Origin of the sequence: Streptomyces hygroscopicus subsp. hygroscopicus, from assembly GCF_030269125.1 — a bacterium.
GTDB classification, from domain to species: Bacteria; Actinomycetota; Actinomycetes; order Streptomycetales; family Streptomycetaceae; genus Streptomyces; species Streptomyces hygroscopicus_C.
In genome coordinates this window covers 57,672-171,742 of record NZ_BSSM01000004.1, presented here as the reverse complement: position 1 = coordinate 171,742, position 114,071 = coordinate 57,672, and the positions used below count along the sequence as shown (strand labels likewise).

Genomic DNA, 114,071 nt, shown 5'->3' with positions numbered 1-114,071 from the left:
TTCGAGCAGGGAGCCGGCCATCGCCTCGGTGTCGTGGGCGGCCAGCACACCGCTCTCGGCGGCGCGCAGCCGCACGGCGGCGGAGTCCTCGGCCGGGCCGGAGGGATCGGCGGTCGCGGAGAGGAAGGCTTCGGTCACCTCCGCGACGCGGTCCCTGGCCGCCTGGTTGATGACGTCCACCGCGAGTTCCAGCGGTGTCACCTGCGCCTGCTCGGCCAGTTCGGCGAGCTGCCGGGCGGCCTGGGCGGGTCCGCAGCCCAGGCGCTCGACCAGGATGCCCTTGGCCAGTTCGATCAGCGCCCGGCCCTCGGCGGCCGCCTGCGCGGTCCGCACCTCGCGGCGCAGCCGCTCCACGGTGGCGGCGAGCCTGCCCACCGGCGAGGTCGCGGGCACGTCGGCCGCCGCGTCGTCCACCCGCACGGGAGGGGCGGACGCACCGCCCGGCGCGCCGGTCCGCACGCCGCTTTCGGCGGACGGCTGGGGGTGCACCGGACGGGTACTCCTCGGCCCTCGCGAGGGCGGATGCGCGGTGTCGTTCTCCGCCTTCACGTTCTCCGGCTGCACGTTCTCCTGCCTCATGCGGGCAGCCAGCGCCGGACGCAGGCGATGAGGTCGCGGGTGTCCACCGGTTTCGTGACGTAGTCGCTGGCACCGGAGGCGAGGCTCTTCTCCCGGTCGCCCTGCATCGCCTTCGCCGTCACGGCGATCACCGGCAGGTCGGCGTACTCCGGCATGCCGCGGATCTCGGCGGTGGCGGCGTATCCGTCCATCTCGGGCATCATCACGTCCATCAGGACCAGTTCGACGTCCGGGTTGCGCAGCAGCGTCTCGATGCCCTTGCGGCCGTTCTCCGCGTGCAGCACGCGAAACCCGTGCAGTTCGAGGATGCCGCTGAGCGCGAACAGGTTCCGCGCGTCGTCGTCGACGACGAGGACGGTACGGCCGCGGGTGTGCTCGTCGACCAGGTCCGCCGGCGTGTGCTGGAGTTCCTCGCCGCGGACGAAGGTGAGCACCTCGCCGGGCTCCTCGGCGGACAGGTGGAGGGCGATCCGCTCCCGCAGCTCGTCCAGGCTGGAGAGGTGCTCCAGCGAGCCGCCCGGCTCCGTCCGCGGGTACCCGGCGCGGTGGGAGCTGTGCACCAGTACGGGGACGCCGGCGAGGGCGGAGTCGCCGTGCAGCGCCTCCAGGAACCGGGCCGACTCCCCGTCGGGGGCGCCCAGGTCCACGACGACGCAGTGGCAGGGTTCGGCGGCGAGGGCGCCGGCCGCTTCCTGCGCGCCCACCGCGGTGATGATGTCGACGGGGACGCCGCCGGCGTGGCCGTGGTCCAGGTCGCCGACGACACTCTCGGCGACCAGGGTCAGCAGGCCGCGGGGACGTTCCTCCACGACGAGGAGTCTGCGGGCGCGTTGCCGCTTGGCGGAGACGCGCGGTGCCGCCGTGAGTTCGGGCGGGCTCGCGGCGTCCGTCCGCTCCTGTTCGGCCGGTTCGGGGGCGCCGTGTGCGCCCCGCAGGTGTGCGTCGAAGTCGGGGCGTGCCACGGGCAGGTAGAGCGTGAAGGTGCTGCCCTTTCCCGGTGTGCTGTCGACGGTGACGGCGCCGCCGAGCAGACGGGCGATCTCCCGGGTGATGGACAGGCCGAGCCCGGTGCCGCCGTACTTGCGGCTGGTGGTGCCGTCCGCCTGCTGGAACGCGCCGAAGACGCTCTCCAGTTCCTGCTCCGGGATGCCGATGCCGGTGTCCTTCACGCGGAAGGCGACCACCGCGCCGCCGCGTACGACGTCCCGTGGCACCTCGTCGTCGCCCGCGGGTTCGACGCGCAGTTCGACGCCGCCCTGCTCGGTGAACTTCACCGCGTTGGACAGCAGGTTGCGCAGGATCTGGCGGAGCCGTGAGTCGTCGGTGAGGAGGTCGGCGGGCGCGCCGGCCGACGTGGTGACGGTGAAGCCGAGGCTCTTCTGCGAGGTCATCGGCCGGAAGGTGGCCTCGACGTACTCGATGAGCTGGCGCAGGGGGACGCGCTCCGGCGTCACGTCCATCTTGCCGGCCTCGACCTTGGACAGGTCGAGGATGTCGTTGATCAGCTGGAGCAGGTCCGAGCCCGCCGAGTGGATGATGCCCGCGTACTCGACCTGCTTCGGGGTGAGGTTGCGGGAGGGGTTCTGGGCGAGCAACTGGGCGAGGATGAGCAGGCTGTTGAGCGGGGTGCGCAGCTCATGGCTCATGTTGGCGAGGAACTCGGACTTGTACTTGGAGGCGAGCGACAACTGCTGGGCGCGGGCCTCCAGTTCCTGCCGGGCCTGCTCGATCTGGAGGTTCTTGCCCTCGATGTCGCGGTTCTGCTCGGCGAGCAGCGAGGCCTTCTCCTCCAGTTCGGCGTTGGAGCGCTGCAACTCCTCCTGCCGGACCTGCAACTCGGCGGAGCGCGCCTGGAGTTCGCTGGTCAGGCGCTGGGACTCCTCCAGGAGTTCATCGGTGCGGGCGTTGGCGACGATCGTGTTGACGTTGACGCCGATGGTGTCCACGAGCTGCTGGAGGAAGTCCCGCTGCACGGCGGTGAACCGGGTGACGGAGGCCAGTTCGATGACGCCGAGCACCTGCTCCTCGAAGAGGATGGGCAGCAGCAACAGCGCCGTCGGCTCGATCTGTCCGAGCCCGGAGGAGATGGTGACGTACCCGGGCGGCAGTTCGTCCACCGCGATCGTGCGGCGGCTGCGCGCCGCCTGGCCGACCAGGGAGCGGCCGAAGGGGATCCGGTCCGGCCGGTCGTCCTCGTCGGGGCGGCCGTAGGAGCCGACGAGCCGCAGCTCGGGTCCCGCGGCGCCGTCCTCGGCGAGGTAGAAGGCGCCGTACTGGGCGGACACCTGGGGCGCCAGCTCGTCCATGATCAGCTCGGCCACGACGCGCAGGTCGCGGTGGCCCTGCATGAGGCCGGAGATCCGGGCGAGGTTGGTCTTGAGCCAGTCCTGTTCCTGGTTGGCCCGGGTGGTCTCGCGCAGCGACTCCACCATGGAGTTGATGTTGTCCTTGAGGTCGGCGACCTCGCCGGAGGCGTCGACGGTGATGGACCGGGTCAGGTCGCCCTCGGCGACGGCGCTGGCGACGTCGGCGATGGCGCGGACCTGCCGGGTGAGGTTCCCGGCGAGTTCGTTGACGTTCTCGGTGAGCCGCTTCCAGGTGCCCGACACGCCCTCGACCTCGGCCTGGCCGCCGAGCCGTCCCTCGGTGCCGACCTCGCGGGCGACCCGGGTCACCTCGTCGGCGAACGCCGACAGCTGATCCACCATCGTGTTGATGGTGGTCTTCAGCTCCAGGATCTCGCCGCGGGCGTCGACGTCGATCTTCTTCGACAGGTCGCCCTTGGCCACGGCGGTGGTCACCAGCGCGATGTTGCGCACCTGGCCGGTGAGGTTGTTGGCCATGGAGTTGACGTTGTCGGTGAGGTCCTTCCAGGTGCCGGCCACGTTGGGCACGTGCGCCTGCCCGCCGAGGCGGCCCTCGGTGCCCACCTCGCGCGCCACGCGGGTCACCTCGTCCGCGAACGCCGACAGGGTGTCGACCATGGTGTTGATGACGTCGGCGAGCGCGGCGACCTCGCCCTTCGCCTCGACGGTGATCTTCTGCGAGAGGTCGCCCTTGGCGACGGCCGTGGCGACCTGGGTGATGGAGCGGACCTGGCCGGTGAGGTTGGAGGCCATCACGTTGACGTTGTCGGTGAGGTCCTTCCAGGTGCCGGCGACGCCCCGCACCTGCGCCTGGCCGCCGAGGCGGCCCTCGGTGCCCACCTCGCGCGCCACACGGGTCACCTCGTCGGCGAAGGCGGAGAGCTGGTCGACCATCGTGTTGATGGTGCTCTTCAACTCCAGGATCTCGCCCCGGGCATCCACCGTGATCTTCTGCGACAGATCACCCTGCGCCACCGCCGTGGCCACCTGGGCGACATTGCGCACCTGAGCCGTCAGGTTCCCGGCCATGAAGTTGACCGAATCCGTCAGGTCGCGCCAGGTCCCCTTGACGCCCTTCACGTCCGCCTGGCCGCCGAGGCGGCCCTCGGTGCCCACCTCGCGCGCCACACGGGTCACCTCGTCCGCGAACGCCGACAACTGGTCCACCATCGTGTTGATGGTGCTCTTCAACTCCAGGATCTCGCCCCGGGCATCCACCGTGATCTTCTGCGACAGATCACCCTGCGCCACCGCCGTCGTCACCTGGGCGACATTGCGCACCTGAGCCGTCAGGTTCCCGGCCATGAAGTTGACCGAATCCGTCAGGTCGCGCCAGACGCCGGCGACGCCCGGCACCTGCGCCTGGCCGCCCAGCCTGCCCTCGGTACCGACCTCGCGGGCGACCCGGGTCACCTCGTCGGCGAAGGCGGAGAGCTGGTCGACCATCGTGTTGACGGTCTCCTTCAGCTGGAGGATCTCGCCGCGCGCCGGCACGTCGATCTTCTGCGACAGATCGCCCTTGGCGACCGCGGTGGCCACCTGGGCGATGTCACGGACCTGGGTGGTGAGGTTGCCCGCCATCGCGTTGACCGAGTCGGTCAGGTCGGCCCAGGTGCCCGAGACCCCCGGGACCTGCGCCTGGCCCCCGAGGGTGCCCTCGGTGCCCACCTCGCGCGCGACCCGGGTGACTTCGGAGGTGAACACGGACAGCTGGTCGACCATCCCGTTGAAGACCGTGGCGATGTCGCCCATGAGCCCCGGGGAGTCGTCCGGCAGCCGGGTGCCGAAGTCTCCGTCACGGACCGAGGTCAGCCCCGCGAGCAGCCTCCTCAGTTCCTCGTCCCCCGGTACCGCGTCGGTCGTCCCGGTCGCCTTGCCGGCCATGCGCACCCTCATTCCGCTCCCCAGGAGCCCTCATGCGAAAGGGCTCGGAACCATCGCCGGGCACGCGGCCTGACCCGGCGGTTCACGTGTGCGTTTCCCCAGTTCACGGATTCACATGACGGGAAAATACGCCGCAGGTTAACCCAGCCGCGCACGCTCGCACAAAAGCCCTCCCGGCGCCGGGCGATCCGGGGATCCAGGGGTGCCCGGGGGTTGCCGGCGGCGCGGCGGGGGTGCCCCCGAAGCCTCCGCCGGCCCCGCGGCCAGTGGATCCGGGCACCGCCCCCCATGGCCGCGCCCCAGGGGCGGTGGCGGCGCGCGGCGGGGGCCGGCACCTTCTGCCGTCCCGGCGGGAACCCGCCCGCGGTGGGCGGACTTCGCCGGTATGCCCGTAACCTGGCCCGATGCTTCATGAGGGGGATTTCCGGGTCGGTGACGTGCTGTCGATCGCCTGCCCTTTCACGCCGACCAGGGTCGAGCGAGGCGTGACGTGGAACGAGGTGTCGGTGCGGTGGCCGTGGTGGCGCGTCGACCCCGACAGCGACTTCGTCCGTTGGAACGGGATCGTGGCCCTCGGCGTGGACGGCGGCGGGCGTGTCCCGCCGGAGGCGGAAGCAGGGCTGTTCCGGACGGATCCGCCGCCCGAGCAGCTGGAAGCGGGGGACGTCTGCCGGGTCGGAGTGCCGCCGACCGTGGTCCACGTGACGGCTGTCGATCACCACGACCCGCCGCTGGAGACGGGCTGGCTGCCGCGACCCCGGCTGACCGTGGCCGTGCTGCGGCGGGGCCTGTCCTACCGGGAGTTTCCGGACGGCAGCCATCTCGACGGCACGGGTTACGGGATCCATCCGGGCGACGGGACACCGTTCACCTTTGAACTGTTGATGCGGCCCTACGCGTTTCTGCGGCCGGGCGACGAGGTCGCCGACGCCGCCGGACGGGCATGGCGCTTCGACGGCCCCTGGGACTGGTCGGCCTTCGACGGAGCGGGCCCCGGCGCGGGCCCTGCCTGGCCGCTCGTCCTCCTGACCCGGGCGGGAGCGCCGTGCTCACCGGCGGACGCGCAGGCCGTGGCCGCGGGGACGGTGTCCGGTTCCCACCAGGGGACCGTCCGGCGCTGGATGTCCCTCACCGACGCTTCGCCCACGCCCTGACCGCGCCCCTCCTGCCCCGTACGCCACCGCGGCCGTCGTACGCCCGACGGCATCGCCATGACGCCCGGTGCCACGGCGTCCTCGTGATACGGCCGGTGCCGAGCCGGGCACGGTCAGGAGGCGGGCCGAGTGCGCGAGTGGGCGCGGGCGATAAAATCAGGGCCATGGGCGGGAGACCCCGAGACCGCCCACCGGGTTCCGGGCAGGCGCGGACACCGCACGGTGCGAGCGGCGCCGCGCTCGGGAACCGGCCGGTCACGGCACCGCGACCAGCTCGCCGGCCGTCGGCCCTCGACGTGCGCACGGCGCGGTGCGACGTCCGTACGTGCTTCTGACGGCTCCGCCCCAGGAGGTCCGATGAACGGCTCGGCCGACAGCCAAGACCCCGCGGCGGATCGTCCGGCGACGGCGGCACCCGCCCCGCACCGCGCCGTCCGCACGGACCCGGGGGCTGAGCGGCCTCGCGTCGTCGGCGAGTTCTCCGTACCGGCCGTCGCGACGGTCGCGGACGCCGCCGTGCTCACCGATCCGGTGTGGGAGAACGCGGCCCGTACACCGGACGCGGTCCAGTTCGCCCGTCGCCTCGACGGGCAATGGCGGGACGTGACCTGCGCACGGTTCCGCGACGACGTGATCGCCGTGGCCAAAGGCCTGATCGCCGCCGGGGTACGGGTCGGGGACCGGGTGGCGCTGCTGAGCCGGAACAGGTACGAGTGGACGCTCCTGGACTACGCGGTCCTGGCCGTCGGCGCGGTCAGCGTGCCCATCTACGAGACCTCCAGTGCGGAGCAGGTGCTCTGGATCCTGTCGGACTCCGGCGCGGTCGCGTGTTTCGCGGAGACCGACGCCCACCGCGCGAAGGTGGCGGGTGTGCGCGAGCGGCTCCCGGCGATGACCCGGCTGTGGCAGATCGACGCGCCGCACGGCGCGGTGGACGAACTCGTCGCCGAAGGTGTCGCCGTACCGGCCGCGGAGGTCGAGCGGCGCCGCCACGCGGTGAGGGCGGACGACATGGCCACCATCGCCTACACGAGTGGTACGACCGGCCGGCCGAAGGGCTGCGTCCTCAGTCACCGCAACCTCTGCTTCGAGGTCGTCAACGCCGTTCCGAAGCTGCGGTCGATGCTCCGGGAAGGCGCTTCCACCCTGCTGTTCCTGCCCCTGGCGCACTCGTTCGGCCGCCTGATCCAACTCGGCTGTGTGCAGGCCGGGATCAGGATGGGTCACGCTCCCGACGCCAAGCACCTCGCGGCCGATCTCGCCTCGTTCGAGCCGACCTTCGTGCTGGCCGTCCCCCGCGTCTTCGAGAAGATGCGCGACACCGCGCGGCAGAAGGCGCGGGCCGCGGGCAAGGGCAAGCTCTTCGAGCAGGCCGAACGGACCGCTGTCGCCTACAGCCGGTCGCTCGACGCCGGCGGCCCCGGACCGTTCCTGCGCCTGCGCCACGCGCTGTTCGCCAAGCTGGTCTACGACGAGTTGCGCGCCGCCTTCGGCGGCCGGTGCACGCACGCGATCTGCGGCGGTGCCCAGCTCGACGTCCGGCTGGCCCACTTCTTCCGCGGGGCCGGCCTCGACGTGCGGGAGGGATACGGGCTGACCGAGACGTCCCCCCTGGTCGCGGCCGACTTCGACGGCGAGGTGCGCTTCGGCACCGTCGGCCGGCCGCTGCCCGGCACTGCCGTGCGCATCACCGACGCGGGCGAGATCCTCGTCAAGGGCGACCAGGTGTTCACCCGGTACTGGAACAACGACGCCGCCACGGAGCAGGCCCTGGACGCGGCCGGCTGGTTCCACACCGGTGACCTCGGCGAGTTGGACGACGGCTTCCTGCGGATCACGGGCCGCGAGAAGGAGTTGCTGGTGACCTCGGGGGGCAAGAACGTCGCGCCCGTCCCGCTCGAGGACCGGCTGCGCCGCCATGAACTGATCAGCCAGTGCGTGGTCGTCGGCGACAGACGGCCGTTCGTCGCGGCGCTCATCACCCTCGACGAAAGGGCGCTCGCGGCGTGGAAGGCCGAGCACGGCGAGCCGGCCGGCGCCACCGCCGCCGATCTCCGCGACGATCCGCGCTTGCGTGCGGCCGTCCAGCAGGCCGTGGACGACGCCAACCGGGCGGTCTCCCGCGCGGAGTCGATCAGGTCCTTCCGGATCCTGCCTCGTGACTTCACCGAGAAGGGCGGAGAACTGACCCCGTCGCAGAAGGTGAAGCGGGACATGGTGGCGAAGGAGTACGCCGAGGAACTCAAGGCCATCTACGGCGGTTGACGGGGCGTGGAGTCCTCCTCCGCGGCATCCGGGTGGGCCGTCACTTCGCTTCCGTCTCCCCCGGCCAGTCGGCCAAGGTGTCGAGGAAGCGTCGGCGGACGTACGCGACGTGGTCGTCGAACGTGTCCGGGTCCCAGTCCGATGTCGGGACGGGCTCCAGTACGGCGACGTCCACGGTGCCCGGATGCAGCCAGAGCGAGTCGCGCCACATGAGTGCGCCGGTGTTGCGGATCACGATCGGGACGATCGGCACGCCCGCTTCGACGGCGATGTGGAACCCGCCCTTCTTGAAGGGACCGAGGGTCGGAGTGGGTGAGCGGGTGCCCTCCGGCGCGATGGCGACGGAGATGCCGTCGTGCAGCTTGCCGACCGCCGCCCGGAGGGACTCCTTCGCCTCGTGCGGGTGGGCCCGGTCGACGTAGACGATGTCCACCAGCCGGCCGATGGGGGCGAACAGGGGATCGTGGGCCAGCTCCTTCTTGGCCACGCCGGTGACGTCGCGGCGCAGGAGGTCGCCCAGCACCAGCATGTCCAGGCTGCTCTGGTGGTTGAACATGAAGACGGCCGGGCGCCGCACCCACAGGTTGTGCTCACCGACGACGCGGAGGGTCACGCCCCCGAAGGTCAGCGCGAGGCCGCACCCTGTTCCGGTACCCACGTTGGCGCCGGCCTGCCGGTCGCGGGTGAGCAGGCCGACGCCGATGCCGAGCATCGCGGACGCGCCCAGGGCGGTGAGTGCCGCGCCGGTGCGCAGGGCCGACGAGAGGGAGACACCGCGGCGGGGCGGTTCGAGCCGGACCACCGGCCAGCCTCGCAGGTGGGCGATGTCGACCAGTTCCGGCTCGGGGTTCAGCGGCCGCGGGTGGCCGACCGCGGCGAGCATCGGCGCGTCCTCGGCTGCGTTGCCGTAGGCGAAGCTGTCGGCGAGGCGAACGCCTTCCCGCTGGGCGTAGGCCGTGATCGACCGGGCCTTGTCGGGGCCCCACAGGACGTCTCCGTCCACGTTGCCGGTGAGCGTCCCGGAGCGCACCTCGGGGCGCGTGCACAGTACGGCGTCGAAGCCCATGTCGGCGGCGACGGGATCCGCCTGGAACGGTGTGGCGGACGTCGCCATGACGACACGGTGCCCGGCCCTGCGGTGCGCGTGGACGAGTTGGCGCGCCTGCGGGTAGATCCGGCCGGCGATGTCCTGCCGGAACAACCGCTCGCCGAATGCGGCGAGTTCGTCCTCGGTACGTCCCGCCAGTGCCTCGAAGGCGATGTCGACGACCTTGTCGAAGGGGGCCTGCCGGAACCGCACGTCCAGTGCGGCGAGTGCCAGTCGGCCGGACCGGCTCGGGCTGACGTCGGCATGGCGCAGCCGGTCGCGGTAGAGGCTGCGCACCGTGTAGCCCTCGACGACCGTTCCGTCGAGGTCGAAGAACGCGGCGGTGGACGGCCCCGCCGGCGCGTCGGCGACGGAGTCGAGGATCGCGGCCAGGTCCGTCACGGCTGCCCGCTGCCCGCCGACGGCGGCGAGGCCGCCGTGCCGATGTCCCGCAGCGCCAGTGCCCGGGAGCGGCGCAACCGTCCGACGAGCGTCTCCAGCTCGCGTGCGAACGCGATGCGCCGGTCGACGACCTGCTCGCCGCCCGGGTCCAGCAGGCCCCGGTGGCGGGCGAGTCGCAGACCGGTGGTGAAGAGTTCCAGGGAGAGGGATTCGTTGGTGGTGATGCGCTGTTGCATCAGCAGTTGACGCCCCGTGTCGAGGCAGTCGGTGAGGAACGGCCTCTCCTGGACAGGCTCGTGCGAGGGGTGGGCGGCGAGCCGGTCGGCCACGAGGAGGTACGCCTCCAGGTAAGACGCGAGGACCCGGTGGGCCAGGTGCGGCCGGATCCGCTCCAGCAGTTCTTCGGCCGCCCGCGGCGACCGCAGGACCTCGGTCCACCGCTCGTCCATGAGGGCGAGTTCGGAGTGGATCTTGTGCCGGAACGTCCGTTTGTCGTCGAAGAAGAACTCGAACTCCAGCAACTCGCGCAGCCGGAGCGCTTCTCGCCAGCCGTCGGCGACCGGGTCGGGGTGGTGCCCCTCCGCCGCCGCCTGGACCACCAGCTCGGCCACGGCCCGGTCCACCAGGAAGTGGATGATGTTGTTCCGGTAGAACGCGGCGACCAGTTCCTGGTTCTCGGCGACCTGGTACACCGGATCGGTTCCCTTGGCGTAGCAGGTGATCACGCCGTCGGCGATCAGGACGTCCAGCACGCGTTCGACACCACCGGCGTCCTGGAGGCGCGGTGCGACCACGCTCGGCAGGTGGCGGTCGCGGACGTAGCCGAGCAGCGGGGCGAGCGTGGCCCTGATCTCCGTGACGGTCAGGGCGCGGCCCCCCAGGCCCAGCAGACAGAGCGTGACGAGCCCCGTGGCGGTGACCGGCGTGACGGAGTCGATGCGGTGCATCACCTCGATCCCGAGTCTCTGGATCGCGCGGCGCCGCTGTGCCGGGGGCAGCGTGACCCAGTCGGCGCCCAACTCCGCCGCGACCGACAGCGGTTCGCCGAAGGCCAGGTGCACCTGGCCGCGCCGCCCGCCCTGCGCCTTGATGTACCGCACCGCGACGGACAGGTTCTCGGGCTTCTTCGCCGACCCGCGCGCCTCCTCCTCCATCTCGCCGACCTCGTACAACCGGTCGTAGACGATCGAGACGGGAACGATGTACGCGTCGTCCACGCCGCTGTCGTGGAACGCCTCGGCCAGATAGGTCAGCAGGCCGTAGCGGGGCGGACGGAGCTTGCCGGTGCGGGTGCGTCCGCCCTCGACGTACCACTCGAGATCGGCTCTGCCGCGCAACAAGTAACCCAGATACTGCCGCAGCACCCATTTGTAGACCTCGTCCCCCGCGAGGCTGCGGCGGATGAACACGTATCCGCTGCGACGCATCAGCGGGCCCAGCGGCCAGAAGGAGAGGTTGATCCCGGAGAGAACGTGGTTCGGTGGGAACCCGTGCCGCAGCAGCGCCGGGCGCAGCACCAGCGGATCGAGGTAGGAGCGGTGGCTGGGGAGGAACACCAGGGTGTGACCCCGGCCGAGCCGGCGCACCTCGTCCAGGCGCGCACGGGCGAGGTCGGTGCGGTAGGCGCGGGCGACGTAGGCGCCGAAGCGTTCCCAGAGGTCGAGGACAAGCCTGTTCTGGCCGGCCACCATCTCCCGCAGGTACGCGCGGGCGCGCCGGTCCACTTCGCCGGGCGGGCGCTGCAACCGGTCCGCGAGTTCCCGGACGCCGGACCGGTACCGGGCACTTCTGATGATGTCCTCGCACACCAGGAACGGGATCTGGCCCGGCCCGCCCTGTGCCCGGCCTTCGGCGCGGTCCCGTGCCGGTGCGCCGCGGAGTCGCCGAAGCCCTGGCAGCGGCCCGGCCCCGCGCCGGGCCAGACGGCCTCGCAGCTTCCCCAAGTCGACGATCACGACGGCCCTTCCCATGCCGTGCGCCAAGCGGTGAGGCCGCGAGGCCCGGTCTCACCGCCGACGGCCAGCACCTCGTCCAGGCCCGCACGCATGCAGTGCAGGAACAGGTCGGGCTCGGTGACCGCGGCAGGGTCCGCGTTGATGCCGATGCAGCACACGCCGCAGTGCGACGCCAGCACCGCCATGACCGCACAGCCCGGCAGCGGGCCGAAGGGAAACATGCGTTCGACACGGGCTCCGGCGATGTAGACCGGCACGGCCAGGCCCCGGATGTTGCTGGCCTGAAGGTCGAGACGGGTGGACTGGCCGGCGTACCAGTCGGTGAGGAAAGGCGTCGGGATCCGGCTGAACACGGGTGCGAAGACCTGGAGGGCGTCCAGGGCGGGCTCGTGGCGCACCGACAGGACGATGTCGTGGATCGCCGCGATCCGCTCGGCCGGGTCCTCGATGCCGACCGGGGCCGCGAAGCGCGCGCCCGCGAAGCGGTTTCCGCCCATCGGGTTGTCCCCGGCCCGCAGACTCACCGGCATGGCCATCGGTATCCGCGCGACGGGGCGGCTCAGTGCCTCGTGGTAGCGGCGGAAGCCGCCGAGGAGCGCCGCGATGTAGGCGTCGTTCAGTGAGCCACCCGCCGCCTTGCCCGCGTGTTTGAGGGCGTCCACCGTGGTTTCCAGGACCGAGAACCGGTGGGAGAGGCTCCGGCCGCGCAGCAGGGGCGAGGGCGGGCACGCCGGTGGGACCAGGAGGCCGTTCAGCGAACGGACGTACCGCACCGCCGCCGCCGCGCCGGCCGGAAGTGCGGTGAGGGCGGCGGCCAGTGCCGCGGGCGCACGCAGCGTCCTGGCCGCCAGCCGCGCGGGTGCGTCGCGCAGGCCGCGGCCCACCTGTTCGCTCAGCGCACCCCACGCTCCGATGTCCTCGGCCGCCGGAGCCTCACAGTCCCACTCGGGCGCGGAGTGCCCGCGCTTTCGGCTGTGCAGCAGGGCGAGCATCTGAATGCCGCCCAACCCGTCGGTGAGGCTGTGGTGCGCCTTCAGCATGTAGACCGCCGCCCCGCCGGCCGGCCCCTCGATCAGGAGTGCCTGCCACGGCGGGCGAGCCCGGTCGAAGGGCTCGCTCATCACGTTCTGGCACACCCGCAATGCCTGCTCGAACGTGGCGGGCGCGGGCAGGCGCTGCCGTCGCACGTGGAAGTCCAGATCGAAGTTCGGGTCCACCGCCCAGACCGGGTTGCCCAGGTGCAGCGGCGTGTCGACGGCGCGCATCCGGGCTCGTGGGAGGGCCCGGGTGGCCCACTCGTGCGCGGCGAGGAAACGGTCCCAGTCGGGCGTGCGGTCGAGGACCTCCACCGCGGCCATCGGGGTCCGCAGCCGAGGATCGGCCTCCATGCGCCACATCGCCGCTTCGAAGTCGGTCATGGTGCGCCGGACGCCCCAGTCCGCCAGTCCGCCCGTCCCGACCGCGGCCGGCGGTCCATTCATCGCGCCCATGTCAGCCGACCTCGTCCTCGGTCGCGCCCGCCGTGCGCCGGCCCGCGTGCGAGGGCCGAGGGGCCGACGTACGAGGCCACGCGCCGGAAGGCGTGCGCAGGCTCCACCGTCATCCGCGGTGTGCGCATGGGAAAAGGCTAAGTGAGCGGGCGGCGCACCACAAAAGCAAGGCCACCGAACGGGTCGTCGTCGGCGCTCGCTCTTTGGCCAATAAAAGATCACGGAGGTGACGTCGGTTACGCGTAGGGTGCCATGTGCATTGCCGCAGTCCCGCGACCGCTTGGAGCACATCGGTGGAGTCGACGCCGCTGCCCGAGACCCTTCGGCGTCTTGACGCGCTGATCCGGCAGGAGGGCCTCGATCGCTCGGAGTTCCTCAGCCCGAGGCGGCTGGCCGTCAGGACCGCCTTGCCCGAGAGCGTCGTACGCACGCTGCTGCGCGGTGGGCAGCCGCCGGTGGAGACGGTCAACGAGCGGGTTCGGTCACGCGTCAAGGCGCTCGCGGACGAGCGGCTGGCGCGTACGGGCCGGCGCATGTCGGACCTCGCCGGCGATGTCTCGCGGCAATTGGGGGTCTCCGCGTTCTGGGCCCGCCAGGTCTGCGCGGGCGACAAGGTACCCAGTGTGGAACTGCTGCACGGCCTGGTCGACTTCTTCGGGGTCGAGGGGGGTGAGGCGTTCTTCACCGCGCCGTCCTCGGAAGCACTCCATCGAGAGCTGCTGTCCATGTTCGCCACGCGGTCGGCGGCCGGGGGACGGGCGGCCGTGGTGGCGGCCTCCTCATGCCACGACGATGTGCGCGGCCTCGCGCTCCGGCAGGCGCGAGACCTGCCGGAGGAGCGTTGGAACGTGCTCAACGCGACCCTGAAGGCCCTGCTGGAACTCGACGATCAAGAGGAAGACCGGTGAGCGCGGGAGCCAGGGCGATGCGGCGGCTCAGCGCCCGCCTCGTCGGAGGTCTGCCGGCGCCGGCGGGAGACGAGGAGCTGATCCCGCTCCTCGGCCGGGCCCTGAGCCAGGTTCGCGGCCGGCCGGTGCGGCTGCGCGAGGCGGCCTTCCCGCCGGTGACCGCCAGCGGGCTGTGGGTGGACCGCGCGAGCCACGACCTGATCGTCTACGAGCAGCACACCGACCCCGAGCACCAGTTGGTGATCATCGGTCACGAGGCATGGCACATGTTCCAGGGGCACCGCGGCGGCTCGCGGCAACCCGCCGCCCGCACGTCCGGCGGCGAAGCGGCGGCCGGCCTCGCCGAGTTCGTGTCCGTCGTGTCCACTGCCGACGAGGCGGACGCGCCGCTCGACGGCACGGACGCGGCGCTCCACTACGCCGCACGCTCGGACGGACAGGGAATGGACGAGGAGATCGAGGCCGAGCACTTCGGCCTGCGGCTCGCCACCGATCTGCAGGCCGCCCTGCGGCTGAAGGACTCCCCCGTCGACCCCCACCATGTCAGCGCGCGGATCGGGGCCTCCATGGCTCATCGTTTCCGTCAGATCTGATCCGTACGACGCGGACCCGCCGCGCGGCGCGCGACCAGGAGAGAACGGCACAGTGGCACCAGGACCCGGCAATCTCGTCTACTACGTCGGCGGCGCCGCGCTGTTCCTGGTCTGCGCCCTGAAGCTTCCGCCGCTCGCCCGCCGACGGCGCGACCCGCTGCTGTGGTCGGCTTTCACGCAGCTGTTCGCGGGCGGGTGCATCATGCTGCTCGCCGCCCCGCAGTCCGTGGTCGCACTCAACCGGGCCACCGGCATCACGAACTGCGCGGCGCCGGTCGTCTACGCGGCGCTGACCGCGTACTCCGGTGCCAGCCTGCTGCTGATCATCCACTGGCGCCCGGCACCGCCGGAGCAGACCCGGCGCGCCGCGCGCTGGTGCGTGGCGGCGTACAGCCTGGCCGTCCTGGCCGTCGTGCTCCTCTTCTGGGCCGGGAACGCTCCGGTGGAGCAGGTCACGCTCTTCGACTCGTACTACGCCGGCACGCCCTTCATCCGGGAAATGATCGTCACCTATCTCCTGGCCCACGGCGTGGCGGCCGTCGCCAACGTCACCATGTGCCGGCGCTGGTCCAGAGAGGTCCACGGTTCGCTCCGGACGGGCTTGCAGCTGCTCGTCGCCGCCTACCTGCTCCATGTGGGCTACGACGTCACGCGCCTCGTCGCGGTCGGCGCCCGTTGGGCCGGACACGACCTGGACCTCCTCATCGCCCAGGTCTCCCCGCGGTTCGCCGCGCTGTCCGCGGTGGTCGGTGCCGTCGGATACGCGCTGCCCTTGCTGGGGCCCCGAACCGCGCGGACCGTCCAGGTCGTCCGGCAGCTGCGCCAGCTCAGCCCGCTGTGGCGGCTGTTGCGCGACGTCCCCACTCCCGGGGCGGTCCGCTCCGCGCTGCCCTGGTGGCGCACTCCCTGGGCGATGCTCCTGATGAGCCGGAAAACGGCGCTGTACGACGCCATCCTCGCGCTGGCTCCCTACTGCGACCCGGCCGTCCGGGACGCGGCCTACCGGACGGCGCTGAGCCACTGCCCGGACGAGGACTCGGCGGCGGCGAGCGCCGACGCGGCCATGATCGTCGTCGCCCTGGACCGGCAGCACGCCCACCCCGACCGGATGCCGGGCGGCGCCGCCTCATCGGCGTGGCGCTCCGGGGATCTGGTCCCGGTGTCCCTCGCTCTTGCCTCCCCCGTCGTCCGAACCCTCCGTGAACACCACCGATTCCCCGCAGAAAGCAGCCGACCATGACTGAAGCAACCCGGCAGAGTTCCGCCCGCGCCGTCGTCATCGGGGGCAGTATGGCCGGCATGCTCGCCGCGGCCGCCGTCAAGGACCAGGTCGGATCGGTGGAGATCATCGAGTCCCACGACCTCCCCGAAGGGCCCGGCCCGCGCGTCGGTGTACCCCAGGCCGTGCACATTCACCTCCTCCAGTCCGCCGGCGTGGACGGGCTGGAGGAGCTCCTGCCCGGTGTGACCGACCAGTTGGCGGCCGCGGGGGCGCACCGGATACCGGTGACGACCAATATGGTCATCTACTCGCCCGAGGGCTGGTACCGGCGCTGGCAGCGCGCCACCCACCGCCTCATGACCGCGAGCCGGGACCTGACCGACCACGTCGTCCGGGAACGGGTACTCGAAGAACCCCATGTCAGCACACTTACGCGGGCCAAGGTGGTCGGACTGCTCGGCGACAGGCGCCGGGTCACCGGAGTGCGCGTCCACACCTCGGGCCGCGGCGAGACGGAACTGCGTGCCGACCTGGTGATCGACGCCTCCGGCCGTTCCTCCCGTCTGCCCCGATGGCTCGCCGAGCTGGGTGTCCGCGGCCTCGCCGAGGACCGCGTCGACTCCGGCCTGGTCTACGCCAGCCGCGTGTACCGCGCCCCTGTCCCCACGCGCGGCTGGCCCGTCGTCAGTGTGAACGCCGATCCGCGCCTGCCCCGGCCCGCCCGTGCCGGGGGCATCCTGCCGATCGAGGGCGGCCGCTGGCACGTCAGCTTGATGGGGGCGCCCGGCGGGCAGCCCACCCGGGACGCCGACGCCTTCGAGCCCTTCGCGCGCGGCCTGCGGCACCCCGTCATCGCCGACCTCCTCGAACTCGCCGAGCCGCTCACCGACGTCAGCATCACGCACACCACGGCCAACCGCCGCCACTACTACGAGCGGCTCAAGGCGTGGCCCGAGGGTCTGGTGGCGCTGGGCGACTCCGTCGCCGCCTTCAACCCGATGTACGGGCAGGGCCTGTCGGTGACAGCGCAAGGCGCCCTGGCCCTGCGCGATCTGGCCCGCGGCGGACTGGGTCCGGGACTGTCCCGGCGCGCCCAGCGGGCGATCGCCCGACCGGTGGACGCGGCGTGGGCGCTGACCGTCGGGCAGGACATCCACTTCTCCACCACCACCGGTAGGACCCCGCGCCTCACCGACCGGCTCCTCCAGCGCTACGTCAGCCGTCTCTCCCTCACGGCGACCGGTTCCTTCCGTACGGCCACGGCACTGACCGACGTGCTGACGCTTCAGGCTCCGCCCGCCTCCCTGGTGCGGCCGAGCGTGCTGCTTTCCGCTCTGGTGGGGCCGCTTCGGCCGCAGTTGGAGGGGCCGCAGTTCACACCGGCGGAACTCGGCCTTCTCAAGGGACTGCGCGAGGGGTCGTAGGCAGGACACCGGGCGTGTGAGGCGCGGGCAACCCACCGGCCACCAGGTGTCGTTCGCCCCGGCCGCGGGTCGAGCCGAGGACCGGCGGGGCCATCGCGAGCCGCTACGACAAGGCGCCCGAGTGCCACCTCGCCGGACACCGCCGCCGCGCCTGCCGAAAGCCGAGGCGCGGACCGGTGCCGACCGGCTCACCGCTGACGGCCCACAGGTGAGCGGCGACGGCGGGTCGGTCATATGAGAGGGGACGGGCTCACGCCGCGGAAGGCCACGCAGGCCGAAGACCCCCGGCCCCCACAGCTGCCCTCCCCGCGCCTCCGGGTCAAGGACGGCACGGACGACGGGCCATGCTCCGGCGTCCTCGCCCTGCGGGCCGCCGGCGCCGCGGACAGCAGGGGGGACGGCCACTGGGTCAGCGCGAAGTGGCCGAGATGGTTGGTGGCGAACATCAGCTCGTGGCCGTCCTCGGTCTCTCGACGCGGCGGCTCGTCGAGCACGACCCCGGCGTCGTGGACGACCGCGTCGAGGCGTTCGAGGTCCAGTGTGTCCACGGTGGTCTTCAGGGACGACAGGTCGGCGAGGTCCAGTCGAAGGTGGCGCACGCGCGCCGGGACGCGCGAGCGGATCGAGGCCATGGCGGCGTCGGCCCCCGCGCGCTTCCGGCTGCCGAGCACGGCAACGGCGCCGGTGGCGGCGAGTTGCTCCGCGGCGAACCAACCGATCCCGGCGTTGCCCCCGGTGACCAGGAAGATCCTTCCCTCGGCAGACCGCGGCCGGTGAACGTCCCACGGTCGGCTCTGGGACGCGGAAGACACGATGACGGGCTCCTTGCGCTCCGGGGCGGCGCGCTCCTGGGGAGCACCGACCCGCTCAAGGTCGCAACCGCCACCGACATACCGCCGACAGATCACGCTCATCGCGGACAGGTGTCCGACACGCCGCCGCAGAACGGCCGAGGGTGGAACGGCCGCTACGCCACGACCGGCGCGGAACGCGGCTCGTCGGCCGGCTTCGTGGCGAGCATGCGACGGACCCGGCAAGCCGCGCGCCGCTGCCTCGGCCGCGGCTCAGGCGCCGGGTTGAGCGGACGGCCGCTTCCGGAATGGGGCGAGCGTGGCGCGTACGAGCCGCTGCCTCGGCCGCGGCTCAGGCGCCGGGTTGAGCGGACGGCCGCTTCCGGAATGGGGCGAGCGTGGCGCGTACGAGGTCGGCGGCGCCCCAGTCGGGCTCGAACTGCGCGATGACGGCCAGGTGTTGACGCAGCTGGAGAATCGGCATGCGGTCGCGCCAGTCGCGGTCGAGTCCGGTCAGCTCGGGGTACAGCTCGAAGAACACGCGCGCCTCGGGCGGCGGCGCCGTCGTCCACAGGTGGGCCAGGTCGACCTCGGCCCACGTGTACGACACGGCCGGGTCGATCAGCGCGGGCCGCCCGTCGGGGGTGGCCAGGACGTTCTGCGTCCACAGGTCGCCGTGCGTCAGGCACGCGGGCCTGACCGGGAGCAGTTCGGGCAGTCGGTCGCACAGTCGTTCCAGCGCCGCCCGGTCCGCGGCGTCGAGCGCCTCCTGGACGCGAGGCTCGCCGAGCCAGCGCAGCAGACGGTGCTGGGCGAAGAACGTGAACCCGTCGTCGTCCCAGGTGTTGACCTGCCGACGGCGGCCCAGCCAGTTGTCCCGGTGCCAGCCGAATCGGGGGTGCCGCGTGGCGGTGTGCACGTGGGCGAGCCCGTGCGCGAGTTGTTCCCAGAAGGCCTCGGTGCCCGGCCGGGGCCGCAGCACGGACAGCACGAGCAGGTCGCGGTCGGCGCGGATGACCTCAGGGATGGCGATGCCGCCCGCCTCGCGCAGCACGGTGAGCCCTTCGGCCTCCGCGGCGAACGCGTCGTCCGACGGCGGCTCCCCGAACGCCTTGACGAACACCGACGCCCCGTCGCCACGTCGCGCGAGACCCGCGGTCGCGGCGAGGCCTCCCGTGGCCGGCTCGACCGCGACGACGTCGGTCAGACCCGCCGCGTGCAGGCGTTCGCGCAGGAAGGACGTCGCGTCCGTCACGTGGTGCTCCTCTCTGCGGGTCCCGCGCCGCGGCGATCAGGGCCGAGCCCACGGCGGCGGCTCACTCACGGGCGCCCCGCCCCGCACACGGACCACGGCGGCAACGGGCGTCAGTATGCCCGAGACACCGGTCTGCGGGCAGTGATCGCGCCCAGGCGAAGACACCTTGACCTCAAGCACGCTTGAGGAAGGAGTCTTCCGGCATGGACACCGAAGAGACGCGGCGACAGGTGCGGACCCTGATGGACCGCGCCGAGATCACCGACCTGCTGGACCGCTGCCTGCGCTCCCTGGACGAGGGGGTCATCGACGAGGAGTGGGCGCGCGCCTTCCACAACGAGGACGTCACGGCGGAGATGCCCATCGGCACCGTCCACGGCCGCGACGCCCTGACGGCTCATGTCCGGCGGGCCATGGCTCTGTCCGACCGGACCGTGCATCTGGGCACCAACACCGTCGTCGACGTCGACGGCGGCCGGGCCACCGCCCGCGGCGCCCAGTTGAGCACCCACGTCCTGGCGGACGGCTCGGGCGGCGTCTTCGTCTCCGCCGGTCACACCGAGACCGAACTGGTCAGGACGGCTGCCGGCTGGCGGATCTCCGCCTCCGCGCTCCGGGTGGCGTGGACCTGGGGCACTCCCCCGCGGCTCCCGGGCGACTTCGCTCCGGCCCGTACGGACGAGGACTGGGCCGGGGCCGCCCACGGGAGTGCGGACCGCGACTCCGTCAACGACGCGTCAGTCACCCGTCAGGGACCCGTGTCACGCTCTTCCACGTGAACGGCTCGGGGCACCGCCCGGGGCCGGGAGCGAGGAGAGGTGCCCGGAGCGGTTCATCGGGGGCCACGCAGCCACGCCTCATGGCCGGGTCCTTCGGGGCCCACGCAGGTTCGAATCCTGCCCTCTCCGCGACAGCCACCGGCAGGGGTGCGGCCACGCTGTTCGCCACTCCACCAGCGGGGCGACGGCTCGGGCACCTGGGCGCGGTGCGCCGCCGCTGGGCCTCCACCGTCACCGCGGGCCCGGACGCCACCGCCCCGGCCAGGGCGGCGGAGGGCGCCGAGGCCGCGCCTCGGGAGCGCGACGCCCTGCCGGCCTGGTCGGCCGAGTCGACGCGGCGGTTCCCGGACGCGCTGCGCGAGGCCGGCCTGGACCGCGCCCGCTGGAGGTGGTGGGGTGACTCGCAGTCGCCGCAGACCTCCTGGGCCGTCGCGCGGCACCAGGTGCAGGAGGCCGCGGTGCACACCTGCGGCGCCCAGAACGCCCTGGGCACCCCGCTGCCGCTGCCGGAGGAGGTCGCGCTCGACGGTGTCGACGAGTTCCTGTCCACCTCCTGCGCGACGACGTCCACATGGCCGCGCGAGCCGGCCGCCCTCGAATTCCGCGCCATGGAAGGCCGTTCCCGGCGCCTCCCGCCCGCGGCAACGGCGTGAGGTCCGCCCTTCCCCCCACGCCCGGTCCGTCCTCCGTCACCGCTGCCGACGAGGGCCCGGACGCGGCCGATGCCTTGATCCGGGGCACGGCAGGCGAACCGGTCCTCGTCCGGTACGGCCGTCTCCGATCGACTCCCTGCGACTCGGCGGCCGCCGAGGCCGGTTCTCCCTGCTGCGCGACCGGGATCCGGGAAAGCAGGGCGCGACCGCGGCCGCGCCGTGCGGGCTCCGGGCCCGCACGACGGGGTTCCGAGCGACGCGAGATCTCGGACCGGTCCGCCGCGTTCCGGTCCGCCCGGCGAGACCGACCGGGCCGTCATGACAGCGCGACGGCCTCCGCTTCGGCGGCCGGCAGGTCCGGGCGCAGTCTCGCGCGGAGTTGTTCGAAGGCCGTCGGGGTCGGGCGCCGCGACAGGAAGGCGCTGATCCGGCGGGCGCAGTGCAGCGGGCTGTCCGTGGTGGTGTCGCACTCGATGTCGTACAGGCCGTGCGCGTGGACGCGTTCGAACTGTCGCGCCGCGAGACCGACCGGCCGGTCGCCGCGCGCCTTCTCACGTCGCTGGAGTTCGTCGAGCGAACAGCGCACGCCGACGAGGACGACGTTCCGCGCGGTGAACAGTCCCAGGCAGTCCAGCAGACGCCATTCCTCGCTCAGCACGTGGTCGACCACGATGTCGTTGCCGGCCGCGGCCATGCTGGCGACCGCCCGGTGGAAGCCCATCCATGTGCGCCGGAGCACGGCGGGCAGCTCTTCCGGGCTGACCTCCCGACGGGTCCGCATCGCGTGGAAGGCGTCCACCGGCATGTGGAAGGACGGCTCGTCAAGGACCTGCAGCAGTTCCCTGGCGATACTGGACTTGCCTGAACTGGACGTCCCGTTCAGGAAGATGATCAGTCCGGTCCGGGACGACGCGGGGTCCGCACCGTGGTCGGCCGGTACGGACTCGTCCCTGCTCCCGGCGTCGGGCATCTCGGGCTCCTTCGCTGTCGCCGGTGATTCTGATCATCATCGTCCATGGGCGACCGCGGGAACAGGGATCCCCCCCGGCCGCCGGCCGCCGTCCAGGACGGGTCGTCGGGATGCCGGCGGATCGGTGAGACGCGGGCCGCGGCCCCGGAACCCGGATGGCCCCCGGCCGGGGCGGGGACCGTACGACGGGGGCCGAGGGCCCGGATGCCGGATCAGTCCGTCGCCGGGATCCGCGGCGCCGGCCCCTCCGGCGCCGGAGCGTCCCCGGCCGCGCTCACCGCGGCGGTGATCTCGTCCGCCACCGCGGACGGCTGCGGCAGCACCAGGCCGATGACCAGGTACAGGACGAGGGAGGTCACCAGCGGGGTGGCGACGGTCAAGGTCTGGTCGGTGCTGTCCAGGACGTACTTCACCAGGACGAAGCTCGCCAGGCCGCACGCCCAGGAGATCAGCGCGGCCAGGGAGCCCCAGCGGCGGAACGCCGGGAGCAGGCCGAGCAGCATCGGGATGGAGATCGGACCCATCACCGCGGCGACCAGGGCGGTGATGATGCCGAGCGGACCGCCGAAGTGGCTCGCCTCCATGGCGACCACCATGCTCACCGCGATGAAGGACACGGTGCAGATGCGCGCGGCGAGCAGTCCGCTCCTGGCACCCGGCGACCGGCCCCCGCGGGCGACGGCCGGGATGATGTCCCGGACGACCACCGCGGCGATGGCGTTGGCGTCCGAGGAGGCCATGGCCATGGTGTGCGAGAACATGCCCGCCAGGGTCAGACCGACCAGCCCGGCCGGGAGCAGATTCTCGGCCATCAGCGCGTAGACCTGCTGCGGGTCCGCGATGCGCGGCATCAGCACCGGGCCCACGACGGAGGGGAAGAGCAGGACCGCGGGCCAGATCAGGTAGAGGACCGCGGACAGGACGGCCGAGCGCCTGGCGGCGGGCGCCGAGTCCGTGGCCATGTAACGCTGGGCCAGGTTCCACATGCCGCCGTTGTACTCGAAGAGCTTGACGACCACGTACGCCGTGAGGAAGCCGGCCGTGTACGGGCCGACCAGCGGGTGGGTGTGGTCGGCGGGCAGGCGGTGCCAGACGGAGCCGAGGCCGGAGAGACCGCCCACGTGGTTCAGCGTGATGATCACCATGGAGAGCGCGGCGACGCCCTGGATGACGAACTGGCCGAAGTCGGTGAGGGCGTCCGCCCACAAGCCGCCGACGGTGCAGTAGACCAGGGTGACGACGCCGGTGATCAGGATGCCGATATCGAGCGAGACGCCGGTGAACACGTTGAGCAGGATGGCGACCGAGGCCCACTTGGCGGCGACGTCGAAGACCTTGAGCAGCGCGCCGCTCCAGGCCAGCGCCTGTTGCGTGGCGATGCCGTACCGGCGGGCGAGGTACTCGAGCGGTGAGGCGACGTCGTAGCGGCGGCGGAGCCGGTTCCAGCGCGGCGCGAAAAGCCAGGCGCCGACGCCGGTCGCGAGCGCGAGCGGCAGGAACGCCCAGACGTAGACGGTGATGCCGTAGCTGTAGGCGACGGCCGCGTAGGCGACGAACACCGCGGCGCTGTACCCCGACATGTGGTGCGAGATGCCGGACAGCCACCAGGGCATCCGGCCGCCGCCGGTGAAGTAGTCACTCACGTCGCTGACGCGCTTGTGCGACCAGACGCCTATGAGCAGCATCACCACGAAGTAGCCACCGAGGGCCACCCAGTCCGGCCAAGCCATGCGACCTCCTCGTGCCGACGGCCGTCGGCGGTAGCGAGCGGTAGGGGTGCAGGGGTCTCGACGGCACCGACGCCGGACCTCCATCGACATGGACGGAAGCTTGACCAAGGCGTCCACATATGTAGACTCGGTTCTCATCCATGCTTTGCAGCGCGCACGCTAGCCTGGCGTACAGGGGCGGTCAATGTTTCGGGAGGTTTTCGTTGACGGAGACAGGTGACGGCGGCCGCGGGCCGGTGAAGTCGGCGGAGCGCACGGTCCAGATCATGGAAGTGCTGTCGGCCTCCCCCGAGCGGCTCACCCTCGGTCAGCTCCAGGAGCGCACGGGATACCCGCGTTCGAGCCTCTACGCGCTGCTGCGCACCCTGGTGGCCCTGAAGTGGATCGAGGTCGAGGAGGGCGGCGAGGCGGCCGGCTTCGGCATCGGTCCGCGCGCCCTGCTGTGCGGCACGGCGTACCTGGACCGCGACCCGGCACTGCCCTACGCGGTGCGCCGGATCGAGCAGTTGCGCGCGGACGTCGGCTACACCACCCACTACGCCCGGCTGGACGGCTCGAACGTCATCTACCTGGCCACCCGTGAGGCCACGGACTCCCGCCGGCTGACCTCCCGCGTGGGCCGGCAGCTCCCGGCGCACGCGACGGCGCTGGGCAAGGCGCTGCTCGCCGAGCTGACCGCGCAGGAGGTGGAGGCGGTGCTGCCCGAGGGGCCCCTGGAAGCGCTCACACCGCACACGGTCACCCGCCGCCCGGCCCTGCGGGAGGAGCTGGAGCAGACGCGCACGCGCGGCTGGGCGCTGGAGAGCGAACAGAACACGCCGGGGCTGTGCTGCGTCGCGGCGGCGGTGTCGTACCGCATCCCGGCGACCGACGCGATCAGTTGCTCGATCCCGCTGGACCACGCCACGGACCAGGAGATCGAACGCGTCGCGGAGGCCGTCAGCCGGCACGCCGCGGCGCTGGCGGGGACCCTGCGCCGCGACGGCATCCGCTGACGTACGCCCCGGAGAAGGGCATGCCGAAGCCCCCCGGACACGCCGTGCCCGGCCGGCGGGCGCTCGGCCGTTCCTCCGTGCCCCGCCGGTGTCACCGACGGGGCACCGCCGCTCTCACCACCGGAAGGCCGGACGCCTCACCAGCGGGGGACCTTCTTCTCGTACGACGGAACGATCCGCCGCATGTAACCGGTGTCGTCGCGGTTGCGCAGGCCGCAGGAGAGGTACTGCTCGTGCAGACGGGCCAGCGCGTCGCGGTCGAGCTCGACGCCGAGGCCGGGGCCGGTGGGCACGGCGACGGAGCCGCCGCGGAACTCCAGGACGCCGTCGACGACCACCTCCTCGCTCTTCCACGGCCAGTGGGTGTCGCAGGCGTACGTCAGGTTCGGCGTGGCCGACGCCAGGTGGGTCATGGCGGCGAGGCTGATGCCCAGGTGCGAGTTGGAGTGCATGGACAGGCCCAGGTCGAACGTGTCGCAGATCCCGGCGAGCACCTTGGAGCGCTGAAGGCCGCCCCAGTAGTGGTGGTCGGAGAGGACGACCTGGACCGCGTCCAGGGCCACGGCCGGCCTGAGTTCGTCGAAGGCGACCACGCACATGTTGGTGGCGAGCGGCATGGGCGCCTCGCGGGCGACTGCGGCCATGCCCTCCTGTCCCGGCGTGGGGTCCTCCAGGTACTCGAGGACGCCGTCCAGCTCACGGGCGACCATCAGCGAGGTCTCCACCGTCCAGGCGGCGTTCGGGTCGAGCCGCAGCGGCCGGTCGGGGAAGGCCTCGCGCAGGGCGCGGACCGCCTCGATCTCCTCCTCGGGCCGGAAGACGCCGCCCTTGAGCTTGATGGCCGAGAAGCCGTACTCGTCGATCATGCGGCGGGCCTGCGCGACGATGCCCTCGGGGTCGAGCGCCTCGCCCCAGGGGTCGGCCTCGTCGCCGGGGTGCGCGGCCCACTTGTAGAACAGGTAGGCACTGAAGGGCACTTCGTCGCGCACGGCGCCGCCGAGCAGGTCGGACACCGGCCGCCCGGCCGCCTTGCCCTGGATGTCCAGGCAGGCGACCTCGAACGGCGAGAAGACCCGGTCCACCGTGCTGCTGGTGGTGATCATGCCGGTGAGGCCGTGGCCGTCGCTGCCGGTGTCCCCGCCGAGCGCGGCCGCGACCGCGGCGTGCATCCGGCCGAGCCGGTGGACGTCCAGGCCCACGAGGGCGTCGGCGGCCTGCCGCAGCCGGCGCAGATGGCCCTCGTCGGCATACGTCTCGCCGAGGCCGGTGATCCCCTGGTCCGTGTGGACCTCCAGGACGGCCCGAAGCGCGTACGGCTCGTGCACGCCCACCGCGTTGAGCAGGGCAGGGTCGCGGAAGGCGACGGGGGTGACGGTGACGCCGGTGATGCGGATCGCGTCGCTCATCGGGTGCTGTCCTCCACGAGGGCCAGGCCCGCGTCGGTGATCCGGCGCAGGGCGTCGAGGTGCTCGGGGGCCGGGTCGACCAGCGGGGCGCGCACCCCGCCGACGTCCAGGCCCTGCTGGCGTACGCCGGCCTTGACCAGCGAGACGGCGTAGCCGGGGACCAGGTCGCGCAGCGCCACGAGGGGGTGGAAGAACTCCCGTTGCAGCCGCTCGACCTTGGCCGCGTCCCCCTTCTCGACCGCCTGGTAGAAGGCGTTGGAGATCTCGGGGGCGAAGCAGAAGACGGCGGAGGAGTACAGCTCGACGCCGATGCCGCGGTAGGCCGGGACGGTCACCTCGGCGGTGGGCATGCCGTTGAAGAACTGGAACTCCTTGCCGGTCCCCGCGAGTTCGTGCCGCACGGCGGTCACGATGCGGGAGAGCCGGTCGAGGTCGCCGACGCCGTCCTTGAGACCGACCACCTTCTCGTGGCGGGCCAGCTCGGCGGCGGTGGCGGCGTCGAAGCGGGCGTTGGAGCGGTGGTAGACGATGAGCGGCAGGTCGCTCGACCCGGCGACCTCCCGGGTGTAGGCGGCGAGTCCGGCCGCCGGGGCCTGGACCAGGTAGGGCGGCAGCAGGAGCAGGCCGTCGGCGCCCGCGTCCTGGGCGATGCGCGCGTACTGGCGGGCCAGGGGCAGGGGGCCGCCGGTGCCGGCGTACACCGGGACGCGGCCGGCCACGGTGCGCACCGCGGTGCGCACCGCCTCGCCGTACTCGTCGGGGCTCAGCGCGTGGAACTCGCCGGTACCGCAGGCGACGAAGACCCCTCCGGGGCCGGCGGCCAGGCCGCGGCGCAGATGCTCGGCGAGCACCTCCCCGTCGACCTGTCCGGACGCCGTGAAGGGCGTCACCGGAAAGAACAGCACGCCGTCGAACATGGGCACTTGGCACTCCTCCGTCGCCTGCATGTTGTCTACATATGCAGACACGCTCCACATTTGCGAACTTGCCTTGGAACTGTAAGACTCGGCCGGAGCACGGTCAAGACGGTCCGGGACGCGCCCGGCCGCCGCACCACCGCTACGGAGGAGATGAGGCGAGTGACCCAGCGCATCGTGATCACCGGGGCCGCGGGAGGTGTCGGCGGCCTGCTCCGTCCTCGGCTGGCCCGTGCGGGACGGACCCTGCGGCTGCTCGACGTGGCGCCGGTGCCCGGCGCGGCCGAGGGCGAGGACGTGGAGACCGCACGGGTGTCGGTGACGGACCTGCCGTCGATGTGCGAGGCACTCACCGGAGCCGACGCGGTGATCCACCTCGGCGGGCTCAGTGTCGAGGGGCCGTGGGACGAGATCCTCGACATCAACATCAACGGCACGCGTACGGTCCTCGAGGCGGCCCGCCGGGCCGGTGTGCCCCGAGTGATCATCGCCAGCAGCAGCCACGCGGTGGGTTTCCACCCCCGGGGCAGGGGCGAGGCTCCCGACTACCTCTTCCCCCGCCCCGACACCTACTACGGCGTGAGCAAGGTGGCCGCCGAGGCCCTGGGCAGCCTCTACCACGACCGCTACGGCCTCGACGTGGTCTGCGTCCGCATCGGCGGATGCTTCGAGCGCCCCATCGCCACCCGCCAGTTGGCCACCTGGCTCTCCCCCGACGACTGCGCCCGCCTGATGGAGGCGCTCATCGCAGCGCCCTCCCCGGGCTTCCGTGTGGTGTGGGGCGTCTCGGACAACACCCGCCGCTGGTTCTCGCTGGACGAGGCACGCGCCCTCGGCTACGAGCCCCTGGACGACGCCGAACGCTTCGCCGGCGAACTCGCGGGCCGCCACGACCCGCTGGACGAGATCTACCTGGGCGGCGCCTTCTGCTCGCCGGATCTCGACGCGGCCGCGGACGACTGACGCCAGGCACCCGGCTCCCTTCCCTTCCGTGCGGTTCCGTCCCGACCGCCCCGTTCGACCCGGAGGTCCGAGCGATGAGGGACATGACGTCCGCCCCGCTGCGGGGCATCAGCCCGCGTACCGGTGAGCCCGTCGGCGACCCGGTCCCCGTGTCCAGCGCGCAGGACGTCGACGCCGCGGTCCGCGCCGCCGTCCGGGCCTTCCCCGTCTGGTCCACGTCATCGTCGGCCCGGCGCCGTGGCCGCGAAGGGCTGTGGGAGGCACCGGGGAAGCATGCGGGACGAGCCCCTCACGGCTGTCGCGACGCACCGGCGGCCGCTGCTGACGGGCTGTTGACCCGTGGCGACGCCTTGGGCAAAACTACCCGCCATGTCCACCCCTCAGCGCCTGGTCCAGGACGGTGTCCGCCACTGGGGCCGGCTGCCGGACCGGCCCGCTGTCGCCAACCCCCTCGACATGTACGCCGGCTTCACCCGCCGGGTGAAGAGCCTGCGTCTGAAGGAATGGGTCGGCTTCACGCTGCTGCATCCTGACTGGTACTCCTCCTTGATCATCCAGGACGCGCACTACCTGGCCAGTTCCGAGATCTACGCCTACGACCGGACGCGCGGCGTGCTCCACCAGCACGCGGCCAACGCGTCCGGCGGCAGCCCCACGCTGCCCGCCGAACTCCTGGAGAGTGCCTGCCTCTTCGAGCGCGACGGCTACCGGATCGCCTGCTCCTTCTCCCGCGCGTCCGCGCGGCACCGGATCGAACTGGACATCGCGGCGACGCCGAAGGCCCCGGCCGTCCGCGGTGAGCTCGACCTCGACGCCATGGCGGCCACCGCTCCCCTCTCCGTCAGCTCCCGGCTGCCGAGGGGGAGCATGTACACCCACAAGGCCGCCTTCCCCGTCTCCGGCGTGCTCCACGTCGGAGACGCCGAGATCGCCTTCGACCCCACCCGCGACCTGGCGATCCTCGACGAGCACCGTTCGCTGCTCCCGTACCGGACCGACTGGCTCTGGGGCACCTTCGCGACCTTGACGGACGCCGGCCCGGTCGTCGGGGCCAACTTCGCGGCCCGGCCCGAGCTGCCCGGCGAGCCGGAGGAGTCCTGCCTGTGGACCCCGCGCAGGTGCGAGCCCCTCGGCGGCGTGGTCTTCGAGCCCGCGTCGGCCGATCCGTCGGCCCCCTGGCACATCGCCTCCCGGGACGGCCGTATCGACGTCGTCTTCGAGCCGGAGGGCCGCAAGCAGGTGAAGCACAACCTCGGACTCTTCGCGGTCGACTACTTCCAGCTCTTCGGGCACTACCGCGGTGTGCTCCGCGGAGCCGAGGGCGACATCGAGATCGAGGACGTGCACGGGGTCTGCGAAAGCATGAAGGCCCGCCTGTAGACCGTGCGGCACCGCGTCAGGCACGCGTCAGTCCCCCGTCAGACGGTCCTGCCACTCTTGTTCACGTGAACGGGCCCGGGGAGACCGGGGACCGGGAGCGAGGAGAGGTGCCCGGAGCGGTTGATCGGGGACCGGCGAGCGCGTCTCGAGGTCGGACCCCTTGAGGGTCCACGCAGGTTCGAATCCTGCCCTCTCCGCCACACTGGTGTGACCCGGCGCCACGGGACGCACCGCTCCGTACGACTGGCCACGACGGGTCAGGCGCCGCGCCGGACCGGGCCGACGAGGACGCCAGGAGCGACGGCGAACGCGACCTTGTCGTTTCCGCGAACGCGCGGGCTTCCTGGCCCTGTTCTCGTACCGCCGCGGCGAACGGACATGTGGCGCAGGGGGTGCCCGGCCGCCGCGCAGGGGCGTGTCCGGCGGCGATCGCCCCGCCCTGTGTGCGGCGGAACCGGACTGCCCGCCGTCCCGGACGGGTCCGCACGTCGCGGAGCGACCCGGCTCACTCCTGGTGGTCTCCCTGTGGACGAGGCGTTGACGCGCGGGTACCTCGATCAGGTGGGAACTCCGTCGGGCTGCCGGAAACGGCCTGGTCACCTGCTTTCCTCTTGAGTAGTTCCGCCGTCCACAGAGGAATGAGGACCCATCGATGAAGCGTCTCGCTGTCTGCGCCGCCGCGACGGTCTCGGCCATCGCTCTCGCTGCCGGGCCGACCGCGGCAGCGCCCTCCCCGGGCAAGCACGGCGAAGCCGCCCGGCACCACGCGCCCGCGAAGCCGGCGAGCGAGTCGGCTCGGCTGGCCCGTTCCATCCTGAACACGAAGGGCATCACCTACGCCAGTGCGCACGTGGGCGGCACCGACAAGGCGTCCCTCCCGAAGCAGAACCTGGTCGACGTCTCCCATGGGCGCCTGGCCAGGACGAGCCCGTGGGGTCACGAGAAGGGTGCCCGGGTCGCGCTCGACACGCGGATGCTCAACGGTGTCCTGAAGCTCGGCACCCAGTACCACTACAGGTTCGAGATCTCCGAGTTCGTCGGCGGAGAGCACAGCCGCGGCTCCAAGCACTACGCGGGCCGCGCGGTCGACGTCACCTGGATCAACGGCCGTCACGTGGGCAGGAAGGCCGATCACCGCGGATTCATGAACGCGTGCCGCAAGCTCGGCGCCACGCTGGTCCTCGGCCCCGGCGACAAGGGCCACAGCACCCACGTCCACTGCCAGTGGTAGCCCGCCTCCGGCACATCAGGTGATGAGCGGCAGCGCCCGCAGGCTCACGGCGGGGCTTGGGGGGAGGATGCTGCGGGCGAGGCGCCGAGACGTGCGCGTTGCAAGGTCGTCAGCCTGTGGATGTACAGAGCAGCCGCGACGGCCGTGGGGATGACGAGGAGCCGGAGGATCAAGGCCGTCCATCCTGTGGTGTTGAAGGTGTAGTCGCCGTGGGGTCTGTCGGCCCAGTCGCTGTGGTCGACCCTGTTCCAGTGGCACGTCCTCCAGAATTCCGGCCAGGTGACGAATGCGGCCAGCCAGAGACTCCACCAGAGGTCGAGTCTGGTGGCCGGGGCCGTGATCTCGGCCTGGGCGGGCGGGCTGGAGGCGTGCCAGATGTCGTTGGCGATCTGCTTGGGCAGGTAGAGATTGCCGATGGGGATGAACCAGGCGAGGACGGCCATGGAGGGGTGGTATCTCAGCCGCCCGGGAGCGAAGCGCTCGGCGACGGCGCGCGCTCGGGCGAACCAGATCAGCCAGCACACGATGAGAACGGCTCCGGAGACGATCTGGGATTTCCCCCAGAGGTCGGTGGCGGGTCCGCCGTCCCAGTACTGGTAAGCGTCATTTCCGTGCAGGGTGAGCACCAGGTAGATCTGCCGGAAGGCTGTGCTCGTGGCCACCGCGGTGAACAAGGCGAGCGCCGCGTACACGGCGACGGTGGCGGGATCTGAGCCGTTCGCGCCCTTGCGTTCTTCGGCCGGCGTGGGCCGGGGCTCCCCGTCATCCCGTGCGGGGGCGGACCGCTGCCGCGGCATGTCGGGGATGGTGACCGGAGCGGTGACCGGCCGGGCCGGCTCGGTCACCGCCGCGTCCGGCGACGGAGGCGTGCGAGCCGGGGTGGTGTCGGGGGTCACCCGGGTGTGCGGGTCTTCGTGTTCGAGCAGTTGTGCCGCGTCCTGCCCCAACCGGGCCAGGACGGCGGCCGGCAGCCATGGTTCGAGGTGACGGTACTGCGTCTCTTCCCGGGTCTGGAGCGTGTGGACGGACGGCCGGGTGGTCGGGTCCTTGGCCAGGCAGTCCCGGATGAGGGGGCGGAGTGGTTCGGGGACGCCGGTGAGGTCCGGTTGCTCGTGCACCACGCGGTACATGACGGCGTGGGCCTGACCTTCGGGCGCGACGAAGGCCATGTGTCCGCTGGCGGCGAAGGCGAGCACGGCGCCGAGCGAGAAGACGTCGCAGGCCTGGGTGAGACGCTCGCCGCGGATGTGTTCAGGGGCCATGAACCCGGGCGTGCCGACGACCGATCCGGTGGACGTCAGTCCGCTGCTCGTCAGGCCGTCCAGCGCGCGGACGATGCCGAAGTCGATCACCCTCGGACCATCGATCGTGATCATGATGTTCGAGGGCTTCAGATCGCGGTGGACCAGCCCGGCGGCGTGGATGTCCGCCAAGGCACCGCACAGTCCGGACGCCAGGCCGCGCACGGACCGTTCCGGCAACGGGCCGTGCTGGTCCACCACGTCGGCGAGCGTGGGCCCGGGGATGTAGGCGGTGGCGACCCAGGGCCGTTCCGCGTGCGGGTCGGCATCCAGTACGGCGGCCGTCCAGTCCCCGCCGACCTGCCGGGCTGCGGTGATCTCGTTCGCGAACCGGGTTCGGAAGTCCGCGACCGCCGCCAGTTCGGTGCGGATCGACTTCACCGCCACCATCCGCCCCCTCGACGACCGGGCGAGGTACACCACGCCCATCCCGCCCTCGCCGAGCCGGCCAAGCAGCCGGTAGTCCGCTATCTGCTCCGGATCGTGCTCCCGCAGCGGTAACACAGCTGGGCGTCTCCCTTCCCCACGGGCGCCGCAGGGCGCGTGAACAACCAGTCAGGTTAGTGGCGACGGCGCCAGAGGACCGGTGGTTTCGCGGAGCGGCTCGATCCCGCCAGGGCTGACGCGCTCGCTCCCGACGCGGCTGTGTCGCTCAGGTGTCCCCCTCGGACCGGTCCCACGACCGGCGCCCCGCCGGTGGTCAAGATCGGAGCGCGCGACCGTTTCGCCGCCCCATTCGTCGTCGAGGTCCGCGCCGGACTCGGCCGCGCCCGCCAGGAGATGGAGGGTCCGAGGCCGCCGGCCTCGCCGGCGAGAGCGACTCCGACAGCAGCACCGGCCGTGCCGAGGTCCGGCCGCATGCCAAGGGCACCGCCCGTGGACACCTGGTGCTCCACATCCTGGCCGCCGCGGGCGGCGTGCTGCCGTTCTGGCTCCTCACCGTGGCCGCCCCGGCCCTCGGCCGTCCGCGCGGCGACCACCCCATTCCCTGGAGGGACCCGCCCCCGGACGTCATGGGTGTTCCCGGCAACGCCTGCCCCAGCCCCGTTATGTTTTTCGCGGTCCTGCAAGAGGGCCGCTGGCCTCCGGGCCCGGCATGACTTTTGCCCCCTGTCGAACGGATGACCTGGGGGTGGTGTCACCGAGCCCGAGGAGTGCCGTCGGAGACGCTGATGAGAGGTCCGGCCACCGCTCGGCCGGGCGCAATGCCCGGTCGTTCACGGGCGGCAGGTCTGCATAACCCCGCGCCCGTCGCCAGGCCGCTGGGTGGGCAACGGTGCGTGAGACCGGAGTGTGCCGTGCGCGTCCTGCGCTGCGACCTGGCGGGGGGCGAGGAGCGCGGCGAGGTCACCGGTGGCCTCGGGTCCGGTGGTGGCGAGCCGGGCCGCGAACGCCGGCCGGCCGATCCCGGCGAGCGGCGCGGCGTGCGCGAGGACCGGCGGAGGCGGAAGGCCGGCACCGGACTCGCGGGCGGCCGGGTCGCGGGCGTTCCCTCGGCGCGTGGCCAAGGCGCCGGCGAGCCAGGCGTCGACGTCGGCCCGGACGTACTAGCCCGGCCGGCGGGTGACTACGTCGCGGACGGCGTCGTCCCCCGTCGTGGGGCTCGGTCCGCTCCGGCGTGCCGGGCCCGCGTGGTGCGCCGGGAACCTATCGCGCGGGCAGCGATCGGGGCGGCTTCGAACCGGGTCGTCCGGCACCTCCCGGCGGCACGTGGCGATCAGCGGGAGGAACGCGGAGAACCGGTTCTCGTCGTGGTGCTCAGCGGTGTTCCGTCAAGCCCGCCGAACCGGCCCGGCGCGTCGTGATCTCGCGCGTGCAGAAGAGCGCGATGGCCGCCATGCCCACGGCGAACAGGGCCCATTGCCGTGAGACGAACGGGACGTACTGAAAACCGAACCGATGACCGGACAGCATCGTCGTCAACGTGCCGACCACCGCGGCGGCGTTGACACCGACGAGGGTGTAGCCGATGCCGCGCGTCCGGCGTCCCGTCCGGGGGGTGAGGGCCGCGGCCATGGCCAGGAGGCCCACCAGCGTGAGCGTGGAGATCCCGCCGACGGACAGCCAGAAGCCCCCGTCGATCCCGCCGACGGACGCGTCGTCGGCCAGGTCGGCCGCGACCACCGTGGCGTAGGCGCAGAAAAGGAGCGCCGGGGGGAGGAACCGGAGCGGCAGAGCCATGCGTGCCTGCCAACGGGGTCGCGCCCGCACGGCGAACCACACGATCAGCCCCCCGGTGGCGACGGCGACCGCGCCGGCGCCGCTGGCCACGTCGCGACCGTCGTCGACTCCGTCGATATTGACCGTGGTCACCGTGGCGGCCACCAGCGTGACGAGGAACCAGACCGCAACCGCGATCCGGTTCCGCCCCGCCACAGGCTTCCTGGTGGGGCCACCGGGGGACGGCGACGGCCAACCCTCTGTCAGCGGCGCGGTGGCCGTCGGGGCGGGCTCGGGCGCGTCCGCGAGCCCCCGCAGGGCCTGGGCGGCGTCGGCGGCGCTCGCATACCGCTCGGCGGGATCCTTGCGCAGGAGCCTGAGCAGGAGAGCGTCCCAGGCCTCCGGCACACCCGCGGCCACGGAACTGGGCGCGGGTGGCTGCTGGCTCAGGTGCGCCGTCAGATAGCCGACACTGTCCGGGGCCTGGAACGGCAGCCTGCCGGTGACCAGCTCGAAGAGCAGGCAGCCCAGCGCGTACAGATCGCTCCTCGGTTCCGGGTAGCCGCGTGCCTGCTCCGGCGCCATGTACGGGGGCGTGCCCACGATGAAGCCGGTCTGGGTGAGCCGGTCGGCGGTCGCGTAGGGATCGGCGGCGCGTGCGACACCGAAGTCGAGGACCTTCACCGTTCCGGCGGACGTGACGAGGATGTTGGACGGTTTGATGTCCCTGTGCATGATGCCGTGAGCGTGTGCGTCACCCAAGGCGTCACAGATCTGAGCACCCCACCGGGCCGCCTCAGCCAGGTCGACGGAGCCTTCCCGGAGCTTGACATCGAGCCCTTCGCCGCGCACCAACTCCATGACCAGAAAGGGCGCGATGCCTCGCTGCGTACTGCTCTCGCCGAGATCGTGGACGGTCACGACGTACGGGTGCTGCAGCCGGGCTGTGATCCGCGCTTCGCGCAGAAAGCGAGCGCGCGCCTCGTCCCCACGGCTTCCGCCGCCGGCGAGCAGGGAGATCACCTTGACAGCCACCTGCCGGTCCAGCGTCTCGTCCCGTGCCTCCCAGACCTCGCCCATGCCGCCCTCGCCGAGCTGCCGGACCAACCGGTACCGGCCTCCCAGAAGTTGGCCCTCCACCGCGTCCTCCCGTCGTGGACTCACCTGTGCGACTGTGCCCCGAGCACCTCGATCATGGCACTCGGCGCGGAGCGCCACCCGCGACATCCGGGATTCCGAGGGCGCTGTCAGGTCCTCCCCGTGCCGCACGGGCCGCTTCCGTCAGCTCCGCTACGACACCACTGGAAACCCACTGCGCGCCGGCCCTGCCTGGGGCGACGGCGGCCGAGGGCGCGCGCGAGTTCGCCGACCGGCGCCAGCGTGTGTCCGCCATCGCCCGCGCACCACCACACGACCTCGCGCTCCCGCTCCGAGCCGTGGACGCCGAGGTCATGCCGGGGACACACCGGCCAGACCTGCCAGGTCCGTTCGAGCAGGCTCTCCTGGATCAGGATCGCCAGGCTGGTCAGTGCCGTGGTCGGGTCGTCGCACATGTCCGGCAGGATGGGACCGCCCCAGTTGAGCCGTTCGCCGTCGGCAAGGCGGACACCGGCTCCCACCGGGAACCAGTCCTCCAGAACCTCGATCTCCGGTTCGCCCTCGATCCCGCGCGTGGGCAGGTCACGGGCCACGATGCGCAGCGCGGCGCGCAGCGTCTCCAAACGCTCGGGAGCGAGGTCGAAGCCGGGATCGAAACCCGTATCGTCCAGGATGCGCCGGGCCAGCGCGGTCATCTCCGCCGGCGGCACCTCGGCCGGTCTGCGCTCGACGACCTCCACGATGGCGTCGGTGTGATGGAAACGGTCGAGCAGTTCGCAGGCGAGGGCGACGACGTCCTGGGGGTCGAGGTCGCCCTCGCGCAGGCCGAGGTAGACCCTTCGCTCCAACTGCCCGGTATCCGCTCCGTACTCAGCCATGGCGTTGCTCACCGGCCCAGTATCCCCGGGCGGCGCGGTTCCCCGCCGCAGGGTTTCCCGGCATGACGCCTGACGCGCTCACCAGGGGAGCGCGGGCGTCGACCAGCCCTACGACGTCCACCAGTTGCTCGAACCGCGGGATCGTACGGCGGACGGGGTCGGCACGGGCCTCGAACTCGTCCTCCTCACGAACGCGGTCGGCTGCGAGGTCCTGCCGCGGCGCTACGGCCACGGCGTCCAGTGCCGGGAGGAGAAGCCCCCGGTCTGCCGTTTCGTCGTGGCGCACCACGATCTTGACCGCACCGACCGGAACCGGCTGGTGGGCGACTGGCCGCGCCGGGTGAGGGCCGTCTGGCAGTCAAGGGGCTTCGGATGGTGGTCCAGCACCAACCGCATCGCCGACCTGGTCGAAGCCGTCCTCACCCGCCCCCTCGCCGCCTCGGCCTCCGGCGGGGCCGGCAGGGTCCGGTCCTCGTCGGTGCGTGTCCGGATCGCAGGTGGTGCGGGGCGACGCGGGCTTCGGCGGACAGGACCCGCGTGCCGACGTCGCACCGGTGCGCGGCACATGCGGAATCTGCGGGAAGGGGCACTGGAGGGGAGCCATCGGGGCACGCCCCGGACGCCGCGCGCCGGCCGCCCGCCGGTCAGCCGGCGTCGGGTCCCCCGGACGCACCGCGGCGGGCGGCGGACGCCCCAGACCCGGAAGGTTCGCCGGCCGGTTGGCCGGCCCGCGGGTCGCTCGACGAGGGACGCGCCCCGGATTCCAGGCGGAGCATGGCTTCCTCGTCGGCGCTGCCGGGGACGGCCTGGTAGACGACCATCCGCTGGCCGCCGGTCCGGGCCAGTCGCATGACCTCGTAGGTCAGGGTCATGGTTCCGACCTTGGGGTGCCGGAAGTTCTTCTGGCCGCCGCCGCGCTCACAGACGTCGTATCGCTCCCACAGACGTGCGAACTCGGGTGATTTCAGGACCAGTTCACCGACGAGAGTGGTCAGTTCGGGGTCGTCCGGATCGGCGCCGGCGACGGCCCGGAGGTGGGCCACCGAGAGGGCGACGGTGTCCTCCCAGGGCTCGTAGAGCGTTCTGCCCACCGGGTGGAGGAAGAGGTAGCGGGTCAGGTTGCGCTGTTCCTCCGGCCAGTCCCAGAGGCCGGGAAGCAGCCGTCGTCCCGGTGGGTTCGCGGCCAGGACGCGGTTGTACCGGCTCACGATGTAGGCAGGCAGCGGGCGCACCGAGTCCAGCATGCGCAGCACCGAGTCGCGGACGGTGTGGTCCGGGGAGGCCGGCAGTTCGGAGGTCCGCCCCGAGGCCAACTCCGCCAGTTCGTGCAGCCGTTCGTAGGCGTCGCCGCGCAGCCGCAGGGCGCGGCCGAGGGCGTCGACGACGGCGGCCGAGGGGTTGGTCTCCCGGCCGCGTTCGAGGCGGATGTAGTAGTCCACGCTCACGCCCGCCAGCGCGGCCAGCTCCTCACGACGGAGCCCGGGTGTGCGGCGCAGGCCCGCGCCGGCCGGGAGGCCGACGTCCTCCGGGCGTATCTGCGCCCTGCGGGCCTTCAGGTATCTGCCGAGTTCGGTGCCCCGCACGTCTGTTGTCGCTGCCATTCGGTCAATTGTGACAGGTGCACAAGGGCGTTGGGGGGCCGTGTCAGGGCCAGGAACACCACACCCCGGGTTCGGCGCGGTCTGCCGCACCGGGGCGGGCGGGCCCAGAGTGGATCAGGAGCGGGCGGCCCGGCGGCGCGGGCCCAGGGGGTGCGTGACACCGGACCGCGGTCCCGTCGTCCGAGGCCGCCCGCCCTTTCGTCCCCGACGGACACCGTCGACCGATGCCTGATCGTCCAGGAGGCCACCATGCCGGGCACCCCTCTGTCCTCACCGTCCGCCGCGCCCGCCCGGGTGCGCGAACCCGAGCGGCCCGCGCCGAGGGTGCGGCGCCGCCGGCCGGACCGGGCCCGGCCGGCGGCGGACGGCGAATCGGCCGCCTCGCCCGGACGGGCAGGTGTCGCGCTGGTCGCCTCGCTGCTCGGGTTCACCGTGATCACCATCGATGTGTCGGCCGTGAACATCGCGCTACCCGCGATCCGGGCGTCCCTCGACGGCGGGATGGCCGGGCTGCAGTGGGTGGTGGACGCCTACACGCTGATGTTCGCCGCCCTGATGCTCTCCGCCGGTGCCATCGCCGACCGCGCGGGCGCGCGGCGCGCCTACGCCTGGGGCGTCGCCCTGTTCACCCTGGCCTCCCTCGGCTGCGCGCTGGCGCCGGGCATCGGTGTGCTGGTCGCCGCGCGGGTGGCGCAGGGCGGGGCAGCCGCGGTCGTGATGCCGGCCTCGCTCGCCCTGATCCGGCAGGCCCACGAGGACAGCAGGGAGCGCGCGCGGGCCATCGCGCTGTGGACCGTCGGGGGTTCGGTGGCGATGGCCGCCGGCCCGGTGCTGGGCGGGCTGCTCACCGAGTCGGCCGGCTGGCGGGCGGTCTTCCTGCTCAACCTCCCGGTGGGGGCGGTGATCCTCGGCCTGCTGGCCCGGGTGCCGCGCTCGCCCCGGCGACCCGCCGCACTGGACGGCGCCGGGCAGTTGACGGCCGTACTGGCCTTGGCGGGGCTGGCCGTCGCGGTGATCGAGGGCGGCCACCTGGGCTGGACCAGCCTCCCCGTGCTGGCCGCGGCCGCGCTCGCCGTCGTCTCGGGGTTCGTGTTCCGCCTCGTGGAGTCCCGGCACCGTCAGCCCATGATCCCGCCCGCGCTGCTGAAGGACCGCCGGGTGGCCGTCCCGCTCGCCGTCGGCTTCGCCGTCAACGCCGCCTTCTACGGCGGGATCTTCCTGCTCGGGCTGTACTACCAGCAGTTGCGGGGTATGTCGGCGACAACGGCGGGGCTGATGTTCGTGCCGATGTCGGCGGTGGTGACCGCGACGAACCTGGTCTCGCCGCGGCTCGCCGAGCGGATCGGGCGGCGGCCGGTGATCGTCGTCGGCCAGCTGGTCTTCACCGTCGCGATGCTGGCCATGCTGCCGCTGGCCGCGGGCACCGCGGTGTGGCTGGTGCTGGTCCTGCTGCTGCCACTGAGCATGGGCGGGGCGCTCGCGGTGCCCGCGCTGACCGCGCTGCTGATCGACGCGGTCCCGGCGGAGCGCGCGGGAACCGTCTCGGGGCTGCTCAACTCCCTCCGTCAGCTGGGCGGTGCCCTCGCGGTCGCCCTGTTCGGCAGCCTGCTGTCCGGCGCCGGCGACGGCTTCTCCCTTCCCGGTATGCGCCTCGGGCTGCTGGCCGTCGCCGCGCTGCTCCTCGTGACCACCGTCCTCTCGCGGCTCCTCCTGCCGCGCGACTGACACCCCGTTCGCGGTCCGCCGACCGGCGGCGACCGCGATGACGTCGCCCGGGTGTCGCGGCCGAGCACGCGGCGGGACCGGTCGCTCCGCGAAGCCGCGTCGGACGGGGCGGGCAGGACCTGGTGCGGCCTCTGCCGGGCATCGGCCTCGTTCCCGTTCCGCGGCCCCCACCGGCACGTCATGCGCGAACCGCAGCCCGCCTCCCCCGGCAGCCACTCCCGCTGGACTCTGGTGCACAGCGCGCAGAGCGTTCCGCACGGCACCTCCCGGTCAGCCCATCGGGCGCGGCCGGGACACCGGAGCCGCCGCCCTTCCCCGGCGACAGCGGTGCGGTCCCGTCTCGCGGTTCATCCGGCACGACCCACCGCGACGCCCCCGTGACGGCGGAGACGCAGGGTACGGAAAGCGGGGCAGCGGGGCAGCGGGGCAGCGGGCGAGGGTTCACGTGGTCACCGCTGCGGCCGTCCCGCACCCGATGTGTCGACGGGGCCCCGCCGCGCGGGAGTCCGATCCGGATGCGGCGCGGCCCGGCCCCGGCGGGTGACCGCGGCCGTCGGGCGGCGGATCAGCGCCGGCCGGCCGCGGCGGCGCACACCGCGGAGTGGACCGCGCGGGCCAGCCGGGCGCCCCACAGGGAGCGGGGGCCTGCGAACGCCTCGGGTTCCTCACCCGGTCGGGGATTGCGGGCGGCGACGCAGATCGCGTCGGTGGGCGTGCCCGAACAGTCGTAGCCGGAGTCGAGAAGAGCCTGGACCTTGGCCTCGGTGGCGGTCGTCGCCGCGTTGACCAGGGCGGCGTCGGTGAGGGCGGCGGGGACGGCCACGATGATGTTGATGGTGCCGGGGGCGGGCGGCACGGGGGTGCCTGGCGTGGGGGTGGCGGCCCAGCCGTGGACACCGAGGCCCGCGGTGACCACCGCCTCGACGCCGCCGTCCAGCGCGTGGCCGTGACGGAGGACGTCGGCGGCCGTCATCAGGCCCACGCCCGGCCCCTGTGCTCCGGCGTCGTGGGCGAGGCTTGCGAGGTGGTCGCCGGGGTCGGTGCGGCTGTAGCCGTGCGAGACCTGGGCGTTGAGGACCCAGGAGCGCTCGCCGATGCCGCCGCCGAGGACCGCGCTGCTGATCATTCGCCAGCCGGCACCGGCCCGCCAGAGCAGGGCCGACAGTTGCTCGTCGCATTCGACGCGGGTCAGCGTCTCCAGCGGAAGGACGCCGACGGCGGCGCGGGACGACGGCGGGGCAACGGTCACTGAGCTGGACTCCTCCGGGCGGATGGCGCTGATGATCGTACCGAGCGCACCTCAGTGCTTCGAGTACGCGCAGGAGTACCTGCGCAGGGGCCAGGACCGCGACTGCCCCTGGACCGAGACGAGTCGGCGCGTCGACCGCACCGCATTCCGCCGCATTCCGGGCGTCACCCACGGGTGTGATCGTCTTTCGGCCGTCGCGCGGGGTGGGCGGCCCGGCGGACCTCTCACCGCCGCAACGTTTCTGCCCGCGCCGTGGAAGACTCCCCAGGCGTGGCGCGCGATGTCCGCCGAACACCGTTTTGCGCCATATCCGCTGTTTACCCGACATTGCCTCCCTCTCTCCGCGAACGTGAGCACACGGTCGGCAACCCGACCGACCTCACAACCGAGTCCGTTCACGGGCCCCGCCGGAAGATCCGTGCTCGAAGGAGAACGATGTCCAAGCACCACCTCGCCCGCGCCGCCCTGTGCGCGGCGGTCGCCACCGCGCTCGTCGGCGCCCTCGCCGGCTCCGCCTCCGCCGCGGACCGCGCCGACCAGGACCTGGTCAACAAGTCGGACGGCGGCCGCCTGGCACTCCTCGGCAACTCCACCGGGGAGGGCGCCACCGCCATCACCCTGCGCGACCCGGGCTGGCGGTACAGCACCGAGGCCTGGGACGAGGTCGACGGCAGGTGGGAGAACGCGGGCTACACCCTCACCTTCAAGAACCGCGCCGCCGGCAAGTGCCTCCAGCCGTCCTCCGCCACGCCCACCCGGGGCACCACCATCGTCGTACGGAGCTGCGACGGCTCGGATCTGCAGCGATGGGTCCTGCGTCCCGAGTACGACAACAACTCCCGCTGGTGGCTGTGGCGGCCCAAGGTGGACACCAGGCTGGCGGTGGCTCTGAACCGCTACAACGACGGCAGTTGGGACACCCTGCACCTCGACACGGCATACCCCAGCGACGACAGGCTGTGGCGGATCACCCCCAACGACAGCAGCTGGTAAGGGTGTCGGGGTGCTCGCGCGCACCGGCCGCGAGCACCCCGTCCGGCTCCGGAGAACAAAGCGTCCGCGGTGGTCCGCGCGATCAGGCCGCCCTCTCCGGGCGGACGGCGGGGAAGACGGTCGCGAGCCGGTCGCACAGGGGCGCCGCGGCGGGGTGGGGGTCACGACGCGGGACGACCGTACGGATACCGCGGGTGGGGGCATCGACGAGGTCCACGGTGGTGACGTCGCCGCGCAGGGCGCGGGTCAGCACGCCGGGCACCAGCGCGATGGCGTGACCGGTGGCGACGAGGGCCAGTTCGCCGGGGAGATCGGCCGCCGTGAGGTCGATGTGCACGCCGACGCCGACCCGGGCGGCATGCCCGCGCAGGAGTGCCGCCGAGCCGTCGTTGTCCTCGGCCCAGACCTCGTCGGCCAGCGCCTGGAGGGGCACGGGGCCGCGCCCGGCGTGCGGGTGGTCGGCGGGCAGTACGACGACCATGTCGTCCAGCCCGAGGAATCGGCGTTCCACGCGGGGGTCGTGGGGCAGGCCCGGAGGTGCGTCGGTGACGACGGCGAGGTCGAGTGCGCCGGTGACCACCCGATGGTGCGGCTGGACGCTCAGGCCGGGGAGCAGACTCCACCTGAGGGGACCGGCCTGTTCCAGCAGGTCCCGGACGGCCTCGGGAACGACGCCCGCCGCGAGCGAGGACGTGCGCCGACGGTCAGCGGACGGTCGTAGGGGATACTCGCCGCCGGCAGCCGGGAGGTGCTCGGCCGAGTCCGCCCGGTACGGGAGACGCTGGGCACCGTGTGCCACGTCGACGACGTCCCCGCCGCAGCCGGCACCGAGCTGATCGCCGGCAACCGCCTCGCGGGCGCCGCCCCCGCCCCGCGTGGCGCACTGCGGCGTGCCGATGCCCCCGGCCCGCCGCGTGCCCAGCTGCCGGATGTCCTCGAACGCGGCCGGCTGGGCGGGTTCGCGGCCCGTCAGCGTCCCCCGCGCTCCGCTCAACCGGCCGTCTGGGCGGCGGCGTCCCTGCCCGGCGCGCCGGGCATGGACGTGGCCCGCGCGGCATCCGCGTCCGGAACCCCCTCGCACTGCGCACGGCCTGGCCCGCACCGGCGCCCCCGTCCCCCGTGAGGCCGAGATCGCCGTCACCACCACGCCCCCGCCGTGGACGACGCCGTGCTCGAACCGCTCCGCGCGTACATCCGCGGGCACGCCACCGGAGCCCCCGCCCACTTCCGTGACGCGTTCCTGCCCACCGGGCACATCGAGGGAATCCGGGACGGCGCGTTCGTCTGGTCGGGACTGGACGAGTCTGCGCACCCTTCCCGGGCCGGCCGGCCCCGGACGAGTCGACCCGGTCCCGCCGTGTCGACGCCGTCGACGTCCACGGCAGCGTGGCGACCGCGACCATGACGCTCCGGCACGGCGCGGACACGATCACGGACGTCTTCCTGCTGGTCCGCGGCGACGGCGGATGGCGCATCGCCAACAAGTCTGTCACCGGCACCCCGCCCGATGAACGCCCGTGCCCGGCACCTCGTCCCGAGGGGGCGTGCGCGCGGCCGCGCGGGTACCTAGGGTGTGTCGTACACGGGTTTGCGGTGAAGGAGTGGAACTCAGGTGCCGGGGACGGGCCTAGGGTGGTTCTGAACCATGAGGGATGTATCTCGGCTGGCCGAGCCGATGTCGGCGGATCCCGGGGACTGCGCCGTGCTGGCGGCGTGGGAGCGGTTCGTGCGGGGGGAGGACCGGGTCCCGGGGGTTCGGCCTCTGGTGGCGGTCTCCTGGCATCGTTGTCGGGAGCAGTACCGGGTCGATCCACATCTCGCCGAGGCCCCGGTGGCCGTCGCGCAGCCGGGTCATCCACCGGAGCACGACGTGGTCTTCGCCGAGCTGGGTTTCCGGGCGGCCGCGGTGGCGCACGAGGTCGGTGGGCTCGGTGGTGTCGTCACGGTCACCGACTCCTCCGGCCGGATCCTGGCCGAGTGGGGTGACCAGGCGACGCTGGCGAAGGCGTACGAGTCCCGGCTGGCCCCCTGGTTCTGCTGGTCCGAGTCCGCGGCCGGGACGAACGGCATGGGGACCGCGCTGGAGGCGCACGGGCCGGTGCCGATCAGTGGTCCGGAGCACTGGTGCCGGGCCTTCCACCACTGGGGCTGTGCGGGCATCGCGGTACGGGACGTGGTGACCAGGGAACCGATCGCGGTCCTCGGCATCTGCTGCTGGCACAGCCGGCTCCCCGCCTCCGCGGCGAGCTGGCTCGCGCACGCGGCCGTCATGGCCCAGCACCCGCTCAAGCGGCGCGCCCGGGACAGCGGCGCCGAACTGGTCGCCGCCTACACCCGGGCCCGGACGCACTCGCGCGCGCCGCTGGCCGCGCTGGACGCCGCGGGCCGGGTGGTGATCGCCGACGACCTGGCGGGAGTGCTCCTCGGCGTCCCGGCCGCCACGCCGGCGATCGACCCGACGCTGCGCTGGAACCCCGGGCTGCCGGAACTGATCGCGGCCTGCCGGCACGCCGCCGGGCAGGCGGCGCACGATCCCGGCTGGGTCGGTTCGACGCAGATCTACGGCCACCCCTGCGACGAGCCGACGTCGATCGGCATCCGGCCGGTCTTCTCCTCCGGGCATCTGATCGGGAACCTGGTCTCGTTCGGCCCCTCCGACGGGGCCCGGGTGCCGGGGGCGGAGGACACCGCGCGTCCCGCGGTGCGACCGCGCCGGCTGGTGGCGGTGCACGGCAACCGGATGGTGCTGCTGCGGCCCGCCGAGGTCTCCTCCGCCGAGTCGCGGGGCAACGACGTGTGGCTCCGCACGGATCAGGGACGCCTGCGAGCCGCCTGTTCGAGTCTGGACAAGCTCGACGGCGAGCTGGCGGACGACGGCTTCCTGCGGGTGCACCGGCGGTACGTGGTCAACCTCGGGCGGGTGCGGGAGGTCGAGCGCGGCTCCAAGGGTGAGCTGTCCCTGGTCATGGACGACGGGACGAGGGAGATGGTGCCGGTCTCCCGGCGGAACGCGGCGGCCGTACGCCGCGCGCTGGGCATCTGACGTCCACCGGCAACCGCCCTTGTTCCGGGAAGGAGGTCCCCGTGTCGGACACTCGGAACGCCGTCGCGGGCGAGCAGAACGTGACGAGCGCGGGCCGCGGCCTCGGTCTCTCCGCCGCGGCCGGCCCCCGCACCGGCCCGGTCGGCGGCATGCGCAACCACGACTGGTGGCCGAACCGGCTCGACCTCTCGGTCCTGCGCGGACACCCCGCCACGGCCGACCCGATGGGCGAGGACTTCGACTACGCCGCGGAGTTCGCCGGCCTCGACCTCGATGCCCTGGCACGCGACGTCGACGCGGTGCTGACGACCTCGCAACCCTGGTGGCCCGCCGACTACGGGCACTACGGACCGCTCGTGCTCCGGATGGTGTGGCACTGCGCCGGCACCTACCGCGTCGGCGACGGCCGCGGCGGCGCGAGCTGCGGCATGCAGCGCTTCGCGCCGGTGAACAGCTGGCCCGACAACCGCAATCTCGACAAGGCGCGCCGGCTGCTGTGGCCGGTGAAGAAGAAGTACGGACGGAAGATCTCCTGGCCCGACCTGATGGTCTTCGCGGGCAACCGCGCCCTGGAGTCGATGGGTTTTCGCACCTTCGGCTTCGCGGGCGGCCGTGCGGAGGTCTGGGAGTCCGACGACGACGTGTACTGGGGCCCCGAGCGGGTCTGGCTCGGCGACGAGCGCCACGGCGGCGTACGCGAGCTGGAGCAGCCGCTGGCCGCCGCGCAGATGGGCCTCATCTACGTCAATCCGGAGGGCCCCAACACCGTCCCGGACCCGCTGACCTCGGCGCGGGACATCCGCGAGACGTTCCGGCGCATGGGGATGGACGACGAGGAGACCGTCGCGCTGATCGCGGGCGGCCACACCTTCGGCAAGACCCATGGCGCGGCCGACCCGGAGGCCTGGCTCGGCCCCGAGCCCGAGCGCGCCCCACTCGACCAGCAGGGCCTGGGCTGGCGGAGCGGCTACGGCACCGGAAAGGCCGGTGACGCCATCTCCAGCGGCCTCGAGGGCACGTGGACGCCCACCCCGACCCACTGGGACAACAGTTTCCTCGAGACCCTGTTCGGCTACGAGTGGGAGCTGGAGCTGAGCCCCGGCGGCCTGTGGCAGTGGATTCCCAAGGACGGCGCCGGGGCCGGCACCGTGCCGGACGCCCACGACCCGGCCGCGACGCACGCCCCGACCGTCCTGACGACGGACCTCGCGCTGCGTATGGACCCGGTCTACGAGCCGATAGCCCGGCGTTTCCTGGAGCATCCGGACCAGCTCGCGGACGCCTTCGCCCGGGTGTGGTTCAAGCTGACGCACCTCGACATGGGCCCGATCCAGCGGTACCTCGGCCCGCTGGTCCCCCGGGAGCGGCTGCTGTGGCAGGACCCGGTACCGGCCGTGGACCACCCGCTCGTCGACGCGGCGGACATCGCCGCGCTCAAGAGCCGGATCCTCGCCTCCGGGCTGTCGGTCGGCCGGCTCGTCTCGACGGCGTGGGCGTCGGCCTCGACGTTCCGCGTCAGCGACAAGCGGGGCGGGGCGAACGGCGCCCGCATACGGCTCGCGCCGCAGCGGGACTGGGAGGTCAACGAGCCCGACGCGCTGGCCCGGACGCTGACCACCCTGGAGGGGATCCGGGAATGGTTCGACAGCGAGCAGAGCGGGGGCAAGAGGGTCTCGCTGGCCGACCTCGTCGTGCTCGGCGGGGCCGCCGCCGTCGAGCGGGCCGCCGGGCGAGCGGGCCACGACGTCCGGGTGCCCTTCGCGCCCGGACGCACGGACGCCCCTCAGGAGTGGACCGACGTGGCGTCCTTCGCCGCGCTGGAGCCGGCCGCGGACGGGTTCCGCAACTACTCCGGCAGGGACGGCCACCGCCTGCCCCCGGAGTATCTGCTGATCGACCGGGCGAACCTGCTGAGCCTCAGCGTGCCCGAGACGACCGTCCTGCTGGGCGGCCTGCGGGTGCTGGGCGCCAACCACCGGCAGTCGCCGCTGGGCGTCTTCACCTCGGCGCCGGAATCGCTGACCAACGACTTCTTCGTGAACCTGCTCGACGTGGACACGGTGTGGGAGCCGGCCTCTTCCGGCGCGCGGACCTTCGAGGGCCGCGACCGCGCCACCGGAGCGCTCAGGTGGACCGGCAGCCGTGTCGACCTGGTCTTCGGCTCGAACTCCGAGCTGCGCGCGGTGGCGGAGGTCTACGCGAGCGACGACGCGCGGGAGAAGTTCGTACGGGACTTCGTCGCCGCGTGGGACAAGGTCATGAACCTCGACCGTTACGACCTCCGCGGGTCCCAGCGGTCGTACGGAGCGGACGAGCGGTAGGGATGAGCGGGTGAACGGCATGCGCCGGCCCGGACTCCCGGTCGCCCTTGTCCGGGTGATCCGTCCGGCGTAGCGTGTTTACCGAGGAATATTCCTATTCTTTTTCGGTGTGATTCACCAGATATGCAGAAAAGAAGGAGAGGTAAATTCGACCAGCGGTTTTGGACGAGGAGAGTGAAGCCCCGATGACGACCACGCGGGAGCGAACCGACCTGCTGGACCAGATCGGGTTGAACGCACAGAACAAAGCGGCGCTGGGCCAGGTGCTGGGCACCGGAAGCATCGGCCGCGCCACCGAAGAACCGGACGGCCACATGCGGGCCACCATTCGCATCAATCCCGATGAGCTTTCCTGGGATCCCTCCATTCTGGTCATGCCACATGGAGGAGACATCGAGCTGGAACTCGTCAACGACGACATGAACACGCACTGCGCGCTTCTGCCGAGCAACGGCGACCGGAAGTTCATCTGGCTGGTGAACCACTCGCGAGGACAGGCGCACCTGAACCTCGACGGACCGGGCTACTACTGGTTCGGCTCGCCCACGGGCAACGACGAGGGCCGGGGACTGACCGGGTCCATCGTCGTCCTCGGGGACGCCCCGCCGGAGGCCCGCCTCGACCGTCCGGAACAGCCGCGACCGTAAGGGAAGGAGGCGGAGCACATGACCGTCGACTACGTGGACGCGGGCGAGGCCGTCGACCAGGGCAACCTGAGCGGCAAGGTCGCGGGCGGAGAGGTCGCGCCGCCGGTGGTGGCCGACGTCGACTACGAGCGCATCCTGCGGGCCCGCGAGGAACCCCAGAACTGGCTGACCTACTACGGCGCCTACAACGGGCAGCGTTTCAGCACGCTGGACCAGATCAACACCGAGACCGTCAAGCACATGGTCCCCGCGTGGGTCTTCCAGGCCGGCACCACCGGTCTGATCGCCGGCGCGTCGACCTACTCCTTCGAGGCCGCCCCGATCGTCGTGGACGGGGTCATGTTCCTGTCCGGCTGGGACGGCTGGGTCTGGGCCCTGAACGCGAAGACGGGCACGGAGATCTGGCGGTACAAGCACGCGGTCCCCTTCGACGTGTCCTTGTGCTGCGGGAACGTGAACCGCGGTGTCGCGGTGGCCCAGGGCAAGGTCTTCTTCGTGACGCCGAACGCCCGGCTGGTCGCGCTCGACGCCACCACCGGCAAGCAGGTCTGGGCCAGGACCTACGGCGACGTCCGGGCCGGCGAGAGCGCCACGGTCGCCCCGCTGATCGTGAAGAACATGGTCATCGTGGGCAGTTCGGGCGGCGAGTTCGGCGTGCGCGGTCATCTCGACGCGTTCGACCTCGAGAGCGGCGAGCACCAGTGGCGCTGCTACACCGTGCCGAAGCCCGGGGAGCCGGGTGCGGAGACCTGGCCGGCCGACGGCGAGGCCTGGGCGCGGGGCGGGGCGAACTGCTGGGTCACCGGCACCTTCGACCCGGAGACGAACCTGCTGTACGTCGGCACCGGCAACCCGGCGCCCGACTTCGACGGAGCGGTCCGTGAGGGCGACAACCTGTTCACGGACAGCATCATCGCCGTCGACGTGGACAGCGGTCAGATCCGCTGGCACTACCAGTGCACCCCGCACGACCTGTGGGACTACGACAGCATCGCCGAGTGCATCCTGTTCGAGCAGGGCGGGCGCAGACTGCTGGGCCACTTCGACAAGAACGGCTACTTCTTCGTCCTCGACCGCACCAACGGCGAGCGGGTCTCGATCACTCCCTTCGTGGACCGCATCACCTGGGGAGCGATCACGCGGGACGGCCAGGTGACGGCCAAGGTCTACCCGGACGAGGAGGGCGTCCCGGTCCACTTCTACCCCGGTCCGGCCGGTGCCAAGGAGTGGACGCACGCGTCCTACAGCCCGAGGACCGAACTGTTCTACGTCCCGGTCCAGGACACCGGTGCCACGGCCACCCGGCGGCGCCGGGAGTTCAAGGAGAGCATCCCCTACTGGGGCGCGGGCGTTCAGGTGGACATCGAGGACATGGCCGGTTCCGTCAGCGCGTTCGACGCGAACGGCGAGGAGAAATGGCGCTGGCGCAACGAACTGCCCATGTGCGCCTCGACGTTGGCCACCGGCGGTGACCTGGTGTTCGCCGGGGAGCCCTCCGGTGAGTTCGACGCGCTCGACGCCCGCACCGGGGAACCGCTGTGGAAGTTCCAGTGCGGCAGCGGTCACCACAGCAGCCCGACCACCTACATGGTCGACGGCCGGCAGTACGTCGCCGTGCCGGTCGGCTGGGGCGGCTGGGCCGAGGGGTTCCTGCCCGGCATGCTCGGCGCGGGGCACGGAAGCGCCCTGTTCGCCTTCGCCCTTCCGGAATCGTCGTAGCGCGTGACCGGAGCCTGCCGCGATGGCAGAGAGGAGGTGGATCCATGGAGTGCGAGCTCGCCGTGTGGGAGACACCGGAGTTCGACGAGATCGTGGTCGCGGCCGAGGTGACCATGTACCTCGCCCGACTGGAGGAGTAGCCGACGTGAGGAGCGGTCCGTCGGGGTGGCGCCGGAAGCCGATCCGGCGCCACCCGGCGCTCGGACCCTCGGACATGCTCGGGGCGAACGGCGAACGGCGAACGGAGGTGCGAGTCGTGTTGCTGCGCGTGCTGGGCTCGGCGGCGGGCGGCGGGTCCCCGCAGTGGAACTGCGGCTGCCCGGTGTGCGCCGCGGTCCGCTCGGGGTCCGGTGTCCCGCGCACCCAGTCGTCGGTGGCGGTCAGCGCCGACGGCCACCGGTGGTTCCTCGTCAACGCCTCCCCGGACGTCCGCACCCAGATCGAGGGCTTCCCCGGACTGCGGCCGCGCGAGGACCGTACGACGCCGCTGGAGGCGGTGCTGCTCACCGACGCGGAGCTGGACCACACCCTGGGCCTGCTGATGTTGCGCGAGGCCCGCACCCTGCTGCTGTACGCCACCCCCGCGGTGCACAAGACCCTGTGGGACGGCTCGGGGATCCTGCGCACGCTGGAGCACTACTGCCCGGTGGAGTGGCGCTCGGTGATCCCCGGCACGGAGTTCCCGCTGGCGGACGGCCTGTCGTGCCGGGCGTTCGACGTGCCCACCACCAAGCAGCCCCGGTTCGGCGGCGGGCCGGAGCCCGACCGCGTCGTGGGGTACCGGCTGACCGACGAGCGCACCGGCGGGACATTGGTGTACGTGCCCGCCGTGCAGGCGCTGACCCGGGCGCTGCGCAGGGAGATCGAGGGCTGCCCGTGCCTGCTGGTCGACGGGACGTGCTGGCGCGACGACGAACTGGTGCGGCTGGGCCTGGCGCGCAAGACGTCCCGGGAGATGGGCCACCTGCCCCTCGACGGACCGGACGGCAGCCTGGCGCAGCTCGCGTCGCTGGGCGTGCGGCGGACGGTCTTCGTGCACATGAACAACACCAATCCGGTCCTCCTGGAGGGCACGCCCGAGCGGCGTACCGTGGAGGAGTACGGCATGGAGGTTGCCATGGACGGCCTCGAGATCCAGGTGTAGTGCCGTGACGACGACGGCCACGGCGACGAGCGCGGACGGTTTCGTGGAGGCGCTGCGGGCCCACTCACGGCGGTACCACGACCAGCACCCGTTCCATGTGCGGATGAACGCCGGCCGGCTGAGCGGCGAACAGGTCCGGGGCTGGATCGCGAACCGCTTCTACTACCAGGAGAACATCCCCCGCAAGGACGCCGCGATCCTGTCCAACTGCCCCGACCTGGAGGTCCGCCGCCGCTGGGTCCGGCGGATCCTCGACCATGACGGCACCGCCGCCGGGGAGGGCGGCATCGAGGCGTGGCTGCGCCTCGGCGAGGCCGCCGGGCTGAGCCGCGAGGAGATCCTGGACCACCGGCATCTGGTGCCGGGGGTGCGGTTCGCCGTGGACGCGTACGTGAACTTCGCCCGGACCCGGCCGTGGGTGGAGGCGGTGGCGTCCTCGCTGACCGAGATGTTCGCACCCGACCTGATGGCCGCGCGGCTGGCCGCGTTCGAGCGGTGGTACCCGTGGATCGCCCGCGAGGGCCTCGCCTACTTCCGGGCCCGTCTCGAACAGGCCCCGCGGGACTGCGAGCACGCCCTGGAGGTCGTCACCGCGCACTGCGTGAGCGCGGAGTCGCGGGCGCGCGCCGTGGACGCGCTGTCGTTCAAGTGCGACGTCCTGTGGAGCCTGATGGACGCCGTCGACCATGCCTATCCGGAGTGACGATCATGGACGCGACCCCCACCGGAACGCACCGGACGAGCACCGTCGCGGTGACCGGCTCGGACCGGCCCCGGCTGGCGCGCCATGCCCGGCTGGGCTTCGACCGCACCAGGCAGCGCCGGATCCTGCTGCACCCCGAGGCGGTGGTGGTGCTGAACGACAGCGGCGCGGCCGTCCTCGACCTGTGCGACGGCCGGCGCACCGTCACCGAGATCGTGAGCGAGCTGAGCGGGCGCTACCAGCGCGTTCCCGACGCCGAGGTGCGGCTTTTCCTGTCGCGGCTCGTCGCCCGGCGCTATGTGGAGCTGGGCGGACGCCGCGGCGAGGGAGCGGGCGATGGCGATGGATAGCCCCTTCGGTCTGCTCGCGGAGCTGACGTACCGCTGCCCGCTGGCCTGCCCGTACTGCTCGAACCCGCTGAACCTGGCGGACTACGGCGACGAGCTGACCACCGAGGAGTGGCTGCGGGTCCTGACGGAGGCCGGTGGTCTGGGGGTGTTGCAGTGCCATCTGTCCGGCGGGGAACCGCTGCTGCGACGCGACCTGGTGGCGATCGTGGCACACGCCCATGACCTGGGCCTCTACACCAACCTGATCACCAGCGCCCTGGGGTTCTCGGGGACGAGGGCAAAGGAGCTGCGGGCGGCGGGCCTGGACCACGTGCAGGTCAGCATCCAGGCCGACGAGCCGGCGATGTCCGACCGGATCGCCGGGGTGCCCTCCTTCCGGCGCAAGGTCGAGGCGATGGGCGTGGTGAAGGAGCTGGGCTGGCCCCTGACCATGAACGTGGTGCTGCACCGGTACAACATCGACCGTGTCGCCGAGGTGCTCGCGCTGGCCGAGGAGGTGGGCGCGGACCGGGTGGAGCTGGCCAACACCCAGTACTACGGCTGGGCCTGGCGCAACCGCGCCGCGCTGCTGCCGAGCCGGTCGCAGCTGGAGGCGGCGGAGGGTGTCGTACGGGCCGCGAGCGAGCGGCTGCGGGACCGGATGGCCATCATCTACGTCATCCCGGACTACTACAGCCGCTATCCGAAGCCCTGCATGGGCGGTTGGGCATCGCGGCAGCTGACCGTCACGCCGAACGGCGACGTCCTTCCGTGTCCGGCCGCCCAGTCGCTGCCGTTGCCGCGGGCCAGTGTGCGCGAGGACTCGCTGGAGCGGATCTGGACCGACGCGCCGGTGATGAACGCGTTCCGGGGGACCGACTGGATGCCGGAGCCCTGCCGCGGCTGTCCCCGGCGGGAGGTGGACTTCGGCGGGTGCCGCTGCCAGGCGTTCCAGCTCACCGGCGACGCGGCGCGCACCGACCCGGTCTGCCATCTGTCGCCCGACCACGAGCTGGTCACCCGGGCGGTCGAGGCCGCCAACTCCCCGTCGGGGAAGGGTCGTCCCCCGCTGGTCCCGCGCCCGCACCAGGTGCGCCGACCGGCCGGGCAGGCGGGCCGACCGCCGAACACACGCGTGGGTTAGCCGCCGAACACGAGCGGCAGCGCCGCCGCGGCGATGATCAGGGTGACGCCGCTGAGCAGGTCCGAGCGGATGCGGACGAGGCGCGCCGCGGCGCGGCCGAGGCGCAGACCGAGCAGGGACATCCCGGCCGTGATGACGCCGAAGACGGCGGCCGACAGCCAGGGCGAGAGCCCGAGGATACCGAGGCTCGCCCCGGCGATCAGGTTGTCCAGGCTCAGCGTCAGCGGGATGCCGAACAGCGCCCAGGGGTGGTCGAGTTCGTCCGGCTCGGGGTGGCGCAGGGACGAGACGACGAGGTAGAGGCCGTACCCGCCGAGCGCCGCCGCGCCCACCACGTCGGCGTAGCCCTCGATGGCCTCGCCGATCTCGTGGCCGACCAGCAGCCCGATCAGGGGCATGACCGCGTCCCACAGTCCGAAGGTCCCCGCGACCTGCGCCGCGCGTCTCAGTCCGAAGGGGACGGTGCCGAGCACGATCGATACCCGGAAATTGTCGAGACTGAGTACGAAACCCAGGCCCAGCATTTCCCAGATCATGCACGACATGATATCTCGGGCGGCCCGTCGGATAAACCCGACGGGCCGGTTCCCGAGCAATATTCACTCAGCGAATTCTGTGATTACCGTTCGCTTTTGGAAGGTCGTCCGGTCACGTTGTTCAGAGCATCGAACCGGTCTGGATGAACCGCGTGTGCCAGGACAGGGCTTCCTCCAGCAGGTGCGGGGTGTGCCGCCCGTAGGAGGAGTGGAGGGCGCGGTCGTAATAGTCCTGGAGGGCGGGGCGGTAATCGGGGTGGGCGCAGTGGTCGATGACGCGGCGGGCACGCTGCTTGGGCGACAGACCGCGCAGGTCGGCGAGGCCCTGTTCGGTGACGATGACGTCCACGTCGTGTTCGGTGTGGTCGACGTGGGACACCATGGGCACGATGGCGGAGATCGCGCCCTGCTTGGCTCGCGAGGGGCTGAGGAAGAAGGAGATCAGACCGTTGCGGGCGAAGTCGCCGGAGCCGCCGATGCCGTTCTGGACGCGGCTGCCCATGACATGGGTGGAGTTGATGTTGCCGTAGATGTCGGCCTCGATCATGCCGTTCATGGCCAGGCAGCCGAGCCTGCGCACGACCTCGGGGTGGTTGCTGATCTCCTGGGGGCGCAGCACGATCTTGTCGCGGTACTCCCCCGCACGGGCGTTGAACCGCTCGGCCGCCTCCGGGCTCAGCGAGAAGGCGGTGGCCGAGACGCCGACCAGTTTGCCGGTGTCGATCAGGTGCAGCATGCCGTCCTGGATGACCTCGGTATAGGCGGTGAGGTTCTCGAACGGCCCCTCGCCGAGCCCGGCGAGCACGGCGTTGGCGACGTTGCCCACGCCCGACTGCAGCGGAAGCAGGTTCTCCGGGAGGCGGCCCCGCGCGACCTCGTGGGCGAGGAAGTCGAGGACGTGCTCGGCGATCCGCCGGGAGGTGTCGTCCGGCGCGGAGAAGGGGGTGTTGCGGTCGGGGGCGTCGGTCGGTACCACCGCGATGATCTTCTCGGTGGGGCACCGCAGGTACGGGACGCCGATGCGGTCGGTGGGCCGGATGATGGGGACGGGCGTGCGGTGCGGGGGCAGGGCGGTGCCGTAGTAGATGTCGTGCATGCCCTCCAGCTCGGCCGGCTGGCGGGAGTTGACCTCCAGGATCACGGCGTCCGCGCGCTCGATCCAGGTCTTGTTGTTGCCCACCGAGGAGGACGGGATGAGCCGGCCGTCCTCGGTGATGCCGCTGACCTCGACGACGGCGATGTCCAGCGGGCCGAGGAAGCCCTGCCAGACCGTCTGGGCGACATGCGAGAGGTGCATGTCGAGGTATTCCATCCGCCCCTCGTTGATCTCCCGGCGGGTGGTGGGGTCCGACTGGTAGGGCAGGCGCAGTTCGATGCCCTCGGCCTCGGCGAGCACGCCGTCGAGTTCGGGGGCGGTGGAAGCGCCCGTCCACACGTTGACCCGCATCCGCTCGCCGCGCGCGCTCGCTGCGGCGATGCGGTCGGCGAGGGCCTGGGGCACCGCCTTGGGGTAGCCCGCGCCGGTGAAGCCGCTCATGCCGACCGTCGCGCCGGCCGGGATCAGCGCGGCGGCCTCCTCGGCGGTCATGATCCGGCCGGCCAGCCGCGCGTCCTGGATCCGGGACGCGGCGGGGTGCGCGGCCGGCCTGCCGGCACTCGGCGTCCCTGCGGTCGCGCGGGTCGGGTCTTCGGTCAGCATCAGTTCTCCTTGCGCAGGACGAGGCGCAGTGATTCCAGTACGGCGGGGTCGTCGATGGTGGCCGGCACCGGAGCGTCGTCCCCGTTGGCGAGCGAGCGCATGGAGGCGCGCAGGATCTTGCCGGAGCGGGTCTTCGGCAGGGCCGCGACCACCGTGACGTCCTTGAGCGCGGCGATCGGGCCGATCCGGTCGCGCACCGACCGGATGATCTCCTGCTCCAGTCCGCCGGGGTCGCAGGTGGCGGTCGCCTTGAGCACCACGAAGGCGCGCGGCACCTGCCCCTTGAGCGCGTCGTACGCCGCGATGACCGCGCACTCGGCGACATCCGGGTGGGAGGCGACGACCTCCTCCATCGCGCCGGTGGACAGCCGATGCCCGGCGATGTTGATCACGTCGTCCATGCGGCCCATGACGAAGACGTAGCCGTCCTCGTCGCGGTATCCACCGTCACCGGTGAGGTAGTAACCAGGATAGCGGGACAGGTACGACTCCACGTAGCGGTCGTCGTCGCCCCACAGGGTGGTGAGCGTGCCGGGCGGCAGGGGCAGCCGCAGGGCGATGGCGCCCTCCTCGCCCGCGGGGCGGTCGTTGCCCTCGAAGTCGAGGATGCGCAGGTCGTAGCCCGGCATGGGCACGCTGGGCGAGCCCGCCTTGACCTCCATCGGCTCCAGTCCCCGCGGGTTCGCGGCGATCGGCCAGCCCGTCTCGGTCTGCCACCAGTTGTCAATCACGGGCACGCCGAGTGTCGTACGGGCCCAGTCGTAGGTGTCCGGGTCGAGGCGTTCGCCCGCCAGGAACAGGCAGCGGAAGCCCGTCATGTCGTACCCGGCCAGCAGCTCGGCGTGCGGGTCCAGCTTCTTGATCGCGCGCATCGCCGTGGGGGCGGTGAGCAGGGCCTTCACGCGGTGGTCGGCGATGACCCGCCAGAAGGCGCCCGCGTCCGGGGTGCCGACCGGCTTGCCCTCGTAGAGGACGGTCGTGGCGCCGACGAGGAGGGGGGCGTAGACGATGTACGAGTGCCCGACGACCCAGCCCACGTCGGAGGCGGCCCACCAGACGTCGCCGGGGCCGATGTCGTAGACGTTGGCCATGCTCCAGGTCAGGGCGACCGCGTGCCCGCCGTTGTCGCGCACCACGCCCTTGGGGCGGCCCGTGGTGCCCGAGGTGTACAGGACGTAGAGCGGGTCGGTGGCGGCGAGCGGCTCGCACTCGGCCGGCGCGGCGGAGGCCATCGCCTCGTCCCAGTCGACGTCGCGCAGGGACAGCTCGGCCCGCACCTCGGGGCGCTGGAGGATCACACTGATGTCGGGCGTGTACCGGGCCAGCAGCAGCGCCTGGTCGAGCAGGGGCTTGTAGGGGATGACGCGACTGCCCTCGATGCCGCAGGAGGCGGACACCACGACCTTGGGGCGGGCGTCGTCGATGCGCAGGGCGAGTTCCCGCGGCGCGAATCCGCCGAAGACGACGGAGTGGACCGCGCCGAGGCGCGCGCAGGCCAGCATGGCGACGACCGCCTCGGGCACCATCGGCATGTAGATGACCACGCGGTCGCCCCGGCCGACGCCGAGGCCCCGCAGCACGCCCGCGAAACGGGCGGTGAGCTGCTGGAGTTCGGCGTAGGTGTACTCCGCCTTGGTGCCGGTGACGGGGCTGTCGTAGATCAGCGCCGTACGGTCGCCGTGGCCCGCGTCGACATGCCGGTCCAGGGCGTTGAAACAGGTGTTGATCCTTCCGTCCGGGAACCACCGGTACAGGGGTGCCCGTGCGTCGTCCAGGACGCGCGACGGTTCCTCGTACCAGGTGAGCGCGGTGGCGGCATCGCCCCAGAAGCCCTCTGGGTCGGTGATGCTGCGCTGGTACTGCTCGCTGTAGACGCCCATGTGCGTCGTCACTCCTCGGGGTAGCACGCGTGGACAGCCCGCCTGTCCTGCGGAGGGAGCGCGACCTGCCGCCTCCGGGATGCTCGGCGGCTCGGCGTCGCACCCGGGTACCTCGGCCGGTGACAGGCATCATCGGGCCGGGGCGCAGGTCGTACCACCTCCATATGGAGACCCTCCTCGCATTTTCGCCAGTCTGAGTGCGACAGTGTTCACATGAGCAGGAACACGCGGGAGCCGCGCGGTGAGGGCCGAGTCGACTGGGAACCCTCCCATCTGGTCGCGCTGCTGGACCGCAGGGTCGCGCTGCGGGAGGCGGCGCGCCAGGTCTGCGCGCTGACCGGCGCCGATGTCGCGCTGATCGGCGAGATGGAGGACACCGGCGTCGCAGTGGTCCGGTCCTGGGCCGGCACCCACCACACCGGACTGCACAATCTCGTCGTACCCACCGGGCTCGGCCTGGGCGGCAAGGTGCTCGCCACGAACCGGCCCTGCCGCGTCCACGACTACGCGCGCTCCCGCAGCATCACCCACGAGTTCGACGACCCGATCAACGCCGAGGGCATCCGGGCCATGCTGGGTGTGCCGATCCAGCGCGGCGACGAGGTGCTGGGGATGGTCTACGCCGCCTACCGCGATCCCGGGGACTTCGGCACCCGCGCCACGGCCGCGCTCACCCGGATAGCCGACGCCACGGCGCTCTCCCTCGCCGTCGCCGAACTGGCGGACGCCCGGCGCGAGGCGGACACCCTCGCGGAGCGGCGCCGGATCGCCGTCGCGCTGCACGACTCGGTGGGGGCGATGCTCTTCACCGTCGGCGCGCAGGTGCGGGATCTGCGGTCCGACGGTGGCACCACGCCGGAGCTGGCCGAGCGGCTCGGCACGGTCGAGCGGGGGCTCGCGGAGGCGTCCACGGCGCTGCGCCGGTCGCTGGCCGCCCTCAGCGACCTGCCCGCCGACCGTTCGCTGTCCGCCACCGTGACCGCCGACTGCGCGGCGTTCGAGGAACGGACCGGGGTCACCGCCCGCGCGATCACCCTCACCCCCCTGCCCGAGCCGGACCCCTCCCGGTTCCGTATCCTGCTCAGCGCGATACGCGAGGCCCTGCTGAACGTCGAGAAGCACGCCCGCGCCTCGTCCGTCGTCGTGACCCTCATGGCGGCCGACGGGGAGCTGACCGCGGTGGTGTCCGACGACGGCGTGGGCCTCGCCGGTTCCCTGACGCCATCGGTCGGCGGCATCGGGCTGGGCGCCGTGCGCGAGCGGTTGGAACGACTGGGAGGAGACGTGCAGGTCGTGGAGAACGACGACGCCGGGGTCACCGTACGGATCCGGATGCCGCTGCGGTGACCGCCTCCCGTTCCCGGCAGCCGGTCCGGGTCCTCGTGGCCGACGACCACCCGGTGGTGTGCGACGGCGTGAAGCTCCTGGTCCGCCACGACCGGCGGATCGACCTGGTCGGCAGTGCGCAGACCGGTGCGGAGGCCGTACGACAGGCCGTGGCGCTGCGCCCCGACGTGGTGCTCCTCGACCTCCGGCTCCCCGACATGCTCGCCCCCGAGGTCATCGACCGCCTCCACGAGGAGGCGCCCGGCGTGCGGGTCCTGCTCTTCACCGCGTACGGCGACCACGCGGGCGTGCGCACGGCCCTCGACCACGGCGCCGACGGCTGCCTCCTCAAGGACGCCGCCACGCCGGACCTGACGACGGCCCTGCACAAGGTCGCCGCCGGCACCCCTGTCCTCGATCCGCGTCTCTCCGCCCCCGACGACGCCGATCTGCGCCGCCACCTCCAGGAGGCAGGCATCACGCGCCGCGAGTACGACGTGCTCCGCCTGGTCGCCATGGGCCGCACGAACCCGGAGATCGCCGAGGAACTCAACCTGGCGCGGAACACCGTGAAGACGTATCTGCAGGCGGCGATGCACAAGCTCGGGGCGCGCAACCGGGTGGAGGCGATCGCGAAGGCCGGGGAGGCGAGGCTGTTGTGAGGCGCGGGGTGAGGCGTCGGCATCCTGGTTCATCGTTTCGGTTTCGTGGCGCCGTGACTAATGTGACCGGGTGACAGAATTCGTCTTCCTGGACGACACCACAGTGTGGCGGAAGGACTGCGGGCGTCGGCTCGTCGCCGCGTACTCGGCGGCCGGGCTCGGGACGGCCGCGGCCGAGAGGTACGTGGACAAGGGCCGCGCCCTCGCGGGCGACTGGACGGTCGCCGCGATCACGGACGCCGGGGTCCGGGTGGGGTTCGTGGCCGTGAGCGTGGCCGAGGACAAGGGGGCGCTCGCGGGGCGTATCGGGGATCTGCACGTCGACCCGGACCACGCCGGCCGGGGACACGAGCAGGCCGCCCGGGAGTGGGCGCAGGCGTGGTGCGCGGAGCGGGGCGCGCGCCGGGTGGGTGTCCGGCTCGTCGGCCCCGGCCCGGCTGAGGTGTTCGCCGGTTACGACGTCCACGGGCAGGTCAGGGCGCGGCACGTCGACGCCCCGCCGGAGCAGGTGGGCGGTGTCACCGCGCGGCCGATGGCACGGGACGAGTATGCCGACTGGCTCGCTTCCGAGAAGGACGGCTACGTCGGCGACATCGTCCGGTCGGGTGCCATGGGCCACGAGGACGCCGTGCGCAAGTCGGACGACGACTTCGCCGCGCTGCTCCCGGAGGGGCTGGAAACACCCGACCACGCGTTCCTGGTGCTGGAGGCGGCGGACGAGCCGGTCGGCACGGCGTGGCTCAGGCACGCGTACCTGCCGGGGGTCACCTACGGGTACTCCTTGCACATCCACGAGGGACACCGCGGCAGGGGCTACGGGCGGGCCGCGATGGCCGTCGGCGAGCGGGCCGCGTTCGAGGCCGGCGACTCGGCGCTGATGTTCACGGTGTGGGGTGGGAACGAGGTGGCCATGAACCTGTACACGAGCGCGGGGTACCGGGTCGTGGACGAGGCCCGTTCGGTCGAACTGCCCTGACGGGGCGGACGGCGGGCTGCCCCTCGGCGGATCCGGGCGCACACCGGCACGCCCCCGGGGGGGGCGTGCCGGTGATGGGGCTCACCGCCGACTGCGGCCGCTGACGGTCCCTGGTCCGGAAGGCGCCGGCCGGGAGGGCCGTGTCAGCGTCGCCCGCGACGGCCGGGGCCGGCCCGGACGGACCGCGGTACCTCGGCAGTCGCCTCCGCGCCTCCGGGAGAACGCGTCGACGCGGCGAGGAGGACGGCATGGAGTTCGACGTGACCGTGGAGATCCCCCAGGGTTCCCGCAACAAGTACGAGATGGACCACACGCTGCACCGCATCCGCCTGGACCGGCTGCTGTTCACGTCCACCAAGTACCCGGCGGACTACGGCTACATCGAGGGCACCCTCGGCCGCGACGGCGACCCGCTCGACGCGCTCGTACTGACCGGCGACGGCCCGGACGAGAAGGTGCTGTGCGTTCCGGCCCATGACCCGCGCTACGCGGACGTGCAGGACATCGAGGAGATCTCGGAGGTCGACCGGCGAGGCGTCCCGGCGGCGCGCGGTCGGTGCCGGGAGCGCGCGGGCGTGAGCCGGGCCGGCAGCGGCAGGTGTGCGCTGGATCGGGAGCGGGGGCTGAGCCGGACGCGGAGCCGACGGGCGTGAGCCGGATCGGCAGTCGGCGGGCGTGAGCCGGATCGGCAGTCGGCGGGGGTGAGCCGGGCCGGCGGAGTCACCCGGGGGCGCGTGCGTGCTTCCCGGAGCGGGGTGGGGCCGCCGTCCGGCCCGGCCGGCGGTCGACGCGGCGGCGGAGCGCGGCGGACGGCGTCCGGTTCGCCCCGGACCAGGTGGGTGGCGGGTGGACCGAGGGGCCTTGGTGCGCGTCCGCCGGCCTCAGGCTCCGGGCGGGGGTCCCGCAATGGCCGTAGGTCCGGGCGTCCGTGCCCATGTACGCCGCCGGAAGGGACCCATGGCCCCAACCGATGCCGAATCCGGTCCCGGGCGGCCCGCCGCGGAGGCCCCTTCGCCCCTGTCGGCGCGGCCCCCGCCGGAGGCACCGTCGGAGTCGAAGGGGTCGGCACGAGGCGGAGGTCTCCATGATGAGCGGCTTGATGAGCGGCAGACGGCATCTGTGGCGGTGGCGGCGCAATCCGCTGCGCCGGCGCGAGGACGTCGTGGAAGCGTGGATCGTCCTGGCCGTGTGGGTGCTCGTCGCGGTGGTCGGTGCCGTGGTCGCGCCGTTGGCGTTCCGCGCCGCCGAGCACCGGTTCGCGGAGCAGCGCGCCCACCGGCACCCCGTACGGGCGGTCCTGATGGACGACGCGCCTCACGGCGTCACCGCGGAGTGGTCGGCGGACGGACGGGTCCAGGACGCGGTGCGCTGGGTGGCGCCGGACGGTACGTCCCGTACCGGGCGCACGCTGGTGGACCCGAGTCTCGCGGCGGGCGCGACGGTGCCGCTGTGGCAGGACGACCGGGGCCGGCTCGTCACCACGGCCCCCACGAAGCCCGGCGAAGGACGCGTCGAGGCGGGCTTCCTCGCCGTCGGTGCCGCGCTGGCCGCCGCGGCTCCGGTACTGGGCGCGGGCGCTTTCGCACGGGCACGGCTGGACCGGCGTCGGCTGGCCCTGTGGGACCGCGAATGGGATCTGGTGGGGCCCCGGTGAAGTGGGGCCCGGTGAGGAGCCTCCCCGCCGTTGTCGCCCCGGTGCTCGCGAAGAGCGGAGACCGGGGCGCGGCCGTCACGTGTGCGGGACGACCGCGACCGGGGCGGCGATGTGGTGCAGGGCGGAGTGCAGGACGTGGCCGAGGTGGAAGCCGAAGGCGCGGCTGCGGATGCGGCGGCCGACGGCCACGAGGGAGGCGTCGTGGGAGTGGTTGACGAGGACCTGAGCGGCGCTTCCGCAGCGGCTCGCCTCGATCACCTCGACGTCCGGGAACTTCTGCCGCCAGGGCCGCAGCACCTTGCCCAGGAGAACGGCCTGGCCGCGCTGTAGGTCGTCGTAGAGTTCGGCGTCGCCGTAGAAGCGGTAGAAGGAGGTCGGCGGCTCGGGCCAGGCGTGGACGGCGCGCAGCGGGACCTCGCGGCGCGCGGCGGCGTCGAAGGCGAACTCCAGCAGCGCGTCGGCCGGTTCCTCGATGTCGAGGCCGAGCACGACGGGGAGGGAAGACTCCTCGCCGGACGCCTCGGAGGGCGCGCCCGCCGGCCGCGCCCCCTCCCCCGCGCGCACGAGCACCACCGGGCGCTCGGCGCGGGCCACGACGGCGAGGCTCACCGAGCCGACCAGGAACCCGCCGAGCCTCCCGAGCCCCCGGGAGCCCAGCACCAGCAGCTCGGCGTCCCCCGCCGCCTCGCACAGCACGTCGGCCACGGTCCCCGTGAGCTGCGCGGTGGTCACCTGGAGGCCGGGATGCTTCGCGCGGATACCGGTGGCCGCCTCCTCGGCCATCCGCTCGGCCCAGCGCCGGTAGCTGTCGACGTCGAACAGCGGGGTCCGGGCCGCCATTCTCGGCGTGGGTTCCTGGACGTACACGATCTTCAGGGGCAGGTCGCGCAACAACGCCTCGCGCGCCGCCCATTCGGCCGCGGTCCGGCTTTCGGGCGAGTCGTCGATGCCTGCGGTGACGGTTCGGGACATGTCCGCGCCTCCGGGGTGGGTTCCGGCACCGGTGGGATGCCGCCGACGTCAGGGCCCGGTGAGGAGGTTCTTCACCTCGACCACGTCGGTGATCCTCTCGACCTCCGCCAGCAGGCGCTGCGATGTCGCCGCGGGCATCCGTCCGGTCAGTTCCACGATGCCGTCGTGCACGGCCACCTGCACGGCGTCCCGCTCGCCCGGCGGACAGCAGGCCCTCACCGCGGCCTCGACGTCCGCCCTGATACCGGCGTCGTCCCTGATGAGCGCCTGGAGCAGGGCGTCCCTGCGCACGACGCCGACCAGCCGCCCCCCGCGGTCGGTGACCGGCATCCGCTTCAGCCGGGACAGCGCGGCGAGCCACGCGGCCTCGGCGACGGTCGCATCCGGCAGCACCGTGATCGCGGGGCTGGTCATCAGGTCGGCCGCCGTCTCGCCGCGGGCCTTGCCGTGCACACGGCGCTCGCGCAGTCTGCCGATGGGTCCGGGCCGGTGACCGGACGCCTCGAAGGCGACCTTCGCCAGCAGGTCGGACTCCGACACGACGCCGATCACATGGTCCTCCGCGTCGACCACCGGCAGCGCACCCGCCTGCTCGCGGGCCAGCACCCGGGCGATGTCGCGGTACGGCAGGTCGGCACGCACGTGCCCGGCCGGTACGTCCATCACGTCGCGCACCACGGGCCGGCCGGGTGCGTGCGGGGCCGTCGGCCGCTGCGGCGCCGCCGGCGTGCCCTCCTCCTCGGCCGCGTGTCCGGCCGCGGCCGTGGCGACGGCACCCAGGTAGCGGAGCAGCACGTCCTGCCGGGCCGCTTCACCGGGACTCCAGCGACGGCCGGGCGTCTCCCGGCGGGCGTCGGTCTGGGCGGAGAGATTCTCGTGCGCTTCCACGGCGGCCTCCTCGGTCCGTCGGCTGCCTACCGTCCCAGTCTCGCGCGCCCGCGGTCCGTGCCAAGAGCCGAACGGCCCCGAAGGGGCCGGCCGGCGCCGGCCCACCCGGTGCGGGGCGGGGCGGGAGCGGTGAGACTGAAGGGGCAGCCGACCGGCAGGAGGCCGCCGATGACCCTGCGGGACTTCCTGGAACGGTTCCGTCCGACGGGGACGCCGGGAGCGTCCGCCGCCGGTGTCCCCGCCGACCGCACGGCGGAGCGCGCGGCGGAACTGGAGCCCGCCCTCGCCCGACTGGCCGATGCCCAGGAACAGGCGGCGCGGATCCGGGCCGACGCGCAGGAGGCCGCCGCGGCCCTGCGCCGGGACGCCGCGCGCACGGCGGAGCGCGTCGTGGCCGCCGCCCGGGAGCGGGCTCCCGCGGTGCGCCGGCAGGCGGCGGAACCCGTCCTGCGGGAGGCCCGCCGGGAGGCCGAGGCCCTGCGCGCCGCCGGGGAGCGTACCGCCGCGGAGATCCGCGAGCGGGCGGCGGAGCGCATGCCGTCCCTGGTGGACCTCGCGGTGGCCGACGCGCTGCGCCCGGCGGGCGGGTCGCGAGGGGCCCCGTGAGCGCCGGCTGGGTCGCCGCGGCGGTGCGGGCGCGGGCACTCGCCGGACGGTGCCCGGGGCCGGACGGTGCCCGGGAGATCGCACGCGGCCCGGCCCTGGGGGACGCCCTGCGGCTCCTGGCGCCGACGCCGTACGGGCGGTACGCGCGCACGGTGGTCGACCTGCCCGGTGCGCAGCGGGCCGTGACCGCCACGGTCCTGTGGCAGCTGCGGGTGCTGGCCGGATGGCTGCCGCCGGGCGGTGCCCGGCTGCTGGTTCCGCTGGCCGCCGGGTTCGAGATCGCCAACGTGGTGGCTCTGCTGCCCACACCGGACGACCGTCCCGGCAGGGCCCCGGAGCCGTACCGGCTGGGGGCGCTGGAGACCGCCTGGCGGAGCCTGGAGGGTGCGGGGACGCCCACGGAGCTGCGGGCGGCGCTCGCCGCCTCGCCCTGGGGCGACCCGGGAGCCGACACGCCCTGGGCCCTGGTCACGGGCATGCGGATGGCCGCAGCCCGGCGCACCGATGTCGCCGTACCGGCCGCACGGCGCTGGGCGCGGGCGCGCGCGGCACTGCTGGCGGCGCGTGAACGCTTCGTGCACGGCCGCTCGCTGCCGGCGCCCGTACGGCGCGACGCGGCGCGGCTGCTCGGGTCCCGCGCGTCGGACGCCGCCTCCTACGAGGACTTCCGCGACCGTCTGCCGGCGTCGGCCCGCTGGGTGCTGGCGGACGTGGAGGAGCCGGACACGCTGTGGCGGGCCGAGGCCCGCTGGTGGCGAACGGTGCACGCCGATGGCACGGCACTGCTGCGGGAGGGCCGCCCCGGCCCGGGGGTGGTCGTCGGCGCGGTCGCCGTGCTGTCCGCGGACGCCTGGCGGGTGCGGGCGGCGCTGGAGTCGGCGGCGCGCGGCGGCGGGGCCCGGGAGGCGTTCGATGCCCTGGTCTGAGGCGATGGCGCCGGTCCGGATGCGCCGCGTGGCCGTGGTCGTGCCCCGGGCCGCCCTGCGGGACGCGCTGGTGCGGATCGCGGAGGAGGGCTGCGTGGAGCTGGACCGGGCCGAGGAGTCCGCCCCGGGGGCGGCGGGTGCCCGGCTGCAGCGGGTACGGGGGCGGGGCGCGGGGGCCGAGGACGCCGCCCCGGCCGTCCTGGCCGCTGCCGCACCGGACCTCGATCTCCTGGAACGGCGGGGCGACGCGGCCCTGTTGGCGGGCGAGGCCCAGCTGGAGGAACGGATGGCCGCCGCCGTGCGCGAGGGGGAGGTCGCCGCGCTGGCCGGGTGGTGCCCGGCCAGCGAGGTGCCCCGGGTCGCGCGGCGGCTGGCCGAGGTGGGCGGTGCGCTGCTGCCCCTGCCGTCGCCGCGCGGCACCGATCCGCCGACCCAGCTGCGGCCGCACCGGACCGCGTCCTTCACCCCGCTGGTGACGACGTACGGCACCCCGGCGTACGCGGACCTCGATCCGTCGTGGCCCGCGGGGCTCACCTATGTCGCGCTGTTCGGGATCATGTTCGGTGACGTGGGGCACGGGGCGCTGCTGCTGCTCGGTGCCCTCGCGCTGCGCCTCGGCAGGCCCCGCCGAATGGCCCGGCTGGACCGGCTGTGGCCCTTCCTGGCGGGCGCGGGTGTCGCCTCGATGCTCGCGGGCGCCGCCTACGGCGAGTTCTTCGGACCGACCGGGCTGCTGCCGGTGCTGTGGCTGAGTCCGACGGCCGAGCCCGCGCGGCTGCTGGCCGCCGCGGTGGTCCTCGGCGCGGGCCTGCTGGCCCTCGCGCACGCCGCGGGAGCGGTGAACCGGGTGCGGGAGGGCGGCTGGGGCGCGGGACTGTACGCGGCCTCCGGCGGTGCCGGGCTGCTGTTCTACCTGGGGCTGGCGTCGGCTGCGGGCGCCCTCGTCGTGCACCGGACGGCCCTGGCCATGGCCGGTGCCGCGCTCGCGGCGGCGGGGCTGGTGCTGGTGGCGGCCGGGCTGTACCGGGCCACGACGGGCGGCGGAGGAGGACTCGCCGAGACGGCGGTACGGCTGTTCGACATCGTCGTGCGCGCGGGCACCAACACCCTGTCGTTCGCCCGGCTCGCGGCCTTCGGGCTCACCCACGCCGCGCTGGCCGGCCTGGTGTGGCACGGCACCACGGCACTGGCGGGGCGGGGGGGCGCCGCGGTCGCGGGCGCCGGCCTGCTGTTCGTCGTGGGTACGGCCGTCACCTTCGCCCTGGAGGCGCTGGTGGCCGGTGTGCAGGCCCTGCGGCTGGAGTTCTACGAGCTGTTCTCCCGGCTCTTCGGCGCGGAGGGCCGCCCGTTCCGTCCCTGGCGGGTTCCCCGGGCGGAATCCGCAGACCCCGCTGCGAAGGTGGTCCCATGCTCACCTGGCTGATCGTGCTGCCGGTCCTGGTCGCGGTCTTCGGCGCCGTCCGGCTGCTGCGCCGGCGCCGGACCGGACATGCCGTCCGCTGGCTCCTGGCCACGAACCTCGCCCTGCTGGCGGGTGCCCTGGTCGTCCTGTGCACGGCCCTCACGGGGCCGGCCGGCGCCGCGGCGCCGGCCGCCGCGGGCGGCGGGAGCAACGGGTCCGCTCTGATCGGGGCGGCCGTCGCGGTGGCCGGCGCGTCGATCGGGGCCGCGATCGCCGTCGCCTACACGGGCGCCGCTGCGCTGGCCGCGCTGAGCGAGCGGCCGGAGATGTTCGGCCGGGCGATGGTGATCGTCGGCTTGGCGGAGGGCATCGCCGTGTACGGGCTGGTGGTCGCGATCCTGCTCATCGGGAAGGCCTGACGATGGGCACCGTCGCCGCCATCGGTGCCCGGGTCGCCGTGGGCGGGCTGGCCCTGGCCGGGGTCGAGGTCCGCGTCGCCGAGGACGCCGACGCGGTACGCCGGGCCTGGCGGACGCTGCCCGGCACGGTCGCCCTGGTCGTCCTCACGCCCGAGGCCGCCGACGCGCTGGGCACCGAGACCACGGTGCCGGCGCCGAACCGGCCCATGACGGTGGTGATGCCTCCATGACCGTACCCGCGCTCCGCGCCCTGCCAGGGCACCCGGCGTGCGCAGGCACCAGCGACCGCACACCCGGCAGGCACCCCCTCGCCGACCCCCGCCCCCGCACGACCGCACGTCCGCGCACCCCGACCCCGCCACCCCTGCCCCGGCCGGCGCGCACCAGCCGCCCGGAGACCCGCGCCGCCCGCCGGACACGGCTGGGCCCGTCCGGCTCCCCCGGCCCGGCCGTGCCCGAGCCGATCGGCGCCCCGGCGCCGTGCCCCGCTCCGAGCGCGGTGATCCCTCCGTGAGCGCGCCCGTGGATGCCCTGGACCCGGTCCGGGCCGAGCTGTTGCGTGCGGCGCGTGCCTCGGCCGATGCCGTCCTGGAGCGTGCGCGGGAGGATGCGGACGCCACCCTGCGCGGGGCCCGCGCCACGGCCGATGCGGTGCTGGCGCGGGCGCGGGAACTCGGTGGGGCCGACGGCGCGGCCGGGGCCGCGCGGGAACGGGTCCACGCGGCGCAGGACGCCTGGGCGGCGGAGCTCGCGGCGCGCGCCGAGGTCTATGCCGCGTTGCGGGACGCGATCCGCGCGGGTGTGCGGCGAGCCCTGGCGAACGACGCCGCGGCTTCGTCCGCCGTCACGGCCGCGGCACGGGACGCGCTGGGACCGGGGGCCCGCGTCACGGCCGCGGCGGAGGGCGGCGCGACGGCCGATTCGCCCGGCCGCCGCGTCGACCTGTCGGCCGACGCCCTCGCCGACCGCGCCCTGGACCGGCTGGGGGCGCGCGCCGCGACGCTCTGGGAGCCGCCGTGAGCGCCACCGACGTCCCGGCACCGGCCCCCGGGGCGGGCCGTTCCCGGATCCTGCGCGTCTGCGGTCCCCTCGTGGAGGTCGCCTGTCCCGCCGACGTCGCCATGCACGACCTGGTCGCGCTGGGCACCGGCCGGCTCCCGGGCGAGGTCGTCGCCATCGACGGCGACACGGCGACCGTCCAGGCGTACGAGTACACCGGCGGGCTGGCCCCCGGGCACCCGGCCGAGCCCCTGGGGACGCCGTTGTCGGTGCGGCTGTCACCGGAACTGCTCGGCGGCGTCTTCGACGGTCTGCTGCGTCCGCTGGCCGACAGCGGCGACCTGCTCGCGTCGGACGCGCCCGCGGCCGGTGCGTCCCGGCGGCCGTCGTGGCCGTTCACTCCCCGGGTGACGCGAGGAACCGGGGTGGCGGCCGGTGAGGTCCTCGGGGAGATCGGCGCGCGGGTTCCGCTGCGGCTGCTGGTGCCTCCGGGCCTGGCGGGCGAGGTGGGGTGGATCGCGCCGGCGGGCGAGCACCCCTCGGACGCCGTGGTCGCCGAGGTCGGCGGGCAGGAGGTGCGGATGGCGCAGCCCTGGCCGGTGCGCAGGCCGCGCCCGGTCGCCCGGCGGGTGCCGGCCGACCTGCCCCTGAACACCGGTCAGCGGGCCGTCGACCTGCTCTTCCCCGTGGCCCGGGGCAGCACGGTCGCCGTCCCGGGCGGTTTCGGCACCGGCAAGACCATGCTGTTGCAGCAGATCGCCAAGTGGTGCGACGCGGACGTGATCGTGTACGTCGGCTGCGGCGAGCGCGGCAACGAGATGGCGGACGTCATCGAGGAGCTGGGAGCACTGACCGATCCGCGGACCGGGGGCCGGCTGGCGGAGCGGACCGTGACGATCGCGAACACCTCGAACATGCCGATGATGGCGCGCGAGGCGAGCGTGCACACGGGAGCGACGGTCGCCGAGTACTTCCGCGACATGGGTCTCCACGTCGTCCTGATCGCCGACTCGACCTCCCGCTGGGCGGAGGCGCTGCGCGAGTTCGCCTCCCGCATGGGCGAACTCCCCGCCGAGGAGGGCTATCCGGCCGGACTCGCCTCGCAGCTCGCCGCGTTCTACGAGCGGGCGGCGGCGGTCCGCACCCTCGGCGGCGCCGACGGGTCGGTCACGGTGATCGGCGCGGTGTCCCCGCCGGGCGGCGACCGCACCGAGCCGGTCACCGCGCACACCGAACGGTTCGTGCGCTGCCTGTGGAGCCTGGACCGCGATCTCGCCTACGCACGGCACTATCCGGCCGTGTCCTGGTCCGAGTCCTTCTCCCGGGACGCCCCCGCGCTGGCCGCCGCACACGCGCGGGGCGGCGACCCGCGGTGGGCCGAGCGGCGCGGGCGCGTGGCGCGGCAGCTGGCGCAGGCCGACCGGCTCGCCGACCTGGTGGAGCTGGTCGGCATCACCGCGCTGCCGCCCCGGGAGCGGGTCGACGTACTCGCCGGACGGCTGCTGCGCGAGGCCGCGGTCCAGCAGAACGCGCTGAGCCCGGCGGACGCCTACAGCACGCCCGAGAAGACCGCAGCCCTGGTGGACGCCGTACTGACCGTGATCGACCGCTGTCTGGAGCTGGTGGAGGCCGGTACGACCGCGGACGCCGTCGAGGCGGTCGACTTCACCCCGTTGCTGCGGGCCCGTGAGACGGCGGCCCCGGCCGAGACCGCCCCGGTGACGGCGGCCCGCGACCTTGTGCTGGCCCGGCTGAAGGAGACCGCGTGAGGACGTTCCGGCCCAAGGCCCAAGGAGCCGGCATGACGACATCCCGGCCCCAGGAGGCGGTATGACCGGTCCCGCGCCGATCGAGTACACGGGCGTCCGCGAGCTGCGGGGCCCGCTGGTGGTCGTCGAGGGGGTGAGCGGTGTCGGCTGGGACGAGTTCGCCACGATCGTCCTCGACTCCGGTGAGCGGCGGCACGGGCTGGTGCTGGACGTGGACCGCGACCTGGCGGTGGTGCAGGTCCTGGAGGACACGGCCGGGATGAACCGCACCGGCACCCGGGTCGCCTTCTCCGGGTCGCCGCTGCGGATCCCCGTGGGCACCGGTTGGCTGGGCCGGGTGTGCAACGGGCGGGGGGAGGCGGCCGACGGCGGCCCTCCGGTGCTGGGTGTGTCCTCCGCGGCGGTCGGCGGCGCGCCGATCAATCCGGTGCGCCGGGAACCGCCCAACGAGCCGGTGCTCACCGGCGTGGGCGCCGTGGACGTGCTGACCACGCTGGTGCGGGGCCAGAAACTGCCGGTGTTCTCCGCGGCCGGGCTGCCGCACCTGGAACTCGCGGTGCAGATCGCCGACCAGGCGACCTGCGGAGGCGAGCCGTTCGCCGTGGTGTTCGCCGGGATGGGGCTCACGCACGCCGACACGGCGTTCGTGCGGGACGCCCTCGCCGCGCGTTCCGCCGCCCGGGAGCTGGTGCTGTTCGTCAACACCGCCGACGACCCGGTGATCGAACGGATGCTCACCCCGCGGCTGGCCCTGACCGTCGCCGAGCACCTCGCTTTCGCGGAGGGCCGCCACGTGCTGGTGGTGATGACGGACATGACGGCCTACGCGGAGGCGCTGCGCGAGGTGTCCGCCGCGCGCGGTGAGATCCCGGCCCGGCGCGCCTATCCCGGCTATCTCTACAGCGACCTCGCCTCCCTCTACGAGCGCTGCGGCAGGATCAGGGGGCGGCCGGGCTCGGTCACCGTCCTGCCCGTGCTCACCATGCCGGGGGGCGACATCACCCACCCGGTGCCCGATCTGACCGGCTACATCACGGAGGGCCAGATCGTGCTGTCCGCCGACGTCCAGGCCGCCGGTGCCTATCCGCCCGTGGATCCGCTCGCCTCGCTGTCGCGGTTGATGCGCAAGGGAACCGGTCCCGGGCTGACCCGTGGCGACCATCCGGCCCTCGCGGCCCAGCTGATCGCCGCGCTGGCCCGCTCCCGTCAGGTGGCGGAGCTCGCCGATCTCGTCGGCAGGTCCGCGCTGAGCCCGGCCGACCTGCGCCACCTGGAGCTGGAGGACGCCTTCCGCAGCCGGTTCCTCACGCAGGGCCGCGACGAGAACCGGTCGCTCGACGACTCCCTGGACCGGGCCTGGGAGGTGCTGCTGACCCTGCCGCGCGGCCAACTCGGCATGCTCCCGGCCGAACTGCTCGACGCGCACGCCCCGCCGGCGGACGAGGAACCCCGATGAGCCCGCGTGCGCGTCGGACCCCGGCGGGACGGGCCGGACGGCTGCGGCTACGCCGCAGTCTCGCCACGGCCACGCGCGGGGCGGACCTGCTCGAACGCAAACTCCGGCTGCTCTCCGACCGCGAGCACACGGCGCGGCTGGCCGCACGGGAAGCGGAGCGGGTGTGGCGGGAGTGGCTGGCCGAGGCGGAGACCTGGCTGGTGCGCGGAGTGCTGCTCGGCGGTGAGAGCGCGCTGTCCGCGTCCGCACCGGCGGACCGGGCGCGCGTCGACGTCCGCTGGGCCGTGCTCATGGGCGTGCGCCACCCGGTGGCGGTGGACTGGACCGACCCGGTCCGCACCCCGGCGGAGCCGACCGCGCCCAATACGGCGCTCGCGCACGCCGAGAGGGCGTACCGCGCCGCCGTCCGCGCCGCGGCGGAGCTCGCCGTGCACCGGACGGCCGCCGACCTGCTGGCCGCCGAGACCGGCCGGACCCGGCAACGGGTCCGCGCCCTGCGCCGCCACTGGATCCCCCGGCTGCGGGACGAGCTGGCGGCCCTTGAGCTGGCGTTGGAGGAGTCCGAGCACGAGGAGGCGGTACGACGCCGCTGGGCCGCCACCCGGGCGGGCGGGTGAGTGACACCGGGACCCGGGGCGCCGACGCCCGGGGCGAACGGGCGGCCCCGACCGGCAGAGAACCCGCCGAGCGCACGCTCCGGACAGAAGCTCCCGCGGCGGGGCGCGCCGCGGACGAGGCGGCCTGACAGCGACCCTGCGCCGGACACGCCGACGGCGGGCCCGGTGCAGGGCCCGCCGATCGCCGCGACCGGTGTTCAGCCGCCGTGCCGGATCTCCACGTGCTTCGCCTCCCGCTTCTCCGTGCCCAGGCCCACGCTGACCGTCAGCATGCCGTCGGTGTAGTCGGCCTTGACGTCGTCCTCGTCGGCACCGGGCGGCAGCGACACGCTGCGGCTCATGGAGCCGTACCGGATCTCGCTGTGGTTCTTCGTGACGTCCTTCTCGCTGCGTTCGGCGCGGACCGTCAGCACTCCGTCGCCGACGAGGACGTCGATGTCCTCGGGCGCCATGCCCGGGAGCTCCGCCCGTACCACGTAGCGGTCGTCCTCCCTGTAGTCCTCGATCCTCACCGTGTACAGATCACCCATCGTCGGCATCGCGAACCGGGCCGGAAGGTTCTCGAACCAGTCCGGGATCTCCGGGAACGCGAACCTCTGCCTGCGGGTCAGTGTGGCCATCGCCGTGCCTCCTCGGCTCTCGTGCTGTCCGCGGACACCTTCCAGTCCACCGCGCGGGCCCCTCCGCCGCTGAGGCCGAACAGCCCATACCCCGGGCCCTGAGGTCCCTTTCGTCCCGATTCCCCAGCGTCGTGCCGTTGGGTCCCCCCGGGGGCCGATGGTCCCCTGGCAAGGCCCGCGTTTCCGGGCTTTGATGGAAGTCGCGGCGGCGCTCCGCCGCAGTGAGGAGAAGAGGACGATGTCCGCTCCCGTACCCGCGAGCCAGGACGACCCGGCCGCCCGGAGCACCGGTCGTCGGCCGATCGTGGTGGGCGTCGATCCCGACCGCGCCCATCGCATGGCGCCGGCCTGGGCGGCGGACGAGGCGACTCGCCGTCGGCTGCCGCTGCGCCTGGTCCATGTCGAGGGCGTACCGACGCCCGGCGATCGCAAGGAGGCGGTCCCGCCCTCCTGGGAGGGGTGGAACGCGGCGCTGCACGAGGCCGGGAAGCAGGTGCTGGAGGAGGCCGCGGAGTTCGTCACGGCCCGGCATCCGCACCTGGAGGTGGACACGCTGCTCGCCGAGGGCGACCCGGTGTGGACACTGTGCGAGCAGAGCCGCGACGCCGCCTCCCTCGTCCTCGGCTCGCGGCACCTGAGCCGCCGCCAGGAGGTCTTCGGATCCGCGTCCATCGCCCTGCCGGTGATGGCCCGTACGCACTGCCCGCTGGTGGTCGTGCCCGAACCCGAGCACATCACCCAGGACCGGCCGTACTACGTCGTCGGCGTCGACGGCAGCGAACGCTCGGCGGCGGCGGTCGACGTGGCGTTCGAGGAGGCCGCCCTGCGCGGCGCCGGGCTGCGGGCCCTGCTCGTGTGGGAGCACGGCCCGCTGAGGGTCTTCGACGAGAGCGGGCCGCAGGAGGAGTCCCGACGGCTCCTCTCGGAGATCATGGCGGGCCGACACGCGCGCTACCCCGAGGTGGAGCTGCACCACGAAGTGGTCGCGGGCCATCCGGTCCAGGTCCTCACCGAGGCCTCGGCCCATGCGCTGGGCCTGGTGGTGGGCACCCGGGGCCGCGGCGGCTTCGCCGGCATGCTGCTGGGCTCCGTGAGCCAGGGCGTGCTGCACCACGCCCGCTGTCCTGTCATCGCGGTCCCGACCCGCGGGTGAGCGACAGAGCCGGTACGAAGGGAAGCCACCGTGACCGCAGAGCCCCTCGCCGTGAGCACGGCCACCGCGCTGGTCGCGGACGCCGTCGCGGCGCCCTCCCTGGGCAACGCGCAGCCCTGGACGTTCCGTTACCTGCGGGAGAGCGGGGTGCTGCGGTTGTACGCCGACCTGCGGCGCACGCTCCCGCATTCCGACCCGGAGAACCGGGGCCTGCACATGGGCTGCGGCGCGGCACTGCTGAACCTGCGGGTGTCCGCCGCGGCCGCGGGACTCGCCCCGGACGTCCGGCTGCTGCCCGACCCGGCGCAACCGGAACTCCTCGCCGAGGTGCGCCTGTCCGGCACCGGATCACCCGACGCCGCGCTGGCCGTGCTCCACCCGGCGGTCCCGAGGCGGCACTCCAGTCGTCTCCCCTACCGCGACGAGGACATCCCGGCCGCCGTCAGGGAGCGGCTGTCGGACGCGGCCCTTGCCGAGGGGGCCCAACTGGTCTTCCCGGGTGCCTGGCACGTGCGGTCGGTCCTGGAGCTGGTGCGGGACGCCGAGGGCCGGGAGGCGAGCGATCCGGCGTGGCGTGCGGAGACGGCGCGGTGGGCGCACACGGAACCGGCGGCGCCGGGCGCCCCCGGGGCGTCCGACGGCATCCCCGCCGAGGCGTTCGGCCCCCGGCAGCACGGCACCTCCGTTCCGGTACGCGACTTCGCCGCGGGCCGCCCGGTACCCGGACGCGGCCAGGCCGTCTTCGAGCAGAACCCGAACATCGCGCTGCTGGGCACGGTCGAGGACGGCCCGGTGGACTGGCTGCGCGCCGGTCAGGCACTGGAGCGGGTCCTGCTCCGGGCCACCACCGACGGGCTGGTCGCCTCGCTCACCTCCCAGCCCCTGGAGTGGTCCGAGGTCCGGTGGGCCGTCCGTGACCCCGTCTCGGCCATGGCGTACGTCCAGATGGTGATCCGGCTCGGCTACGGCCCCGAGGGCCCCGCGAGCCCGCGGCGGCCGGTGGCCGAAGTGCTCGATGTCGTCTGATCGGACTTCACCGCGCGGTGGGGAGCGATCGCACGGGCTTCCCGGCGGCGCCGGCCGCTCCCGCCGTACGCACGACGGGACGCGTCCGGTGTCCGCGCCGGCCCCCGGGCCGGACCGGCGCTCGCCCAGGCCGGCCCCGCCCGCGGACGGGTGGAACGGGTCCACGCCGCGCCTTCCCTCGCTGTCCGTTCCCGACGTCTTCGCCGCCCTGGACAGCTCCCCACGCGGCCTTCCGTCCGCCGAGGCCGCCGCCCGGCAGGACGGCCACGGCCCCAACGTCCTGCCGGGCGCGCGGCGCGGCCGGCTGTGGCGCCGGCTGCTCGCACAGTTCACCGACCTGTTCGCGGTGGTCCTGCTGGTCTCCTCGGCGATCACGTTCCTCGCCTACGGCCTCGGGCGTCCCCGCGATCCGGCCACCCTCCAGCTCGCCCTGGCGATCCTCGGGGTGGTCCTGCTCAACGCCGGCATCGGCTTCGCCCAGGAGTACTCCGCCGAGCGCACGGCGCAGTCCCTCCAGGCGATGGTGCCGCACACCTGCCGGGTGCTGAGGGACGGGGAGCGGCGTGAGCTGCCGGCCCGGGACCTGGTGCCGGGCGACGTGGTGGTCCTGGAGGCGGGGGACGCGGTACCGGCCGACTGCCGGCTGGTCGAGGCCCAGGAGGCCGCGGTCGACAACGCCCCGCTCACCGGGGAGAGCGAGCCGGTCGGGCGGGTCGCCGGACCCGTGCCGCCGGGACCGCCGCTACGTGCGCGCAACTGCGTGTTCATGGGCACCGACCTGGTCGCCGGCACGGGCAAGGCCGTCGTGTACGCCACGGGCACGGCCACCGAGTTCGGGCGGATCTTCCGGCTCACCGCGGCCGCCCCGAGGCAGCGGACCCCGCTCCAGCGGCAGGTGGCCGTCATGGCCCGCCGGGTCGCGGGCGTGGCGCTCGCGACGGGTGCCGTCCTCTTCGCCGTACGGGTGCCGGAGGGGCAGCCCTTCGTCGACACGTTCGTCTTCTCCCTCGGGGTGATGGTGGCGCTCGTCCCGGAGGGGCTGCCGGCCACGCTGTCGGTGTCGCTGGCGATCGGTGTCCGCCGGATGGCCCGCCGGCACGCGCTCGTCAAGCAGCTGCTCGCCGTGGAGGCACTGGGCTCGACCAGCGTGATCTGCACGGACAAGACGGGCACCCTCACCCAGGCCGAGATGACCGTCGTACAGCTGTGGGCGGACGGTGTGCCGCACCCGGTGACGGGGGTGGGGTACGCGCCGGTGGGCGAGGTCGCCGACGCGCCGGGGGTGCGGGAGCTGCTGCGGGCGGCGGCCCTGTGCGGCAACGCCCGGCTGGTGCCGCCGGCCGGGCGCGAGACGTGGCGGGTGCTCGGGGACCCCACCGAGGGCGCCCTGCTCGTGGCCGCTCGCAAGGCCGGTCTGGATCCGGCTCGGGAGGAGGCTCTGACGCCCCGGGTGGCGGAGTATCCGTTCGACTCCGGGCGCAAGCTGATGAGCACGGTGCACCGCGATGGTGACGGCACGTTCTTCGCCTGCGTCAAGGGCGCGCCGCTGGAGGTGCTGGCCCGTTGCGACGCCGTCGGCGTGGCGGGGGCTGGGACCGCGCTGACGCAGGCGTACCGGGCCCGGGTGACCGCGGCGGCGGACGGCATGGCCGGGCAGGGTCTGCGCGTGCTCGCGGTCGCCCGGCGGCGGGTGGCCGGGCGACGGCCGCCGCTCGCGGAGGTCGAGTCGGGGCTGACGCTGCTGGGGCTCACGGGGATGTACGATCCGCCGCGGCCGGAAGTGCGGGAGGCGGTCGACGCGTGCCGGCGGGCGGGCATCCGCATCGTCATGGTGACCGGTGACCACCCGCTGACCGCGGAGGCGGTCGCCCGCCGAGTCGGCATCGTGCGCGGGCCGGCGCCGGCCGTGGTGACCGGCGCCGAGCTGGACGCGCTGGACGACGCCGGTCTGGACGCCCTGCTGGCCGGCCGCGCCGAACTGCTGCTGTGCCGGGTCGATCCCGAGCACAAGATGCGGGTGGTGACGGCGCTGCAGCGGCGCGGTGAGGTCGTCGCCGTCACCGGCGACGGAGCCAACGACGCGCCGGCGCTCAAGCACGCGGACATCGGCGTCGCCATGGGTGCCTCGGGTACCGACGTCGCCCGCGAGGCGGCCGTGATGGTGCTGCTCGACGACTCGTTCGCCTCGATCACCACCGCGGTCGGCCTGGGCCGGTCGGTCTACCGGAACATCCGCAAGTTCCTGATCTACCTGTTCAGTCACAACATCGCCGAACTCGTGCCGATCCTCGCGGCGACCTTCGCCGGGTTCCCGCTGGTGCCGATCACCGCCGTGCAGATCCTCGCCATCGACCTCGGCTCGGACGTGCTGCCCGCCCTGGCCCTGGGCGCGGAGCCGATGGAACCCGACGTCATGGACAGCCCGCCCAGGCCCCGACGGGAGCGGCTCTTCTCGACGGCCGTCATGGGCCGCGTCCTCTTCCTCGGCGGTATCCAGGCCGTCGGCGTGTGCGCCGTCTTCTTCTGGCACATCCACGCCTCCGGCATCCCCTACGCGCAGTTCACCAAGGCGGACCCCGTCTACCGGGAGGCGATCACCATGGTTCAGGCCGGCATCGTGGTCAGCCAGTTCTTCAACGCCCTCGCCGTACGCACCGACCGGCAGAGCGTGTTCCGGGCGGGCCTGCTGGGCAACCCGTGGCTGCTGGCGGCCGGCTGCTTCGGCATCGGGCTGATGGCCGCCATCAGCTACGCGCCCCCGCTCCAGGCGGTCTTCAACACCGCGCCCCTGACCCTCGCCGAGTGGGCCGTGCTCGCCGCGTTCGGGGCTCTGCTGCTCGCCGCCGAGGAGGTCCGCAAAGGGCTGGTGCGACGCCGCGGCCGGCGCCCGGGGGGAGCGGCGGGATGAGGGTGATCATCGCCGGCTGCGGCCGGGTCGGTGCCGCCCTGGCGACGCAGCTCGTCACCGAGGGTCACGACGTACGGCTCATCGACCGGCAGCCCAAGGCCCGCGGGCTGCTGCCGCCCGGGTTCCAGGGCGCCTTCCACGTGGGCAACAGCTTCAGTCGTTCCGCGCTGGAGTCGGCCGGCATCGCCCACGCGGACGCCTTCGTCGCGCTCACCTCCGGGGACACCAGCAACATCGTCAGCGCGCGGACGGCCAGGGACGCGTACCGGGTCCCGGTCGTCCTCGCCCGCATCCACGATCCGCGCCGCGCCGACCTCTACCAGGAGCTGGGCATCCCGACGGTCTCCAGCGTCCGCTGGGCCGTCAACCGCTTCCACCAGATGCTGCTGCACCGCCATCTCAGCCCCGAGGTCTCCTTCGGCAGCGGCGAGACCCTCCTCGTACGCTCCCGGCTGCCGTCGTACCTCACCGGGCGGCGGTTGTCCGAGTTCGACGTCGACGGCGAGATCCGCGTCGTGGAGGTCACCAGGGGAGGACATTCGCTGCTGCCCGCCCACGGTGTGCTCGCCGAGCCCGGGGACCTCGTCACCTTCTCCGTCGCCGCGACCGCGCTCGGCCGGCTCGGCGGCTTTCTCGACAAGGAGCTGGGAACGTGAGGGTCCTGATCGCGGGCGCGGGCCGGCTCGGCACCCAGATCGCCCAGGTGCTGTCGGCCGCCCGCAACGACGTCACCCTCGTCGAGTACGACGACGACCGCGTGGCCGAACTCGACGGGCTGAACCAGGTGCGTCTCCTCACCGGCGACGCCTGTGATCCGGGCACGCTGGAGCGCGCGGGGGCCTTCGCCTGCGACCTCGTCATCGCCACCACCGGACGCGACGAGGACAACCTCGTCATCGCCCTGCTCGCCAAGGGGCGGTTCGGCGTGGCCCGGGTGGCCGCGCGCGTCAACGACGCGGAGAACGCGTGGCTCTTCGACGAGCGCTGGGGCGTGGACGTGGCCGTGCCCGCCGCCACCCCGCTGATCTCCCTGATCGAGGAGGCCACCGGCGCGACGGACACGGTGGCGCTGCTCAGGCTGAGCAAGGCGGGCGTGGAGGTCATCGAGACCGCCATCACCGCGCGGTCCCGAGCCGCGGGGCGCACCCTGGGCGAGATCCAGCTGCCCGCGGGCACCGTGGTCGCCACCGTCGTGCGCGACGGCCGGCCCACCGTGCCCGGTCCCGGGGTGCGGCTGCTGCCCGGCGACGAACTCCTGCTCGTGTCGCACGAGGCGACCGAGCGGGAGATCCACGCGGCCTTCCAGTGACCGGGGCCCGGCCTTCGGCGGGCGAGGCCGGGCGTGGCCCCCGACGGCTCACCTCCGGTCGGTCCCCGTAGGGGGCGGCGGTGTGGCGGACCGGGGTTCGGCGAACCGGTGCCACTGGCCCGCGAAGTGCAGCCGGAAGCCGCGCACCCGCGGCGCGGCGAACGTCTCCCCGACCCGGGCGGCCGCATCCCGGCGGTGTGTCGGCGGAGCCGCCGACGCTCACCCTCCGCCGGGCGCGTCCCTGGCGTCATCCGTCCGGTAGGTGAGGTTCCCGGACACCGAAACCACCCCGTCGACCCCCCGGCACAGCTGCTCCACGACAGGGATCTGACTGCGGAACTCCACGACCCCGGCGAGCGTGACCCGTCCGTCGCGCACCTCCGCCGTCACATCGCGGGGATCGAGGAGAAGCATGCCCCGCAGAAGATCCCGGTTGATCTCCTCTCGGATGGCCTCGTCGCGGCGCAGGAAGACCCGCAGCAGGTCGGCGCGGCTGACGATGCCCACGAGCCGGTCGGCCTCGTCCACCACGGGCAGGCGTTTGACGTGCTGGACCTCCATGAGGCGGGCGGCCTCGACCACGGTCCATTCGGGCCGGGCGCACACCGCGGGGGCGGACATCAGTTCCTCGGCACGGGCGCCCTCGGCCTTGGCCCGTTCCCATGCCTCCAGGTGCGGGATCGGGGTCAGGCCCGACGGGTCGGCCTGGTCGGCGCTCTTGCGCAGCAGGTCGGCCTCCGACACCACGCCCATCGGACGTTCCATCTCGTCCACCACGGGGACGGCGGTGATGTCGTTCTCCTCCAGCAGCCTCGCGAGCTCCTTGAACGAGGTGTCGCGCCGGGCCCGGACGACGTCCCGGGTCATGAGTTCCTCGACCGTTCGGTGGTGCATGTCGCCTCCCGGATACGGGGCGCCCACCTCGCGGATACCGGGCTGCGGCCCCGTACGGCGGTGTGGCCCGCGTGGCAGGTCGGATACAGCACCATTCTGCGGAGCCTGGGGCGATCATGCGAACTCACCCCGGCGAACCGACCCGATCGCAGGATCGCCCGGTCGGGGGTCGTCAGGCCGGTGCGCGCTCCGGAAGCCCCCGTCAGGCCTTCCAGGTGCCGACGCGGTCAGCGCGGCGCAGCAGCTGGCGGGCGGTCGGCGCGTCGAGGCCCTCGCCGCGTTCGGTGAGACGGTCGGCGACGGTGGTGCGGAGTTCGACGGGCTTCTGGTTGTCGTACTTGAACTTGGCCCGTACCTCGACGACGTCCAGTCTCAGGCCGCGGATGCCGGGCAGCATCCGGCCGTACGGCGGCCGGTCGACCTCGACGGGGGCGTGGTCGCCGTCGGGCTGGAAGTGGGCCAGCTGGCGGCGCAGCAGCTCGGCCTTGGCCTCGGGGTCGTCGATGATGTGGGCGCGGCAGGTGAACTGGACGGCCGCGTAGTAGCTGGTCGGCACGCCGTCGGTGGGCGGGATGCCGGGCGCGGCGCGCCAGGGGCCGGGGATGAAGGCGTAGTCGCCGCTGACGCCGAAGGTGACGTTCGGGTCGCGCTCGATCGCCTGCCAGACCGGATTGGGCCGGGCGAGGTGGATCAGGAGCTGGTCGCCGTCGGTGGCGAAGTGGGTGGGGACGACGACGGGCGCCTCGCCGGGCAGACCGTTGACGCTGAGCTGCCCGAAGTCATGGCCTTCGGCGAGCCAGGTCCGCCATTCGGCGTCGTCCAGACCGGCGTCCCAGGGCTTGATGAACATGCGGGTCTCCTCGACGGTCGTGCGGCAGGTCGGGCGACACCGGGCACGGCACGTCCCTCACCAGCGGCGGAACGAGGGGACCGTACAACAGCTCGACCGGCCGACGTCAACCACCGCACCGCCTGGTCCACTTCACCGCGCCCCGGCGAGAACAAGGATCGGACGGCGGAGGTCCCGGAATTCGGTGTCCGGGACGGACCCACGACACGATCATGGAACGGCCAACCGAACCCGCGCTCTCCGAGGAAGCACCCACCATGCCCGTACCGGCCGACCCGACCGTCCTCCACCCGATGCCCGAGCAGCCTCGGGTCGTCCTGCTCAAGCCCCTGGTGAAGTCCCCGCTGATCGAGGTCGGCGAGTACTCGTACTACGACGACCCGGACGACGCGACCGCGTTCGAGACGCGCAACGTGCTCTACCACTACGGGCCGGAGAAGCTGGTCATCGGCAAGTTCTGTGCGCTGGGCACGGGCGTGCGGTTCATCATGAACGGCGCCAACCACCGCATGGACGGCCCCTCGACCTTCCCCTTCCCCACCATGGGCGGCTCCTGGGCCGCCCACTTCGACCTGCTCACCGGCCTGCCGAACCGGGGGGACACCGTCGTCGGCAACGACGTCTGGTTCGGGCACGGCGCGACGGTGATGCCCGGCGTACGGATCGGACACGGCGCGGTCATCGCGACCGGTGCCGTGGTCACCGCGGATGTTCCGGACTACGGCATCGTCGGCGGCAACCCGGCCCGCCTCATCCGCACCCGCCACGGCTCCGAGGACGTCGCCCGGCTGCTGGCGGTGGCCTGGTGGGACTGGCCCGCGGAGCACATCACGGAACACATCCGCACCATCATGTCGGGCAGCATCGCGGATCTGGAGGCCGCCGCCCCGCGGGTGTGAGGGACAGCGGAAGGAAATCCGGTGCCCCGGATCGTGAGTACGGCTAGAGTCACCAGCATGCACTTCACTCAGATCTACGGCTGAACGGCTCGGGGCAGCGCCCCGGTTCTCCTCCGCATGCCTCGGCGTGTCCGCCACCAGGACCTGGTGCCGTCGGCACGCCGGCCTGCCGTACCCCGTTCGCCGTAGACCTGGAACGAGTGAGTCCTCTTGTCCCCCATGCCCTCCGCGTCGCGCCGCCGTATCCACATCGCCATGGTCGGCATCCCGATCGTCAGCCATGTCCTGCCCAGTCTGGCGGTCATCCGTGAGCTGGTGGCACGCGGCCACCGGGTGACGTACGCCAACGACCCGGCGGTCGCCGACCTGATCGCGGGCACCGGCGCCGAACTCGTCCCCTGCCCCTCCGGGCTGCCGTTCGCCGACAACACCTGGCCCGAGGACCCCGTCGCCACGATGGACCTCTTCCTCTCCGACGCCATCCGGACCCTCTCCCGGCTGCACGCCGCCTACGTCCAGGACCCGGCGGACCTGTACCTGTACGACATCGGCGCCTACGCCGGGCGCGCCCTCGCCGAGTCGCAGGGCCGGCCCCTGATACAGCTGTCCCCGACCTTCGTCGCCTGGGAGGGCTACGACGAGGAAGTCGCGGCGCACATCCGGCAGTTGCCGGGCGCGGACGCCTACCGGGCGAGGTTCGCCGAGTGGCTCGCCGGGTGCGGGGCGTCCACGACCGATGTGGACTCCTTCTCCGGTCGGCCCGCGCGGGCGCTGGCGCTCATCCCCCGGGCGATGCAGCCGCACGCCGACCGGGTCGACACCAGCACCGTGACCTACGTAGGACCCTGCTTCGACCGGGCGGCGACCGGGGACGGCTGGACCCGCCCGCCAGACGCCGAGAAGGTGCTGCTGGTCTCCCTGGGTTCGGCCTTCACCCGGCAGCCCGGGTTCTACCGCCAGTGCCTCGCGGCCTACGGCGATCTGCCCGGCTGGCATGTCGTCCTCCAGATCGGCAAGTACACCGACCCGGGGGAACTCGGCACCATCCCGTCCAATGTCGAGGTCCACTCCTGGGTCCCGCAGCGCGCGATCCTCGACGAGGCGGACGCCTTCGTCACCCACGCCGGCATGGGCGGCTGCGGCGAGGGCCTGCTCGCGGGCGTCCCGATGATCGCCGTCCCGCAGGCCGCCGAACAGTTCATGAACGCCGACCGGTTGGTGGAGCTGGGCGTGGCCCGCCGTATCGACACCGCGGACGCGACGGCCGACGCACTGAGGGCGGCCCTGGAGGACCTGCTCGGGGATCCGGAGGTCGCGCGCCGCTCCGCCCGGCTGAGTGCCGAGGCGCGGGCCGAAGGCGGGACGGCGCGTGCCGCCGACCTCATCGAAGGGTTGCCGGTCTGAGCCATGGTGTCGGGGGGCAGCGGGGTCGCGGGACCGCCGTCCGGAAGGCCGGTGGTCCTCTCCGGGGCTCCCTCCCGCGACGCGGGCCCGGCGAACGGGGAACGGGATACGGGCCAGTGGGTACGGAGGACCCGGACGCATCAGGTCGTCTCCCTGCGCTGGCGCCTGATCGGTTCCCCCACCCGGTGCAGATGGGTGAGCGCCTCGCGGTAGGACTCGATCAGTCCGGTCTCGTAGTACGGCACGCCTGTCTCCGCGCAGTACGCGCGCACGACCGTCCGGGCCCGTCGCAGATGGGGCGTGGGCATGCTCGGGAACAGGTGGTGCTCGATCTGGTAGTTCAGGCCGCCGAGCATCACGTCGGTGAGCAGGCCGCCGCGCACATTGCGGGAGGTGAGTACCTGTCGTCGCAGGAAGTCGGGCCGCTCGTCGCCGGTGAAGGTCGGCATGCCCTTGTGGTTCGGCGCGAAGGTGCAGCCGAGGTAGACGCCGAAGAGGCACTGGTGCACGGCGAGGAATGCCACTGCCTTGCCCGGGGGGAGCACCACGAACAGCGCGGTCAGGTAGGCCGCGATGTGCAGGAAGAGCAGGGAACCCTCCAGCAGCCGGTTCTTCATCGACGGCGAGCGCAGCGCCCGCACGCCGGCGACATGCAGATTGAAGCCCTCCAGTGTCAGCAGCGGGAAGAACAGGGCCGCCTGGCACCCACCGATGAGGCGGGACACGCCGCTGCTGTTGCGGGCCTGGTCGGTGGACCAGACCAGGATGTCCGGGGCGACGTCCGGGTCGAGTTCCTCGTGGTTGGGATTGGCGTGGTGGCGGGTGTGCTTGTTCATCCACCAGCCGTAGCTCATGCCTATGCCGAGGTTGCCGAAGAGCCGACCCCAGACCTCGCTCGGCCGGCGCCGCCGGAAGACCTGCCGATGAGCCAGATCATGCGCCACCAGGGCCACTTGGCCGAAGACCAGCGCCAGGAACGCGGCGACCGCGAGTTGCCACCAGGTGTCACCGAGCGCGAGGAAGACTCCCCAGCCCGCCGCCAGCAGCCCGATCACCACACCGAGCCGCACCGTGTAGTAACCGGGGCGCCGCTCCAGCAGACCCGCTTCGGTGATGCGCCGGGAAAGTCCGGCGAAGTCGCTGCCGGCCCGCGACGGGGAGTTGTGGGGGCGGGCGGCAGGTGCTCCCGCGATCACGGGTGCGTCAGGGGAAATCGTCATGCCATCGAGTCTGGCGACAGCCGTTCACGCGAGACAGCCTGCCAGCCACCGGACCGACAGGGGGCTTCCCCCAGGTCACGGGAGGGGGGTTAGCACCCCTCCCAGGGAACGAGCCACCTCGGAAGCACTGCTCGAAGGCGGACCGATCCGGGGCGACTGTCGGGTACCCGGACCGCTCCGGGGCGACTGTTCGGCAGCGGGGCCGCTCCGGGTCGTCGAGTCGGCGAGTCGGCGAGTCGGCGACGTTGTCGGGAGTCGGACGTGGGCTTGTAGAGGCGTACGGTGGCGGCGATCTCTCGTACCGTCGCGTCCTAGATCTCGCCGGGGACACCCTTGGCACCGAAGAACGCCCAGGAGACCAGGTCCCCTTGGGCGTTCTTGCAGGAAGCCGGTGACGCCCGCGGCGAGGACGACGGCCGCGGCGGCGATGACGGCGACGAGCTTGGTACGGTCCCCGCCCCCGTCGGCACAGGCGCGGGGACCCCGGCCGGCCGGGTGGGCGCGCTCCAGGGTGGGGACTGCCGGTAGGGGTTCGGGCTGGTGGTATCCGGCCCGCCGCTACGGGTTCGGCTGATGTTCGGCCGGGGGCTGCTGCGGGTCCCGCCCGCCCCCGGCTGCCGCTCTCCTGGCCACAGGCGAGGTAACGATACGGCGGCTCTCCGCCAGCCCCGGACGAGGTGATCGTCGTCGGAGATCCGGGGATCGCCTCGTGCCCAGGTCGACCCACTACCGGGCACATCGGGGCGAGGACATACGCGTCCGGCTCTGCGGATACCTACAATGACATCAACAGCGGCCCGGGGAAGGGAAGTTGACGATGGCGGACGAGTACGGACAGGCACCGAGCATCGCCCGGGTGTACGACTATCTGCTCGGCGGCAAGGACAACTGCGCCGTCGACCGGGAGATCGGCGACCGCTTCAAGATCGACCTGCCGGGGTCGGTCGCCATCGCCCACACCAACCGAGGGGCACTGGTCCGCGCGGTGCGCACGCTCGCACGCGCCGGCATCCGGCAGTTCGTCGACCTGGGAAGCGGGCTGCCGACCGCCGACAACGTGCATCAGGTCGCCCAGCGCCATCAGCCCGGGGCGGCCGTGGTCTACGTCGACACGGACCCGACCGTCCTCGCCCACGGCCGGGCACTGCTGGCGGAGAACGCGTCCACGACCGTCGTCCAGGGCGATGTCCGCACCCCGGACGCCATCCGCCACCACCCGGAGACGGAACGGCTGATCGACTTCGGGCAGCCAGTCGGCATCATCCTCAGCGCCGTCTTCCACCACCTCGACGACGACGAGAACCCGGCCGAGGCCGTCCGCTACTGGAGCGACCGGATCGCGCCCGGCAGCTACGTCTTCATCTCCCACTTCCGCTGCGGACACAACGAGGAGACGGAGGCCGCGCAGGCCGAACTCATCGGCGCCTTCGGCCGCGGCCGCTGGCGCACGGACGCCGAGATCCTCGCCCTCTTCCGGGGCCTGGACCTCCAGGAACCGGGCATCGTCCCCGCCGTCCAGTGGCGCCCCGACCCCACCGAGGAGTCCCGAGTACCGACCGTCTGGGAACGGCTCATCGCCGCGGGACTGGCCAGGAAGGCACAGGGCGTGTCCGTGTGACGCCCAGGGCGGCCGATCGGATGGCGCCCGGATCGGTCCTCACGCCCGGCGAAGGGGCCGGCGGGCCACCCTCCCCGCACGTGCCGGCAGGCGGCCGGTGCCCGATGCCGTGCGCGGCTCACCCATACAGGCGAAACTGTACAGGTAAGACTGTACAGGTTAAGGTGCGGGTTATGAGGGAGAACCCGAGCCTGTCGCCGTCGGCGGTGGAGGCGTCGCGTGAGGTCCGCGCGGTGATCAGCCGGCTGCGGCGGCGCATCCTGAAGGCATCCGAGTCCGAGGACATGACCTTGGGGCAGGCGTCGGTGCTGGCCCGGCTGGCCGACAAGGGCGGGGTCACGGCGAGTGAGCTGGCCACGTCCGAAGGAGTGCGGCACCAGTCGATGACGGCGACGGTCGCCGCGCTCGCCACCCTGGGTCTGGTGGAGCGGACGCCCGACCCGGACGACGGGCGGCGCCTGCTGATCAAGCTGACCGCGGAGGGCCGGCGCCGGGTGGAGAAGGGGCGGCAGGCCCGGACGGAGTGGCTCGCCGGCCGGTTGCAGGACCGCTGCACGGAAGAGGAACGCCGGAACGTGATCGCCGCCATGGCCGTACTGGAACGGCTGACCCATGACTGAGACGGAACCGGGGGCGATACGGGAGACGGACAAGCCCGGTTTCGACAGGCGGCTTCTGCCGCCGATGATGCTGGGTTCGGTCCTGAACCCGATCAACTCGACCATCATCTCCGTCGCGCTCGTCCCGATCGGCAAGGCCCTGGGCGCGCCGCCCTCGCAGACCGCCTGGCTGGTCTCCGCCCTCTACCTGGCCACCTCGCTCGGACAGCCCGTCGTCGGCCGGCTCATCGACCTCTTCGGGCCGCGCAGACTCTTCCTGTTCAGCACCAGCCTCGTCGGGGTCGCCGGCGTCGTCGGCACCCTGGCCCCGAACATGGCGGTGCTGATCGTCTCCCGTGTCCTGCTCGGCTTCGGCACCTGTTCCGGCTATCCCGCCGCGATGGCCCTGCTGCGCAGCGAGGCCAAGCGCACCGGGCGGGACAGCCCCGGCGGGGTGCTGACCGCCCTGGCGGTCGCCAACCAGACCATCGCGGTCATCGGCCCGCTGCTCGGCGGTCTGCTGATCGCGTTGGGGGGCTGGCGCGCCACCTCCGCGCTGAACGTGCCGCTGTCCGTCGCGTCCGTGGTGCTGGGCCTGCTGTGGCTGCCCAAACCCGTCGCCGAGGGGACGGACGAGTCCCCGGGGCGGCGTGGCCGGCTGGTCGCGCAGCTCGATCTGCCGGGCATGGCGCTGTTCGCCGCGATGCTCACCGCGCTGCTGCTGTTCCTGATGAACCCGCACCTGCGCGACGGGTACCTGCTGGTGGCCGCCGCCGCCCTCGGGGCCGCCTTCGCGGTGCGGGAACTGCGGGCCGCCACCCCCTTCATCGACCTGCGGGTGTTCGGCGGCAACACGCCGCTCATGACCACCTACGGCCGTGCGCTCGTCGCGTACGTCGTCGCCTACGCCTTCCTCTACGGTTTCAGCCAGTGGACCGAAGAGGGCTACGGGCTGACCCCCTTCCACACGGGGCTGGTGCAGATCCCCACGTTCCTGGTGGCGATCGTTGTCTCGATCGCCTCCGGGCGACGGCCGGGCGTGCGCGGGAAGCTGCTGGTCGGCGCGGCCGGGCAACTCGTCGCCTGTCTGGTGATGCTGACACTCGACGCGGGCAGCGCGTTGTGGACGCTGTTCCTCGTCACCCTCGTCTTCGGCATCCCGCAGGGGCTCAACAACCTGGCCCTGCAGAACTGCGTGTACTTCCAGGCCGATCCCGAGCGGATCGCGTCCTCGGCCGGGCTGCTGCGCACCTTCGCCTACATCGGCTCGATGGTCGCCTCCTCCGCGACCGCCGCGTCCTTCGGGCAGCGCGCCGACACCGGCGGCATGCACCAGCTCGCCTGGGTCATGCTGGGCGCCGGCGTGCTCTACCTCCTGCTGACCGTCCTCGACCGCAGGCTCGGCCGGGCACCGTCGGCGGACACCCCAGCGGCGAGGTAGCGCTCCCGGCACCAGGACCGCACGGACGTACTCCCGTACGAGACAGGGGACCCGTTGCTCCGGAGGATGGGCAGTCGTTCCGGCTTCCGCCGACCACCGGCCCCTGCCGCGGCGAGGTACGGACGGTCGCCGACGTCGGCGCCGTCCCCGCGCCCGGCGACCGGGCATGGGACCTCGAGGAGTGGGTGCGGCCGTGGCACTCCGGCGACGACTGGTGGGATTGATCCGCCTGTTCCGCGCAGTCGCAGGGTGCGGAGGCGCTGGTCATGCAGCCTCGGGGCAAGCCGGTAGGGGTACGGTCCGCGCCGCACGAACGACCCGGAGCCGAAGGCGGGTCCGAGGTGGTACGAGAGGGTTCGCGGACGGAGGTCTCAAGCCCGCGCGCGGGCGGGTACCTCCCGGGCGAGGACGACCGCGACGGCGCCGAGAAGGCTCCCGGTGGTCCACCGTTGCCACTTGGCCCATGCCGGGCGGCTCTTGAGCAGGCCCGCGATCGATCCGGCCGCGAGCACGATCAGCGCGTTCACGGTGACGCCTACCGCGATCTGCACAGCGCCGAGGGTGAATCCTTGGGCCGTGGTGTGGCCGCGTGCGGGATCGATGAACTGTGGGATGAGCGCGAGGTACAGGATGGCGGCCTTCGGGTTGAGCAGGTTGGTGATCAGCCCCATCCTCAGCAGCCTCCAGTGCGAGTCGCGCTGGAGGCTGCGTGGCTCGAACAACCCGCGCCCTCCGGGCCTGAGCGTCTGCCAGGCCAGGAACGCGAGGTAGGCCGCGCCGACAGCTTTGAATCCGATGTACAGCCACGGGACGGCGACGAAGACCACCGCCAACCCCACGTTGGCCAAAGTCATGTACACAAGGAAACCCACCGCGGTCCCGACCAGCGAGACAAGCCCGGCCACGCGGCCCTGGCTGACGCTCCGAGACACCAGGTACACCATGTTCGGGCCCGGGGTCAGTGCCATGCCCAGTTCGACCAGAGCCATTCCGCCGGCCGCCGCCGATGAGATCATCACACACGCCACCATGTCAGACCGGCGCAGCGGGCGTCACCCCGCATCCGGTCAGCGGTGCTCGGCGGTGGGGGCGCGCAACCCACGGCGGCTGAGGTGGCCCACGTCTCGGCCGCATGCCGCACACGAACCCATGAGTTCCTGGTCAACGAGCCTCATCCGCATGGGTGCCGGGCCGAGGGCCGTACATACACCCGGATCCTCTGGGAAGAGATCAAGACGCGTGGTCGCACCGGTGCCCACGGAGCCGTCCGCGCCTGCCTCCAGCCGTGATGCGCCACCTCGACCGCGCCGGCAGCCCGTCCGCCGTCGCCGCCACCGGCCTTCACTGCCATGGAGTTCCCGCAGGCCCGTGGGGCACGCCCTCGGGCGCCTCGGCCGGGGCGGACACGCCGCGACCAGGCTTCCCGAGTCGCTCCGGGGTCCGGAGCGCGGCGGCTCCGTCGGCTCACGTCTGGCGCATCGGTGCGTACTCCGCCTCCTCCAGGCCGAAGGTCCAGGCGACGCCCTCACGGGCGGTGCGGGTGCGGGGAGGGACACGGAGCCAGTAGGTGCGGTGGGTGCCATCGGGTTCCGGGGTGGAGTTGACGACCTCGACCATCACCTGCGGCTCGTCGCCCTCCAGTTCGAGGCGCCAGAGCACGCCCGTCTCGTCCCGCTGCATCGGCTCGGCGCCGGACTCCTTCAGGTAGCGGTCGTAGCCGTAGTGCTCCAGCATCACGCGGCGCAGCTCGGCGTTCTCCTCCTCGCGGATCCTCCGGGGCGTCAACTCGGTGAGTTCGTCGAGGAACTCGGCCGGGACCGGCATGCCGCGCCAGGCGTACAGGGCGAAGTCGTCGGGGAAGGCGAGCGCGGGGCCGTCGCCCCGGTCGAGCCGGCCCGCCTCGTCCAGGTGGAGTTCCACGGGACGCTCGCAGACGACCGCCGTCTTCTCGTACGGCCACCACCAGCCCGCCGCGCGGGCCACCGCGGCGATCCCGGCGAGCGCCTCCCCGCCCTCCTGGCCGTCGAACGCCGCCAGCCAGGCCGCGTCCTGCTGACCGAGGACCGCGTCGAGGAGTACCAGGCGGACCTCCTGTTCGGCGGCCACCGCGTCGGCGGAGGCGCCCGGAGCCCCAGCGGAGGTGTCCGGCACCCCGGACGGTCCGTCTGCCGAGGCAGCCCGGTCCTCCGTCACACCGGCCCGTATCCGCTCGGTCAGCATGACCATGCCGTCCCACAGCTGAGCACCGGTCAGGGCCCAGTGCCCGGCCCAGCCGGCCGGGCCGAGCCGGTCGAGGAGGCGCCGGCGCGCGGTCGCCCACGGGCGCGTGCGCACCGCGACGCGGACGCCGCGGCCGGCCGTGCCCCGCGCCGTGAGCCGGGCCGCCAGGGCCGCGCCCTCGCGGGGCGAGTCCGCCCAGACGATGGTCTCGGGCTCCGGCAGGCCCGCCAGCCGGTAGGCCAGGCGCACGCCCTCCTCGGCCGCCGCGCGGTCCGCGGGACCGGTCGCCGAGGCAACCGCCCGCCACGTGCGGGTCGTCTCCGCCGTCACCGCTCCACCGCCCGCCGTCACCGATCCCCGAACCGTCCCGTCAACCGCCGTCACCGATCCCCCAGCGCCCCCACCGATCGAAGTCACCGATCCCCCGACTCCCCCGTCAACCACCGTCACCGATCCCCCGACTCCCCCATCAACCACCGTCACCGATCCCCCGACTCCCCCATCAACCACCGTCACCGATCCCCCGACTCCCCCGTCAACCACCGTCGTCGATCCCCCTGTTTCCCCACTGGTCCCCGCCACTGTCGCGCCCGCCGCCTCAGTCCGCCACGACGCGGACCGCGCCGGGCACGTACTCGCGCTGGCGCACCACGCGGTACCAGCCCTTGGGCAGCGGTATCGCCGCGTGCTCCTCGTGCACCACCCGTCCGCCGTCCGGGAGATGGAGGTACGCGGTGCCGAACGGGCCGCTCTCGCGGACCAGCGTGCCCGGCCCGACCACGGCGTGCGCGTGGCCCGTGACCTCGCCCAGGGCCAGCACCAGCCTGCCCCGGGCGTCCCGCGGCTGGCGCGGCAGCCGGTCGGTGCCCGGCGGCACCGCCTCCTCCGCCACGGGCACGATCAGGACGTCCCCTTGCCGGTACATACGTGTCTCCCATCCCGGTCGGTGCCTCGCCGACCGATGTCCACGACGCTACGCGGAGGGTCTGACAACGGCCCCGCGAGCGGCCTCCCACGGCCCGTCATCCGCGTTGTCGGTGCGGGTTGGTAGAACTTTGCCAACCACCGCACGATCACGGTCCCAGGAGGCCAGCGCGTCATGTCCTACGTCGAGCATCTGAAGGAACTGCACGGCCTCCCGGCCTTCGACTTCCCCGCCCCCGACGCGGCTCGGGAGCTGCCGGAGGCGGACGCGGTGGCGTGGCGGCTGAGCACCGATCCCTACGACGACGACTCGGAGGAGGAGTTCGAGGAGCTGTGGGACCGCTTCCTGGAGACCGTGGACCCCGCCGGTGTGCGCGCCATCGTCGTCGGCCGGTGGGGCGAGGCGTACGACAACGACTCCGAGTTCATCGTGCGCCGCCTCGTGGCGGCCCGGGAGCGGCTGACCGGCCTGCGGGCCGTGTTCATCGGGGATCTGGAGCAGGAGGAGGAAGAGATCTCCTGGATCGAGCAGTCCGACGTCACCCCGGTCCTCGACGCCTATCCGCTGCTGGAGGAGTTCGGGATCCGCGGCGGCACCGGACTGCGCTTCCCGGCGGTCCGCCACCAGCGGCTGCACACGCTCCGTTTCGAGACCGGCGGTCTGCCCGGCGAGGTCGTACGTGGTGTCGCCGCGAGCGAACTGCCCGCGCTGGAGCACCTCGACATATGGCTCGGCGTGTCCGAGTACGGCGGCGACGCGACGGTGGCCGACCTCGCCCCGCTCCTGGCCGGGGGCGGCTTCCCGGCGCTGCGCCGGCTGGGCCTGCGCAACAGCGAGATCCAGGACGAGATCGCCGCCGCCGTCGCGGGCGCCCCGGTCGTCGCCCAGCTGGCCTCGCTCGACCTGTCCATGGGGGTGCTCACCGACGAGGGGGTGATCGCACTGCTCGACGGGCAGCCGCTCACCCACCTCACCCGGCTCGACCTGCGCCACAACTACGTCACCGAGTCGGTGGCCCAGCGGGTCCGGGCGGCGCTGGAGCCGTCCGGTGTCGAGGTCGACCTGTCCGAGCCCGGCGACACCTGGGAGCACGACGGCGTCGTGCACCGCTACACCGCGGTCGCGGAGTGAGGCTGCCATGACCTTCGCCGATCACTTCGACACTTTTCACGGACTGCCCGTCCTCACCCTGCCCGAGCCGGGAGAGGAGGCGCTTCCGGCCGCGGGCGACGTGGCCTGGCGGCTGGACTGCTTCGAGGCCGGGGACATCCCGTTCCCCGAGCTGTGGCAGAGCTTCAAGGAGCGCGTGCCGAGCGCGGACGTGCGGGCCCTCGTCATCGGGCCCTGGTGGGAGGACGAGTACGGCGAGCTGCGTCCCGTGCTGGAGCTGGTCCTGGCCGACGCCGCCCGTTTCCCCGCGCTGCGCGCCCTGTTCCTCGCCGACGTCACCGGCGAGGAGTGCGAGATCTCCTGGCTCCAGCTCACCGACATCACCCCGGTCCTGGAAGGCTTTCCCCTGCTGGAGGAGCTGGGCGTGCGCGGCGGCGACTCGCAGGGGCTCGGCGAGGAGGCCCTCTCCCTGCGCCCCGTGCGGCACGACGCGCTGCGTGTACTGCGGTTCGAGTCGGGTGGCCTGCCGGGGCAGGTGGTGCGGGCGGTCGGTGCCTGTGAACTGCCCGCCCTGGAGCGGCTGGAGCTGTGGCTCGGGGTGGAGGCGTACGGCGGTGATGCCACGGTGGCCGACCTGGCGCCGATCCTGTCCGGGGGCCGTTTCCCGGCCTTGCGCCACCTCGGCCTCCAGGACAGCGAGTTGCAGGACGAGATCGCGGCGGCCGTCGCCTCCGCGCCCGTCGTGGCCCAGCTGGAGTCGCTGAGCCTGTCGATGGGCACCCTCACCGACGCCGGTGCCGAGGCGTTGCTGCGCGGCCAGCCGCTGACCCATCTCAAGCGGCTCGATCTGCACCACCACTTCCTCGGCGAGTCCATGGCCGAGCGGGTCGAGGCGGCCATCGGCTCCGCCGGGACCGACGTGGACCTGTCGGAGCGCCTCGCTCCGCACCGGTGGCGGGGCGAGGAGTGGCGTTATGTCGCCGTCTCCGAGTGACCCGGCGTCCGGTGCGAGCGTCCGGTTCGCCGTCGTCGGCAACCCGGAGAACCGGCGGACGACCATGTTCGCCGACGCCGTGCGCGCCGCGGGGCACCCGGCACCGCGCGTGCTCGCGTGGCGGGACGTACTGCGCGGCCGGTACGCCTTCGCGCGGGGCGAGTGGGTACGGATCGACTCCCCCGGCGAGGACGCCGAGGTCGACCGGCTGCTGCGCGGCGTCGACGATCCGACCCGGGTCGAGGGCACGGCGCTGTGGTACCGCCGCTTCACCTCCCTGGTACGGGAACTGGGCCGAGCGGCGCGTCGTGCCGGCGCGGTGACGAGCGCGGACCCGGAGGAGATCGCGGTGATGTTCGACAAGCGGCGCTGCCATGCCCGGCTCGCCGCCGCGGGAGTCCCGGTCCCACCGGCGCTGACCGGTCCGTTCGACGGCTGGGACGGGGTTCGGCGGCGCCTCGGGGAGGCTCGTTTCCAGCGGGCGTTCGTGAAGCCCGCCCACGGCTCGTCGGCCTCCGGTGTCCTGGCGCTGTCGGTGGCGGGTCCCGGCCGGGTCAAGGCGACGACCTCCGTGGAGCGGGGCGACGACGGGCGGCTGTACAACTCGCTGCGGGTGCGCGACTACACGTCGGAGCGCGAGGTCGCCGCCCTGGTCGACGCCCTGGTCCCGGACGGGGTCCACGTGGAGCGGTGGCTGCCGAAGGCCATGCAGGGCGGCCGGGCGGCCGATCTGCGGGTCGTCGTGGTCGCGGGACGCGCCACGCACGCCGTCGTACGGACCAGCCGGCACCCCATGACCAATCTGCATCTCGGCGGTGCCCGGGGCGATCTGGACGCGGCCCGCGAGGCTATCCGGGCCGCGGGCGGCGACTTCGCCGAGGTCGTCGAGGTGGCCGAGCGGGCGGCCGCGTGCTTCCCGGGCACGCTGTGCGTCGGCGTGGACATCCTGCCGGCCACCGGCTGGCGCCGCTTCGCCGTCGGCGAGGTGAACGCCTTCGGGGATCTGCTCCCCCGCCTGACCGGCCTGCCCGGCAGCGGCGCCGAGCACCTGGACACCTACGCCGCGCAGGTCGCCGCGGCCCCCGCCGTCGCACGGCCGACGGCGTGTGGCGAACAGCAGCCGGAACACGAGGAGCACCACCGATGACATCCCCGCTCGACATGACCGGGATCGTGGGCAGCCACGATCTGCTGCTGGTCACGCTCGACACCCTGCGCTACGACGTGGCACAGGAGTTGGCCGAGGCCGGGCGCCTCCCGAACCTGGCCCGGTATCTGCCGGACGGCGGCTGGGAACGCAGGCACGCGCCCGGGAGCTTCACCTACGCCTCCCACCAGGCGATGTTCGCGGGGTTCCTGCCGACGCCGACCGCGCCGGGCCCGCATCCGCGGCTGTTCGCCGCCCGGTTCGCGGGCAGTGAGAGCACGGCGCCGGGCACGTTCGTCTACGACACCCCCGACCTGGTCTCGGGTCTGGCCGCCGCGGGCTACCGCACCGTGTGCATCGGCGGTGTGGGCTTCTTCAACAAGCAGGGGCCGCTGGGCTCGGTGCTGCCGGGGATGTTCCAGGAGAGTCACTGGGAGCCGGAGTTCGGGGTGGCCTCCCCCACCTCGTTCGAGGCCCAGGTGGCGTGCGCCGAGAAGGTCGTCGCCGGTCTCCCCGAGGAGCAGCGGCTGTTCCTCTTCGTGAACGTGGCGGCGCTGCACCAGCCCAACTGGTTCCATCTGCCCGGCGCCACCCGCGAAGCGGGAGACACCCGGGAATCGCACGCGGCGGCCCTGGAGTACGTGGACCGGCACATGGGCCGGCTCCTGGCCGCGGCCGGCAGCCGCCGTCCGTGCCTCGCGATCGTCTGTTCCGACCACGGCACCGCGTACGGCGAGGACGGTTACACGGGCCACCGCATCGGCCACGACGTGGTCTGGACCGTCCCCTACACCCACTTCTTCGTCGACGAGGCACGATGACCGGCAACGCCGCGACGGCCACCGCCGTCCGCCCGTACCAGCAGTACGTCTACGCCTATCCGCACAAGACGGCCTACCGCCCGCTGGCCCGCGAGCAGGCGTCGCTGCGCGCCCTGTGGGCGGACGAGCCGAAGGGCGCGCTCTCGCTCTACTTCCACATCCCCTTCTGCGAGGTGCGCTGCGGCTTCTGCAACCTCTTCACGCGGATCGGCGCGCCGGACGGCCTGACCGGTGCCTATCTGGACGCGCTGGAACGGCAGGCGTCGGCGGTGCGCGAGGCGTTGGGCGAGGGAGCGCGGTTCGCCAACGCGGCCTTCGGCGGCGGCACTCCGACGTTCCTGGAGGCGGCGGAGCTGGAGCGGCTGTGCGATCTGGCCGAGCGGGGGCTGGGCGCCGATCTCGCCGCGGTCCCGTTGTCGGTGGAGGCCTCGCCCGCCACGGCGACCGCCGACCGGCTGGCGGTGCTGGCCGACCGGGGCACCACCCGGCTGAGCCTGGGTGTGCAGAGCTTCGTCGACGCCGAGGCGCGCACCGCCGTTCGACCGCAGCGGCGGGCGGACGTGGAGGCGGCCCTCGCCCGGGTCCGCGACGCGGGCATCCCCGTGCTGAACATCGATCTGATCTACGGGATCGACGGACAGACCGAGGAGTCCTTCACCCGTTCCCTGGACGCGGCCCTCGCGTGGCGGCCGGAGGAGCTGTACCTCTACCCCCTCTACGTGCGACCGCTCACGGGTCTCGGCCGACGGCGCGAGCCCGTGGTGTCCGGCGAGGCCGAGTGGGACGAGCAGCGGCTGCGGCTGTACCGCCACGGCCGGGACCATCTGCGCGCGCACGGCTACGAGCAGGTGTCGATGCGGATGTTCCGCCGCGCGGACGCCCCGGACACCGGCGCGGGCGACTACGCGTGCCAGACGGACGGCATGGTCGGTCTCGGCTGCGGCGCGCGGTCGTACACCTCCCGGTTGCACTACTCGTTCGACTACGCGGTGGACATGCACCGCATACGCGGGATCATCGACGCGTACGCCGCCCGCTCCGCCGACGGTTTCCGGCACGCGGACTTCGGCTGGGAGATGACCGGGGACGAGGCGCGGCGCCGCCATCTGCTGCAGTCGCTGCTCCAGGCCGAGGGCATGCCGGTGGCCGGCTACCGGACCCGGTTCGGCAGCCTGCCGGGCGACGACTTCGCCGCCGAGCTGGCGCGGTTCGGCGACCGGGGCTGGCTGGACGACACCGCGGGCCCGGAGCTGCTGCGGCTGAGCCCCGAGGGGCTGGCGCACTCGGACGCGGTGGGCCCCGCGTTGTTCTCCGCCGCCGTACGCGCGCGCATGGCCGCGTACGAGCCGAAGTGACGGGGCGCGCATGGACCTGACGATTCTCTACCGGGGCCCGCTGGCGTCGTGCGACTACGACTGCCCGTACTGCCCCTTCGCCAAGCGGCGGGACAGCCGTGACCAACTGGCCGCCGACCGGGCCGCCCTGGAGCGCTTCGCCGGCTGGGCGGCGGCACAGGAGGGCGATCGGCTGTCGCTGCTGTTCACGCCGTGGGGCGAGGGCCTGGTGCGTTCCTGGTACCGGCGTGCGCTCGTGGAACTGAGCCGGTTGCCGCACGTCCGGCGGGTGGCGATCCAGACCAACCTCAGCTGCCGCACCGACTGGCTGGAGGCGGCCGACCTGGACACCCTCGCGCTGTGGTGCACCTACCATCCGGGGCAGACGCCGTACGACCGCTTCCTCGCCAAGTGCCGCGGTCTGGCCGCCCGAGGTGTGCGGTACAGCGTCGGAGTGGTCGGCCTGCCCGAGCACCTGGAGCACGCCCGTCGGCTGCGCGCCGACCTGCCCGAGCGGGTCTACCTGTGGGTCAACGCCGCCGAGGGGCACACCTACACCGACGCGGAGGCCGATCGGTGGACCGCGCTGGACCCGCTCTTCCCGTACAGCCGCCGTCCGCACCGCAGCGCGGGCCTGCCCTGCCGTACGGGCGAGTCGGTCGTCTCGGTGGACGGCGAGGGCACGGTGCGCCGCTGCCACTTCGTCCGCGCGGAGCTGGGCAACCTCTACGACGGCTCCTACCGGCGGGCCCTGCGGCCCCGGGTCTGTCCGCTCGCGGTCTGCGACTGCCACATCGGCTACGTCCATCTGGAGACGCTGCCGCTGTACGACGTGTTCGCGGGCGGGGTGCTGGAGCGGATTCCGGCCTCGGCCCCCCGCCGGGAGCAGGTCAGCGGCGGTCGAGTCCGCACCGGCGCTGGAACGCCGTCGCCACCGCCATGAACGCGGCCGGGACCACCGTGACACCCAGCAGCACTCCGACGTGCGCGGCGTGGGACTGCTGCACGGCGCGGCCCTCGGTGGTGGACACGAAGCCACCGAGGGCGAGCACCGCGGAGTAGACGTAGGGGCCGAGCGCGGTCCCGGCCGCCTCGGTGGCGGTCCACACCCCGGTGTAGGCGCCCGCGCGGGCGGAGCCGCGGGTCCCGGCCGCGGCCACCGCGTCCGGGACCATCGAGAAGGCGAACAGCTGGAGCCCGGCGAAGGCGGTGCCCATGGCCGCCACCAGGACGGCGGACCCGGCCGCGCCGAGCCGTCCGCCGGCCACCAGCGCGAGGGAGCCGGCGGCGAAGACGGTCTGGGAGAGAAGGAGTCCGTTCTGCTTGCCGATGCGCCTCGACGCGCGCAGCCAGCCGGGACCGGCGACGGTCGCGGGGATCAGGAAGGCGCCCATCAGCACGGCGGTCAGGCCGCGGTCGCGCAGGACGTACTCGGTGTAGAAGGGCACGGCGGCCAGGAAGAGGTGTGTGGTGGTCCCGGTGCACAGGTACGACAGCGCCAGCGCCCGGAAGTCGCGGTCGCGCCAGGCGGTCCTGATGTCGTCGCGGGCGGAGTGGGCGCGCTCGTCCGGGGACCGGAATCCGCATCGGTCGGTCAGCCCGCGCACGCCCGTGAGGGCGACCAGTTGCGAGACCACCAGGAGCCCGGCCAGCAGCAGCGCCATCCGGGCATAGGCTCCGCGGCCTCCCGAACCGACCAGAGCCGGTGCCGCGACGCCCGCGACGAGCAGTCCCAGGGTGAGGAAGACCATCCGGAACATGAAGACGCGGGTGCGTTCGTGGTAGCCGATGCGCAGGTCGGACGGCGTCGTCAGATACGGCACCTGGAAGCAGGCGAACAGCAGGTTCCCGGCGACGCAGCAGCAGCCGACCCACAGCGCGGCCGGTGTTCCGGACAGGCCCGCGGGGACGGAGAACAGGGCGATCCATGCCGCCGTCAGCCACAGCCCCACGCGGAGCAGGCCGCGCCGGTGCCCGCTGCGGCGCGCCTGGCGGTCCGTCAGGGAGCCGAGGAGGGGGTGGACGACGACGTCGACGATCTTCGGCAGCAGCAGGGTCGTACCGGCGAGGAAGGCGGGGACGCCGAGGGTCCGGGTGAGGAAGTAGAGGAGCAGCAGGCCGGGGACGGTGACCCACACGCCCATGCCGACGGAGCCGGCCGCGTAGAGGGTGAGGTCGGCGGCCCGGGGGCGGATCGAGGCGGCGGGCTCCCCCGTCGTACGGGTCACCGCGGTCACGGTGCCTCCGTGTGGCGTCTGACGACGCCGGCGGCCATCTCCGCGCCCTCGAAGGCGCCGGAGCGCGCCCGGCCTGCGAGGGCGCGGGCGACGATCCGGTCGGTGAGGGAGGGCAGATGGCGGGCCAGGAAGAACTCGACGGCCCCGCGGCGGGTGGTGGACAGGTCTCGACGCACCCGGCGGCCCAGGGCGGCGCGGAGCACGGTGTCGACCACGCCCTCCAGCGGCTCGTAGCTGCTCATGCCGTCCAGGGAGAGTCCGGCCTCGGCGGTCGAGTCGTGGATGGGGCTGCGTACCGCCGACGGGTACACGCAGGTCACGCCGACGTGGGTGCCGAGTTCGAGGCGCAGCGCGTCGGCGTAGGCGACCAGCGCCCGCTTGGAGGCGCCGTAGGCGGCGGCCAGGGGCAGTTGCAGGGCGGCCATGCGTGAGGAGACCATGACGATCCGGCCGCGGGAGGCCACCAGGGCGGCCACGCACGCGGCGGTCACCCGCCAGGCGCCGAGCAGGTTGATGTCCAACTGGCGCCGCACCTCGGCCCCGGGCGGGAGTTCGGCCGGGGCGGGGCCGCCGACGCCGGCGTTGTTGACGAGCAGGTCGAGGCCGCCGAGCCGGTCGATCGCGACGGCCACGGCGGTCGCCGTGCCCGCGTCGTCGGTGATGTCGCAGGCGAGCACCTCCACCGGGTCGTCCGGGCGGGGCGCCCGGTCCAACCCGACGACGTGGGCGCCGAGTCCGGCGAGGCGGGCGCAGACGGCCCGGCCGAAGGTGCCGGAGGCTCCGGTGACGAGGACACGCAGGCCCCGGGCGTCGCGCAGGCCCCTTCGCGTCATGGGTGCTGCCTTCATACGGGGCTCCCTTCGGGGGCCGGTGCGGTGAACGGGCGGGCGCCGCGCCGCAGTCGGGCGCGTCCGGCCGCGATCTCGCGGGCCACGCCGACGAGATACCGGTCGAAGTCGATGCGCATCTGCGGGCGCCGGTCGCCCCAGCGGGCGACCGCGGCGCGCAGCGCGCGGTCGACGGCACGCCGCTGCTCCTGGGGCGCGGGCAGCGCGTAGCCGCCGGAGAACCAGGCGGCGGCCAGCTTGGCCTGGGCCTCCACCACAGGGAGCGCCGCACCCGTGGACTGCATCAGCCCGACGAAGGCGAGGCTCGGGTCCTCCAGGTGGAACACCCTTTGGTACAGCGGGAGTCGCTCCGGATCGTCACCCACCCAGCGGGCGGACAGGAAGGGGATGTGGACGCGGTAGCCGGTGGCCCACACGATCACGTCGACCGGTTCCGAGCGGCCGTCGGTGAAGACGACCGTGTCCCCGGCCAGTCGCTCGATCCCGGGCCGGGCGGCGACCTCGCCATGGGTGAGGCGGTGCAGGATGGTGTCGCTGATCGTGGGGTGGTTCTGGAACAGGCCGCCCTCGGGCGCGGGCAGGCCGTAGCGCTGCGGGGTTCCGACGGCCAGCCGCAGCATGGTCCCGGCGACGCGCTGGCGCACTCGCCACGGCAGCGCCGCGAGGGCGCCGCCGGTGGCGTCGGAGGGCCGCCCGAAGAGGTACTTGGGGACGATGTGGACACCGCGGCGGGCCGACAGCAGGACGGGTCCGCGGGCGACGTTGGAGGCGTCGACGGCGATGTCCATCGCGGAGTTGCCCATGCCGACGACGAGCACCCGCCGGTCCCGGAAGGCGTCGGGGCCGCGGTAGTCGTGGGCGTGCGTCTGACTGCCGTCGAAGCTTCCCGGGTACGCCGGTTCGGGCCAACGGGGCTGCCAGTTGTGGCCGTTGGCGACGACGACCGCGTCGTACCGGTCCTTCTCCCCGGAGCCGGTCGTGACCGTCCAGCCGTCCTCGGCGCGCTCGACGGACGCGACCGCCGTACGGAAGCGGATGTGCCCGGTGAGGCCGAACTCCGCGCTGTAGTGGGCGAGGTAGCCGGCCACGAGGTCGGCCGACGGATAGTCCGGCCACTGCCGTGGCATCGGGAAGTCGGCGAACTCGGTGCGGCCCTTGCTGGTGTTGAGGTGCAGCGAGGGGTACGCCGGGGACAGTCCGCTCGCGTTGTCGCGCGCCCACAGACCACCGGGCCGGTCGCCCTGCTCGTAGGTGACGACGCCGACTCCCGCGTCGAGCAGGGCCTTGGTGGCGGCGAGGCCGGCCGCACCGGCGCCGATCACGGCGACCCGGTGGGAAGGGGGCATGGCGGATCTCCTCGGGGCGGGGCGCGGGCCGGCCGGGTCGTGTGACGACCCCGCGGCCGCCGCGTTGTGACTGCGGCCAACCGTAGGTCCGATCACCGCGCCCGAACATGTCCCGCACCACGTGATTCGGCCACTGACTTGTGCCGTGCCACAACCGGTGCGAGCATGCCGCGCATGCGGCAGGAGGGCTGGGACAGCGTGGTCGACCTGATCGAGCGGGTGGTCGGCGAGGACGACCTCCTGCCGTCCGTGGTCACCGGCGTCCGCACGACCGTGCGCGAGGTCGCGGGGCTCGCGCCCGCCGACATCGCCGGGCACACCCGGGCCCTGCTGGCGGCGGCCACCCGTGCGCTGGCCGCCGGACGGGGCCCCACGGAGGCCGAGCTGTCCTTCGTGGCGGAACTCGGTGACACGCGCGCCCGGCAGGGCGTGCCCATCGAGGCGGTGCTCGGCGCCATCCACGTCTCGGAGCGCGCCATCTGGTCACGGGCCCGGGAGGCGGCCGCCGAGGCGGGGATCGAGGCCCGTCTGCTGCTGGACGTGCGCGAACTGTACGACGACTGGGCCGAGGCGGTGCGCGCCCGGCTGATCAGGGCCCATCGCGCCGCCGACACCGGCCGGCGCGAGGCGGACGACCGGAACCTGACGATCCTGCGCCGACTGCTGGAAGGCGGCTCGGCGGCCGCGCTGGCCGCGGCCGAGGCGGGGCTGCCCGTGACCGGGGGCCTGTGGGTGCTGGTCGCCCGGCCGGGCGACGCGGGGCTGGAGCAGGCCCTGCGGGATCGCCCGCAGGGGCTCACCGGGCACCTCGACGGGCTGCTGGTCGGTGTGCTCCCCCAGGCACCGGGCACGCGGGCCGGTGTCGCCGCGGGGCTCGCCGGGCCGGCCGAACCGGAGGAACTCGGCGCCGCGCGACGACTGGCCCTCTGCGCCCTGACGGCCGCGGAGTCGACGGGGCGGACGGGGGTGGTGCACGTCGCGGACGTCGCGGTGCTCGCCGCGGTGGCCGACCGGGCCGACCTGTCCGCCGTGCTGACGGAACGCCACCGCCCCGCGTGGGCCGCCCTCGGCTCCCACGCCGAGCCGGTCGCGCTGGCCGTTCGCGCCTGGCTGGAGGCCGGGCGGGAGGTGGCAGCGGCGGCGGAGCGGTTGTTCGTCCATCCGAACACCGTGCGGAACCGGGTACAGCGGTTCGCGGAGGTCACCGGGATCGATCCGTACGACACGTTCGGGGCCCTGAACGCCTGGTGGTTGTGCCGGGCGTGGCTGGTCGCGGCCGAGGGGGTGGAGGGGGCGGGCTGACGGTGGCGGTGCGGCGCCCCCGGCCCCTCTCGGGGAGAAGCCGGGCATCGGTGATCAGCACGGGGAGTCGCCGGGTGCCCGGCGCCGGGCCCTACCGTTCGTTGCCCGCCCGCAGCCAGGCGATGTAATCCGCGGCCGCGGCGGCGGTGTCGTACTCGGGGCTGAACCCGGTGTCCTCACGCAGGCGGGTCGTGTCGAGCCACCGCGACGGCACGGCCCCCCGTGAGGGCAGCTCGGCGTGGAAACCGGGCTCGACGGAGGCGATCGCCTCGATCACCTCGGCGTTGCTCGTCGCACGGCCCGAGCCGACGTTGTACGTCGTGTGGCGCAGTCCCGGCGCGAGTTGCAGGAGCGCGAGCGCCCGACCGGTGTCCTTGACGTAGCAGAGGTCGAGGGCGTCCTCGGCGTACGGCCGGTGGGCGAGGCCGGACAGGTCGGGTGTGCCGCGACGAGCGGCGGCGTGGGCGAGCGACGGGGCCGGGAAGAACGGATCGGGCAGGTGACCGCCCGGCCCCCAGGTGCCCGAGATGCGCGCGGTGACGATCTCGATGCCGGTCTCGGCCGCGAGCTGTCCGGCCAGCAGCTCGGTGATCTTCTTCAGCGTCGGGATGGCGTGGAAGTGCGCCATCGGCAGCGGCAGGTCCTCACCCAGCGCGCCGTCGACGGCCACACCGCCGTAGACGCCGATGGTGCCGGCGACGACGACACGCCGTACGCCCCATTCCTGTGCGACCCGCACGACGTTGAGGAAGCCGTCGAGCGCGCGTCGCGCGGTCCCGACCGCGTCGTCACCGCCCGTCTCCCAGGGCAGCGTGATGGCGAGGTGGACGATCCCGGTGATCGCGTACCGGCGGCCCACCGCGCGCAGGCTCTCGAGGTCGGCGATGTCGCCCTGCGCCATGGCCACGGGCAGGTCGGCCAATCGCGGCGGTACCGCGGGTGTGCGGCGCTGGAGGAGCACGCATTCCTCGCCCGCCCCGTGGAGCGCTCGAACGGTGTGCGAACCGATGAAACCGGCTCCGCCTGTCACGAGAATCATGACTGTCTCTTTCGTCGGCACAACTGATTGTCAGTACTACTGATTATCAGCCTAGGGGTAACATGCTCGTCATGCCAACCCCCGCCCCGCACCCCATGGAGCCGCACGACGCGCTCGGGTATCTCGTCAAGCACGCACACCTGCGGCTGACGACGCTGGCCGACGCCGCGCTCGCCCCGCTCGGCATCGACAGCAAGGACTTCGGTGTGCTGCGCGTGCTCGTCGGGCGCGAGCCCATGTCGCAGCAGGCGGTCGCGGCCAGGCTCGGCGTCGACCGCACCACGATGGTCGCCCTGATCGACGCCTTCGAGGCGAAGGGCATCGTCACCCGCAAGCCCGATCCGAACGACCGCCGGCGCAACGCCGTCGAGCTGACCGGACCGGGGCTCGCGCTCTACCGGAAGGCCGACGCGGCGTACGTCGCCGCGGAGGACGAGTTCCTCGCCCCGCTCGGCACGACCGAGGCCGCGCGGTTCCGGCAGGCGCTGCGGGCCGTGCTCGCTCCCCGGGAGGGGCGGGACGGACGTGACCGATGACGCCGGTCGCGTCCTGATCCGGCGCGCCGGCGCGGCGGACATCGACCGCCCGGTCGAGTTCCGGGCGCTGATGATGTCGGAGATGGGTGAGGACGTGGACGCCGGTCCCACCTGGAGGGGCGACGCCGCCGCGTGGTTCGCCCGCCGGATGGAGGAGCCGGACGCCCTGGCCGCGTTCGTCGCCGAGTGCCCGGTGCCGGCGTGGTCGGCTGCGCCGTCGGCACCGTCGACGATCACGCCCCGAGTCCGCGCAACCGCGGCGGCCGGCGCGGCGAGATCGCCAATGTCGTCACGTCACCGGACTTCCGCGGTCGCGGGCTCGCCCGCGCCTGCGTGAGCGCGCTGCTCACCTGGTTCGCCGACGAGACGACCGTCACGACCGTGCGGCCGGCCGCCACCTCCGACGGCGAGGCGCTCTACCGCGGCCTCGGCTTCACCGAGCCGCGTGACCTCATCCTCCGGGTTCGCGTCACACGCCAGTCGTCCTGTCCGGTGAGGCTGAGGACGGTGACGCGGCGCACGGCCGACCGATGCCCCGACGCCGCGCCCGCGGAGACGTGGAGGCAGGTCCGGGCCCCCGGCGGCGCTTGCTCGGCAGGCGTCATGTCACCGCGTCGGGGCAGGGGGTTTGCGGTACATGCCGATGAGGAGGCCGTAGCTGGACTGGCCCGGCCCGTCGTCGGTGGCGCCCTCGGCCATCTCCGTCAGGACCGCGGTCAGTCTCGCGGCCTGTTCGGGTGTCAGGCGCAGGTGCCGCAGGATCAGCAGCGGGTCCGCGGCAGCTGTGAGTTCGTCGGCGAAACCGGCGAGCGCCGCTCTGGTGGAGCCGCCGGTGGGGTCGTCGATGTCCATGCGGAGCGCGGTGCGCTGGTAGTACTGCTCGACGCCCCCGCGTACCCGCCGGCTCTCGACGACGCGGACAAGACCCGCCTCGCGCAGGATCTTCAGGTGGTGCCCGACGCTGCCCTTCGCCACGCCGAGCGCGGCGGCGAGCTGGCTGGTGGTCGCGGACTGCCGGGCGAGGGAGAAGAGCAGGCGTTGCCGCAAGGGGTGCCCCAGCGCCTTGTGCTGCTCGGGCGTGGAGACACGCATCGACGGATCCTGAGTGGCTTCGGCCATGGAGAAAGCGTCTAGGATTCTTGACGCTTTGGCAAGGCCAGTGCTCTACTGACGCCCGAATCCAGTGACCAGGGGGGCAATTGATGGAACACACCGAGATCGAACGCATCGTGGCGCGGATCCGCGAACTGGTCGCCACCCGTTACGTTTTCCCCGACCTCGGAGAGCGCATCGCCACTGCCTTCGGTGAGGCCGCGTCCACCGGCCGGTATGCCGGCGCCGCGAGCCCCGCGGCGCTCGCGGAACTGGTCAGCGAGGACCTGCGGCGGCTCAGCGGCGACGGCCACCTCAGGCTCATCCACCACTCCGAGCCGATCCCCGACCTCACGGACGAGGCAGCCTCGGCCGCGATCTTCGAACGACGTTCACGGACCACCATGAGCGGCATCGGACGGCTCGAACGGCTGGATGGGAACATCGGGCTGCTCCAGATCGAGCCGGCGCTCTTCGGCGCCCACCTGGTCGGCGACGACATCGCCGCGGCCATGCAGATCCTGCGCAACACCCAGGGCCTCATCATCGACTTGCGCGCCTGCATCGGCAGTGATCCCGCAGCGGTCGCCTATTTCTGCAGCTACCTGCTGCCGCCGGGTACGCACCTCAACGACGTCTACGACCGCACCGAGGACCGCACCACCCAGTACTGGACGCTCCCCCACGTCCCCGGCCCCCGCTACGGCACGGATCGCCCCGTCTACGTACTCACCAGCCGCCGGACCTTCTCCGGCGGCGAGGAACTGGCCTACGACCTGCGCCACACCGGCCGCGCGGTCATCGTCGGCGAAACCACCGGCGGCGGCGCCCACCCCCGCATCGGCGTGCGCCTCCACCCCCACCTCGAGGCCAGCATCCCCACCTGCCGTTCCATCAACCCCGTCACAGGCACCGACTGGGAAGGCACCGGCGTCCAGCCCCACATCCCCACCACCGCCCAGGACGCCCTCGCTACCGCCCACGCCGCTCTCACCCGCGCATCGGAGGGCACCGCCCTCTGAAGCCCGGCACCGCCGGCACCGCCGAGGCCGCCGCGCGCGGACGGCAGCCCGCGAGCTGCGGTCCACGAGCGGCGGTCCGGCGGTCGTCCGTCAGCCGTCCGACGGCACCTTCAGCCTGTCCCAGCTGGCCCTGCCCGGGATGCCGTCCGCGTCCTTGCCGCGGAAGCCGAGCTTGTGCTGCCAGGCGGCGTAGGACGTGCGGTCGGCCTCGGTCCACTCGGGGCCGGGGCCCTTGGCGTAGTGGTCGCAGCCCTCGGCGACGAGGCGGCGGCCCATGGCGGTGATCAGGGGCGACTTCCGGCCCACGTGGAAGAAGCCGCTGCCGGGGAAGGGCGCGTACTTCGGCTTGGGGCCGGGCTTGGGGCCCTGGTTCGTGCCGCCGCCCCCTGCGGCCAGCCGGGCGGCGATGCGCCCCCGCATGCCGTCCATGGTGAAGCCCCGCGGGTCCTGTTTGCCGGGCTGCCACTCCTTGTGCCCGATGACGGAGCGCTCCGACCAGCCGTGATGGCGGCAGATCGCGGCGGAGACCTTTTCGATGGCCTCCTTCTGCGCCTCGGGCCACGGGTCCTTCCCGTCGCCGAGGTTCACGCACTCGAAGCCGTAGAAGTGCCGGTTGCCGTCGACGTCGGCCTGGTTGTCGTGCGGCAGCGTCGTCTCGTCGACGACCGCGCGCAGGACGTCGCTGTCGCCGAGCCCCGCGTGGTTGGCGCGGCCGTTGCCGACGAGGTGGACGTGGCCCTCCTTGTCGATGACGCCGTGACAGAGCGGGCCCGGCAGGCCGGAGTAGCCGTTGTAGCAGATGTTCACGGAGTTCTCGGTGCCCGAGGTGACGGTGTGGTGGATCATCACGCCGTTCACCGGACCCCAGGGGCCCTTGGTGTTGCGATTGTGGTGGCGCCAGTCGCGCACCTCGTGGACGGTCAGGCCCTCGGCCCGCAGAACCTCCAGCAGCTTGGACCCGCTCATCGGCTGCGCCATCACTCGTCTCCTTCCGCGGCGGCCTCCGCCGCCGCCGTGGTCTGTGAGCGGCCGCCGGCGGGGGCGGCCTCGGCGGCCTGCTCCTCGCGGGCGGCCCGGACCTCGGCGTCCAGGGCCGCCTTGTCGGCCGCGGGGATCTCCGCCGCGAGCGGGCCGAAGGCGTACCGCAGGTCGGCCGTGCTGCCCTCGCCGGTGACCAGCGCCAGCGGGGCGAAGTGCCGGTCGATGCCCGCCGGGGCTTCGAGCAGCGGGCGGCGCGCGGCGTCGGTGGCCCACTCGACGCTGCCGGTGGCGGTGCGGGCGGGGATCAGCCAGTGATCGCCGGTGCGGTAGGTGCCGCCCCTGGCGAAGTAGATCTCGACGCCGTCCTCCAGGGGCAGCCACTCCCCCTCGGCGACCGGCACCGCGCCTCCCTTCAGGGACGTCGTGCGGCCCTTGCGCCGGGGTCCCTCGCGGTGGTCCCAGCGGCGCAGGAACGGGTGCAGGTGCGGCAGGCGTCCGACGCGCGGGTCCGGCTCGGCGGACAGGCGGACGCGGCGGCCGGGCAGGTCCAGTTCCTCGACGCGCAGCAGGGGCAGCGCCTCCAGGCGGGAGGCGTACGCGGTGTCGCTGAACTCGACCAGGTCGCCGACCTCCAGGTCGAGCTTGGAGTCGAGGCCGAGGGTCGCCAACCGCGCCCAGGTGCCGTCCAGTTCGTCCACCGGGAAGACGACGGAACCGTTCTCCCGCGACCATGTGAAGGTCGCGTCCCTCGCCTCGCCGCCCGCGTGGACCTCCACCCGGTACAGCTGGTTCTCCGGGCCCCGGTAGCGGGCGTCGGGCCGGACCAGGCAGGGGTCCTCGTCGGCGTGCTCGGGGCGTTCACTGCGGGCGGCGAGCCGGGCGGAGGGCGCCGACCGCGCCTTCGCCCACTTCTCGAACGCCTCGCGGACGGCGGCCGGGCCCGGTTCGGCGTCCGCGATGTCCAGCGCGGTCAGGGGCAACGGCAGCACCTGCCAGACGACCTTGGCGCGGGCGGCGGTGTCGGGCAGCGCGGCGCCGAGGGCGACCTCGCGCAGCGCCGGGTCCTCGGCCGCCGAGACCGCCCGCTCCCACACCGCGAGGTAGACGAGGAAGGGGGACTGGGCGGGCGAGGGCAGCCGGTCGCCGGGACGTTCCGGGTCGCGGAAGCCGTCGGGCTGGTTCCAGTAGTCCCAGTAGGCGTCCGTCTCCGCGCTCCGCTGCTCCTCGGTGTCGCCGTCCGGCACCGGGACGCCCGGTGCCGGGCGGTCCGCGTCGCACAGGATGCCGTCGACGTAGTAGCGGCCGCCGTGGATGTACAGGGTGTCGATGTCGTGCCGGCCGCCCACGTACTCGATGCGGAAGCCGGTGGCGCCGGCGGGTCCGCCGTGCCGTCCGATGAGGTCGGCGGTGAGGGTGCGGGCGTGGTGGAGCTGGATGGCGGTCTGTTCGTTGAGGTCCGCGTCCAGCTGGACGCGGCCCTGCTGGGCGAGGACCGCGGAGTAGTGCCGCTCCGGGCGGAAGGTGGAGCGGGAGAGATCAGCGTGCATGAAGGGGGTCCCCCTGGTTCGTCGGTCTGCGGACGGGTGGTACGGCGGCACTGCTCACGTCACGAAGAAGATCCCGGCGTCCGCGACCGCGGGGGTGTACTCCGCGAGCCGCGCCCTGAGTCCGTCCTCCCGCTGCGGCCGGTACAGGTCGTGGAAGGCGCCGAGTTCACCGCCGTCGTCGGCGCCGCGCCGGATCTGCTCCGGGCCGCCGTCGGCCAACTGGCCGTACCAGGGCGCCCCGTAGCGCTTCGAGGCGAGCAACGGCCGTACGGTGTCCGCCTGTCCGGCCCCGGCGAGGTCGGGTTGGCAGCGGTGGCGGCGCGGGGTGCGCGAACCGGGCGGGACGTAGCAGTACCGCAGGCAGCCGATGCCGCGCCGGGCCACGTGGAGCCGGCCGGTGAAGAGGGAGTTCTCGGCGATCTCCACGGCGTGGGTGTGCACGTCGCCGATGACGGTGGTGCGGTGCAGGTGCAGGACCGCGTGGGCGTGGCGGCAGTCGGGGGCGGAGAGGGCCTCGCGGTCGTCGCCGGTGGCGTCCAGGACGCTGTCGCGCAGATGGATGTCGAGGGGGTCCTCGCCCACCTCGTCCCCGATGACCTCGATGGTGCCGAGGATGCTGTGCTCGATCCGGACGCAGGCCGTGGTGCGGTCCAGGACGACGCTGGGCTCGTCGGGTGAGTGCGGGGCGCACTCGGGCTCCAGGGACCAGCCGGGTACGAGCGTGCAGTGCCGTACGACGAGGGCGCCCATCGGGCCGGTGACGTTGATGCCGCGCCCGGCGACGAGGAGTCCGTCGAGGACGACGCGCGGCCGCTCGTCCGGGGCCCGGCCGTCCGGTACGGCACGGATGTTGAGCGCGTCGGGGCGGTTGCTGTACCAGTCGAGGAGCCGGATCACCGGCCGGGTGCCCTCGGCGGCGCGCAGTTCGAGCCGGTCGCCGGGGTCGAGGTCGAAGTCCAGCTGCTCCTGGTAGGCGCCGCTGTGGGTGATCTCGATGATGCCGGTGCGCCCGGGGGCGCGCCGGTCCTGCCAGGCCCGGTAGGCGTCCATGATCCGCCGGTACGGCTGTCCGGGCCCGACCCGGTAGAAGTCGGCGTCGGGGCGGGGGCCGCGGTCGGGGCGCTCGTACTCGCCGCCGCCGAGGTCGGCGGCGAAGGCGTGGTGGTAGTCGACCCACACGCCCTGCCGGGGCGCCGACCGGGAACCGAAGGCGATCCGGCCCAGCTCGGGGTCGACGGCGATCCGGCCGCGTCCGGGCCGGTAGCGCCAGTCGGACAGGTCGGCCACGACGATGTCCGCGAGCGGCACCGGCCGGTCCTCGCCGTCGCGCCGGATGCACAGGCTCTTCCCGGGCCCGTAGTAGTCGGCGAGCCGGTCGTGCAGCAGCCGGCGGGTGATGAACGCCGGCACGTTGTCCACGGCGGCGATGTGCGCGGGCGAGGGCTCGGGCACCGGGCGGGTGAGCAGCGGGGTGTCGTTGCCGAGGATGGAGAACGTGTAGAGGTTGCGGGCGCGGTCGATGCAGTAGGCCGGGGCGGCGGTGAGCGCGTGCGGCCTCAGCCGCCAGACGAAGAGGCCGACCCCCGCCGGAGACCAACCGCCTTGGCGTCGGGCGGAGTCGGCGCGACGCACGTCGACCGTGCGGGCCGTCGTCTCGAACGGGCCGCCGGCGAGGGCGAGGGCCGAGCCGTCCCGCAGGTCGAGCAGCCGGCCCCGGTCCCCGCGGGCGCCGGTGACGCCCAGCCTGACCGGCTGGGTGTGGGACACGTGCCGGGAGAGTTCGACGGCGCGCGCGGGCCAGTCGGCGATGCGCTCGGAGAGTTCCTCCAGCAGGTGCAGGGTGCCCTTGCGGCGCCGGTGGCCCACCGTCTCGGCCACGTCCCGGCGGGGGGCGACGGCCTCGGCGAGCGCCCCCCGGCCCCCGTGGTGCGGGCCGGTGAGCACTCTCTCGTAACCCGGCAGGGTGCGGTAGCCGACCAGGTCGCCGAGGTACGGCAGCACCCAGGGCGCGGCGGTCTCCACGAACAGGTCCTCGTAGCCCTGCCGGACGCCGTCGCGGACGCGGTCCAGCTGCTCGGTGATCACGGCGAGCAGGGCCCGCAGCGGCTCGCCCTCCTCGGCGTCGCGCAACCGGTGCCAGCGGGGCAGCAGTTCGGTGAGCCCGTCGGGATGCCGGTCGGCGGGCATCTCCCACTCGGCGTCGGGGGACATCACTTGACCTCCGTGAGAATCAGGGTGTCCGCGGCGCGCGCCGACAGCATGGTGAGCTGGGCCGGGCGGATGCCGCGGAAGACGACCACCGTCCGGCCCTTGGCCAGGGGCCGGGTGTCGGTGATGTCGGGGTTCAGGCGCAGGAGCCGGGCGAGCGACATGCCGTGCCGGGCGCAGACCGAGGACAGGGTCTCGCCGTGCGCGTCGCCGACGGTGTAGGTCTGTTCGTGGTACGACGCCGGGTGCGCGGGGACCGACGACCGCGGGGTACCGGGGTCGGCGAGCAGGGCGGTGAGCCGGTCCGGGGTGGCGGAGGCGGGTACGCCCGTGAACACGTCCACGTCCACGTGGTCGACGCCGGGCACGGAGTGCGCGGTGGCGAGGACCTCGGACAGCCGGGCCGGCTGGGCCAACTCCCGTCCCTGGTAGCCGAGTCGGAGCAGCAGCGCCTGGCGCAGCCGGGGCTCGACGATCTCCCAGGCGTCATCGGGGGCCAGTGTCACCCTGGCGGCGATCAGCAGCAGGACGAGTTCGCGCGTGTCCACCCGGGTGGGCAGGTCGGGGTCGCCGTACTCGGTCAACGCCCCTTGCAGGGGCCGGAGGTCGTCGTCGGTGAGCGGCACGTCGTCGGTGCCGGCGACCGTGACATGCAGCACCCGCCGCCGTCCGTCGAAGAGCTCGCGGGCGGTGGCCCGGCCGATGCCGGCGCGGGAGCGGGCGAAGTCCTCGTAGTCGGCCGGGGAGACCAGCCGGTCCAGGGCGGAGACGGCGAGGGGGATCGTCCGGCGGGTGAGGGCGGGGCCGTCCGCGTCCGAACCGCCGGTCGCCGGGCAGGGGTTGGTGACCGCGGTGACGCCGAGGGGGCGGGTGAGCGGCTGGGTGATCCGCTCGGCGGAGACGTTGGCGGCCTTGCCGGTGCCGAAGCGGTAGCGGGCGCGGACGTTCTCGTGGCCGCTGGGCAGCCGGGCGCCGTGGACGCCGTCGCCGAAGGTCACGGTGGTACGGCCGTCGGAGGCGGTGCCGGTGATGTACACCCGCTCGGTCGGGCCGCGCCCGGCGAGACTGTCGGCCTCGTGCCAGAGCACGCCGTCCACCCGGATCTCCAGCACCGGTGTCGCGCCGAGGGGGTTGTCGGCGGCGAGCCAGGTCAGCGGGGACTGCCACAGGGCGAAGGTCTGGTTGACGCGGCCGGAGTCGCCGCTGCCGATGGCCTCCTCGCGGCTCTCGCCGTGGGTGGCCGCGACGACGTTGCCGAGGACGCGGACGCTCGCCCGGCGGTAGCGGTGGACGAGGTTGCTCGTGAGGGTGAGGCGGGTGTGCACATGGTCGCCGGGGAGCCGGGGATCGACGGCCGGGTCGGCGGCCGCGACGACGACCACCTCGCTGGCGGTGACCCCGGCGGCGCCGGGCACATCGGTGCGTTCGCCGCTCACGATGAGGGCCCGGCCCGGCCGCAACCCGTCGTAGAGCTGGGCGAGTTCGATCTCGTCGCCGTGCACGTCCTCGCCGAGCGGCTCGTCGGCCGGGCGCAGTTCCTCGCCCGCCGCGTGCACGGTGGTGTCCCGGATGTGCGAGAGCAGCACGTCGAACTCGTCCAGCCACGGGTCCGCGAGGGTGAGTTCGGTGCCGCGACCGGTGATGCCGTAGTTGGAGTAGGCCGCCGTGCGGGCCGCCACCACCTGGGTCGTGACGAAGGCGAGTTCGGCGTCGCCGGGCACGCCGGTGCCCTTGGCGGGGCGCTCGATCACCACCCAGCCGCCGACGGTGATGCCGTCCTGGACGCTGTCCAGTTGCAGGATGCGGCGGTTGAGGGGCGCGGGCTTGCTCGCGATGACGATCTCCACGTTCGGCTCGGTGCTGCCCACCGTGTAGGTGACGCCCACCTGGTAGTCGCCGTGGGTGAACTGCCTGCTGCCGCCGGGCTTCAGGGAGAACTGCTCGGCGGTGCCGTTGGTCAGCGCGACGTGCACGGTGCCGTCGTCCTCGGGACGGGAGACGAACAGGCCGCGATCGGGCAGGCCGGGGTGGAGGCGGACGGTGACGCCGGGTTCCTCCGCGGCGGCCGGGCGGCGGGTCAGCCAGCTCAGCTCGTGCTCCCGGGCGGCCCGCGTCGACAGGTCGACCTGGCCGGGGCCGAGGGTGAAGGTGACCTGCTGGGTGGTGGGCAGGTTCTCGGCGCGCTGGTCGGAGCTGCTGCCCTCGGCGTACTGGAACTCGGCGCGCACCGGCACCTTGCCCGCCGGGTCGTACACGACGCGCATGGTCGCCAGCGCCGCGCCGGTCAGGGGCCAGTCGGTGGTGCGGATGACGCGGCCGCGGGCGTCCTGGACCGGTTTGAGCGGGGCGCCCGCGCCGAAGGGGGCCGCGGTGACGCGCATCGCGAGGAGCGCGCGCAGCAACTGGCCGCTGCCGGGGCCGGCGGCGGCGCGCCAGGCCGGGTAGAGGCTGCCGAGGCCGGGGTCGAGGGCGGCGAGGAGGCGGCCGGTGTCGGAGCCGGGGCGGTGGCCGCCGGTCCCCGTGCGGGGGCTGGGGGCGGTGGTTCGCAGGGCGGGCAGGACAGTGCTCAGGGCCTGGAGAGCGGCTCGGCGTGGGTCGGGGAGATCAGGTGTGCCCTCCTGCGGCCGGGCGGGGGTGGGGTCGCTCACGCGCGCCCGCGGGGTGGCGCCGCGCCCGCCCGCGCCCCCCTCGGCGGCACGGCCGCCCGCGGGAGCGGCCGGTTGGGCGGGAGCCAGCTCCAGCGCCCGCCGGGCCAGCTCCGCGAGGACCGCCTCCAGCCGCTCGAACCACGCGGACACCTCCTCGTACGGCTCCGCCAGCACCTCCGCCTCGCGCAGTCGGGCGACCGGGTAGGCGAGGCGGGACGCGAGACCCTCCGGGGTGCCGATGCCGTCGAGGTCCGTGCGCAGCGGGGTGAGGACCTGGTCGTCGAAGTCCTCGATCAGGCGGCTGACCGGGCGCGGGTCGGGCACCTCGGGAGTCGGCGGCTCGTCGCCGGGATCGCCGGGCGTGGCCGGCTCGGCGATCCAGCGCCGTACCTCGTCCACCAGTTCCTTGAGCGTGGGCGGGGCGGACCTGGGCAGGGTGAGCGCCGTGACCTCTTCCTCGCGGTCGACGCGGACGCCCGCGATCGGCAGCAGCTTCCGTTCGCCTCCCGCCCGTTCGCCGAAGACGAAGAGGAGCCGGTCGCCGGTGCGCAGCGAGTTCGCCGTGCCCTCCACGAACAGTTCGGAGCGGTGGTCGAGGTCGTCCGGGGTGATGAGGGAGGGACGGCGGCGGCGCACCGTCAGCTCGTTCCAGTCCCAGCGGGCGGTGAGGTCCGCCGACGTCTCGAAGGTGAGCGACTGCTCGTCGGCGGAGGCGGGCACGCTGTGGCTGCGGGCGCCGCGCGGGATCGTCACGGGGAGGGTCTCGGCGCGCGGGTCGCGTTCGAGGGTGTACGCCAGATGGGTGCCGGCGGCCACTCCGGGCCGCGGCCGGTGTCCGACGAGGCGGCCGAGCAGGACCAGCGAGCGGTGTTCGTTGGCGGTGCGGAGGTACGCCTCGTCGGCGATCCGCTCGGAGTGGAAGGTGAGCAGGTCGCCGAGGACGGCGGTGGCGTCCAGCAGCCCGACGGCCGGGTCGTCCGGGGTGCGCACGGTGAGCCCGGCGAGAGCCGGGTACGCGGGCGAGGCGAGCCGGTCGAGGAGGGCGGCGAGGAAGGAACCGTGGTCGCCGACGCGGTAGTCGAGGGCGGTGCGGCCGGGCGGGTTGTGGAGCGGAGCGGGCGCGAGGCGCTCGTCGTGGCCGCCGCACGCGCCGCCGCAGGAGCATGCCTGGGTCATCGGTCGCCTCCCAGGGTGATCGCCAGCCGTCCCTGCTCGGGCCGGTCGGGGTCGTTGTCGCAGGTGGCGATCTCCAGCGGGCCGAGGCGCAGCACGCCGTCCTCCTTCTCTCCGCGGTCCGGTTCGAACAGCCTTCGCAGTCGGGTGACCTCGACGGCCTCCACACCCGGGACGGCCGCGGCGACGGCGACCAGGCGGCTGAGCCGCACGGGCTCGCCGAAGGTCAGCGCGTCGGGGTGGAAGAAGCCGAGGCGTCCGCCGGGCAGCCGGCCGCTGCCGAGGACGCGGTACAGGTCGGCGAGGATCTGTCCGTGCTGATGGCCGGGCAGCGCGCAGACGCGCAGCGCGATGTCGAG

The 114,071-nt window shown here is 73.3% G+C and carries 95 protein-coding genes and 6 pseudogenes (2 of these 101 cut by a window edge); 61 read left to right on the top strand and 40 right to left on the bottom strand.

From position 1 onward, the window contains the following. On the bottom strand, window positions 1–579 hold the beginning of the coding sequence (locus QSK45_RS11585) for a SpoIIE family protein phosphatase (RefSeq protein ID WP_285555829.1). 1,944 nt of this gene lie to the left of the window's left edge; only the first 579 of its 2,523 coding nucleotides appear in the window; its start codon is at window positions 577–579; its stop codon lies off the left edge, out of view. Beyond that, a complete protein-coding gene (locus QSK45_RS11580) occupies window positions 576–4,829 on the bottom strand; it encodes a HAMP domain-containing protein (RefSeq protein ID WP_285555827.1) in 4,254 nt (1,417 codons plus the stop codon). The genes QSK45_RS11585 and QSK45_RS11580 overlap by 4 nt, the downstream gene beginning before the upstream one ends. A 404-nt stretch (window positions 4,830–5,233) precedes the next feature. Between QSK45_RS11580 and QSK45_RS11575 the strand changes: the two genes are divergently transcribed. Next, complete coding sequence (locus QSK45_RS11575) at window positions 5,234–5,983, top strand: hypothetical protein (RefSeq protein ID WP_285555825.1); 750 nt, start codon at window positions 5,234–5,236, stop codon at window positions 5,981–5,983. Window positions 5,984–6,340: 357 nt separating this feature from the next. After that, window positions 6,341–8,248 carry an AMP-dependent synthetase/ligase gene (locus tag QSK45_RS11570; RefSeq protein WP_285555823.1) on the top strand — a complete coding sequence of 636 codons (1,908 nt, stop codon included), beginning with the start codon at window positions 6,341–6,343 and terminating at the stop codon, window positions 8,246–8,248. Window positions 8,249–8,288: 40 nt separating this feature from the next. On the opposite strand, the gene QSK45_RS11565 is transcribed toward QSK45_RS11570, so the two are convergent. Genes QSK45_RS11565 through QSK45_RS11555 form a run of 3 tightly spaced genes read right to left on the bottom strand, consistent with a single transcriptional unit; the run spans window position 8,289 to window position 13,182 of the window. Continuing rightward, window positions 8,289–9,737, bottom strand: a complete 1,449-nt coding sequence (locus tag QSK45_RS11565; RefSeq protein ID WP_285555821.1) for an HAD-IB family hydrolase — start codon at window positions 9,735–9,737, stop codon at window positions 8,289–8,291. Next, window positions 9,734–11,692, bottom strand: a complete 1,959-nt coding sequence (locus QSK45_RS11560; RefSeq protein ID WP_285555819.1) for a glycerol-3-phosphate 1-O-acyltransferase — start codon at window positions 11,690–11,692, stop codon at window positions 9,734–9,736. The genes QSK45_RS11565 and QSK45_RS11560 overlap by 4 nt, the downstream gene beginning before the upstream one ends. After that, complete coding sequence (locus tag QSK45_RS11555; protein WP_285555816.1) at window positions 11,689–13,182, bottom strand: wax ester/triacylglycerol synthase domain-containing protein; 1,494 nt, start codon at window positions 13,180–13,182, stop codon at window positions 11,689–11,691. The genes QSK45_RS11560 and QSK45_RS11555 overlap by 4 nt, the downstream gene beginning before the upstream one ends. A gap of 293 nt (window positions 13,183–13,475) precedes the next feature. Here QSK45_RS11555 and QSK45_RS11550 point away from each other — a divergent pair, with 293 nt between their 5' ends. Genes QSK45_RS11550 through QSK45_RS11535 form a run of 4 tightly spaced genes read left to right on the top strand, consistent with a single transcriptional unit; the run spans window position 13,476 to window position 17,329 of the window. Continuing rightward, entirely contained in the window at window positions 13,476–14,090 is a 615-nt protein-coding gene (locus tag QSK45_RS11550; protein WP_285555814.1) for a hypothetical protein, read from the top strand. Next, window positions 14,087–14,683 (top strand): toxin-antitoxin system, toxin component, encoded by a 597-nt coding sequence (locus tag QSK45_RS11545; RefSeq protein WP_285555812.1) that lies wholly within the window; start codon window positions 14,087–14,089, stop codon window positions 14,681–14,683. The genes QSK45_RS11550 and QSK45_RS11545 overlap by 4 nt, the downstream gene beginning before the upstream one ends. 52 nt (window positions 14,684–14,735) lie before the next feature. Beyond that, a complete protein-coding gene (locus QSK45_RS11540; RefSeq protein ID WP_285555811.1) occupies window positions 14,736–15,923 on the top strand; it encodes an MAB_1171c family putative transporter in 1,188 nt (395 codons plus the stop codon). After that, entirely contained in the window at window positions 15,920–17,329 is a 1,410-nt protein-coding gene (locus tag QSK45_RS11535; protein ID WP_285555809.1) for an NAD(P)/FAD-dependent oxidoreductase, read from the top strand. Before QSK45_RS11540 ends, QSK45_RS11535 begins: the two co-directional genes overlap by 4 nt. A gap of 103 nt (window positions 17,330–17,432) precedes the next feature. Here QSK45_RS11535 and QSK45_RS11530 read toward each other — a convergent pair. Further along, a pseudogene (locus QSK45_RS11530) lies at window positions 17,433–18,141 on the bottom strand (SDR family NAD(P)-dependent oxidoreductase). A gap of 331 nt (window positions 18,142–18,472) precedes the next feature. Beyond that, entirely contained in the window at window positions 18,473–19,375 is a 903-nt protein-coding gene (locus QSK45_RS11525) for a fructosamine kinase family protein (RefSeq protein ID WP_285555807.1), read from the bottom strand. 203 nt (window positions 19,376–19,578) lie between these two features. Here QSK45_RS11525 and QSK45_RS11520 point away from each other — a divergent pair, with 203 nt between their 5' ends. From QSK45_RS11520 to QSK45_RS11510, 3 genes and pseudogenes are all read left to right on the top strand, one after another. After that, window positions 19,579–20,154, top strand: a complete 576-nt coding sequence (locus tag QSK45_RS11520; protein ID WP_285555805.1) for a nuclear transport factor 2 family protein — start codon at window positions 19,579–19,581, stop codon at window positions 20,152–20,154. Window positions 20,155–20,187: 33 nt separating this feature from the next. Continuing rightward, window positions 20,188–20,283, top strand: a pseudogene (locus tag QSK45_RS11515). 77 nt (window positions 20,284–20,360) lie between these two features. After that, the gene (locus QSK45_RS11510; RefSeq protein ID WP_490993547.1) at window positions 20,361–20,807 is read left to right on the top strand and encodes a maleylpyruvate isomerase N-terminal domain-containing protein; all 447 of its coding nucleotides are present in this window, start codon (window positions 20,361–20,363) and stop codon (window positions 20,805–20,807) included. A 316-nt stretch (window positions 20,808–21,123) separates the two neighbouring features. Here the strand turns inward: QSK45_RS11510 and QSK45_RS11505 are convergent, their stop codons facing one another. Next, window positions 21,124–21,777 carry a chloramphenicol phosphotransferase CPT family protein gene (locus QSK45_RS11505; RefSeq protein ID WP_285555803.1) on the bottom strand — a complete coding sequence of 218 codons (654 nt, stop codon included), beginning with the start codon at window positions 21,775–21,777 and terminating at the stop codon, window positions 21,124–21,126. A 212-nt stretch (window positions 21,778–21,989) separates the two neighbouring features. Then, window positions 21,990–23,507, bottom strand: a complete 1,518-nt coding sequence (locus QSK45_RS11500; protein ID WP_285555799.1) for a sodium:solute symporter family protein — start codon at window positions 23,505–23,507, stop codon at window positions 21,990–21,992. A gap of 203 nt (window positions 23,508–23,710) precedes the next feature. Between QSK45_RS11500 and QSK45_RS11495 the strand changes: the two genes are divergently transcribed. Further along, window positions 23,711–24,502 (top strand): IclR family transcriptional regulator, encoded by a 792-nt coding sequence (locus QSK45_RS11495; RefSeq protein WP_285555797.1) that lies wholly within the window; start codon window positions 23,711–23,713, stop codon window positions 24,500–24,502. 137 nt (window positions 24,503–24,639) lie between these two features. On the opposite strand, the gene QSK45_RS11490 is transcribed toward QSK45_RS11495, so the two are convergent. After that, the gene (locus tag QSK45_RS11490; RefSeq protein ID WP_285555795.1) at window positions 24,640–25,908 is read right to left on the bottom strand and encodes a glucarate dehydratase family protein; all 1,269 of its coding nucleotides are present in this window, start codon (window positions 25,906–25,908) and stop codon (window positions 24,640–24,642) included. After that, window positions 25,905–26,825, bottom strand: coding sequence for a 5-dehydro-4-deoxyglucarate dehydratase (locus QSK45_RS11485; protein WP_395484823.1), 921 nt, complete (start codon window positions 26,823–26,825; stop codon window positions 25,905–25,907). Before QSK45_RS11485 ends, QSK45_RS11490 begins: the two co-directional genes overlap by 4 nt. 153 nt (window positions 26,826–26,978) lie before the next feature. Here QSK45_RS11485 and QSK45_RS11480 point away from each other — a divergent pair, with 153 nt between their 5' ends. The 4 genes and pseudogenes from QSK45_RS11480 to QSK45_RS11465 all read left to right on the top strand — a co-directional run bounded on the left by QSK45_RS11480 (window position 26,979) and on the right by QSK45_RS11465 (window position 30,399). After that, window positions 26,979–27,788 carry an NAD-dependent epimerase/dehydratase family protein gene (locus QSK45_RS11480; RefSeq protein ID WP_490993546.1) on the top strand — a complete coding sequence of 270 codons (810 nt, stop codon included), beginning with the start codon at window positions 26,979–26,981 and terminating at the stop codon, window positions 27,786–27,788. 369 nt (window positions 27,789–28,157) lie between these two features. Then, window positions 28,158–29,168, top strand: coding sequence for a DUF2804 domain-containing protein (locus QSK45_RS11475; RefSeq protein WP_285555792.1), 1,011 nt, complete (start codon window positions 28,158–28,160; stop codon window positions 29,166–29,168). Between the two features lie 101 nt (window positions 29,169–29,269). Continuing rightward, window positions 29,270–29,368, top strand: a pseudogene (locus QSK45_RS11470). Window positions 29,369–29,820: 452 nt separating this feature from the next. Beyond that, entirely contained in the window at window positions 29,821–30,399 is a 579-nt protein-coding gene (locus QSK45_RS11465; protein ID WP_285555791.1) for a hypothetical protein, read from the top strand. Between the two features lie 44 nt (window positions 30,400–30,443). Here QSK45_RS11465 and QSK45_RS11460 read toward each other — a convergent pair whose 3' ends face one another. The 5 genes from QSK45_RS11460 to QSK45_RS11440 all read right to left on the bottom strand — a co-directional run bounded on the left by QSK45_RS11460 (window position 30,444) and on the right by QSK45_RS11440 (window position 37,437). Further along, window positions 30,444–32,204 carry a protein kinase domain-containing protein gene (locus tag QSK45_RS11460; RefSeq protein WP_285555789.1) on the bottom strand — a complete coding sequence of 587 codons (1,761 nt, stop codon included), beginning with the start codon at window positions 32,202–32,204 and terminating at the stop codon, window positions 30,444–30,446. Window positions 32,205–33,458: 1,254 nt separating this feature from the next. After that, window positions 33,459–35,024 carry a serine/threonine-protein kinase gene (locus QSK45_RS11455; protein ID WP_285555787.1) on the bottom strand — a complete coding sequence of 522 codons (1,566 nt, stop codon included), beginning with the start codon at window positions 35,022–35,024 and terminating at the stop codon, window positions 33,459–33,461. Window positions 35,025–35,107: 83 nt separating this feature from the next. Beyond that, on the bottom strand, window positions 35,108–35,836 hold the full coding sequence (locus QSK45_RS11450; protein WP_285555785.1) for a hypothetical protein: 729 nt from the start codon (window positions 35,834–35,836) through the stop codon (window positions 35,108–35,110). Then, a complete protein-coding gene (locus QSK45_RS11445) occupies window positions 35,829–36,068 on the bottom strand; it encodes a hypothetical protein (RefSeq protein WP_285555783.1) in 240 nt (79 codons plus the stop codon). Before QSK45_RS11445 ends, QSK45_RS11450 begins: the two co-directional genes overlap by 8 nt. Before the next feature lie 412 nt (window positions 36,069–36,480). After that, the gene (locus QSK45_RS11440) at window positions 36,481–37,437 is read right to left on the bottom strand and encodes a helix-turn-helix domain-containing protein (protein WP_285555781.1); all 957 of its coding nucleotides are present in this window, start codon (window positions 37,435–37,437) and stop codon (window positions 36,481–36,483) included. Window positions 37,438–37,686: 249 nt separating this feature from the next. On the opposite strand from QSK45_RS11440, the gene QSK45_RS11435 reads away from it, so the two are divergent. Then, window positions 37,687–39,162, top strand: a complete 1,476-nt coding sequence (locus QSK45_RS11435) for an MFS transporter (protein WP_285555778.1) — start codon at window positions 37,687–37,689, stop codon at window positions 39,160–39,162. A 565-nt stretch (window positions 39,163–39,727) separates the two neighbouring features. Here QSK45_RS11435 and QSK45_RS11430 read toward each other — a convergent pair. Continuing rightward, window positions 39,728–40,411, bottom strand: coding sequence for an adenosylcobinamide amidohydrolase (locus QSK45_RS11430; RefSeq protein WP_285555776.1), 684 nt, complete (start codon window positions 40,409–40,411; stop codon window positions 39,728–39,730). 435 nt (window positions 40,412–40,846) lie between these two features. Between QSK45_RS11430 and QSK45_RS11425 the strand changes: the two genes are divergently transcribed. Then, a complete protein-coding gene (locus tag QSK45_RS11425) occupies window positions 40,847–41,404 on the top strand; it encodes an RICIN domain-containing protein (RefSeq protein WP_285555774.1) in 558 nt (185 codons plus the stop codon). Between the two features lie 82 nt (window positions 41,405–41,486). Here QSK45_RS11425 and QSK45_RS11420 read toward each other — a convergent pair. Continuing rightward, window positions 41,487–42,121 (bottom strand): annotated as a pseudogene (locus QSK45_RS11420) (LysR substrate-binding domain-containing protein); the annotation flags it as partial. A gap of 73 nt (window positions 42,122–42,194) precedes the next feature. Between QSK45_RS11420 and QSK45_RS38455 the strand changes: the two are divergent. From QSK45_RS38455 to pqqE, 11 genes and pseudogenes are all read left to right on the top strand, one after another. Beyond that, entirely contained in the window at window positions 42,195–42,527 is a 333-nt protein-coding gene (locus QSK45_RS38455; protein ID WP_490993545.1) for a hypothetical protein, read from the top strand. 33 nt (window positions 42,528–42,560) lie between these two features. Further along, window positions 42,561–42,832, top strand: a pseudogene (locus tag QSK45_RS38450) (nuclear transport factor 2 family protein); the annotation flags it as partial. 217 nt (window positions 42,833–43,049) lie between these two features. Further along, the gene (locus QSK45_RS11405) at window positions 43,050–44,447 is read left to right on the top strand and encodes a DNA-binding protein (protein WP_285555770.1); all 1,398 of its coding nucleotides are present in this window, start codon (window positions 43,050–43,052) and stop codon (window positions 44,445–44,447) included. 149 nt (window positions 44,448–44,596) lie between these two features. Further along, entirely contained in the window at window positions 44,597–46,768 is a 2,172-nt protein-coding gene (gene katG, locus QSK45_RS11400; RefSeq protein WP_285556312.1) for a catalase/peroxidase HPI, read from the top strand. Between the two features lie 185 nt (window positions 46,769–46,953). Next, window positions 46,954–47,415 carry an MSMEG_3727 family PQQ-associated protein gene (locus QSK45_RS11395; RefSeq protein ID WP_285555768.1) on the top strand — a complete coding sequence of 154 codons (462 nt, stop codon included), beginning with the start codon at window positions 46,954–46,956 and terminating at the stop codon, window positions 47,413–47,415. 18 nt (window positions 47,416–47,433) lie between these two features. Further along, the gene (locus tag QSK45_RS11390) at window positions 47,434–49,134 is read left to right on the top strand and encodes a PQQ-dependent dehydrogenase, methanol/ethanol family (RefSeq protein ID WP_285555767.1); all 1,701 of its coding nucleotides are present in this window, start codon (window positions 47,434–47,436) and stop codon (window positions 49,132–49,134) included. Window positions 49,135–49,178: 44 nt separating this feature from the next. Next, the gene (gene pqqA / locus QSK45_RS11385; protein ID WP_285555765.1) at window positions 49,179–49,274 is read left to right on the top strand and encodes a pyrroloquinoline quinone precursor peptide PqqA; all 96 of its coding nucleotides are present in this window, start codon (window positions 49,179–49,181) and stop codon (window positions 49,272–49,274) included. Between the two features lie 116 nt (window positions 49,275–49,390). After that, window positions 49,391–50,278, top strand: coding sequence for a pyrroloquinoline quinone biosynthesis protein PqqB (gene pqqB / locus QSK45_RS11380; RefSeq protein ID WP_285555763.1), 888 nt, complete (start codon window positions 49,391–49,393; stop codon window positions 50,276–50,278). Window positions 50,279–50,282: 4 nt separating this feature from the next. Continuing rightward, window positions 50,283–50,981 carry a pyrroloquinoline-quinone synthase PqqC gene (pqqC, locus tag QSK45_RS11375; protein WP_285555761.1) on the top strand — a complete coding sequence of 233 codons (699 nt, stop codon included), beginning with the start codon at window positions 50,283–50,285 and terminating at the stop codon, window positions 50,979–50,981. Window positions 50,982–50,986: 5 nt separating this feature from the next. Further along, window positions 50,987–51,331: a pyrroloquinoline quinone biosynthesis peptide chaperone PqqD gene (pqqD, locus tag QSK45_RS11370; protein WP_285555759.1), complete on the top strand. Its 345-nt coding sequence runs from the start codon at window positions 50,987–50,989 to the stop codon at window positions 51,329–51,331. Further along, window positions 51,324–52,454: a pyrroloquinoline quinone biosynthesis protein PqqE gene (pqqE, locus tag QSK45_RS11365; RefSeq protein ID WP_395484825.1), complete on the top strand. Its 1,131-nt coding sequence runs from the start codon at window positions 51,324–51,326 to the stop codon at window positions 52,452–52,454. The genes pqqD and pqqE overlap by 8 nt, the downstream gene beginning before the upstream one ends. Here the strand turns inward: pqqE and QSK45_RS11360 are convergent. The 3 genes from QSK45_RS11360 to QSK45_RS11350 all read right to left on the bottom strand — a co-directional run bounded on the left by QSK45_RS11360 (window position 52,451) and on the right by QSK45_RS11350 (window position 56,569). After that, window positions 52,451–52,990 (bottom strand): manganese efflux pump MntP, encoded by a 540-nt coding sequence (locus tag QSK45_RS11360; protein WP_285555754.1) that lies wholly within the window; start codon window positions 52,988–52,990, stop codon window positions 52,451–52,453. The two genes, pqqE and QSK45_RS11360, sit on opposite strands and share 4 nt — an antisense overlap. 121 nt (window positions 52,991–53,111) lie before the next feature. Beyond that, window positions 53,112–54,689, bottom strand: a complete 1,578-nt coding sequence (scpC, locus tag QSK45_RS11355) for a succinyl-CoA:acetate CoA-transferase ScpC (RefSeq protein ID WP_285555751.1) — start codon at window positions 54,687–54,689, stop codon at window positions 53,112–53,114. Next, window positions 54,689–56,569 carry a propionyl-CoA synthetase gene (locus QSK45_RS11350; protein WP_285555749.1) on the bottom strand — a complete coding sequence of 627 codons (1,881 nt, stop codon included), beginning with the start codon at window positions 56,567–56,569 and terminating at the stop codon, window positions 54,689–54,691. Before QSK45_RS11350 ends, scpC begins: the two co-directional genes overlap by 1 nt. 213 nt (window positions 56,570–56,782) lie before the next feature. Here QSK45_RS11350 and QSK45_RS11345 point away from each other — a divergent pair, with 213 nt between their 5' ends. The 5 genes from QSK45_RS11345 (at window position 56,783) to QSK45_RS11325 (ending at window position 61,187) form a co-directional block, all read left to right on the top strand. Next, window positions 56,783–57,916 (top strand): GAF domain-containing sensor histidine kinase, encoded by a 1,134-nt coding sequence (locus tag QSK45_RS11345; protein WP_285555748.1) that lies wholly within the window; start codon window positions 56,783–56,785, stop codon window positions 57,914–57,916. Next, a complete protein-coding gene (locus QSK45_RS11340) occupies window positions 57,913–58,557 on the top strand; it encodes a response regulator (protein ID WP_285555746.1) in 645 nt (214 codons plus the stop codon). The genes QSK45_RS11345 and QSK45_RS11340 overlap by 4 nt, the downstream gene beginning before the upstream one ends. A 70-nt stretch (window positions 58,558–58,627) precedes the next feature. Beyond that, window positions 58,628–59,533, top strand: coding sequence for a GNAT family N-acetyltransferase (locus QSK45_RS11335; RefSeq protein WP_285555744.1), 906 nt, complete (start codon window positions 58,628–58,630; stop codon window positions 59,531–59,533). Between the two features lie 248 nt (window positions 59,534–59,781). After that, window positions 59,782–60,186 carry an inorganic diphosphatase gene (locus QSK45_RS11330; protein WP_285555741.1) on the top strand — a complete coding sequence of 135 codons (405 nt, stop codon included), beginning with the start codon at window positions 59,782–59,784 and terminating at the stop codon, window positions 60,184–60,186. Between the two features lie 446 nt (window positions 60,187–60,632). Continuing rightward, window positions 60,633–61,187, top strand: coding sequence for an Rv1733c family protein (locus QSK45_RS11325; RefSeq protein WP_285555739.1), 555 nt, complete (start codon window positions 60,633–60,635; stop codon window positions 61,185–61,187). 75 nt (window positions 61,188–61,262) lie between these two features. Here QSK45_RS11325 and QSK45_RS11320 read toward each other — a convergent pair whose 3' ends face one another. Both QSK45_RS11320 and QSK45_RS11315 read right to left on the bottom strand, forming a co-directional pair. Then, a complete protein-coding gene (locus tag QSK45_RS11320; protein ID WP_285555737.1) occupies window positions 61,263–62,159 on the bottom strand; it encodes a universal stress protein in 897 nt (298 codons plus the stop codon). A gap of 48 nt (window positions 62,160–62,207) precedes the next feature. After that, complete coding sequence (locus tag QSK45_RS11315; protein ID WP_285555736.1) at window positions 62,208–63,047, bottom strand: CBS domain-containing protein; 840 nt, start codon at window positions 63,045–63,047, stop codon at window positions 62,208–62,210. Between the two features lie 168 nt (window positions 63,048–63,215). On the opposite strand from QSK45_RS11315, the gene QSK45_RS11310 reads away from it, so the two are divergent. From QSK45_RS11310 to QSK45_RS11270, 9 genes are all read left to right on the top strand, one after another. Further along, complete coding sequence (locus tag QSK45_RS11310; protein ID WP_285555734.1) at window positions 63,216–63,653, top strand: hypothetical protein; 438 nt, start codon at window positions 63,216–63,218, stop codon at window positions 63,651–63,653. Next, on the top strand, window positions 63,650–64,579 hold the full coding sequence (locus QSK45_RS11305; RefSeq protein WP_285555732.1) for a hypothetical protein: 930 nt from the start codon (window positions 63,650–63,652) through the stop codon (window positions 64,577–64,579). Before QSK45_RS11310 ends, QSK45_RS11305 begins: the two co-directional genes overlap by 4 nt. Continuing rightward, complete coding sequence (locus QSK45_RS11300; protein WP_285555730.1) at window positions 64,566–66,002, top strand: V-type ATPase 116kDa subunit family protein; 1,437 nt, start codon at window positions 64,566–64,568, stop codon at window positions 66,000–66,002. Before QSK45_RS11305 ends, QSK45_RS11300 begins: the two co-directional genes overlap by 14 nt. Next, a complete protein-coding gene (locus tag QSK45_RS11295; protein ID WP_285555728.1) occupies window positions 65,987–66,400 on the top strand; it encodes an ATP synthase subunit C in 414 nt (137 codons plus the stop codon). The genes QSK45_RS11300 and QSK45_RS11295 overlap by 16 nt, the downstream gene beginning before the upstream one ends. Before the next feature lie 2 nt (window positions 66,401–66,402). After that, the gene (locus QSK45_RS11290) at window positions 66,403–66,630 is read left to right on the top strand and encodes a V-type proton ATPase subunit F family protein (RefSeq protein ID WP_285555720.1); all 228 of its coding nucleotides are present in this window, start codon (window positions 66,403–66,405) and stop codon (window positions 66,628–66,630) included. Window positions 66,631–66,910: 280 nt separating this feature from the next. Then, window positions 66,911–67,420, top strand: coding sequence for a hypothetical protein (locus QSK45_RS11285; protein WP_285555718.1), 510 nt, complete (start codon window positions 66,911–66,913; stop codon window positions 67,418–67,420). After that, window positions 67,417–69,168, top strand: coding sequence for a V-type ATP synthase subunit A (locus QSK45_RS11280; RefSeq protein ID WP_285555717.1), 1,752 nt, complete (start codon window positions 67,417–67,419; stop codon window positions 69,166–69,168). Before QSK45_RS11285 ends, QSK45_RS11280 begins: the two co-directional genes overlap by 4 nt. 61 nt (window positions 69,169–69,229) lie before the next feature. Then, window positions 69,230–70,624: a V-type ATP synthase subunit B gene (locus QSK45_RS11275; protein ID WP_285555715.1), complete on the top strand. Its 1,395-nt coding sequence runs from the start codon at window positions 69,230–69,232 to the stop codon at window positions 70,622–70,624. Then, window positions 70,621–71,241, top strand: a complete 621-nt coding sequence (locus tag QSK45_RS11270; RefSeq protein WP_285555713.1) for a V-type ATP synthase subunit D — start codon at window positions 70,621–70,623, stop codon at window positions 71,239–71,241. The genes QSK45_RS11275 and QSK45_RS11270 overlap by 4 nt, the downstream gene beginning before the upstream one ends. Before the next feature lie 197 nt (window positions 71,242–71,438). On the opposite strand, the gene QSK45_RS11265 is transcribed toward QSK45_RS11270, so the two are convergent. Beyond that, window positions 71,439–71,861: an Hsp20/alpha crystallin family protein gene (locus QSK45_RS11265; RefSeq protein WP_285555711.1), complete on the bottom strand. Its 423-nt coding sequence runs from the start codon at window positions 71,859–71,861 to the stop codon at window positions 71,439–71,441. Between the two features lie 238 nt (window positions 71,862–72,099). Between QSK45_RS11265 and QSK45_RS11260 the strand changes: the two genes are divergently transcribed. The 5 genes from QSK45_RS11260 to QSK45_RS11240 all read left to right on the top strand — a co-directional run bounded on the left by QSK45_RS11260 (window position 72,100) and on the right by QSK45_RS11240 (window position 78,257). Continuing rightward, window positions 72,100–73,014, top strand: a complete 915-nt coding sequence (locus QSK45_RS11260) for a universal stress protein (protein WP_285555710.1) — start codon at window positions 72,100–72,102, stop codon at window positions 73,012–73,014. Window positions 73,015–73,044: 30 nt separating this feature from the next. Next, entirely contained in the window at window positions 73,045–74,040 is a 996-nt protein-coding gene (locus QSK45_RS11255; protein WP_285555708.1) for an Acg family FMN-binding oxidoreductase, read from the top strand. Between the two features lie 88 nt (window positions 74,041–74,128). After that, entirely contained in the window at window positions 74,129–76,948 is a 2,820-nt protein-coding gene (locus QSK45_RS11250) for a cation-translocating P-type ATPase (RefSeq protein WP_285555705.1), read from the top strand. Next, window positions 76,945–77,604: a potassium channel family protein gene (locus QSK45_RS11245; protein ID WP_285555704.1), complete on the top strand. Its 660-nt coding sequence runs from the start codon at window positions 76,945–76,947 to the stop codon at window positions 77,602–77,604. Before QSK45_RS11250 ends, QSK45_RS11245 begins: the two co-directional genes overlap by 4 nt. Next, window positions 77,601–78,257: a potassium channel family protein gene (locus QSK45_RS11240; protein WP_285555702.1), complete on the top strand. Its 657-nt coding sequence runs from the start codon at window positions 77,601–77,603 to the stop codon at window positions 78,255–78,257. Before QSK45_RS11245 ends, QSK45_RS11240 begins: the two co-directional genes overlap by 4 nt. A 219-nt stretch (window positions 78,258–78,476) precedes the next feature. On the opposite strand, the gene QSK45_RS11235 is transcribed toward QSK45_RS11240, so the two are convergent. Together QSK45_RS11235 and QSK45_RS11230 are read right to left on the bottom strand one after the other, a co-directional pair. Continuing rightward, window positions 78,477–79,151, bottom strand: a complete 675-nt coding sequence (locus QSK45_RS11235; protein ID WP_285555700.1) for a CBS domain-containing protein — start codon at window positions 79,149–79,151, stop codon at window positions 78,477–78,479. Between the two features lie 202 nt (window positions 79,152–79,353). Continuing rightward, complete coding sequence (locus QSK45_RS11230; protein ID WP_285555699.1) at window positions 79,354–80,001, bottom strand: FMN-binding negative transcriptional regulator; 648 nt, start codon at window positions 79,999–80,001, stop codon at window positions 79,354–79,356. A 257-nt stretch (window positions 80,002–80,258) separates the two neighbouring features. Here QSK45_RS11230 and QSK45_RS11225 point away from each other — a divergent pair, with 257 nt between their 5' ends. Both QSK45_RS11225 and QSK45_RS11220 read left to right on the top strand, forming a co-directional pair. After that, the gene (locus tag QSK45_RS11225; RefSeq protein WP_285556310.1) at window positions 80,259–80,900 is read left to right on the top strand and encodes a CatB-related O-acetyltransferase; all 642 of its coding nucleotides are present in this window, start codon (window positions 80,259–80,261) and stop codon (window positions 80,898–80,900) included. 219 nt (window positions 80,901–81,119) lie between these two features. Continuing rightward, window positions 81,120–82,304 carry a macrolide family glycosyltransferase gene (locus QSK45_RS11220; protein ID WP_490993544.1) on the top strand — a complete coding sequence of 395 codons (1,185 nt, stop codon included), beginning with the start codon at window positions 81,120–81,122 and terminating at the stop codon, window positions 82,302–82,304. A gap of 140 nt (window positions 82,305–82,444) precedes the next feature. Here QSK45_RS11220 and QSK45_RS11215 read toward each other — a convergent pair whose 3' ends face one another. Next, window positions 82,445–83,524 (bottom strand): fatty acid desaturase family protein, encoded by a 1,080-nt coding sequence (locus QSK45_RS11215; protein WP_285555697.1) that lies wholly within the window; start codon window positions 83,522–83,524, stop codon window positions 82,445–82,447. Window positions 83,525–84,341: 817 nt separating this feature from the next. Here QSK45_RS11215 and QSK45_RS11210 point away from each other — a divergent pair. From QSK45_RS11210 to QSK45_RS11200, 3 genes are all read left to right on the top strand, one after another. Beyond that, a complete protein-coding gene (locus QSK45_RS11210) occupies window positions 84,342–85,142 on the top strand; it encodes an SAM-dependent methyltransferase (protein WP_285555695.1) in 801 nt (266 codons plus the stop codon). A gap of 173 nt (window positions 85,143–85,315) precedes the next feature. Continuing rightward, the gene (locus QSK45_RS11205; RefSeq protein WP_285555693.1) at window positions 85,316–85,762 is read left to right on the top strand and encodes a MarR family winged helix-turn-helix transcriptional regulator; all 447 of its coding nucleotides are present in this window, start codon (window positions 85,316–85,318) and stop codon (window positions 85,760–85,762) included. Beyond that, on the top strand, window positions 85,755–87,182 hold the full coding sequence (locus QSK45_RS11200) for an MFS transporter (protein ID WP_285555692.1): 1,428 nt from the start codon (window positions 85,755–85,757) through the stop codon (window positions 87,180–87,182). Before QSK45_RS11205 ends, QSK45_RS11200 begins: the two co-directional genes overlap by 8 nt. 371 nt (window positions 87,183–87,553) lie before the next feature. On the opposite strand, the gene QSK45_RS11195 is transcribed toward QSK45_RS11200, so the two are convergent. The 3 genes from QSK45_RS11195 to QSK45_RS11185 all read right to left on the bottom strand — a co-directional run bounded on the left by QSK45_RS11195 (window position 87,554) and on the right by QSK45_RS11185 (window position 90,327). Then, window positions 87,554–88,198, bottom strand: a complete 645-nt coding sequence (locus QSK45_RS11195; RefSeq protein ID WP_285555690.1) for a LysE family translocator — start codon at window positions 88,196–88,198, stop codon at window positions 87,554–87,556. A gap of 448 nt (window positions 88,199–88,646) precedes the next feature. Further along, the gene (locus tag QSK45_RS11190; RefSeq protein ID WP_285555688.1) at window positions 88,647–89,732 is read right to left on the bottom strand and encodes a DUF6745 domain-containing protein; all 1,086 of its coding nucleotides are present in this window, start codon (window positions 89,730–89,732) and stop codon (window positions 88,647–88,649) included. Between the two features lie 268 nt (window positions 89,733–90,000). Further along, window positions 90,001–90,327, bottom strand: a complete 327-nt coding sequence (locus tag QSK45_RS11185) for a DUF8820 family protein (RefSeq protein WP_285555686.1) — start codon at window positions 90,325–90,327, stop codon at window positions 90,001–90,003. 174 nt (window positions 90,328–90,501) lie between these two features. Here QSK45_RS11185 and QSK45_RS11180 point away from each other — a divergent pair, with 174 nt between their 5' ends. Genes QSK45_RS11180 through QSK45_RS11155 form a run of 6 tightly spaced genes read left to right on the top strand, consistent with a single transcriptional unit; the run spans window position 90,502 to window position 96,676 of the window. Beyond that, window positions 90,502–91,458 carry an STM4015 family protein gene (locus QSK45_RS11180; protein ID WP_285555684.1) on the top strand — a complete coding sequence of 319 codons (957 nt, stop codon included), beginning with the start codon at window positions 90,502–90,504 and terminating at the stop codon, window positions 91,456–91,458. 7 nt (window positions 91,459–91,465) lie between these two features. Further along, window positions 91,466–92,431 (top strand): STM4015 family protein, encoded by a 966-nt coding sequence (locus tag QSK45_RS11175; RefSeq protein ID WP_285555682.1) that lies wholly within the window; start codon window positions 91,466–91,468, stop codon window positions 92,429–92,431. Continuing rightward, window positions 92,412–93,578 (top strand): STM4014 family protein, encoded by a 1,167-nt coding sequence (locus tag QSK45_RS11170; RefSeq protein WP_285555679.1) that lies wholly within the window; start codon window positions 92,412–92,414, stop codon window positions 93,576–93,578. The genes QSK45_RS11175 and QSK45_RS11170 overlap by 20 nt, the downstream gene beginning before the upstream one ends. Before the next feature lie 14 nt (window positions 93,579–93,592). Beyond that, complete coding sequence (locus QSK45_RS11165; protein ID WP_285556307.1) at window positions 93,593–94,399, top strand: STM4013/SEN3800 family hydrolase; 807 nt, start codon at window positions 93,593–93,595, stop codon at window positions 94,397–94,399. Continuing rightward, on the top strand, window positions 94,396–95,754 hold the full coding sequence (locus tag QSK45_RS11160) for an STM4012 family radical SAM protein (RefSeq protein WP_285555677.1): 1,359 nt from the start codon (window positions 94,396–94,398) through the stop codon (window positions 95,752–95,754). Before QSK45_RS11165 ends, QSK45_RS11160 begins: the two co-directional genes overlap by 4 nt. Window positions 95,755–95,764: 10 nt before the next feature. Continuing rightward, window positions 95,765–96,676, top strand: a complete 912-nt coding sequence (locus QSK45_RS11155; RefSeq protein ID WP_285555676.1) for an STM4011 family radical SAM protein — start codon at window positions 95,765–95,767, stop codon at window positions 96,674–96,676. On the opposite strand, the gene QSK45_RS11150 is transcribed toward QSK45_RS11155, so the two are convergent. From QSK45_RS11150 to QSK45_RS11140, 3 genes are read right to left on the bottom strand one after another with little or no spacing between them, the layout of a single operon-like run. Beyond that, window positions 96,624–97,970 (bottom strand): MFS transporter, encoded by a 1,347-nt coding sequence (locus tag QSK45_RS11150; RefSeq protein WP_285555674.1) that lies wholly within the window; start codon window positions 97,968–97,970, stop codon window positions 96,624–96,626. The genes QSK45_RS11155 and QSK45_RS11150 overlap by 53 nt on opposite strands. After that, a complete protein-coding gene (locus QSK45_RS11145) occupies window positions 97,967–98,818 on the bottom strand; it encodes an SDR family NAD(P)-dependent oxidoreductase (protein WP_285555672.1) in 852 nt (283 codons plus the stop codon). Before QSK45_RS11145 ends, QSK45_RS11150 begins: the two co-directional genes overlap by 4 nt. After that, window positions 98,815–100,164 carry a flavin-containing monooxygenase gene (locus tag QSK45_RS11140; protein WP_285555670.1) on the bottom strand — a complete coding sequence of 450 codons (1,350 nt, stop codon included), beginning with the start codon at window positions 100,162–100,164 and terminating at the stop codon, window positions 98,815–98,817. Before QSK45_RS11140 ends, QSK45_RS11145 begins: the two co-directional genes overlap by 4 nt. 174 nt (window positions 100,165–100,338) lie before the next feature. Between QSK45_RS11140 and QSK45_RS11135 the strand changes: the two genes are divergently transcribed. Continuing rightward, a complete protein-coding gene (locus QSK45_RS11135) occupies window positions 100,339–101,466 on the top strand; it encodes a helix-turn-helix domain-containing protein (RefSeq protein WP_285555668.1) in 1,128 nt (375 codons plus the stop codon). A 91-nt stretch (window positions 101,467–101,557) separates the two neighbouring features. On the opposite strand, the gene QSK45_RS11130 is transcribed toward QSK45_RS11135, so the two are convergent. After that, on the bottom strand, window positions 101,558–102,505 hold the full coding sequence (locus QSK45_RS11130; protein ID WP_285555666.1) for an NAD-dependent epimerase/dehydratase family protein: 948 nt from the start codon (window positions 102,503–102,505) through the stop codon (window positions 101,558–101,560). 71 nt (window positions 102,506–102,576) lie between these two features. Between QSK45_RS11130 and QSK45_RS11125 the strand changes: the two genes are divergently transcribed. Both QSK45_RS11125 and QSK45_RS38445 read left to right on the top strand, forming a co-directional pair. After that, the gene (locus tag QSK45_RS11125) at window positions 102,577–103,041 is read left to right on the top strand and encodes a MarR family winged helix-turn-helix transcriptional regulator (protein WP_285555664.1); all 465 of its coding nucleotides are present in this window, start codon (window positions 102,577–102,579) and stop codon (window positions 103,039–103,041) included. Window positions 103,042–103,173: 132 nt separating this feature from the next. Then, window positions 103,174–103,470, top strand: a pseudogene (locus tag QSK45_RS38445) (GNAT family N-acetyltransferase); the annotation flags it as partial. Between the two features lie 177 nt (window positions 103,471–103,647). On the opposite strand, the gene QSK45_RS11120 reads toward QSK45_RS38445, so the two are convergent. Continuing rightward, window positions 103,648–104,160 carry an ArsR/SmtB family transcription factor gene (locus tag QSK45_RS11120; protein WP_285555662.1) on the bottom strand — a complete coding sequence of 171 codons (513 nt, stop codon included), beginning with the start codon at window positions 104,158–104,160 and terminating at the stop codon, window positions 103,648–103,650. An 83-nt stretch (window positions 104,161–104,243) separates the two neighbouring features. Between QSK45_RS11120 and QSK45_RS11115 the strand changes: the two genes are divergently transcribed. Continuing rightward, complete coding sequence (locus tag QSK45_RS11115) at window positions 104,244–105,155, top strand: S41 family peptidase (protein WP_285555660.1); 912 nt, start codon at window positions 104,244–104,246, stop codon at window positions 105,153–105,155. A gap of 90 nt (window positions 105,156–105,245) precedes the next feature. Here QSK45_RS11115 and QSK45_RS11110 read toward each other — a convergent pair whose 3' ends face one another. The 5 genes in view from QSK45_RS11110 to QSK45_RS11090 are tightly spaced (at most 54 nt apart) and all read right to left on the bottom strand, a layout consistent with a single transcriptional unit that may run on beyond the window. Continuing rightward, the gene (locus QSK45_RS11110) at window positions 105,246–106,133 is read right to left on the bottom strand and encodes a peptidoglycan-binding protein (RefSeq protein ID WP_285555658.1); all 888 of its coding nucleotides are present in this window, start codon (window positions 106,131–106,133) and stop codon (window positions 105,246–105,248) included. Next, window positions 106,133–107,683 carry a DUF6519 domain-containing protein gene (locus QSK45_RS11105; RefSeq protein WP_285555656.1) on the bottom strand — a complete coding sequence of 517 codons (1,551 nt, stop codon included), beginning with the start codon at window positions 107,681–107,683 and terminating at the stop codon, window positions 106,133–106,135. The genes QSK45_RS11110 and QSK45_RS11105 overlap by 1 nt, the downstream gene beginning before the upstream one ends. 54 nt (window positions 107,684–107,737) lie before the next feature. Next, window positions 107,738–109,894: a hypothetical protein gene (locus QSK45_RS11100; protein ID WP_285555654.1), complete on the bottom strand. Its 2,157-nt coding sequence runs from the start codon at window positions 109,892–109,894 to the stop codon at window positions 107,738–107,740. After that, window positions 109,894–113,715, bottom strand: a complete 3,822-nt coding sequence (locus tag QSK45_RS11095) for a putative baseplate assembly protein (protein WP_285555652.1) — start codon at window positions 113,713–113,715, stop codon at window positions 109,894–109,896. Before QSK45_RS11095 ends, QSK45_RS11100 begins: the two co-directional genes overlap by 1 nt. Beyond that, window positions 113,712–114,071: the 3' portion of a putative baseplate assembly protein gene (locus tag QSK45_RS11090; protein WP_285555650.1), read on the bottom strand. The gene runs 2,787 nt beyond the window's last position; only the last 360 of its 3,147 coding nucleotides appear in the window; its start codon lies off the right edge, out of view — the gene reads right to left on this strand; it ends in the stop codon at window positions 113,712–113,714. The genes QSK45_RS11095 and QSK45_RS11090 overlap by 4 nt, the downstream gene beginning before the upstream one ends.

Coding starts and splice junctions, on each gene's coding strand:
- QSK45_RS11160 (WP_285555677.1), top strand. CDS start 94,396: ATGACCGGCAACGCCGCGACGGCCACCGCCGTCCGCCCGTACCAGCAG.
- QSK45_RS11485 (WP_395484823.1), bottom strand. CDS start 26,825: ATGTTCGACGGCGTGCTGTTCTTTCCGGTGACGCCCTTCACGGCGTCC.
- QSK45_RS11435 (WP_285555778.1), top strand. CDS start 37,687: ATGCCGGGCACCCCTCTGTCCTCACCGTCCGCCGCGCCCGCCCGGGTG.
- QSK45_RS11125 (WP_285555664.1), top strand. CDS start 102,577: ATGCCAACCCCCGCCCCGCACCCCATGGAGCCGCACGACGCGCTCGGG.
- QSK45_RS11105 (WP_285555656.1), bottom strand. CDS start 107,683: ATGCACGCTGATCTCTCCCGCTCCACCTTCCGCCCGGAGCGGCACTAC.
- QSK45_RS11580 (WP_285555827.1), bottom strand. CDS start 4,829: ATGGCCGGCAAGGCGACCGGGACGACCGACGCGGTACCGGGGGACGAG.
- QSK45_RS11290 (WP_285555720.1), top strand. CDS start 66,403: ATGGGCACCGTCGCCGCCATCGGTGCCCGGGTCGCCGTGGGCGGGCTG.
- QSK45_RS11215 (WP_285555697.1), bottom strand. CDS start 83,524: ATGACGATTTCCCCTGACGCACCCGTGATCGCGGGAGCACCTGCCGCC.
- QSK45_RS11260 (WP_285555710.1), top strand. CDS start 72,100: ATGTCCGCTCCCGTACCCGCGAGCCAGGACGACCCGGCCGCCCGGAGC.
- QSK45_RS11130 (WP_285555666.1), bottom strand. CDS start 102,505: ATGATTCTCGTGACAGGCGGAGCCGGTTTCATCGGTTCGCACACCGTT.
- QSK45_RS11110 (WP_285555658.1), bottom strand. CDS start 106,133: ATGGCGCAGCCGATGAGCGGGTCCAAGCTGCTGGAGGTTCTGCGGGCC.
- pqqA (WP_285555765.1), top strand. CDS start 49,179: ATGGAGTGCGAGCTCGCCGTGTGGGAGACACCGGAGTTCGACGAGATC.
- QSK45_RS11220 (WP_490993544.1), top strand. CDS start 81,120: ATGCCCTCCGCGTCGCGCCGCCGTATCCACATCGCCATGGTCGGCATC.
- QSK45_RS11440 (WP_285555781.1), bottom strand. CDS start 37,437: ATGGCAGCGACAACAGACGTGCGGGGCACCGAACTCGGCAGATACCTG.
- QSK45_RS11390 (WP_285555767.1), top strand. CDS start 47,434: ATGACCGTCGACTACGTGGACGCGGGCGAGGCCGTCGACCAGGGCAAC.
- QSK45_RS11195 (WP_285555690.1), bottom strand. CDS start 88,198: ATGATCTCATCGGCGGCGGCCGGCGGAATGGCTCTGGTCGAACTGGGC.
- QSK45_RS11295 (WP_285555728.1), top strand. CDS start 65,987: ATGCTCACCTGGCTGATCGTGCTGCCGGTCCTGGTCGCGGTCTTCGGC.
- QSK45_RS11165 (WP_285556307.1), top strand. CDS start 93,593: ATGACCGGGATCGTGGGCAGCCACGATCTGCTGCTGGTCACGCTCGAC.
- QSK45_RS11300 (WP_285555730.1), top strand. CDS start 64,566: ATGCCCTGGTCTGAGGCGATGGCGCCGGTCCGGATGCGCCGCGTGGCC.
- QSK45_RS11480 (WP_490993546.1), top strand. CDS start 26,979: ATGAGGCGAGTGACCCAGCGCATCGTGATCACCGGGGCCGCGGGAGGT.
- QSK45_RS11185 (WP_285555686.1), bottom strand. CDS start 90,327: ATGTACCGGCAAGGGGACGTCCTGATCGTGCCCGTGGCGGAGGAGGCG.
- pqqE (WP_395484825.1), top strand. CDS start 51,324: ATGGATAGCCCCTTCGGTCTGCTCGCGGAGCTGACGTACCGCTGCCCG.
- QSK45_RS11395 (WP_285555768.1), top strand. CDS start 46,954: ATGACGACCACGCGGGAGCGAACCGACCTGCTGGACCAGATCGGGTTG.
- QSK45_RS11245 (WP_285555704.1), top strand. CDS start 76,945: ATGAGGGTGATCATCGCCGGCTGCGGCCGGGTCGGTGCCGCCCTGGCG.
- QSK45_RS11100 (WP_285555654.1), bottom strand. CDS start 109,894: ATGTCCCCCGACGCCGAGTGGGAGATGCCCGCCGACCGGCATCCCGAC.
- pqqD (WP_285555759.1), top strand. CDS start 50,987: ATGGACGCGACCCCCACCGGAACGCACCGGACGAGCACCGTCGCGGTG.
- QSK45_RS11095 (WP_285555652.1), bottom strand. CDS start 113,715: ATGACCCAGGCATGCTCCTGCGGCGGCGCGTGCGGCGGCCACGACGAG.
- QSK45_RS11120 (WP_285555662.1), bottom strand. CDS start 104,160: ATGGCCGAAGCCACTCAGGATCCGTCGATGCGTGTCTCCACGCCCGAG.
- QSK45_RS11330 (WP_285555741.1), top strand. CDS start 59,782: ATGGAGTTCGACGTGACCGTGGAGATCCCCCAGGGTTCCCGCAACAAG.
- QSK45_RS11155 (WP_285555676.1), top strand. CDS start 95,765: ATGGACCTGACGATTCTCTACCGGGGCCCGCTGGCGTCGTGCGACTAC.
- QSK45_RS11350 (WP_285555749.1), bottom strand. CDS start 56,569: ATGGGCGTCTACAGCGAGCAGTACCAGCGCAGCATCACCGACCCAGAG.
- QSK45_RS11205 (WP_285555693.1), top strand. CDS start 85,316: ATGAGGGAGAACCCGAGCCTGTCGCCGTCGGCGGTGGAGGCGTCGCGT.
- QSK45_RS11475 (WP_285555792.1), top strand. CDS start 28,158: ATGTCCACCCCTCAGCGCCTGGTCCAGGACGGTGTCCGCCACTGGGGC.
- QSK45_RS11535 (WP_285555809.1), top strand. CDS start 15,920: ATGACTGAAGCAACCCGGCAGAGTTCCGCCCGCGCCGTCGTCATCGGG.
- katG (WP_285556312.1), top strand. CDS start 44,597: ATGCGCAACCACGACTGGTGGCCGAACCGGCTCGACCTCTCGGTCCTG.
- QSK45_RS11135 (WP_285555668.1), top strand. CDS start 100,339: ATGCGGCAGGAGGGCTGGGACAGCGTGGTCGACCTGATCGAGCGGGTG.
- QSK45_RS11210 (WP_285555695.1), top strand. CDS start 84,342: ATGGCGGACGAGTACGGACAGGCACCGAGCATCGCCCGGGTGTACGAC.
- QSK45_RS11570 (WP_285555823.1), top strand. CDS start 6,341: ATGAACGGCTCGGCCGACAGCCAAGACCCCGCGGCGGATCGTCCGGCG.
- QSK45_RS11235 (WP_285555700.1), bottom strand. CDS start 79,151: ATGCACCACCGAACGGTCGAGGAACTCATGACCCGGGACGTCGTCCGG.
- QSK45_RS11270 (WP_285555713.1), top strand. CDS start 70,621: ATGAGCCCGCGTGCGCGTCGGACCCCGGCGGGACGGGCCGGACGGCTG.
- QSK45_RS11520 (WP_285555805.1), top strand. CDS start 19,579: ATGGACACCGAAGAGACGCGGCGACAGGTGCGGACCCTGATGGACCGC.
- QSK45_RS11200 (WP_285555692.1), top strand. CDS start 85,755: ATGACTGAGACGGAACCGGGGGCGATACGGGAGACGGACAAGCCCGGT.
- QSK45_RS11345 (WP_285555748.1), top strand. CDS start 56,783: ATGAGCAGGAACACGCGGGAGCCGCGCGGTGAGGGCCGAGTCGACTGG.
- scpC (WP_285555751.1), bottom strand. CDS start 54,689: ATGCTGACCGAAGACCCGACCCGCGCGACCGCAGGGACGCCGAGTGCC.
- QSK45_RS11320 (WP_285555737.1), bottom strand. CDS start 62,159: ATGTCCCGAACCGTCACCGCAGGCATCGACGACTCGCCCGAAAGCCGG.
- QSK45_RS11490 (WP_285555795.1), bottom strand. CDS start 25,908: ATGAGCGACGCGATCCGCATCACCGGCGTCACCGTCACCCCCGTCGCC.
- QSK45_RS11180 (WP_285555684.1), top strand. CDS start 90,502: ATGTCCTACGTCGAGCATCTGAAGGAACTGCACGGCCTCCCGGCCTTC.
- QSK45_RS11575 (WP_285555825.1), top strand. CDS start 5,234: ATGCTTCATGAGGGGGATTTCCGGGTCGGTGACGTGCTGTCGATCGCC.
- QSK45_RS11405 (WP_285555770.1), top strand. CDS start 43,050: ATGAGGGATGTATCTCGGCTGGCCGAGCCGATGTCGGCGGATCCCGGG.
- QSK45_RS11555 (WP_285555816.1), bottom strand. CDS start 13,182: ATGGGCGCGATGAATGGACCGCCGGCCGCGGTCGGGACGGGCGGACTG.
- QSK45_RS11360 (WP_285555754.1), bottom strand. CDS start 52,990: ATGATCTGGGAAATGCTGGGCCTGGGTTTCGTACTCAGTCTCGACAAT.
- QSK45_RS11310 (WP_285555734.1), top strand. CDS start 63,216: ATGACCCTGCGGGACTTCCTGGAACGGTTCCGTCCGACGGGGACGCCG.
- QSK45_RS11505 (WP_285555803.1), bottom strand. CDS start 21,777: ATGCCCGACGCCGGGAGCAGGGACGAGTCCGTACCGGCCGACCACGGT.
- QSK45_RS11465 (WP_285555791.1), top strand. CDS start 29,821: ATGAAGCGTCTCGCTGTCTGCGCCGCCGCGACGGTCTCGGCCATCGCT.
- QSK45_RS11145 (WP_285555672.1), bottom strand. CDS start 98,818: ATGAAGGCAGCACCCATGACGCGAAGGGGCCTGCGCGACGCCCGGGGC.
- QSK45_RS11275 (WP_285555715.1), top strand. CDS start 69,230: ATGACCGGTCCCGCGCCGATCGAGTACACGGGCGTCCGCGAGCTGCGG.
- QSK45_RS11425 (WP_285555774.1), top strand. CDS start 40,847: ATGTCCAAGCACCACCTCGCCCGCGCCGCCCTGTGCGCGGCGGTCGCC.
- QSK45_RS11325 (WP_285555739.1), top strand. CDS start 60,633: ATGAGCGGCAGACGGCATCTGTGGCGGTGGCGGCGCAATCCGCTGCGC.
- QSK45_RS11115 (WP_285555660.1), top strand. CDS start 104,244: ATGGAACACACCGAGATCGAACGCATCGTGGCGCGGATCCGCGAACTG.
- QSK45_RS11170 (WP_285555679.1), top strand. CDS start 92,412: ATGTCGCCGTCTCCGAGTGACCCGGCGTCCGGTGCGAGCGTCCGGTTC.
- QSK45_RS11265 (WP_285555711.1), bottom strand. CDS start 71,861: ATGGCCACACTGACCCGCAGGCAGAGGTTCGCGTTCCCGGAGATCCCG.
- QSK45_RS11225 (WP_285556310.1), top strand. CDS start 80,259: ATGCCCGTACCGGCCGACCCGACCGTCCTCCACCCGATGCCCGAGCAG.
- QSK45_RS11500 (WP_285555799.1), bottom strand. CDS start 23,507: ATGGCTTGGCCGGACTGGGTGGCCCTCGGTGGCTACTTCGTGGTGATG.
- QSK45_RS11175 (WP_285555682.1), top strand. CDS start 91,466: ATGACCTTCGCCGATCACTTCGACACTTTTCACGGACTGCCCGTCCTC.
- QSK45_RS11230 (WP_285555699.1), bottom strand. CDS start 80,001: ATGTTCATCAAGCCCTGGGACGCCGGTCTGGACGACGCCGAATGGCGG.
- QSK45_RS11450 (WP_285555785.1), bottom strand. CDS start 35,836: ATGGCTGAGTACGGAGCGGATACCGGGCAGTTGGAGCGAAGGGTCTAC.
- QSK45_RS11140 (WP_285555670.1), bottom strand. CDS start 100,164: ATGCCCCCTTCCCACCGGGTCGCCGTGATCGGCGCCGGTGCGGCCGGC.